This is a genomic window from Alteromonas sp. AWJ4_197 (assembly GCF_056160285.1).
Genome location: NZ_JBSWWW010000004.1, coordinates 173,014 through 288,356, shown reverse-complemented (window position 1 = coordinate 288,356; position 115,343 = coordinate 173,014). Strand labels below are relative to the sequence as shown.

General features: G+C 48.3%; 99 protein-coding genes and 4 tRNA genes (2 of these 103 only partly in view). 63 read left to right on the top strand and 40 right to left on the bottom strand.

Annotated elements, in window-relative coordinates:
• Both ACXAGC_RS10535 and ACXAGC_RS10530 read left to right on the top strand, forming a co-directional pair.
• A protein-coding gene (locus ACXAGC_RS10535) for an isoaspartyl peptidase/L-asparaginase family protein (protein ID WP_474844348.1) crosses the window boundary here: on the top strand, positions 1 to 7 show its end. Its footprint begins 1,010 nt before the window's first position; only the last 7 of its 1,017 coding nucleotides appear in the window; its start codon lies beyond the left edge, outside the window; it ends in the stop codon at positions 5 to 7.
• Between the two features lie 99 nt (positions 8 to 106).
• Positions 107 to 529, top strand: a complete 423-nt coding sequence (locus ACXAGC_RS10530; RefSeq protein ID WP_474844347.1) for a CBS domain-containing protein — start codon at positions 107 to 109, stop codon at positions 527 to 529.
• Positions 530 to 617: 88 nt separating this feature from the next.
• Here the strand turns inward: ACXAGC_RS10530 and ACXAGC_RS10525 are convergent, their stop codons facing one another.
• The gene (locus tag ACXAGC_RS10525; RefSeq protein ID WP_474844346.1) at positions 618 to 2,495 is read right to left on the bottom strand and encodes a phytase; all 1,878 of its coding nucleotides are present in this window, start codon (positions 2,493 to 2,495) and stop codon (positions 618 to 620) included.
• Positions 2,496 to 2,575: 80 nt separating this feature from the next.
• Positions 2,576 to 5,269, bottom strand: a complete 2,694-nt coding sequence (locus ACXAGC_RS10520) for a TonB-dependent receptor (RefSeq protein ID WP_474844345.1) — start codon at positions 5,267 to 5,269, stop codon at positions 2,576 to 2,578.
• A gap of 325 nt (positions 5,270 to 5,594) precedes the next feature.
• Between ACXAGC_RS10520 and ACXAGC_RS10515 the strand changes: the two genes are divergently transcribed.
• The 4 genes from ACXAGC_RS10515 to ACXAGC_RS10500 all read left to right on the top strand — a co-directional run bounded on the left by ACXAGC_RS10515 (position 5,595) and on the right by ACXAGC_RS10500 (position 11,974).
• A complete protein-coding gene (locus ACXAGC_RS10515) occupies positions 5,595 to 6,494 on the top strand; it encodes a GGDEF domain-containing protein (protein ID WP_474844344.1) in 900 nt (299 codons plus the stop codon).
• A complete protein-coding gene (locus ACXAGC_RS10510; RefSeq protein ID WP_474844343.1) occupies positions 6,491 to 7,516 on the top strand; it encodes an AraC family transcriptional regulator ligand-binding domain-containing protein in 1,026 nt (341 codons plus the stop codon). Before ACXAGC_RS10515 ends, ACXAGC_RS10510 begins: the two co-directional genes overlap by 4 nt.
• 40 nt (positions 7,517 to 7,556) lie before the next feature.
• Positions 7,557 to 11,489: an ATP-dependent RNA helicase HrpA gene (hrpA, locus tag ACXAGC_RS10505; protein ID WP_474844529.1), complete on the top strand. Its 3,933-nt coding sequence runs from the start codon at positions 7,557 to 7,559 to the stop codon at positions 11,487 to 11,489.
• Positions 11,490 to 11,671: 182 nt separating this feature from the next.
• Entirely contained in the window at positions 11,672 to 11,974 is a 303-nt protein-coding gene (locus ACXAGC_RS10500) for a PilZ domain-containing protein (RefSeq protein ID WP_119501548.1), read from the top strand.
• Positions 11,975 to 11,994: 20 nt separating this feature from the next.
• Here ACXAGC_RS10500 and ACXAGC_RS10495 read toward each other — a convergent pair whose 3' ends face one another.
• Complete coding sequence (locus tag ACXAGC_RS10495; protein WP_474844342.1) at positions 11,995 to 13,188, bottom strand: class I SAM-dependent rRNA methyltransferase; 1,194 nt, start codon at positions 13,186 to 13,188, stop codon at positions 11,995 to 11,997.
• Positions 13,189 to 13,321: 133 nt separating this feature from the next.
• Here ACXAGC_RS10495 and ACXAGC_RS10490 point away from each other — a divergent pair, with 133 nt between their 5' ends.
• Positions 13,322 to 14,299, top strand: a complete 978-nt coding sequence (locus ACXAGC_RS10490) for an NAD(P)H-quinone oxidoreductase (protein WP_474844341.1) — start codon at positions 13,322 to 13,324, stop codon at positions 14,297 to 14,299.
• Positions 14,300 to 14,618: 319 nt separating this feature from the next.
• Complete coding sequence (locus tag ACXAGC_RS10485) at positions 14,619 to 17,039, top strand: bifunctional diguanylate cyclase/phosphodiesterase (RefSeq protein WP_474844340.1); 2,421 nt, start codon at positions 14,619 to 14,621, stop codon at positions 17,037 to 17,039.
• Between the two features lie 151 nt (positions 17,040 to 17,190).
• On the opposite strand, the gene ACXAGC_RS10480 is transcribed toward ACXAGC_RS10485, so the two are convergent.
• The gene (locus ACXAGC_RS10480; protein ID WP_474844339.1) at positions 17,191 to 18,264 is read right to left on the bottom strand and encodes a YeiH family protein; all 1,074 of its coding nucleotides are present in this window, start codon (positions 18,262 to 18,264) and stop codon (positions 17,191 to 17,193) included.
• 100 nt (positions 18,265 to 18,364) lie between these two features.
• Between ACXAGC_RS10480 and ACXAGC_RS10475 the strand changes: the two genes are divergently transcribed.
• On the top strand, positions 18,365 to 19,243 hold the full coding sequence (locus ACXAGC_RS10475; protein ID WP_474844338.1) for a LysR family transcriptional regulator: 879 nt from the start codon (positions 18,365 to 18,367) through the stop codon (positions 19,241 to 19,243).
• Positions 19,244 to 19,478: 235 nt separating this feature from the next.
• On the opposite strand, the gene rnhA is transcribed toward ACXAGC_RS10475, so the two are convergent.
• Complete coding sequence (gene rnhA, locus ACXAGC_RS10470; protein WP_474844337.1) at positions 19,479 to 19,943, bottom strand: ribonuclease HI; 465 nt, start codon at positions 19,941 to 19,943, stop codon at positions 19,479 to 19,481.
• Between the two features lie 139 nt (positions 19,944 to 20,082).
• Between rnhA and dnaQ the strand changes: the two genes are divergently transcribed.
• The 9 genes from dnaQ (at position 20,083) to lolE (ending at position 24,860) form a co-directional block, all read left to right on the top strand.
• Positions 20,083 to 20,799, top strand: a complete 717-nt coding sequence (gene dnaQ, locus ACXAGC_RS10465) for a DNA polymerase III subunit epsilon (RefSeq protein ID WP_474844336.1) — start codon at positions 20,083 to 20,085, stop codon at positions 20,797 to 20,799.
• The gene (locus ACXAGC_RS10460) at positions 20,775 to 22,208 is read left to right on the top strand and encodes a TIGR03503 family protein (protein ID WP_474844335.1); all 1,434 of its coding nucleotides are present in this window, start codon (positions 20,775 to 20,777) and stop codon (positions 22,206 to 22,208) included. Before dnaQ ends, ACXAGC_RS10460 begins: the two co-directional genes overlap by 25 nt.
• 32 nt (positions 22,209 to 22,240) lie before the next feature.
• Positions 22,241 to 22,435, top strand: a complete 195-nt coding sequence (locus ACXAGC_RS10455) for a hypothetical protein (RefSeq protein WP_474844334.1) — start codon at positions 22,241 to 22,243, stop codon at positions 22,433 to 22,435.
• 16 nt (positions 22,436 to 22,451) lie between these two features.
• Positions 22,452 to 22,528: transfer RNA gene (locus tag ACXAGC_RS10450), tRNA-Asp, on the top strand.
• A gap of 30 nt (positions 22,529 to 22,558) precedes the next feature.
• A tRNA-Asp gene (locus ACXAGC_RS10445) sits at positions 22,559 to 22,635 on the top strand.
• 25 nt (positions 22,636 to 22,660) lie between these two features.
• Positions 22,661 to 22,737 (top strand) — tRNA-Asp (locus tag ACXAGC_RS10440).
• Positions 22,738 to 22,760: 23 nt separating this feature from the next.
• Positions 22,761 to 22,837, top strand: a tRNA-Asp gene (locus ACXAGC_RS10435).
• Between the two features lie 104 nt (positions 22,838 to 22,941).
• Entirely contained in the window at positions 22,942 to 23,628 is a 687-nt protein-coding gene (gene lolD, locus ACXAGC_RS10430) for a lipoprotein-releasing ABC transporter ATP-binding protein LolD (RefSeq protein WP_474844333.1), read from the top strand.
• Complete coding sequence (gene lolE / locus ACXAGC_RS10425) at positions 23,625 to 24,860, top strand: lipoprotein-releasing ABC transporter permease subunit LolE (protein ID WP_474844332.1); 1,236 nt, start codon at positions 23,625 to 23,627, stop codon at positions 24,858 to 24,860. The genes lolD and lolE overlap by 4 nt, the downstream gene beginning before the upstream one ends.
• A 59-nt stretch (positions 24,861 to 24,919) precedes the next feature.
• On the opposite strand, the gene ACXAGC_RS10420 is transcribed toward lolE, so the two are convergent.
• Positions 24,920 to 26,266 carry a dicarboxylate/amino acid:cation symporter gene (locus ACXAGC_RS10420; protein WP_474844331.1) on the bottom strand — a complete coding sequence of 449 codons (1,347 nt, stop codon included), beginning with the start codon at positions 26,264 to 26,266 and terminating at the stop codon, positions 24,920 to 24,922.
• 120 nt (positions 26,267 to 26,386) lie between these two features.
• On the opposite strand from ACXAGC_RS10420, the gene ACXAGC_RS10415 reads away from it, so the two are divergent.
• The gene (locus ACXAGC_RS10415) at positions 26,387 to 29,026 is read left to right on the top strand and encodes an Ig-like domain-containing protein (RefSeq protein WP_474844330.1); all 2,640 of its coding nucleotides are present in this window, start codon (positions 26,387 to 26,389) and stop codon (positions 29,024 to 29,026) included.
• A gap of 71 nt (positions 29,027 to 29,097) precedes the next feature.
• Here ACXAGC_RS10415 and astB read toward each other — a convergent pair whose 3' ends face one another.
• Complete coding sequence (astB, locus tag ACXAGC_RS10410; RefSeq protein WP_474844329.1) at positions 29,098 to 30,438, bottom strand: N-succinylarginine dihydrolase; 1,341 nt, start codon at positions 30,436 to 30,438, stop codon at positions 29,098 to 29,100.
• Positions 30,439 to 30,792: 354 nt separating this feature from the next.
• Here astB and topA point away from each other — a divergent pair, with 354 nt between their 5' ends.
• Both topA and ACXAGC_RS10400 read left to right on the top strand, forming a co-directional pair.
• Positions 30,793 to 33,426, top strand: coding sequence for a type I DNA topoisomerase (topA, locus tag ACXAGC_RS10405; protein ID WP_474844328.1), 2,634 nt, complete (start codon positions 30,793 to 30,795; stop codon positions 33,424 to 33,426).
• A gap of 7 nt (positions 33,427 to 33,433) precedes the next feature.
• Positions 33,434 to 33,985: a DUF2058 domain-containing protein gene (locus ACXAGC_RS10400; RefSeq protein ID WP_474844327.1), complete on the top strand. Its 552-nt coding sequence runs from the start codon at positions 33,434 to 33,436 to the stop codon at positions 33,983 to 33,985.
• A 32-nt stretch (positions 33,986 to 34,017) separates the two neighbouring features.
• Here ACXAGC_RS10400 and ACXAGC_RS10395 read toward each other — a convergent pair whose 3' ends face one another.
• On the bottom strand, positions 34,018 to 35,001 hold the full coding sequence (locus tag ACXAGC_RS10395) for a phosphotransferase (protein ID WP_474844326.1): 984 nt from the start codon (positions 34,999 to 35,001) through the stop codon (positions 34,018 to 34,020).
• Positions 35,002 to 35,086: 85 nt separating this feature from the next.
• Positions 35,087 to 38,302 carry a ribonuclease E gene (gene rne / locus ACXAGC_RS10390; RefSeq protein ID WP_474844325.1) on the bottom strand — a complete coding sequence of 1,072 codons (3,216 nt, stop codon included), beginning with the start codon at positions 38,300 to 38,302 and terminating at the stop codon, positions 35,087 to 35,089.
• 638 nt (positions 38,303 to 38,940) lie between these two features.
• Between rne and rluC the strand changes: the two genes are divergently transcribed.
• Both rluC and ACXAGC_RS10380 read left to right on the top strand, forming a co-directional pair.
• Positions 38,941 to 39,891, top strand: coding sequence for a 23S rRNA pseudouridine(955/2504/2580) synthase RluC (gene rluC, locus ACXAGC_RS10385; RefSeq protein WP_474844324.1), 951 nt, complete (start codon positions 38,941 to 38,943; stop codon positions 39,889 to 39,891).
• A complete protein-coding gene (locus ACXAGC_RS10380) occupies positions 39,881 to 40,531 on the top strand; it encodes an HAD-IA family hydrolase (RefSeq protein WP_474844323.1) in 651 nt (216 codons plus the stop codon). Before rluC ends, ACXAGC_RS10380 begins: the two co-directional genes overlap by 11 nt.
• On the opposite strand, the gene ACXAGC_RS10375 is transcribed toward ACXAGC_RS10380, so the two are convergent.
• Positions 40,517 to 41,143, bottom strand: coding sequence for a Maf family protein (locus ACXAGC_RS10375; RefSeq protein ID WP_474844322.1), 627 nt, complete (start codon positions 41,141 to 41,143; stop codon positions 40,517 to 40,519). The two genes, ACXAGC_RS10380 and ACXAGC_RS10375, sit on opposite strands and share 15 nt — an antisense overlap.
• A 189-nt stretch (positions 41,144 to 41,332) precedes the next feature.
• Here ACXAGC_RS10375 and yceD point away from each other — a divergent pair, with 189 nt between their 5' ends.
• The 15 genes from yceD to ACXAGC_RS10300 all read left to right on the top strand — a co-directional run bounded on the left by yceD (position 41,333) and on the right by ACXAGC_RS10300 (position 53,292).
• On the top strand, positions 41,333 to 41,866 hold the full coding sequence (yceD, locus tag ACXAGC_RS10370; RefSeq protein WP_474844321.1) for a 23S rRNA accumulation protein YceD: 534 nt from the start codon (positions 41,333 to 41,335) through the stop codon (positions 41,864 to 41,866).
• A gap of 3 nt (positions 41,867 to 41,869) precedes the next feature.
• On the top strand, positions 41,870 to 42,040 hold the full coding sequence (rpmF, locus tag ACXAGC_RS10365) for a 50S ribosomal protein L32 (RefSeq protein WP_119501522.1): 171 nt from the start codon (positions 41,870 to 41,872) through the stop codon (positions 42,038 to 42,040).
• 17 nt (positions 42,041 to 42,057) lie between these two features.
• Complete coding sequence (plsX, locus tag ACXAGC_RS10360) at positions 42,058 to 43,083, top strand: phosphate acyltransferase PlsX (RefSeq protein WP_119501521.1); 1,026 nt, start codon at positions 42,058 to 42,060, stop codon at positions 43,081 to 43,083.
• Entirely contained in the window at positions 43,080 to 44,045 is a 966-nt protein-coding gene (locus ACXAGC_RS10355) for a beta-ketoacyl-ACP synthase III (protein WP_119501520.1), read from the top strand. The genes plsX and ACXAGC_RS10355 overlap by 4 nt, the downstream gene beginning before the upstream one ends.
• Before the next feature lie 47 nt (positions 44,046 to 44,092).
• A complete protein-coding gene (gene fabD, locus ACXAGC_RS10350) occupies positions 44,093 to 45,016 on the top strand; it encodes an ACP S-malonyltransferase (protein ID WP_474844320.1) in 924 nt (307 codons plus the stop codon).
• Between the two features lie 21 nt (positions 45,017 to 45,037).
• Positions 45,038 to 45,778: a 3-oxoacyl-ACP reductase FabG gene (gene fabG, locus ACXAGC_RS10345; protein ID WP_474844319.1), complete on the top strand. Its 741-nt coding sequence runs from the start codon at positions 45,038 to 45,040 to the stop codon at positions 45,776 to 45,778.
• Between the two features lie 194 nt (positions 45,779 to 45,972).
• Entirely contained in the window at positions 45,973 to 46,212 is a 240-nt protein-coding gene (gene acpP, locus ACXAGC_RS10340; RefSeq protein ID WP_012518211.1) for an acyl carrier protein, read from the top strand.
• 79 nt (positions 46,213 to 46,291) lie between these two features.
• Positions 46,292 to 47,536, top strand: coding sequence for a beta-ketoacyl-ACP synthase II (fabF, locus tag ACXAGC_RS10335; RefSeq protein ID WP_474844318.1), 1,245 nt, complete (start codon positions 46,292 to 46,294; stop codon positions 47,534 to 47,536).
• A gap of 171 nt (positions 47,537 to 47,707) precedes the next feature.
• Entirely contained in the window at positions 47,708 to 48,514 is an 807-nt protein-coding gene (gene pabC / locus ACXAGC_RS10330) for an aminodeoxychorismate lyase (protein WP_474844317.1), read from the top strand.
• Positions 48,498 to 49,517 carry an endolytic transglycosylase MltG gene (gene mltG, locus ACXAGC_RS10325; protein ID WP_474844316.1) on the top strand — a complete coding sequence of 340 codons (1,020 nt, stop codon included), beginning with the start codon at positions 48,498 to 48,500 and terminating at the stop codon, positions 49,515 to 49,517. The genes pabC and mltG overlap by 17 nt, the downstream gene beginning before the upstream one ends.
• A 1-nt stretch (position 49,518) precedes the next feature.
• Positions 49,519 to 50,136 carry a dTMP kinase gene (tmk, locus tag ACXAGC_RS10320; protein ID WP_474844315.1) on the top strand — a complete coding sequence of 206 codons (618 nt, stop codon included), beginning with the start codon at positions 49,519 to 49,521 and terminating at the stop codon, positions 50,134 to 50,136.
• Positions 50,133 to 51,023 (top strand): DNA polymerase III subunit delta', encoded by an 891-nt coding sequence (gene holB / locus ACXAGC_RS10315; RefSeq protein WP_474844314.1) that lies wholly within the window; start codon positions 50,133 to 50,135, stop codon positions 51,021 to 51,023. The genes tmk and holB overlap by 4 nt, the downstream gene beginning before the upstream one ends.
• A 15-nt stretch (positions 51,024 to 51,038) precedes the next feature.
• Positions 51,039 to 51,809 (top strand): TatD family hydrolase, encoded by a 771-nt coding sequence (locus ACXAGC_RS10310; protein WP_474844313.1) that lies wholly within the window; start codon positions 51,039 to 51,041, stop codon positions 51,807 to 51,809.
• On the top strand, positions 51,796 to 52,368 hold the full coding sequence (locus ACXAGC_RS10305) for a pyridoxamine 5'-phosphate oxidase family protein (RefSeq protein WP_474844312.1): 573 nt from the start codon (positions 51,796 to 51,798) through the stop codon (positions 52,366 to 52,368). Before ACXAGC_RS10310 ends, ACXAGC_RS10305 begins: the two co-directional genes overlap by 14 nt.
• Positions 52,369 to 52,491: 123 nt before the next feature.
• A complete protein-coding gene (locus ACXAGC_RS10300; RefSeq protein WP_474844311.1) occupies positions 52,492 to 53,292 on the top strand; it encodes a DODA-type extradiol aromatic ring-opening family dioxygenase in 801 nt (266 codons plus the stop codon).
• Positions 53,293 to 53,345: 53 nt separating this feature from the next.
• Here ACXAGC_RS10300 and ACXAGC_RS10295 read toward each other — a convergent pair whose 3' ends face one another.
• Together ACXAGC_RS10295 and ACXAGC_RS10290 are read right to left on the bottom strand one after the other, a co-directional pair.
• The gene (locus ACXAGC_RS10295) at positions 53,346 to 53,810 is read right to left on the bottom strand and encodes a YchJ family protein (protein WP_474844310.1); all 465 of its coding nucleotides are present in this window, start codon (positions 53,808 to 53,810) and stop codon (positions 53,346 to 53,348) included.
• A gap of 50 nt (positions 53,811 to 53,860) precedes the next feature.
• Positions 53,861 to 54,220 carry a deoxyguanosinetriphosphate triphosphohydrolase gene (locus tag ACXAGC_RS10290; protein ID WP_474844309.1) on the bottom strand — a complete coding sequence of 120 codons (360 nt, stop codon included), beginning with the start codon at positions 54,218 to 54,220 and terminating at the stop codon, positions 53,861 to 53,863.
• A 365-nt stretch (positions 54,221 to 54,585) separates the two neighbouring features.
• Here ACXAGC_RS10290 and ACXAGC_RS10285 point away from each other — a divergent pair, with 365 nt between their 5' ends.
• Genes ACXAGC_RS10285 through ACXAGC_RS10275 form a run of 3 tightly spaced genes read left to right on the top strand, consistent with a single transcriptional unit; the run spans position 54,586 to position 57,121 of the window.
• Positions 54,586 to 56,169 (top strand): flavin monoamine oxidase family protein, encoded by a 1,584-nt coding sequence (locus tag ACXAGC_RS10285; RefSeq protein ID WP_474844308.1) that lies wholly within the window; start codon positions 54,586 to 54,588, stop codon positions 56,167 to 56,169.
• A 16-nt stretch (positions 56,170 to 56,185) separates the two neighbouring features.
• Positions 56,186 to 56,581: a c-type cytochrome gene (locus ACXAGC_RS10280; protein WP_474844307.1), complete on the top strand. Its 396-nt coding sequence runs from the start codon at positions 56,186 to 56,188 to the stop codon at positions 56,579 to 56,581.
• 15 nt (positions 56,582 to 56,596) lie between these two features.
• Positions 56,597 to 57,121, top strand: a complete 525-nt coding sequence (locus tag ACXAGC_RS10275; protein WP_474844306.1) for a RidA family protein — start codon at positions 56,597 to 56,599, stop codon at positions 57,119 to 57,121.
• A 112-nt stretch (positions 57,122 to 57,233) separates the two neighbouring features.
• On the opposite strand, the gene ACXAGC_RS10270 is transcribed toward ACXAGC_RS10275, so the two are convergent.
• The 5 genes from ACXAGC_RS10270 to ACXAGC_RS10250 form a co-directional block, all read right to left on the bottom strand.
• On the bottom strand, positions 57,234 to 57,839 hold the full coding sequence (locus ACXAGC_RS10270) for a protein-methionine-sulfoxide reductase heme-binding subunit MsrQ (RefSeq protein ID WP_474844305.1): 606 nt from the start codon (positions 57,837 to 57,839) through the stop codon (positions 57,234 to 57,236).
• 6 nt (positions 57,840 to 57,845) lie between these two features.
• A complete protein-coding gene (gene msrP, locus ACXAGC_RS10265) occupies positions 57,846 to 58,853 on the bottom strand; it encodes a protein-methionine-sulfoxide reductase catalytic subunit MsrP (RefSeq protein WP_474844303.1) in 1,008 nt (335 codons plus the stop codon).
• Between the two features lie 107 nt (positions 58,854 to 58,960).
• Complete coding sequence (locus ACXAGC_RS10260) at positions 58,961 to 60,295, bottom strand: anti-phage deoxyguanosine triphosphatase (RefSeq protein WP_474844302.1); 1,335 nt, start codon at positions 60,293 to 60,295, stop codon at positions 58,961 to 58,963.
• 85 nt (positions 60,296 to 60,380) lie between these two features.
• Positions 60,381 to 60,986 carry a 5'-deoxynucleotidase gene (yfbR, locus tag ACXAGC_RS10255; protein WP_119501503.1) on the bottom strand — a complete coding sequence of 202 codons (606 nt, stop codon included), beginning with the start codon at positions 60,984 to 60,986 and terminating at the stop codon, positions 60,381 to 60,383.
• Complete coding sequence (locus ACXAGC_RS10250; RefSeq protein ID WP_474844301.1) at positions 60,986 to 62,218, bottom strand: pyridoxal phosphate-dependent aminotransferase; 1,233 nt, start codon at positions 62,216 to 62,218, stop codon at positions 60,986 to 60,988. Before ACXAGC_RS10250 ends, yfbR begins: the two co-directional genes overlap by 1 nt.
• A gap of 710 nt (positions 62,219 to 62,928) precedes the next feature.
• Here ACXAGC_RS10250 and ACXAGC_RS10245 point away from each other — a divergent pair.
• Positions 62,929 to 63,249, top strand: a complete 321-nt coding sequence (locus ACXAGC_RS10245) for a hypothetical protein (RefSeq protein WP_349586916.1) — start codon at positions 62,929 to 62,931, stop codon at positions 63,247 to 63,249.
• A 73-nt stretch (positions 63,250 to 63,322) separates the two neighbouring features.
• Here the strand turns inward: ACXAGC_RS10245 and ACXAGC_RS10240 are convergent, their stop codons facing one another.
• The 6 genes from ACXAGC_RS10240 to ACXAGC_RS10215 form a co-directional block, all read right to left on the bottom strand.
• The gene (locus ACXAGC_RS10240; protein WP_474844300.1) at positions 63,323 to 66,397 is read right to left on the bottom strand and encodes an efflux RND transporter permease subunit; all 3,075 of its coding nucleotides are present in this window, start codon (positions 66,395 to 66,397) and stop codon (positions 63,323 to 63,325) included.
• Positions 66,390 to 69,686, bottom strand: a complete 3,297-nt coding sequence (locus ACXAGC_RS10235; RefSeq protein ID WP_474844299.1) for an efflux RND transporter permease subunit — start codon at positions 69,684 to 69,686, stop codon at positions 66,390 to 66,392. The genes ACXAGC_RS10240 and ACXAGC_RS10235 overlap by 8 nt, the downstream gene beginning before the upstream one ends.
• A gap of 23 nt (positions 69,687 to 69,709) precedes the next feature.
• Positions 69,710 to 70,777, bottom strand: a complete 1,068-nt coding sequence (locus ACXAGC_RS10230; protein ID WP_474844298.1) for an efflux RND transporter periplasmic adaptor subunit — start codon at positions 70,775 to 70,777, stop codon at positions 69,710 to 69,712.
• A 258-nt stretch (positions 70,778 to 71,035) separates the two neighbouring features.
• Complete coding sequence (locus tag ACXAGC_RS10225) at positions 71,036 to 71,911, bottom strand: EamA family transporter (protein ID WP_474844297.1); 876 nt, start codon at positions 71,909 to 71,911, stop codon at positions 71,036 to 71,038.
• Positions 71,908 to 72,300 carry an OsmC family protein gene (locus ACXAGC_RS10220; RefSeq protein WP_474844296.1) on the bottom strand — a complete coding sequence of 131 codons (393 nt, stop codon included), beginning with the start codon at positions 72,298 to 72,300 and terminating at the stop codon, positions 71,908 to 71,910. Before ACXAGC_RS10220 ends, ACXAGC_RS10225 begins: the two co-directional genes overlap by 4 nt.
• A 10-nt stretch (positions 72,301 to 72,310) precedes the next feature.
• Positions 72,311 to 73,156, bottom strand: coding sequence for a CvfB family protein (locus ACXAGC_RS10215; RefSeq protein WP_474844295.1), 846 nt, complete (start codon positions 73,154 to 73,156; stop codon positions 72,311 to 72,313).
• 66 nt (positions 73,157 to 73,222) lie between these two features.
• On the opposite strand from ACXAGC_RS10215, the gene ACXAGC_RS10210 reads away from it, so the two are divergent.
• The 4 genes from ACXAGC_RS10210 to ACXAGC_RS10195 are packed head-to-tail and all read left to right on the top strand — an operon-like array spanning position 73,223 to position 76,450.
• Positions 73,223 to 73,963: a 5-oxoprolinase subunit PxpA gene (locus ACXAGC_RS10210; protein ID WP_474844294.1), complete on the top strand. Its 741-nt coding sequence runs from the start codon at positions 73,223 to 73,225 to the stop codon at positions 73,961 to 73,963.
• A complete protein-coding gene (gene pxpB / locus ACXAGC_RS10205) occupies positions 73,950 to 74,639 on the top strand; it encodes a 5-oxoprolinase subunit PxpB (protein ID WP_474844293.1) in 690 nt (229 codons plus the stop codon). Before ACXAGC_RS10210 ends, pxpB begins: the two co-directional genes overlap by 14 nt.
• Positions 74,636 to 75,577 carry a 5-oxoprolinase subunit C family protein gene (locus tag ACXAGC_RS10200; protein ID WP_474844292.1) on the top strand — a complete coding sequence of 314 codons (942 nt, stop codon included), beginning with the start codon at positions 74,636 to 74,638 and terminating at the stop codon, positions 75,575 to 75,577. Before pxpB ends, ACXAGC_RS10200 begins: the two co-directional genes overlap by 4 nt.
• A gap of 6 nt (positions 75,578 to 75,583) precedes the next feature.
• A complete protein-coding gene (locus ACXAGC_RS10195) occupies positions 75,584 to 76,450 on the top strand; it encodes a D-amino acid aminotransferase (RefSeq protein ID WP_474844291.1) in 867 nt (288 codons plus the stop codon).
• Positions 76,451 to 76,498: 48 nt separating this feature from the next.
• Here the strand turns inward: ACXAGC_RS10195 and fur are convergent, their stop codons facing one another.
• Complete coding sequence (gene fur, locus ACXAGC_RS10190; RefSeq protein WP_119501490.1) at positions 76,499 to 76,927, bottom strand: ferric iron uptake transcriptional regulator; 429 nt, start codon at positions 76,925 to 76,927, stop codon at positions 76,499 to 76,501.
• Between the two features lie 443 nt (positions 76,928 to 77,370).
• Between fur and ACXAGC_RS10185 the strand changes: the two genes are divergently transcribed.
• Positions 77,371 to 79,377 (top strand): HAMP domain-containing methyl-accepting chemotaxis protein, encoded by a 2,007-nt coding sequence (locus ACXAGC_RS10185; RefSeq protein ID WP_474844290.1) that lies wholly within the window; start codon positions 77,371 to 77,373, stop codon positions 79,375 to 79,377.
• Between the two features lie 38 nt (positions 79,378 to 79,415).
• Here ACXAGC_RS10185 and fldA read toward each other — a convergent pair whose 3' ends face one another.
• The 5 genes from fldA to ACXAGC_RS10160 form a co-directional block, all read right to left on the bottom strand.
• Positions 79,416 to 79,940 (bottom strand): flavodoxin FldA, encoded by a 525-nt coding sequence (fldA, locus tag ACXAGC_RS10180; RefSeq protein WP_119501488.1) that lies wholly within the window; start codon positions 79,938 to 79,940, stop codon positions 79,416 to 79,418.
• A 31-nt stretch (positions 79,941 to 79,971) separates the two neighbouring features.
• Entirely contained in the window at positions 79,972 to 80,190 is a 219-nt protein-coding gene (locus ACXAGC_RS10175; RefSeq protein ID WP_119501487.1) for a DUF2788 domain-containing protein, read from the bottom strand.
• 86 nt (positions 80,191 to 80,276) lie between these two features.
• The gene (locus ACXAGC_RS10170; protein ID WP_474844289.1) at positions 80,277 to 81,068 is read right to left on the bottom strand and encodes an alpha/beta fold hydrolase; all 792 of its coding nucleotides are present in this window, start codon (positions 81,066 to 81,068) and stop codon (positions 80,277 to 80,279) included.
• Positions 81,069 to 81,116: 48 nt separating this feature from the next.
• Positions 81,117 to 81,509 (bottom strand): H-NS histone family protein, encoded by a 393-nt coding sequence (locus tag ACXAGC_RS10165; protein ID WP_303574763.1) that lies wholly within the window; start codon positions 81,507 to 81,509, stop codon positions 81,117 to 81,119.
• 128 nt (positions 81,510 to 81,637) lie between these two features.
• Positions 81,638 to 83,281 (bottom strand): electron transfer flavoprotein-ubiquinone oxidoreductase, encoded by a 1,644-nt coding sequence (locus ACXAGC_RS10160; RefSeq protein ID WP_474844288.1) that lies wholly within the window; start codon positions 83,279 to 83,281, stop codon positions 81,638 to 81,640.
• 249 nt (positions 83,282 to 83,530) lie between these two features.
• On the opposite strand from ACXAGC_RS10160, the gene ACXAGC_RS10155 reads away from it, so the two are divergent.
• On the top strand, positions 83,531 to 84,283 hold the full coding sequence (locus ACXAGC_RS10155) for an electron transfer flavoprotein subunit beta/FixA family protein (protein ID WP_474844287.1): 753 nt from the start codon (positions 83,531 to 83,533) through the stop codon (positions 84,281 to 84,283).
• A complete protein-coding gene (locus tag ACXAGC_RS10150; protein WP_474844286.1) occupies positions 84,280 to 85,206 on the top strand; it encodes an electron transfer flavoprotein subunit alpha/FixB family protein in 927 nt (308 codons plus the stop codon). The genes ACXAGC_RS10155 and ACXAGC_RS10150 overlap by 4 nt, the downstream gene beginning before the upstream one ends.
• Before the next feature lie 44 nt (positions 85,207 to 85,250).
• On the opposite strand, the gene ACXAGC_RS10145 is transcribed toward ACXAGC_RS10150, so the two are convergent.
• Positions 85,251 to 85,559, bottom strand: a complete 309-nt coding sequence (locus ACXAGC_RS10145; protein WP_119501481.1) for an isoamylase early set domain-containing protein — start codon at positions 85,557 to 85,559, stop codon at positions 85,251 to 85,253.
• 299 nt (positions 85,560 to 85,858) lie between these two features.
• On the opposite strand from ACXAGC_RS10145, the gene ACXAGC_RS10140 reads away from it, so the two are divergent.
• From ACXAGC_RS10140 to ACXAGC_RS10125, 4 genes are all read left to right on the top strand, one after another.
• Positions 85,859 to 87,079: an efflux RND transporter periplasmic adaptor subunit gene (locus ACXAGC_RS10140; protein ID WP_474844285.1), complete on the top strand. Its 1,221-nt coding sequence runs from the start codon at positions 85,859 to 85,861 to the stop codon at positions 87,077 to 87,079.
• Positions 87,072 to 90,227 (top strand): efflux RND transporter permease subunit, encoded by a 3,156-nt coding sequence (locus tag ACXAGC_RS10135; protein ID WP_474844284.1) that lies wholly within the window; start codon positions 87,072 to 87,074, stop codon positions 90,225 to 90,227. Before ACXAGC_RS10140 ends, ACXAGC_RS10135 begins: the two co-directional genes overlap by 8 nt.
• Positions 90,228 to 90,322: 95 nt before the next feature.
• The gene (locus ACXAGC_RS10130) at positions 90,323 to 90,700 is read left to right on the top strand and encodes a hypothetical protein (RefSeq protein ID WP_474844283.1); all 378 of its coding nucleotides are present in this window, start codon (positions 90,323 to 90,325) and stop codon (positions 90,698 to 90,700) included.
• A 181-nt stretch (positions 90,701 to 90,881) separates the two neighbouring features.
• Entirely contained in the window at positions 90,882 to 92,045 is a 1,164-nt protein-coding gene (locus ACXAGC_RS10125; protein ID WP_474844282.1) for a response regulator, read from the top strand.
• Between the two features lie 49 nt (positions 92,046 to 92,094).
• Here the strand turns inward: ACXAGC_RS10125 and ACXAGC_RS10120 are convergent, their stop codons facing one another.
• Complete coding sequence (locus ACXAGC_RS10120; protein WP_119501476.1) at positions 92,095 to 93,285, bottom strand: amino acid aminotransferase; 1,191 nt, start codon at positions 93,283 to 93,285, stop codon at positions 92,095 to 92,097.
• Between the two features lie 348 nt (positions 93,286 to 93,633).
• Between ACXAGC_RS10120 and ACXAGC_RS10115 the strand changes: the two genes are divergently transcribed.
• Complete coding sequence (locus tag ACXAGC_RS10115) at positions 93,634 to 94,878, top strand: cystathionine gamma-synthase family protein (RefSeq protein ID WP_474844281.1); 1,245 nt, start codon at positions 93,634 to 93,636, stop codon at positions 94,876 to 94,878.
• 440 nt (positions 94,879 to 95,318) lie between these two features.
• Here ACXAGC_RS10115 and ACXAGC_RS10110 read toward each other — a convergent pair whose 3' ends face one another.
• Entirely contained in the window at positions 95,319 to 95,858 is a 540-nt protein-coding gene (locus ACXAGC_RS10110; protein WP_119501474.1) for a glutathione peroxidase, read from the bottom strand.
• A gap of 201 nt (positions 95,859 to 96,059) precedes the next feature.
• Between ACXAGC_RS10110 and ACXAGC_RS10105 the strand changes: the two genes are divergently transcribed.
• From ACXAGC_RS10105 to ACXAGC_RS10090, 4 genes are all read left to right on the top strand, one after another.
• Positions 96,060 to 98,549, top strand: a complete 2,490-nt coding sequence (locus ACXAGC_RS10105) for a prolyl oligopeptidase family serine peptidase (protein ID WP_474844280.1) — start codon at positions 96,060 to 96,062, stop codon at positions 98,547 to 98,549.
• Positions 98,550 to 98,640: 91 nt separating this feature from the next.
• Positions 98,641 to 99,339 carry a 3-keto-disaccharide hydrolase gene (locus tag ACXAGC_RS10100; protein WP_474844279.1) on the top strand — a complete coding sequence of 233 codons (699 nt, stop codon included), beginning with the start codon at positions 98,641 to 98,643 and terminating at the stop codon, positions 99,337 to 99,339.
• Between the two features lies 1 nt (position 99,340).
• Positions 99,341 to 101,020, top strand: coding sequence for a GMC family oxidoreductase (locus ACXAGC_RS10095; protein ID WP_474844278.1), 1,680 nt, complete (start codon positions 99,341 to 99,343; stop codon positions 101,018 to 101,020).
• A gap of 2 nt (positions 101,021 to 101,022) precedes the next feature.
• On the top strand, positions 101,023 to 101,778 hold the full coding sequence (locus ACXAGC_RS10090; RefSeq protein WP_474844277.1) for a gluconate 2-dehydrogenase subunit 3 family protein: 756 nt from the start codon (positions 101,023 to 101,025) through the stop codon (positions 101,776 to 101,778).
• A 20-nt stretch (positions 101,779 to 101,798) separates the two neighbouring features.
• Here the strand turns inward: ACXAGC_RS10090 and rrtA are convergent, their stop codons facing one another.
• Entirely contained in the window at positions 101,799 to 102,404 is a 606-nt protein-coding gene (gene rrtA / locus ACXAGC_RS10085; RefSeq protein ID WP_474844276.1) for a rhombosortase, read from the bottom strand.
• 83 nt (positions 102,405 to 102,487) lie between these two features.
• Between rrtA and ACXAGC_RS10080 the strand changes: the two genes are divergently transcribed.
• Both ACXAGC_RS10080 and ggt read left to right on the top strand, forming a co-directional pair.
• Entirely contained in the window at positions 102,488 to 103,252 is a 765-nt protein-coding gene (locus ACXAGC_RS10080; protein WP_474844275.1) for an enoyl-CoA hydratase, read from the top strand.
• A gap of 39 nt (positions 103,253 to 103,291) precedes the next feature.
• Positions 103,292 to 105,022 carry a gamma-glutamyltransferase gene (ggt, locus tag ACXAGC_RS10075; protein ID WP_474844528.1) on the top strand — a complete coding sequence of 577 codons (1,731 nt, stop codon included), beginning with the start codon at positions 103,292 to 103,294 and terminating at the stop codon, positions 105,020 to 105,022.
• A gap of 17 nt (positions 105,023 to 105,039) precedes the next feature.
• Here the strand turns inward: ggt and ACXAGC_RS10070 are convergent, their stop codons facing one another.
• Positions 105,040 to 105,504 (bottom strand): hypothetical protein, encoded by a 465-nt coding sequence (locus tag ACXAGC_RS10070; protein WP_474844274.1) that lies wholly within the window; start codon positions 105,502 to 105,504, stop codon positions 105,040 to 105,042.
• 105 nt (positions 105,505 to 105,609) lie between these two features.
• Positions 105,610 to 106,575 carry a cysteine synthase A gene (cysK, locus tag ACXAGC_RS10065; protein ID WP_474844273.1) on the bottom strand — a complete coding sequence of 322 codons (966 nt, stop codon included), beginning with the start codon at positions 106,573 to 106,575 and terminating at the stop codon, positions 105,610 to 105,612.
• A 395-nt stretch (positions 106,576 to 106,970) separates the two neighbouring features.
• Here cysK and ACXAGC_RS10060 point away from each other — a divergent pair, with 395 nt between their 5' ends.
• From ACXAGC_RS10060 to ACXAGC_RS10050, 3 genes are read left to right on the top strand one after another with little or no spacing between them, the layout of a single operon-like run.
• The gene (locus ACXAGC_RS10060) at positions 106,971 to 107,957 is read left to right on the top strand and encodes an XdhC family protein (RefSeq protein WP_474844272.1); all 987 of its coding nucleotides are present in this window, start codon (positions 106,971 to 106,973) and stop codon (positions 107,955 to 107,957) included.
• Positions 107,942 to 108,565: a nucleotidyltransferase family protein gene (locus ACXAGC_RS10055; RefSeq protein ID WP_474844271.1), complete on the top strand. Its 624-nt coding sequence runs from the start codon at positions 107,942 to 107,944 to the stop codon at positions 108,563 to 108,565. The genes ACXAGC_RS10060 and ACXAGC_RS10055 overlap by 16 nt, the downstream gene beginning before the upstream one ends.
• Before the next feature lie 43 nt (positions 108,566 to 108,608).
• The gene (locus tag ACXAGC_RS10050; RefSeq protein ID WP_474844270.1) at positions 108,609 to 109,301 is read left to right on the top strand and encodes a rhomboid family intramembrane serine protease; all 693 of its coding nucleotides are present in this window, start codon (positions 108,609 to 108,611) and stop codon (positions 109,299 to 109,301) included.
• Here the strand turns inward: ACXAGC_RS10050 and ACXAGC_RS10045 are convergent.
• The 5 genes from ACXAGC_RS10045 to ACXAGC_RS10025 form a co-directional block, all read right to left on the bottom strand.
• Positions 109,267 to 110,640, bottom strand: coding sequence for an MATE family efflux transporter (locus ACXAGC_RS10045; protein WP_474844269.1), 1,374 nt, complete (start codon positions 110,638 to 110,640; stop codon positions 109,267 to 109,269). The two genes, ACXAGC_RS10050 and ACXAGC_RS10045, sit on opposite strands and share 35 nt — an antisense overlap.
• A 7-nt stretch (positions 110,641 to 110,647) precedes the next feature.
• Positions 110,648 to 111,895: a molybdopterin molybdotransferase MoeA gene (gene moeA / locus ACXAGC_RS10040; protein WP_474844268.1), complete on the bottom strand. Its 1,248-nt coding sequence runs from the start codon at positions 111,893 to 111,895 to the stop codon at positions 110,648 to 110,650.
• A 97-nt stretch (positions 111,896 to 111,992) separates the two neighbouring features.
• The gene (locus ACXAGC_RS10035) at positions 111,993 to 113,753 is read right to left on the bottom strand and encodes a sugar phosphorylase (RefSeq protein WP_474844267.1); all 1,761 of its coding nucleotides are present in this window, start codon (positions 113,751 to 113,753) and stop codon (positions 111,993 to 111,995) included.
• A 3-nt stretch (positions 113,754 to 113,756) separates the two neighbouring features.
• Complete coding sequence (locus ACXAGC_RS10030; RefSeq protein ID WP_119501460.1) at positions 113,757 to 114,980, bottom strand: glycosyltransferase family protein; 1,224 nt, start codon at positions 114,978 to 114,980, stop codon at positions 113,757 to 113,759.
• Positions 114,981 to 114,997: 17 nt separating this feature from the next.
• Positions 114,998 to 115,343, bottom strand: partial view of an HAD-IIB family hydrolase gene (locus ACXAGC_RS10025; RefSeq protein ID WP_474844266.1) — the final stretch only. 470 nt of this gene lie beyond the right edge of the window; the window shows 346 of its 816 coding nt (coding positions 471-816); its start codon lies beyond the right edge, outside the window; the stop codon is at positions 114,998 to 115,000.

Here is a 115,343-nt window from a genome sequence, read left to right as displayed (position 1 = left end):
ATTGTAAAAATTATGTACAAATCCGGCTGAAATTATTCGCGTCCGGGCCACGGAGGGTCTAGGCTGAAAGTAACGACACGTCATGGTGACGTACTGGAGGCTAAACATGGAATCTTTGCAAGTAAGCGATTATATGAATCATCATCCGGTGAAATTATCCGAAGACATGACCGTTGCCGAAGCCGTTGAAAGACTTCTGGCAAATAACCAGACCGGTGGCGCTGTTCAAAATGCGCGGGGGCAGGTGACGGGGTTCTTATCCGAACAGGATTGTCTGAAGATGATGATTGAGTCGAGTTATTATCGTGAGCAAGTGTGTCGTGTGAAAGACATTATGCAAACTACCGTCAGTGCAGTGAAACCCTGGAATTCTGTACTGGAAGTGGCACAGCGACTGATTAACGAACGCCCGAGGGTTTTTCCTGTTATCGACGATGACGGTGTACTCGTTGGCGTGATAAACCGTGCCGCTGTGCTAAAAGCCATTGATAAGCAGCTTCAGTCGGGTTACGACAAAATGGCTGTTTAAATTACCGCTTACAACGGCAGACATCCAAAAGAAGAAACCCTTGTTATTAACCATAGCAAGGGCTCGTTCTCCGTTTTGCAGTGAGCTGTTATTTCCGGCGGTGCTGGCGGATAAATTCTGCAAGCAGTGAACCGGAAACCAGCTTGAAGTTTTGTTGCTGTGAGGGCATCACGTTGTGTCCATCCTGGACAACTAGCAAGCCATCCGGCAGGTTTTCACCGAAGGGCAGAGACATGGTTTCCAGCCCGTCTGTTTCTGAAACCCCGTCGATGCCTTTTTTAAGATCAGGCACAATATCAAACGTGCCCAGCAAATGGTTATTCGTTGTGGCGTAAACGGCGTAGCGGTGATTGCCCTGACTGGACACTATCAGATAACGTTCCCCGTCCACATCAAACAGGCCCATACCTTCAATATCGTCTTTTACCGCACCTTCTGCTTTTGCAATCAGTGATGGCTCAGGGTTACTGATATCCAGACTGCGCTTCCACACGCCGGCATCTTCTTCGCCGTAATACAGCATGGCATTTTCATCATCTGCCACACAGCCCTCGGGCTGTGAAGGAACAGTAAACCGGTCGATTATCTTGCCCGTTACTTTGTCGTTTTCAAATGACAGGCGATGCCGCTCGTAACTGCCATCCGTATCGTTCACCAGCACATCAACACCGTTTGCGTGTTGATACAAACACAGACCATAAAGATCGTTTAATTGCGAGGGCAGCTTACCGGCAGGCACAGCGTTTCTGGTTGCCGGGTCCAGCAGGAATATATCGACCGTGCGGGTAGTGCGGTTTGACGCTGCGGCAATGGCAAGTTCCTGTCCGGCTACCTGCCAGCGGGACCGCACATCGACGTTATTTAGCCTGCCTGCATTCAGATGTTGAAGTCGCTTACCTGACAGATCAAACAAATCCAGCCCGGACTTTTTGTCTGTACCGATTATCACAGAGGATTCCGGTGCTTCGTCGTTGTACCAGATGGCCGGATCGTCAGCGGCATCACCAAAGCGGGCAACAGGATCGGTTTCTGCGAATGCGGTTAAATGCCGGTCTGCCGGTTGTGTGCGGCGGATTGCCGTTTGCGGTGCTGATACAGGTAATACAGCGGTAAACAAAGTTTCGCTGTCATCGTCATACAGGCCAACAACAGTCTTGTTGTTAAACGGGGCAGCCCTGACTGCTTCCCACTTATGCTCTCCGTTTATTTTAAATTCACTGATGCTGTCATTGTGGAAAACATTCACCACCGGGGCGTCAGGGGAAACGAACACTGTCAGTCCGGCTGCCTGGCCGACACCTTCAACGCCTTCGCTGTTTACGCCGTGCTGTTGCGTCAGAATTAGGGAGCGGCCATCACCGGCTTCGGCGTGTTGGTCGTATTGCCACAATCCGGTATTTTCATCAGCCAGATAGACATAGCCGTTTTGCACATCGGCCTGGCAACTTTTAATGCCCGGGCCGGTGTTAACGGTTCGTATTTCTACAAAGTGGTCGTCTGCCAGCCAATGCTGCTTCATTTGTCCAGTGGCGTCTGCTGTGGTCAGTGTCAGATATTCACCGGAAACAGATAAACACAGCGCTTCAATATCAGCCAGATCTGCCTGTAGTGATTGCTGTTTTTTAAACTCTTCAGTACCGGTGTTGTAGCGGTACAGTTCAACACCATAGGTATCGTTGTTAAGCGCCGCAACGGTCAGCGTGCCGTTGTGCTGCAGAATGTCGGATTGACTGAAGTGACCGGGTAGTGTGCTGATTATTTTCTGATCTTTACCGGTCAGAATCAGGCCCCGGGTTTCGCTGGTAACCAGATAATGCAACTGATTGTTAATGACCAGCGGGGTTAACTGATTACCTTTAATTGAAAAGGCCTTTGCATCAATGGTGGCAGGATCGGCCACTACCTTTCCCGGCGCAATAAGCAGAGAGGCAAACAGAAAGGCGAGGGGAGTATGTTGTTTTTTCACATTAAATCTCATTGAAATCGTTAGCAGTATGAGGGAAGAAAATCGAGGTGCAGCATCAGCCGCACCACGGTGCCTGCAGGTTACATTTGCCAGGTAAATCCAAGTTCAAATGTACGGCCGTATTCTTCGTACTGCGCATTGCGGTTTCGCTGGTCGAAATAGTGGTAGTAAGGCTCGTCGCTCAGGTTAATGCCGTTGAAATAAATCAACATGTCATCATTGATGTAATACTTACCTGAGAAATCAAGCTGGTGGTGATCGTCTTCCATACGAAGCATATCGCCATCGATTTCTTCCAGGTTCTCGCTCTTGTACGTCATAGTAAGACGCAGGCTGACCAGATTGTTTTCGTAGCCTAACGTAAGGTTACCCACCGTGTCTGACTGGTTGGGCAGGCTGGTTTCAAATGTTTCACCGTCAAGCAGGGTCGTGGCATCAGAGGACGAGAACGTACCGTTCGCTGACATTAAAAAGCCGTTATCAAAAGCTTTCACCCATGACAGCTCAAGGCCGTGTAAGCTGGCAGACTCACCATTCACAGGCTGTACCACTTCGTCATAGCCCTGCCAGTCTTCTGTACCGGCTACGTCTGCATATACGACAAAATTATCTATGTCTTTATAGAAGTAACCGGCAGAGAGCACACCGATTGCGCCGGGATAATACTCAACAGACAGGTCAATGTTGGTAGATTCATACGGTTTAAGTTGCGGGTTACCCACTTCGGCTTCCCGTTCAGTGACAAAGCTGTCGCCGTCTTCTTCTGTTTTACTCTCGATGATCTGGTAAGCCGCCACATCTTCAAACTTAGGTCTTGCGATAGTTTGTGTAAATGCGCCGCGCAACACGACTTTATCATTGAGGTCGTATCTGAGGTTCACACTTGGAAGCCAGTTGTCGTAGTCACGGTCCGCGTTCCAGGCGGTATTGATCACTTCTTCAACGTCCGTTTCTTCATTTTCAACCAGTTCAACCCGCATACCGTCAGTGCTGAAGTCCGTGCGCTCATAACGTAAACCGGCAACCACACGAAGGGCATCAATGTTGGCTGTTACCATAGCGTAGGCCGCGAAGATATCTTCATTATTTACATAAGACGCCCCGTTAGACTCTACCTCAGAGTCCAATTCGGCCAGTTCAAGACTATTGCGGTTACTGTTATAATTATTTCGCAATGCGTTTCTGTCCAGTCCGTCGCCAAAATCACCTATATTCCAATCCGGAGCAGCAGTTGCAAATCCTTCACCTGTGATGCCATCAAAGTCACCATCATAAATGGATATCTGGCTTGTATTTATTTTTTCACGGCTGCGGTATTTGCTACCAAATTTAAACTCGCCCTGATAATCGCCTAAGGTAATACCGCGGACAAAGTCAATTTTTGCACTCGTCTCGGTATCCTTCGTATAGTTATCTTCAAAACTGATTTCGTCTAAATCATAGTTGGCCAGTTGCATGGCTTCTGCATTCTGTGTGAGCTGCGGAATGCGGGTGTCGAGGTCAGCACTGATGCTGGCGTTATCCTGAACAAATGTGTAGTAAAGGGCATCAGGTTCGTCTTCCTCAGACTTTGCATAACCCAACTGCCAGTTGATATCCCAGGTATCCAGTTGATGTTCACCGCCGGCCGCAACGGTCATAATCGTTTGTTTCTCGTATCTGTCTTTGCTTTCTCTGGCAATTTCAGAGTCTTCGCCATCAAAGGTAAAAATATTCGCCTGACGATACTCGTTGTCAGAAAACTCGCTGTAAAGGGTTCGCAGGAAATACTGATTGTTGAAGTCAGGACGGAAATCGAAATTGACCGCAGCACCTAAACGCTCACGGGTGATGGTATAGTCACGCTGTTCCAGTTCATCGTCGCCGTTGCTTTCAATATTGTCGGAACCAAAATCACGTTCAAACCATGAAAGCGCTGCGGCAACACCAAAGGATTCATTAAACTTGTGGGTCAGGCTGCCAGACAATTTCGGGCTCGTTTTATCTACCAGCTCATTGTGGCTGGCCTGCATGGTAAGTTTGGCCGTGTCCTGCTGGTAATCAAAGGCACTGACACTTTTCACTTCGATGGCACCACCGATAGCGTCACCATCCATATCTGCTGTGACCGATTTTGACACTTCAAGAGTCTGAATTAGTTCTGACGGGATAACATCCAGTGCTACAGAGCGCACACCGGCTTCCGGCGAAGGAATGTTAAGTCCGTTTATGGTAACGTTATTTAAGTTAGGATCGATACCGCGGATCCCAACAAAGCGGCCTTCACCCTGATCCCGCTCAATCGACAAACCCGGTAAGCGTTGTAATGCTTCAGCGGCATTCTGATCCGGGAACTGACCAATGGCGTCGGCAGAGACAATGGATGAAATGCGATCAGAAACCCTCTGCTGGTTAATGGCACTTGCCTGGCCGCTGCGTTGTCCTTTCACCAGAATATCGGCGATGGCTTTGCCATTATCAGACAGTGCAATAACAGGAGAAACAATGCCTGTTTCCGTTACATTAACCACTTCTGTGACAGGTTGCGCGCCCAGATAGCTAACCTGAAGTGTGTAAGCACCTGCGGGCAGGGAAGGAAAGCGGAAGGTACCGTCTCTGCGTGATTCGGTAACAAGATTCAATTCTTTAAGTGTGATTTGAGCACCCGCAAAAACACGGGAGTTGTCGTCGTTTGTCAGTTGTCCGGCAATTTCTCCGGCATTCACTGACAAGGCAGCAGAAGAAAGGCTGAGCGCAGCTAAACAATGAGTGGTCAATTTTGAAAGACGAAGCATGAGTGCATTCCTGAATTTATAACGTTGTGTTAAGTGACTTGCCGCTACGCTAGAAAGAGTTAATGACAATTTTGTGACCGCATGATGACAGCGACTGTCATAAATACCTGATTTTATTATTTATTATTGTAAAAAATAAAATGGTGAGCCATTTTGACCCGAAGCTAACTCATTGAAGTTAATGAAGTTATCGCAATTGCGGGGAGTTTGACGCAGCAAATGATCACCGGATTGTCACATTGGTGAGCCAAAATGACCCTGTTATCACAGATATAAAACGGGTAAATCATCATTTCACCCGTCTGATTTAAGGTTTTTACAGGTTATGAATGCGGTTTATCGTTACCGGCAAAGTCATCTCATTGGTGCCAGTATTGGCGCTCAGTGCATTGCATTATATTTAAGTTTTTCCCATGGACAGTTAAAGCCATTTGATGAGATTGCCTGGCTGGATGTCACCGGCGAGGGCAGCGTTATGCTGTTCGCATTTGCCTGGATTATTGCTGCTATTGCCAGCCGGCCACCCGGAAGGGTAACCACCTTGCTGGTGGCTGGCCTGAACTGTTTTGCATTTACCGCATTGCTCGATTTTCTGGATGAAATGTTCACTTACTCCGCAGCTTCAGACTGGTTAAGCATGCTGGAGTCTATGCCGGCTGCCTTTGGTATGGTGATCATGACAGCCGGATTGCTGGGCTGGCACGAAGAGCAAAAAGCACTTAACAGGCAATTGCAGCGCAGAGAGTGGGCTTTACGTAATCATGGGCAGATAGACAGCGTCACGCAACTCTATCTGGCGGATTACTGGCAGGAACGTCTCACAGACCTGAAGCACCAGGGCGGCAGAGGCAGTGCAATCATGATAGACATAAACGGCTTCTCACGGTTTAACGAGGCCCACGGTTATGCCGAAGGTGACCGTTTTTTGCAGGAAATTGCCCGCTTACTGGTCATGCATGTACGTGAGTCAGATCTCGTTTGCCGTTATGCAGGAGACCGGTTCGTGATTTTAATGCCTGATACAGCACATCCGGATGCCCGCCGGATTGCCGGCGATATTCAAACGTCGGTACATTGTCTGGCATTTAAAAGTGGCGCCAATACAACGGCCTTGTTTCAGTCTGTCCGTACGGCTGTTGGAGAGTTTGATGCGCACCATAACAGCGACAGGTTGTTGTCAGATCTGCAGGACCAGTTAAATCATCAGGATACGCAGGTAGCATGAAACAGCCGGGTCATCATTTATCTTCAGAGCCTTTGTTGAATCCGGAAACCCGGTGTATCAGCGCATCGCCGTTTTGCCAGACGCTGCTTAATGTGGCGTGTGCCAAAGGGGCAGATAAAAACAAGGTGCTTCGGGGAACCGGTATTTTCGATACAGACCTCACGCACGAGCGTGCTTTTTCGCCGTTACAGATAGCTGCCCTGGTGCTGAATGCAGATAAATACGCCGGCGTGCGGGATTTTGCCTTTCAGGCCGGACAGGCACTGGCAACATCACAATATAGTGGTGTCCTCAAAGCCATGGGATACAGTAAAAACCTGAGGCAGGCTTTACTGATTTTGCGTCGCTTTACATCTCACATATCGCCGTTAGTGTCGTTTGGCGTATACCCAAGGCCACAGGGTATAGTGATCACGCTGCGGGACAGTGCCGGCAAACATAAAGCGTTCGATGCTGCATCACTCATGGTCTGTTCCGCCTTCATCGCGTTAACGAAGCAATGGTGCGGTCAGAGACTGCCTCTTAGTTTTCATTTTCCGTTTTCCCGCCCCCGACATATCGCTGAATTTGAAATGCACCTCGGACGGCGCCTGCATTTCGATTCTCCCTGTTTTTACATTGCGGTAGATAACGCCTCCTTACAGAAGCTTTTTTTGCATTACGATACCTATTTGCTGAAAGCATCGGTTTCTCACTATAAAAAGCACTTAATCAGCGGTGTACAGCTGCCGGATTTTATCCGCAATGCAGTTACGCGTAACCATCGTCTTTGCGCCACAGACCTGGCTTCAGCGCTGGATATCAGCCCGGCCACACTGAAGCGAAGACTAAAAGCTTGTCACTGCACGTTTTCAGCGCTGGTTGATGATGTACGGCGGGAACAGGCTATATTTCTGTTACAAATTTGCCGGTTATCTAACGAAGAGAGTGCCTTGCGACTTGCCATTTCCGACCTTACAAACTTCCGGCGCGCAGTAAAACGCTGGACAGGTTTAACGCCCGGCGAGTTGCGAAGCCGTTAAACAACATAACGGCTTTATGGTAGACTCTTCCTCTTTTTCGATGTCCCAGAGTAGTAAGGAAAGAGTCTTGTCTTCTGAGCCAGCCGCGCCTTCTGTTTCTTCATTGTACGACCAGTTGTCATTGTGTATGCTGGCCGATCGTTTTCCTTTACGCCGTCGCATTCAAAAACTCAGCGGGTTGATTAAATCTCAGTCTGAACAGGCGGCTGACGCCATCAGTGATGTTATGCAGCGCATTGACGCGTCAAAAGCGAAACGTGCTTTGCGGGCGGAGAATTTGCCGGCCATTGAATATCCGCCGTTACCCGTCAGTGATAAAAAAGACGACATCAAACAGGCCATCGCTTCTCACCAGGTGGTCATTGTGGCGGGGGAAACAGGCTCAGGAAAAACCACCCAGCTTCCGAAGATTTGCCTTGAACTGGGCAGGGGCGTGGACGGCATGATTGCCCATACCCAGCCAAGACGACTGGCTGCCCGCAGCGTGGCAAGCCGTATTGCTGAAGAACTGAATACGCCGTTAGGTGAAAAGGTGGGTTTCAAAATCCGCTTTTCAGATCAGGTCAGCGACAGCAGCTATGTCAAGCTTATGACCGACGGTATGTTGCTGGCGGAGATGCAGCAGGATCGCTTCTTAAATCAGTACGACACCATCATTATTGATGAGGCTCACGAACGCAGTCTTAATATCGACTTCCTCCTCGGCTATTTACGTCAGCTATTGGATAAGCGCCCCGAACTTAAGCTTATAATTACATCTGCGACCATCGATCCTGAACGTTTCAGCAGACATTTTAATGACGCGCCGATTGTTGAAGTGAGCGGCAGAACCTATCCGGTGGAAATTCGTTATCACGATCCTGAAGAACGGGAAGATGACAACGATCAGACTGATGCCATTGTACGGGCTGTTGATGAGCTTAAACGGGAAGCGCCCGGTGACATTCTGGTGTTTTTAAGTGGTGAGCGGGATATCCGCGATACCCAGGATGCTCTGCAGAAGCAGCAATACCGGAACACTGAAATCGTCCCGTTGTACGCCAGATTGTCGGCAGCAGAACAAAACCGTATTTTCCAGTCTCACAGTGGCCAGCGCATAGTGCTGGCCACAAACGTAGCGGAAACCTCGTTAACGGTGCCGGGCATTAAATACGTTATTGACCCGGGTACCGCGCGTATTTCACGTTACAGCGCCCGCAGTAAAGTGCAGCGCTTGCCTATTGAGCCGGTATCTCAGGCGTCTGCCAATCAGCGGGCCGGACGATGCGGGCGGGTATCAGACGGGATTTGTATCCGTTTATACAGTGAAGAAGATTATCTTGGACGTCCGGCGTTTACCGATCCGGAAATTCTGCGTACTAATCTCGCGTCCGTCATTCTGCAGATGCTGGCGCTGGGATTGGGGGATATCGGCGCATTTCCGTTTGTTCAGCCACCGGACAGCCGCAATATCACCGATGGCTTCAGGTTGCTTGAAGAAATTCAGGCGATTAAACGGGGTAAAGGCCAGCCAAAGTTAACGGACATGGGCCGCAAAATTGCCCGCTTACCGGTTGATCCCCGCTATGCCCGTATGGTCATCGAAGCCGGGCGTACGAATGCGGTGCGGGAAGTCATGGTGATTGCTGCCGGTTTATCTATTCAGGATCCCCGTGAGCGGCCACAGGAAAAACGTCAGCAGGCAGATGAAAAACATAACGAATACCGTGACAAAGACTCAGACTTTATCAGTCTGTATAATTTGTGGCAGTCATTCAGAGAACAGCAAGCTGCGCTGTCTAATAATCAGTTGCGAAAGTGGTGTAAGGCGCAGTTCATCAATTATCTGCGTATGCGTGAATGGCAGGACATTGTCAGCCAGCTTAAAAAATCTGTAGCGGAAATCGGTTTGGGGATCAGTAAACAGGATGCTGATTTTCAGTCTGTGCATCAGGCGCTTTGCAGCGGTTTGTTGTCGCACCTGGGCATGAAAGACAAAGAGCGGGAGTATCTCGGCTCCCGTAATTCTAAATTTATGATTTTCCCGGGCTCAGGGCTGGCAAAATCACAACCCAAGTGGATCATGGCGGCAGAGCTGGTGGAAACGTCCCGCCTGTTTGCCCGCATGAATGCGAAGATTGACCCGGCATGGGTGGAGCCTCTGGCAAAGCATGTGACCCAGTCCAGTTATTCAGAGCCTCACTGGTCTAAAAAGCGCGGCGCTGTGGTGGCTTTTGAAAAGGTCACCCTATTCGGTTTGCCCATCATCCCGAAGCGAGCTGTGGTTTACAGTCAGATTGATCCGCACGTGTCTCAGGATTTGTTTATCCGTCACGCGTTAATTGAAGGTGATACCAAACTGAATAACAGCGTGCTGGCGGATAACCAGGCCTTGCTTGATCAGGTGGATGAGCTTGAGCAGAAAACCCGGCGCCGGGACATCATGGTGGACGAAGAAGCGCTGGTGGCCTTCTATGCGCAGCGTTTACCGGTGGAAGTCAATAACGAAGCTGCGTTTAAAAAGTGGTGGCAAAAACAATCCGACAAGAACATTCTCGCTTTCAGCGAAGAGGATGTTTACCGCCAGCAGCCTGGCGCGAAGACCGCCAACGCCTTTCCCGATGTCTGGAAGCAGGGCAATATTACGCTGCCTCTACGTTACCATTTCGAACCCAATGCCGAAGATGACGGGGTAACAGCAACCATCCCGTTGCCCATATTAAATCAGGTATCAGATAAGGGGGTTGACTGGCTGGTGCCCGGGTTACAACACGAATTGATTGTCAGCCTGATTAAAAGCTTACCCAAACGTTTACGCAAAAATTTTGTGCCTGCACCGAATTATGCAGAAGCCTGCCTTGAAGATATCAGCGCCTTTGACAAGCACGGTCAGCCGGTGCCGCTTTTACAGGCATTGTCTGACAAACTGCGCCGTATGACCGGCGTTATTGTGGAAGAAGAAGAGTGGCAGCTGTCTCAGCTTGAACGGCATCTCAAAATGCACTTTGCTGTAGTTAACGACAAAGGTGAGGTGATCGCCCGTGGTGATGATCTTGAAGCATTGAAGAAGCAATGTCAGGGGCAGGTGAAAGCCACCTTTGAAAAGGCCGCAACGCCGGAACTTGAGCGTAAAGGGCTGGAAAGCTGGGATTTTGAACAGCTGCCGGAAACCTTTACGCAAAAGATGGGGGGCTTTGAAGTACAGGCGTTTCCCGCTTTGGTCCGCCGCGGTGATAAAGTTGATATAGTACTGGTGGACGAGCCTGAAAAAGCGAAACAACAACATCAGGACGGCGTGAACGTGCTGATCCGTAATGCCATGCCGTCGCCACTCAGCTATCTGCAAAGTAAATTGCCGAACAAAGCAAAACTGGGTTTGTATTTTAATCCTTTCGGCCAGATCAAAGCGCTCATTGACGACTGTATAATGGCCGGTATTGATGATTTGGCCAACACCTTTAAACAAACACAAGATGTTGAAATACGTGATGCTGAAACCTTTAAACAGTGCGTCGATTTTGTCAGGGCTGAAATTAATGATGTGGTGCTGGACATAGCCGGGCAGGTGGAAGAGGGGCTTACTCTCGCACACCAGTGTCAGAAGCAAATGAAGGGCAATGTGCCGCTCAACATGGTCAGTGCCCTCGGCGATGTGAAACAACATCTGTCTACACTGGTTTATCCGGGCTTTGTCTCGGATTTAGGTCGCGGAAGGTTGCCGGACTGGAACCGCTACATTAAGGGACTGGCGCGACGCCTGGAAAAGCTGCCCATTGATCCGAACAAAGACCGGATGCATCAGCAAACTATTGAAAAAGCGGTGACTGCGTTTAATAAAGCCTGCAATAAATACCCGCAGGGTAAGGCACCTGCTGAGCTGCTTGAGATCCGCTGGATGATTGAGGAACTGCGTGTTTCTCTATTTGCCCAGCAACTGGGTACCGCCTACCCGGTATCAGCAAAAAGAGTTTTAACTGCGCTGGAAAACTTTTAATAAAAAAGTCGCGTAAAGGTATGTGATATCGCAAAAAAGCATGATGGATATACGCTGATATTACACCACATATCAAACTTTCGGTGACTCTTCGGCGATCTCAGTTGACATCGCCGGGGTGTCGTCCTATAAGTGATGAAGTATATTACGAGGTTGCTACCAGAGGTTGGGAGAAGTAAGACATGTTAGGATACGACGATAAACGTAATTTTTTCAGGATGATGGTTAACTCGCCTTGCCAGGTACAGATTAACGACGAAGAATCCAGCCGTACTCATCAGGCAGTATGTAAAGATATCAGTGCCACAGGCATGTCTCTGGAAGTTGAAGAGCCATCCATTGAAGTGGGTACGCAGGTTAACGTTTCTATCGACTCCAACAGCTCCCAGATCCCTTCCTTGTCGGCCATTGCAACTGTGGTTCGCTGTGTGCCTGAGACAGACGCCAGCTGTATTATTGGTGTAGAAATTTCAGAAATGAAGTAACTAACCAATGAAGTAACTGATTAAAGATCAGTTACTTCACACACCAGACCCTTCAGGTAATAACCTTCCGGATACGTGCCAATGACAGGGTGGTCTTTAGCCTGAGTCAGGCGTTCAACAATCTTAATTGTCTTGCCGGCATCCAGCGCGGCATCGGCCACAATCTTCTGAAATAAATCTGCCGGCATCAGCCCTGAGCAACTGAACGTCAGCAGTAAACCGCCTGATTTCACCGCATGCATACCGTACATATTAATGTCTTTATAGCCACGTGATGCGCGGCCCAGCGACGCTTTGCTGTCGACAAATTTGGGTGGGTCGAGGATCACCATATCAAACTGGCGCTGCTCTTCGTGATACTTACGCAGAACCTGAAACACATCGCCGTTCACCATGTCACAACGGGCACTGTCGAGCTCATTGATTTCAAGATGCTTTGCCGCAAGCTCAAGTGCCGGATCAGACACATCCACATTGGTGACATGTTTTGCGCCGCCTTGCAGCGCATAGCATGAAAACGTGCCGGTATAGCTGAAACAGTTCAGCACATCTTTATCTTTTGCATAGCGGCCGGCAGCGGCACGGGCATCACGCTGATCAAGGTAAAAGCCGGTTTTATGGCCGTTGCGAATATCTACCTGAATCTGAATACCATTCTCCAGAATGGTAACCACCGGATCTGGGTCGCCATGAAGCGTCTGCACCAGTGGCTCCAGTCCTTCTTTTGCACGCACATCCACATCGCTGCGTTCAAAAATATCTTTACCCGGCAGTACTTTCTTCAATGCCCATACAATCTTGTCACGTTGCTTGTCAGCACCGGCACTCAACAGTTGCACAACAATCACCGTGTTGTATACGTCTATAGTCACGCCGGGCAATCCGTCAGACTCTGATGCGATGAGGCGATAGCTGTTAGTGTTGTCGTTTATCACCAGGTTTTCACGGAGGGTGAGGGCAGTAGAAAGGCGACGAACAAAAAAGCCATTGTCTACCGGTTCATCTTTGTTAAAGGTCCACATGCGAACCCGTAACTGGGATTCAGGAGACCAGGCACCGCGACCCAGCCAGTCGCCTTCTGCACTTATTACATCAACAGTGTCTCCGCTGCGGCAACGTCCGTTAACCGTGGCAACGGCACTGGCAAAAACCCAGGGATGACGACGGCGCAGTGATTTATCACGTTGAGGTTGTAAGACGACGGTGGCAGACATTGTTATGATAACCCTTAGATGAAAGTGGCGCGCAGTATAGCTTTTCTCATTATCCGGCGCGACTTTTGAACCGAATATTTGTGACGACCATAGGTATCTTTGAATTCAGATCGTCAAACGAGGGAGTACAGCGATGCGATATATCGATTTTGACAAGGGCGCGGGGCCTGAATCTTTGAAGATCAGTGAAACGGATACGCCTGTTATCGCCAGTGGCCAGGTGCTCGTTAAAGTGCATGCATTCGGAGTAAACCGCGCCGACACCTTGCAGCGTCAGGGAAAATATCCGCCACCGCCGGGTGAAAGCGACATTCTCGGACTGGAAGTTTCCGGGATAGTGACTGAGGTTGCCGATGATGTCACTCAATGGAACACGGGTGACAAGGTGTGCGGTTTGGTAGCGGGTGGCGGTTACGCTGAATATGTAGCAGTAAATGCACGTCATCTGATGCCGGTGCCACAGAGCATGTCGTTGACACACGCGGCAGGGCTCACGGAGGTGTTTCTTACCGCCTGGCAGGCGCTGTTCACCATCGGTAACCTGCAACCTCAGGATAACGCCCTTATTCATGCCGGTGCCAGCGGTGTTGGCTTAGCTGCGCTGCAACTGTGCAAACTGAAGGGCATTGCCACAGCCACCACCGCGTCTTCTGAAGATAAATTAGCCCAGTGTCGTGATATGGGCGCGAACCTGACCATCAATTATAAAGAACAGGATTTTGCTGCTGTTTTGAAAGACACCTGGCCCGAAGGCGTAAACTTTGTGCTCGACTTTGTGGCAGGGGATTACCTGAACCGTAACCTTAAAGTACTCGCGCAAGACGGGCACATCGTTTATTTAGCCATGCTGGCAGGGCGTTTCGCAGACAAGTTAGACATGGCATTGATGTTGGGCAAACGCGCCCGCATTCAGGGGTCAACGCTCAGAAACCGCAGCGACGCTTACAAGGCTGATTTGATCCGTGATTTCTGCGAACACGGCTTGCCGGGCTTCGACGACGGCACGCTCACAGTGAACGTAGATACCGTGTTGCCAGTTGAAGATGTCGCCACTGCCCATGCCCGCCTTGAAGCCAATGACAGTCGCGGCAAAATCATTGTTGAGTGGTGATGAAGGCGAGGTTCACCTGACAGGTGTCTTTTAGTCAATTGCCGATGGCAGACACCCCGGCAAAATTGTATGACCCGTTTCGCATTGTCGAGTGTTAGTCCGGCTTCATCACTGCGCGCGACAAAGGACTGATAAAAATTCACAGTTCGCCATGCTATTTAACCTTCCCGGCTCAGTTAAAACAATCCTGGTTTTACGATGACAAATGAGATCTTTCTGATATCAGGAAAGAAGATGGAACAAGATCGAAAAGGAACTTGGTAAGCTTCGTAGAGAATATGAACTGCGATTTTTCACAAAAGAAGCAACGTCTTTATGAATGAAAATTAATAGTGTAAGATGGATAAAATATTCATCTTATTTATGTTTAAGTGCAAAGGTAATGATTAAAAAAATATTTGGATCATTAAAAGGGCGTTTGTTTTCACTTATTTTTTTGGCAATTTTACCTTGCTACGGCTTGATCCTTGTTCATTTTAACACTGCGATAAATAATGAAATTGAAAAATTGCGTGGCAGGGCAGAATTCGTTACTGAGCAATCGGTGCGGAATCAGCAGAACATTGTAAACGGTACCAATATCTATTTGCGGCGGTTAGCTGAATCAGAAGCCGTAAAAGATGTTTTCTCAAACCGCTGTATTGAGTTTGTAAAAGAACAAAACCGGTTGAATATGCACGTTACGAATATAGTGGCTTTTTCTATAGACGGTCATTTAGCATGTGCGGCATCTGATAGCGAGTTTGTCTCAGGGTTGGCTCAACAGCCTTTTTTTTCAAAAGCTATAAATACTAAGACCTATGTAACCAGTGAAATACAAGTTGACTCATCTACGGGCGAATTTGTTATGGCGTTTGCTTACCCAATTGTTAGTGAAAGTAACACAAATGAGGTGACTGGTATTGCGGTTGTTGTTGCATCAGTGGAATGGTGGGGACATTTTGTCAGGTCAATGGTGTTACCAAAAAATAGCGTCGCATATATTTTGGATCGTCATTCTAAAGTGGTATTCAGTTTAAATGATGATCTTAGCTTTGAAGGGTATTCACAGATTAAAAATGGTGAAACGCGAATAGGGCCAAATGGAGTTCGTCGAATATTTTTCAGCCATCATTTAAGTGTTGAAGATCAAGATATATCGTTAACATTTGTGACGGGGATTAGTATTGATAGAGGTTTTAACTCAATACTTCGCTCATTTTATTATGAGCTATTGTTGTTTACTGCGTTTGTGGCATTTGTACTTATTATTTTGTGGCTTTTTTTCAGAAGTAATATTCAACGTCCACTAGACAACCTTTCAAGCTTCGCTGATGCTCTGGGTGAAGGTAAAGAGATCCAAAGTGACGAAGGTATTGGGATAGAGGAAATGGATTCCCTTCGACAGTCGTTGTTCAACATGGCTGACAAAAAGCATTCTGCCGAACAAAGGTTACGTAATCAGGCATCGCGGGATTCTCTAACTGGCTTGGCAAACCGATCGGCATTCAATGCGTTTGCGCAGCGGATTGTTGAAAAAGGCTATGCATCATATTCACCTAAATTTTCCGTAATTTATATCGACTTAGATAATTTCAAAGAAATTAATGACACCCGGGGGCATGAGGTCGGCGATAGAGTTTTGCATATATTGGCGGATAGGTTAAGCAAGCAGCTACCTGCGAACTGGTTTATTGCTCGACAAGGAGGTGATGAATTCACAATTATTGTTGACCAATATCAAAAAAGCGAACGTGTTGTTACTGATTGTCAATCATTGCTTAAACTGATTAGTGAGCCCATTCAAGTCTCGCATTTTTCGATGTCGATAATGGCTAGTATTGGATTAGCATTTTATCCGGAAGATGCTGATTCTGTTTCCGATATTATGTCTGCGGCAGACCAGGCAATGTATGCAGCTAAATGTCAAGGTAAGAACAGGGTTTGCCGATTTGATCTCGAATTAAAAAACGCTTTGCTACGGCGTACTTCGCTAACTGAAGCTTTGGGGCTGGCAATTGAAAGAGATGAACTCACTCTGCACTTTCAACCTATTGTTAATAAGCAAAATCGTGTTGTGAAGTTTGAAGCATTATTGAGATGGACGCAGCATAATGGCGTTAAGGTATCTCCGGCGGAATTTATTCCGTTGGCTGAGCATTCAGGTTTGATTTTTGATATTGGGTATTGGGTTATTGAACAAGCATTGGCTGCACTTCCGAGCCTTCAACTGCGGTTTGGGAATGATATACAGGTGAGTGTCAATGTATCGCCGTTACAGTTATCAGGTCATCGGGGAGCATCTAATGATTTGTTGCAGCAACTTTTAGAAAATCACCGCCGGGATCAAAGTGCTAGACATGGAATAGTTATTGAAATTACTGAAAACCTGTTAATGTCTTCTGAGGATGCCACAAAAGAAGCGTTGCGCAAAATTCAGGAACATGGCATAGATATCGCTTTAGACGATTTCGGAACCGGCTATTCCTCTATGTCGTACATTCTGGATCATCGCATCGATTTACTAAAAATAGACAGGAGCTTTGTGCAACACATTACATCAAATAAGTCGTCGTATTTAATGTGTGAAGCAATGATACAGCTCAGCCAAAATTTGGGAATAAAGGTTGTCGCAGAAGGCGTAGAATCTAAAGCACAGGCCGATCTACTGTTTGAAATGGGATGCGATTTTCTTCAAGGTTTTTACGTTTCAAAACCACAACCTTTAGGCGTGGTTTTGAATGATTATGAACTTGTATAAATTTCGGACGTTATTTTTGAATAAAATTCACAGACCTTTATTTTTCCTTATTCAGGAGCGCTTATACGTGCCTGTTTGTTATAATTTTATACACTACTCTGCCAGGCAGTGACTGGTAAAGTGTTCAAAAAGCCGTAACGTATAGAAACGCTTACACAAAAAATAAAAACTTATTAATAAGCGCTCCCCCGCCAATCAGGAAGATAAATAACACCAGCCCCAGTATTAGTGGTTTCATGCCGGCCTGCCGCACTACTTTGAGATGGGTCTTTAATCCTAATGCCACCATCGCCATTGTCAGTAATACATTATCCAGTTCTAATAGTGGCGCAATTACGTTTGTGTCCGGCTTGCCCAGAGAATTCAGGGCAATGACCAGTAAAAAAACAATGGCAAACCAGGGCATCTGGGCCAGTGGAAAATTGTGTCTGCCTGCTGACAAGTTCTGTTTAGAGTCGTTAGTTGCCTGCGCGCGTTGTGCAGGCAGCACTGCCAGTACAATAAGAAAAGGCGCCAGCAACATCACCCGGATCATTTTTTCCAGCACCGCTACCTGTGCTGCGTCGGGGCTGACCGCACTGGCGGCGGCAACCACTTGCGCGACCTCATGAATGGTAGAGCCGGCATATATACCAAAAGCATGGTCAGATAACCCCAGATACGCACCGATAAACGGGTAAATGAACATACTGGTGGTACCAAAGATAACTACAGTGGCCACGGCAATAATAACGTTATCAGCTTTTGCCTTAATCACAGGGGCTGTCGCCAGTATGGCTGCAGCACCACAAATAGCCGAACCTGCACCTATCAGCAGGCTGGTGTGACTGTCCAGTTTAAGTAGTCCCCGACCAGTAATGTAGGCCACCGTGAATACACCCGACATAATAACCAGGTCGATCAATAAGCCAATCCACCCTAAATCAATAACCTCGCTGAACGTAAAGTGAAATCCAAATAGCACAATACCGGTTTTAAGAATCCGGCTTTTGGCAAACTCTACTCCGGTATCAATGTGCTTTAACAGGCCCGGCGTAATCAGGTTGCCCGCCAGCATACCTATCACTATGCCCAGCGTGAGCGGGCTGATACCGGCCTGGGAAAACCACTCCAGCCGGGCCAGGCCTGTCGCGCCAACAGCGATGAGCAACACAATGATCAGGCCGCCCGCAAGATGACGAGAATTGTCCGTGTTCGGATTGTCTGGGTGTATTGGTGATGGCATGGCGCTTTCCTGCAATAGCTGAAGTTGCATTTAATCTACGCCCGGCATTACTATTACTCAAATACACTATTTTCATTTTTGAGTAACTTTAGGTTATACAATGAATTTGCATGGTTTGCGGGTATTTTATACAGTGGCTACTCAGCGTAGCTTTTCACTGGCAGCAGAGGCGCTTTTTATTAGTCAGCCGGCAGTGTCAAAAGCGATCAGAGAGCTTGAGCACATTGCAGGCCTGCCATTGCTTGAACGCGCCAGTAAAGGCAAAACGATTCGCCTGACCGAAGCAGGCCTTGCCTTGCTGGAACACGCTACGGGAATTTTTGCGATTGAAGCAGCCGCCGAGCAGGACTTAAAAGCCCGCGCCGGACTCACCCGCGGACAGCTCAATATCGGTGCCAGTACAACCGTGGCCAGTTACTGGTTAACCGACTTTCTGGCCCGGTTTCACCGTGACCATCCTGATATCGATATATCATTGAACGTGGCTAACTCTTCGCACATTGAACAGGCGCTTCTGCAAAATGATATTGAACTGGGTTATGTGGAAGGTGAAATTGTTCATCCACTTATTCATTGTGAACATTGGAAAAGCGAGCCGTTAAGTCTGTTCTGCGTTAGCACCGGCGCATCCCCCGAGAAAAAGATACCGGCACTTGAGCAGGCGACCTGGCTAGTCAGGGAACCCGGTTCAGGGACGCGTAGTGTGAATGAACAGTATTTTCTCGCACATCAGATTGCGCCGTTTCAGACCATAACGCTGGGCAGTAACGAAGCCATTATTCATGCTGTTGCCGCTGGGATGGGTATCGCGCTGCTGCCCGATGTGGTGGCTGCGCCATTGCTGGCGCTCAACAGCGTTCAGCGCTTACCTGTTAAGTCGCTGCATCAGCCGGAGCCGCGTTCTCTGTTTTGCATGACCCATAACACCCGTCCCCGCTCACCCGCTGCCATCGCTTTTTTAAGTCTGAGTCGGGCGTAAGTAATGCAGCATAAGGACTCGATTGGGTTGAACACTGCTTTAAATAAAACCCTATATTGCTTTACGGCAAACATCTGTAAGTAGCAGCCCCAATACCGCGGCTACCACCAGTGACTAAAACGATTTTTGAATCATCCATGAATTTACCCTGCGTTACTCAAAATACGTACCTGAGGTGTTGCGTTCAAAAGGATAATCATCTCTGTATCCGCCAGTTTTTCTTTGCACCGGTGAATTAACCGGAAAAGCCGGTATCGTCCTGCGTAGGACTGCCGGCAGCTTCACGGGCTAAATCATCAACCCGCTCATTTTCCGGATGGCCGGAGTGGCCCTTAACCCAGTGCCAGTCCACATCGTGCTTCTTCACTGCTTCGTCCAGACGCTTCCACAAATCTGCATTTTTTACCGGCTTTTTATCGGCAGTACGCCAGCCGTTTTTGCGCCAGTTCTTGATCCACTGGTTTATGCCGTTTTTAACGTACTGACTGTCGGTGGTAATGTCTACAATGCAGGCTTCTGTCAGACATTCCAGTGCAGCAGCGGGGGCCATCAGTTCCATGCGGTTATTGGTGGTTTGATTAAAACCCTCACTGATTTCTTTTTTGTGTTTTCCGAATATCAACAGTGCGCCATATCCGCCTGGTCCGGGGTTGCCTAAACAGGAACCATCGGTATATATCGCGATTTTTTTCTTTGCCATGAAGGGCCTTTTTTACGTCAGAAATGTGTTTCCGGGATAATGTCCTGGTATACTAAAGAACTGAAACCGCCTGTGCCAGCGAAAATCTGAAATTCACGGGGCACCCGGCAACTATAAGATAAAACAAGGTGTTGCAGACATGCGTCAAATCGTGCTCGATACAGAAACCACGGGTATCGAACCTAAAGAAGGTCACCGTATCATTGAAATTGGCTGTGTTGAGGTTGTTAACCGCAAACTCACCGGCAATCATTTTCATGTGTACATTAACCCTCAGCGAATTGTTGAACAGGAAGCGATTGAAGTTCACGGGATTACCAATGAATTTCTGGCAGACAAGCCTTTGTTTGCAGACGTGGCGCAGGACTTTATCGACTTTATCACCGGTGCTCAGCTGGTAATTCATAACGCGGCCTTCGACGTCGGCTTTATGGATCACGAATTCGGTATGAATGCTCCCACTGCCGGGGTCAAAACTCACGATATCTGCTCTGTGCTCGACAGCTTATCTCTTGCCAGAAAGATGCACCCGGGGCAGAAAAATAACCTCGATGCATTGTGCCGGCGCTATGGTATAGACAACAGCCACCGTGAACTTCACGGCGCTTTGCTGGATGCCGAAATTCTTGCTGATGTTTATCTGCTGATGACCGGTGGCCAGACAAAATTGAATCTGGCCGGCCAGAACAGCGAAGGGAGCGGCGATACTCAGGGGATCCGGCGTATTCAGCGAAACGGAAATAAATTAAAGGTTATCCGCGCCTCCGCCGATGAATTAGAACAACATGAAGCACGACTGGATATTGTGCAAAAGAGCGGTGGAAAGTGTTTGTGGCGAGCAACTCCCGAAAGTTAATTCCTTTTTTAACTTCTATCTGGCTATTCTTTATTGCCGGCAGTTTTTCGCTGTCAGCACAGCAGGCCGGTGATGAACCGGCCGTCGACACCAGTGCGTTAACCGCACTGGGTGACGATTATCAAAATTCTATTCTTTTGCTTCGTAACCGCTTCCGCATCGATCATGAAGTGGATGAAATGACCATGGTTTTCTTCCGTGAATTTGGCTCTGCACCCGTGGTTTTGGTGCGTCCCGACGGCTCTAAGATATTTTCCTCTCAGGCTGAAAAAAATAATGTGGAATGGTATGACGATGATACCTTCGACATGATTAAGATAAAAAATCCGGTGCCGGGACCTTGGCAGGCTGTAGGGCAGGTGTTACCGGAAAGCCGGGTGATGGTACTTTCAGGCATTGAGCTTCATGCCGATCCTCTGCCGGCAGTTATATTCTCCGGTGAAGTGCTCAAACAAACCGCCTATCTGACTAATGGTGGCAAGCCCATTGATTATTCGGCTTTCCGTGAAGTGGTTGACTTGTCCATCGAACTCAAAAGTACCAATAATCCGAATTTTGATAACTTTGGCGCGAAAGACGAACTTATCGCCACCTTTGAAGATAATGGCAGGGGCATGGACGAAGCGCCGGAAGATGGCGTATTCACCGGTCAGTTTAATCTGGCAATCCCTTCCGGTGAGTGGCGTCCTGTTTTCACCGTGGACACTCCCATGTTTTCCCGTGAACAAATTGATCCGGTTATCATGTTACACCCGAACCCCGTGGTATTGAGTGAAACACTGGATGACGGACAACAGGGTTACCACGATTTACATATTGATGTGGTGCGTGACCAGATTGATATTGAATCATTATTGATAGACGGAAAGGTCAGGTTTCCCAATGGCGATATTCAGAACTTTTCCATTACTGAACCTTCATCTGAAGCCCGCTTACACCGGATCCTCGCCTATGAAGACGGCTTGTTCAGAGTAAAGATCACTGCCTACGCGAGCACCATCGATGGCAGGGACGTGATCCTCGATGTGCCGGAATATACCTTTTTAGGCGAAACCGGTGGCGAAGAGAGTGACGAAGCGCCTGTGACAGGTGGAGCAGGGGATCTTGAAGCCGCATTGTTAAAAGACACGCAATCCATGCCGTCTGTACAACTGCCACCGGAAGAGCCCGGAATGGATGACGGCACAATGATCATGCTTATTGCAGTGGTAAACGGCTCGATAATACTGATTGGTGTGCTCATTGTAGGCTTTATTGTATGGAAGCGGAAAAAGGCTGCAAAACCTGCGGTTGCTCCGGCAGCGCCTCAGGCTACTACAGGCGCAGAAGATAAAGAGAAAAAGCCGGGTATGCTGGCTGGTTTACTGTCGAAATTTAAAAAGAAGAAGCCTGACAGCGAAGAAAAGTAGTCGGGCAGTGTGGTTTTCACCAGGTGACTTAAATGGCAGAAACACGGTTTGCAGGCCCTGCCAGCATGCTATACGGTGGTTATTACATCATTATGGCGAATAATCAGGCAAACGATGCATGTTGGCACATTTTATCTAAAAAAACCGTTGACTCGACCATAGGGAATACGTATTATCTGCGCCGCAGTCAGGGCAGAGACTTCAATAAAGAATCTGCAAGCTGCTGAAAAAATTGAAAAAAGTGGAGCGGTAGTTCAGTTGGTTAGAATACCGGCCTGTCACGCCGGGGGTCGCGGGTTCGAGTCCCGTCCGCTCCGCCACTTTCAATAGCAAAACTAATATGGTTCTTCGGAGCGGTAGTTCAGTTGGTTAGAATACCGGCCTGTCACGCCGGGGGTCGCGGGTTCGAGTCCCGTCCGCTCCGCCATTTAGTTTCGCGCCTTCTCTTGTGTGGAGCGGTAGTTCAGTTGGTTAGAATACCGGCCTGTCACGCCGGGGGTCGCGGGTTCGAGTCCCGTCCGCTCCGCCATTCAAGAGACACAATATCCCAGTGGAGCGGTAGTTCAGTTGGTTAGAATACCGGCCTGTCACGCCGGGGGTCGCGGGTTCGAGTCCCGTCCGCTCCGCCACTTTCCTCTAAAGTTATCTGTTTTTCAACGCTTTCTGTTGGTCATTTGCATCCCTCACGTTAGTATTCGCTCAGGTAGAATTACTTCCGGAAGCTAGATTTCATATGGATGCACTACTCGCGTGTCGCGGGATTTCAAAAACTTATCATGATGGCGAAACAGATACGCCGGTTCTTTCTGATGTGTCACTTACCGTAAAGACCTCTGAGCATGTCGCTATACTAGGCAGTTCGGGTTCAGGAAAAAGTACCTTACTGCATATTCTCGGCGGCCTGGACAAACCTGATGAAGGTGAAGTCTGGTTTCATGGCGAGTCTATGACAGGTATGAAACCGTCTCAGTTGGCGGCACTGCGCAATCAGAAAATTGGTTTTATCTACCAGTTCCATCATCTTCTCCCTGAGTTTTCAGCACTGGAAAATGCAGCCATGCCCTTACTGATTGGCGGTATGCCGGAAAAAAAGGCAAAACAGGCGGCAACTGACATGCTGGAACAGGTGGGGTTAACGCACCGGTTGATGCATAAGCCATCCGCTTTATCAGGTGGCGAACGTCAAAGGGTTGCAATTGCCCGTGCACTGGTAAATCGTCCCGCTCTGGTTCTGGCCGATGAGCCAACCGGAAATCTGGACAACAAAACCGGCGAGCAGGTCTACGGTTTACTGACATCTCTCAGTGAAAGCCTGGGCACCAGTTTTGTTGTCGTGACCCACGATAATGCGCTGGCCGCACGAATGAACCGTACTTTGCATATTAAAGACGGATTGCTTCACGGGGAGGCGGCAGGTTGAATCTGGCATGGCAGCTTGCTTCGCGTTTCCGGCGCGGCAAGCAAAAAAATGGCTACATTTCTTTTATCTCCTTCTCTTCCACGGTGGGAATTGGCCTCGGTTGTTTTGTACTCATTGTTTTGCTGTCGGTGATGAACGGTTTCGAACGGGAATTGCTGAACCGTATTCTTGCTGTTATCCCTCATGGCGAACTCTACGCCGTTAACAGTGAAGGCATTGAAAACTGGGAAGAAGAGATAGCCCGCCTTGAGCAGGATCCCAGGGTGGAGCGCATTGAGCCTTATACAAAAATCACCGGTATGTTGCAGCATAAGGGTAGCCTGAAAGCTGTCGAAATTACCGGTCTTGATATCAGCCGCGCCAGTCATGACCGCTGGCGGGATCAGGTGACGAAAGCCGGCTGGGAACAGTTTACCTCGGGCGATGATCAAATCTTGCTGGGGCAGGGACTGATGCAGAAATTGTCGTTATCGGCTGGTGACCGCATTGGTGTTCTTATCCCGACAGCGACAGACAATATGGCATTCAAAGCCCCCCATCTGATGCATCTTATTGTGGCGGGCAGTCTGAACGTAGGTGGTGAAATGGATAACTACCTGGCGATGATGCACCTGAACACCGCTTCAAAAGAATCCGGCGTAACCACCGGTGCCCAGGGCCTGCGTTTTATGTTGAAAGACCCTTACGATGCCTATGACACCATGCGCAGTATTGGTTATGATTTCAGCCAGGCGGTTTATATTTCCTACTGGATGCGTACCCAGGGACACCTCTATAACGACATTCAACTGGTGCGTGTTGTTGTGATGATTTCACTGACCCTGGTGATTGCCGTAGCCTGTTTTAACATTGTGTCCACTCTGGTGATGGCCGTCAGAGAAAAACAGGGAGCAATAGCAATCCTGAAAACCATGGGGGCAGGAGACAGTCTTATCCGCCGCACATTCATGATTCAGGGCCTTATCAACGGTGTGACCGGTATTGTTTGCGGCACCGTGGCAGCGGTATTCGTGGCGCCTAATCTTTCTGCCATTGTCGCTTTTATTGAAAAGCTGACAGGCATAACGGTGTTGTCCGGAGATATTTACTTTATCGATTTTCTGCCGTCAGAATTGCAGTGGCAGGACGTGGTTATTACTGTATCGACTGCCTTTGTATTGTGTTTGCTGGCAACATGGTATCCGGCTTCAAGGGCAGTAAAGGTTGATCCGGCAAGAGCACTGAACGGATAACAATAATTATGCGTGCTCTGTGAATATAAAAAAAGGTGGCCGGGGCCACCTTTTTTCTTTTAAGCATTTTTATCGAAGTGTTCGAAGTCCACCGTTTCTTCATTTATGCCGGCATCCGGGTCATTGTAAACCGCTTCATCCAGTTCACCCTCACTCTTTGCCACCACACAGGAAACCATACAGTCACCGGTGATGTTAACGGCAGTACGGGTCATATCCAGTAAACGGTCGACACCGATAATCAAACCGATACCTTCCACAGGCAGATTCACCTGTTGCAGTACCATAGCAAGCATTATAAGGCCTACGCCCGGCACACCTGCCGTACCTACTGAAGCCAGTGTGGCGGTGAAGACCACCATAATGTAATCACCAAGTGTCAGATCCACACCATAAACCTGTGCGATAAACACGGTGGCTACACCCTGCATAATGGCAGTACCATCCATGTTGATGGTTGAACCCAGTGGAAGCGTGAAAGAAGAAACCGATTTGCCCACGCCCAGTTTGTTACGTGCAGTTTCCATGGTCACCGGTAAGGTGGCGCTGCTACTGGATGTGGTGAAGGCAAACAGGGCGGCGTCGCGCATTTTCTTAATCAGGGTAAACGGGCTCAGACCGGTCATGGTTTTAAGAAGCACTGAATACACAATCGTACCATGCAGAATAAGCACGACTAATACGAGGAAAAAGTATTTCGCGAGACTGCCAAGCATATCACCACCGATGGTGCTGAACAGTTTAGCCATTAATACGAACACCCCGTATGGCGCCAGATTCATGATAATGGTAACCAGTTTCATGATAATCGTATTTAAATCTTCAAATACCGCGCCCAGACGTTTGCCGGCATCGCCGGTCATCGCCATAGCTACACCGAACAACACGGCGAAGATAATAATTTGCAGCATGTTTCCTTCCGCCATGGATTTGATGGGGTTGGTAGGGAACATGTTAATAATAACCTGAGAGAAGGAAGGGGCTTCTTTAGCCACATAGCTTGCATCTGTGGGCATTAATACGTTACTGCCGGGGCTGACAACTAATCCCAGACTGATGGCCAGTGTAATTGCGATAGCTGTTGTGAGTATATATAACGATACGGATTTGAGGCCAAGACGACCCAGTTTTCCCGGGTCAGATAAACTGCACGTACCGCATACAAGTGAGATAAACACTAACGGGACAACCAACATTTTCAGGCTGGCGATGAAGATAGCACCGATTGTGGAGAATATACCTTCTACCAAAAAGGTATACGTGGAAAATTCAAAGCCGAATATCGAAAAGCGAAAATCTCCGCTATTATCGAAAAGAAGCTGAAGTAACCAACCGGTAATGATTCCGGCGCCCATGCCGATAAAGATTCTGGCAGTGAGGCTAAGCTTATTAGCAGATTGAGACATGTGGGTTCCCTAACAACAATGTTATTGATTTTGTTATAGCTTTAGTGTGCCAGAATCTTATCAGATTGAAATGAAAAATATTTCAGTATTGTCATTTACTAGAGGTCCAGGAAGACAACTATGAAAACACTTTCCCAGTCTCTGACGCTGTTCAGTATGCTGTTCTTATTATTTGCCTGCGGAGGCGGCGGCTCGTTAGAGCGTGAATCCGACAGCAGTAGCGGCTCAGGAGACTCTGGCGACACTGACTCAACTTACACGGTTTCTCTTGCTCTCGTAAACCAGAATGATGAGACTGACCGTAATCTTGCGACAGATAACCCGTTAACACTGAATGCGACAGTGACTGACAATGACGGGGCGCCGCTGGCAGACACCTTAATTACCTTCACATTATCTAATGAAGAACTGGCTGTTTTCGGTAATGATACCGGCACAGCGCGTACAGATGATGCCGGTGTTGCCACTATTGATCTTACCGTTGGTACAGCGGCCGGTGATGGTCAGATCACAGCCACTTTACCTGATGGTACTGAAGGCACAACGACATTTACTTCGTCCGGCAGCAGTTCGGATGAAAACGCGGTCTACACAATTTCGCTGACTCTGGTAAACCAGGCGGGTGAGGCTGACCGTAATCTTGCATCAGACAATGCACTGACACTCAACGTCAATGTGACAGATCAGTTCGATAATCCGCTTACCGATACTCTGATTGATTTCACGTTATCTGATGAAAATATTGCCACTTTCTCAAACGACACGGCTACCGCCCGCACTGATGATACCGGCGCGGCGACTATCGGCCTTGCTGTTGGCAGTGCCTCAGGTGACGGTGAAGTTACCGCTACATTACCTGACGGGACTACTGCTTCTACCACTTTTTCCTCTGAAGGCGCATCTGTTATCACGGAAGTGCCGGCTGTTCTTGAGTTGTACACCACTTCGGTACAACTGGCTTCCAGCGGTTCAGATGACATTGAATTAATTGCACTGGTTAAAAATGCTCAGAGCGTATTAATGGAAGGGGTTGATGTGTCATTCTCTGCACCTTCTTCAGCTGGTGTAGAAATTCAGCAGGTTGACAGCCAGACACTGGAAAACGGTACGGCAACAGCCAGACTGACCAGTCAGAATAATGCTGCTAACCGCATTGTCACTGTGACTGCTGCCGCCGGCGACCTGACGCAAACCATCGACATTGAGATTTCAGGTACTGAGGTCACTATTAATGGTGCCCGCTCAATTACTATTAATGATTCCACCACTCTTACTTTGCGGGTTCAGGACTCGGATGGCACAAATATTCCTAATCAGGCCATCGAACTGGCTGCAACATCCGGCGAATTATCAGCGTCATCTGTCACAACTGGCGCGAATGGTCAGGCTACCGTCCAATTTACCGGTACTGTATCAGGTTCGTCCACGGTCACAGCGTCTGCGTTGAATGCTATTGGCAGTTTCACAGTCGCCGTACAGGAAGATGACTTTTCCTTTACCACTGTGCCTGCGGAAGAAGTGGCTGTTGCACCGGATGATAGCTATGAAGAAGCGAATTACACCACACTGACAGTAAGCTGGAACAAAGACAATGCCCCTTTTGCCGGCGGAACAGTAACTTTTACTGCATCCCGTGGTGATATTCGCCCGGGCGATGAAAGCGGTACTACCGACGCTAACGGTGAGTTGTCCTTTGATATCGCGTCAACCAATGCCGGCTTATCTTCTGTAACTGCAACCGGCGTGGACGGTGACGGTAATGAAGTGAGTGCGACAGTTGATATAGAGTTTATTGCCACCGATGCTGACAGCCTTTATGTGGATGCGTCTCCTGATCAGATTGGCCCTGACGGACAAACCAGTACCATTACTGCGATAGTCCGTGACCCTGCGGGCAACCTGGTGAAAGGCAAAGTTGTCAGCTTTACAGTGAACGACACCAGTACCGGTTCCATTTCACCGTCACAGGCAACCACTGACAGTAACGGTATTGCTTCAACAGTATTCACATCCGGTGCAGTAACCAGCGAAGATGCGGTGATGGTAACAGCAACAGTGGTTGATGATGTAGCTGTAACCGGCGATGTAACACTGACTGTAGGAAACCGGGCATTTGACGTATCAATCGGTACCGGTAATGAAATTGAAAAACCCGATAGCACAACATACCTGAAAGAGTTTGCTGTGTTTGTAACGGATTCGGTGGGACAGCCAATTGAAGGGGTGTCGCTGACAGCATCGTCTACACCTGTAAAATATGCCGATGGTGGTGAATTCTACAAGGGATACTGGGTATGGGTTGACCCTGTATGGGTTATCCGTGATGTAGATTCTGACGGGAATATTCTGGGTACCTATACTGCTGAATGTGTGAACGAAGACATTAACGGAAACGGTATTTTAGATTCAGGTAATTTTAATGCTCAGCGCCTGGCTTCGGATACTACAGACTTTTCCAATGGTGAAGACATTAACCGCGATACTTTCCTGACTCCCGGTATTGTTGGTTCACTGACATTCAAGGATGGTATCAACGAAACTGATGAAAATGGGCAGGCAACGCTGGAACTCCGTTATCCCAGAGAATATGCCGGATTTTACGAAGCTGAGATTTCTGTATTTGCACAGTCTACAGGTAGTGAAGCCAGTGCGAGTATGAAGTATCTGTTTGCAATCGCTGCAGATGATGCTTCGAATGAAAATATTCAGCCACCTTCCAGTCCGTTCGGAGTGAGTAGCCAATGTACAGATGCTGAGTGATTCAGCTCTCTGACAAAAAAGCCGTCACCTGAAGTGACGGCTTTTTCATATCTGCCTGTCCGTAAGATTAATTAAACCTGCTGGAAGGGGTAGACCGAACCGAGTTTCATGATTTGTGTCAGTTCATCCAGGGCGGTACGGCTTTCTGTGAGTAACTGCGGATCCCGTAAATCCTGCTCAGACAAGCGGTCACGGTAGTGTTTTTCCACCCACTGATTCAGACGGGCAAACAGGATGTCATTCATCAGCGTATGCGGGTTTGCGGCCTTTAATTCTTTCTCATTCATGGCTACGCGTAACCGTAAACAGGCCGGGCCACCGCCGTTTCGCATGCTCTGCTTAACATCAAAGTATTTCACTTCTTTTACCGGCGTGTCCATGGCTGTGAGGGTGTTTAAATAATCAGAAACTGCCGGGTTTTCCTGACATTCTGCCGGTGCAATAATTGCCATGTGACCCTGCGGCAGGGTGATGATTTGAGTATTAAACAAATAGGTACTGACCGCGTCCATTACAGAAACAGCACTGGTAGGTACTTCAATGAAGTGCAGCGGACTTTCACCAAATTTGCGGCGAATTTCTTTCAGTACGGAGCCGGTATTCAAAAAGGCTTGCTCATGATAGAAAAGGACGTTCTGGTTACCTACTGAAATCACGTCGTTGTGGAAGACTCCCTGATCAATCACATCCGGATTCTGCTGGATATACACCACTTTTTCATCTTTCAGACCGTGCAGGCGGGAAATAGCCTGTGAGGCTTCAAACGTTTGTCTTGCAGGGTAACGCACCGGTGCAGGTTTACTGTGGTTAAACGCATACCGGCCGTAAACGAACAACTCTACACCGGCTTTGCCGTATTCAGTACACAGCCTGGTATGGTTTGCCGCACCTTCGTCGCCGAAATGCTCGTTATCGGGCAGGTGAGTATGGTGAGCGAAGTATTTGTCATCATCGAAGGTTGCCTGCAATATGGCACCGGTTACCGCCGGTTCAAGTGAACGGTGGAACTTATTGGTCAGATTGGCCGGGGTAAAATGAATTCTGCCGTCCAGTGTGTCAGCACCGGGTGAAACCGTTGCTGCATTGGCTGTCCACATGCTTGAGGCGGAGCAACAGGCAAGAAAGACCTGAGGCGCCTGCTTTGCAGCTTTATCAAGAACCTGTGCATCTGAACCGGAAAAGCCCAGACGTCTCAGCATGGCGATGTCAGGACGCTCCTGCGGCGCTAAAACACCTTGTTTCATTCCCATATCAGCCAGCGCTTTCATCTTCGCCAGACCTTGTTTTGCTGCCTCTTTAGGATTGCTGACAGCATTGGCATTATTTTGAGATGCAACGTTTCCGGTTGATAACCCTGCATAGTTATGGGTAGGGCCAACGAGTCCGTCAAAATTTACTTCAAATTGCTGCATGGAATTGCCTCTTGGAAATGGATCATGAATGACTGCCGGCCGTTGCTTGAATTTAGCGTAAGAACCCAAATAAAGCAGGGGAAGGCAGCAAATAAACCGTCTTTTTTGCTCACTGAATTGGCGGCATTATACGGTTTTTAATGGCCTTGCCAACGTGAGTGATTAAAAAGTGAACGGTTTGTGGCGGTATTTGAAGCAGGCGACAGAATAACTATTAAGAAGATCTTGTTTTCCATTCACTTTGTAGATATATGTTAAAAAAAGAAAGGGTAGTGCACCATCACTTCTTTATACCCTTTATTATTCAATGAGATGATCTAAATCTCTGATTACGAACAGGTTTAATCAATTTTTATGGCAAAATCACTGGTTATTGTCGAGTCACCAGCAAAAGCAAAAACGATAAATAAATATCTCGGTAAAAATTTTATCGTAAAATCTTCTGTTGGCCACGTGCGCGACTTGCCTACGAAGGCGGTCGGCAATGTTGAGCCCAAAAAACCGGCAAAAGAACTGAAAACGTTAAGCGATGATGCGCGGGAAGAATATCTGCGCAAATATGAATACCGTAAACTGGTAGATCGCATGGGCGTCGACCCTGAAGCAGACTGGAAAGCACATTATCAGGTGCTTCAGGGCAAAGAAAAAGTTGTCAATGAGCTGAAGAAGCTCGCAAAAGACGCTGACACCGTTTATCTCGCAACGGATTTGGACCGCGAAGGGGAAGCCATTGCATGGCACCTGCGGGAACTCCTTGGCGAGAAGAATAAAACTTATCAGCGCGTGGTGTTTAACGAAATCACCAAAAACGCCATTCAGGAAGCTTTCTCTCATCCCGGTGAGGTTAACACTGATCGCGTGAATGCCCAGCAGGCAAGACGTTTCCTTGACCGCGTTGTGGGTTTCATGGTGTCACCGCTGTTGTGGAAGAAAATTGCCCGCGGGTTGTCTGCCGGTCGTGTGCAGTCAGTCGCCGTTCGTCTGGTTGTCGAGCGTGAGCGGGAAATTAAGGCTTTTGTACCGGAAGAATTCTGGGACGTACATGCAGATGTAACATCAGGTGCGAAACAGCAACTGCGTATGCTGGTTAACCGTTACCGCGATAAAGCGTTTAAACCGGTTAATAAGAAAGAAACCGATGCAGCGCTGGCCGAACTGGAAAAAGCGCAATACGTGGTTGAAAGCCGTGAGTCTAAACCCACGCAAAGTAAACCGTCAGCACCGTTTATTACATCTACTCTGCAGCAGGCGGCCAGTACACGTCTTGGTTTTGGTGTTAAGAAAACTATGATGCTGGCTCAGCGATTGTACGAAGCTGGTCATATTACCTATATGCGTACAGACTCAACGAATCTGAGTCAGGAAGCGCTGGATAATTGCCGTGCTTACATCGACGATAATTTTGGTGACAAGTATCTGCCAGATTCACCTATCCGTTACGGTAGCAAAGAAGGCGCTCAGGAAGCCCACGAAGCGATTCGTCCTTCAAACGTAAATGTGCAGGCAGCGTCGCTTAAAGAGATGGAGAGAGACGCACAGCGCCTGTATGAGCTGATCTGGCGTCAGTTTGTTGCATGTCAGATGACAAACGCAAAATATGATGCCACTACGATCCGTGTAACTGCCGGTGATTATGAACTGGTGGCGAAGGGCCGGGTACTGAAATTTGACGGTTGGACTAAGGTACAGCCACAAATCCGTAAGAAGGGTGATGAAGAACTGTTACTGCCGGACGTGAAGCAGGGCGAAGCCCTCGATTTGCAGGCCCTGGATCCTAAACAGCACTTTACAAAACCGGTGGCCCGTTTTAACGAAGCTTCACTGGTAAAAGAGCTTGAGAAACGTGGCATTGGCCGGCCTTCTACCTACGCCAGCATTATATCCACGATTCAGGATCGTGGTTATGTCCGGCTGGAAAATAAACGTTTCTATGCTGAAAAAATGGGTGAAATTGTTAATGATCGTCTGATGGAAAACTTCGACGACCTGATGAGTTATGATTTCACTGCCAATATGGAACAGCATCTCGATGACATTGCAGAAGGTAAGAAAAACTGGAAGCAGGTTCTCGACAGTTTCTACAACGATTTCTACGCCAAGTTACTGAAAGCAGAAAAGGACGCTGAAGAAGGTGGAATGCGTACCAATCAGGCGGTCCCGGCTGGTATTGAATGCGACAAGTGTGGCCGTGAAATGAACGTCCGTACCGCATCTACCGGTGTATTCTTAGGATGCTCAGGTTACAACCTGCCTCCGAAAGAGCGTTGCACCAACACCATGAACCTGACACCGGGTGACGAAGTGGTGAAAGTCGATAACGAAGAAGAGCTGGAAACCGAAGCCTTGCGGGCTAAGCGCCGTTGTGACGTATGTGGTACGGCAATGGACAGCTATCTGGTAGATGAAAAGCGTAAACTGCATGTGTGTGGTAACACACCGACCTGTCCGGGGACTTACGTAGAAGCCGGTACATTTAAGATTAAAGGGTACGACGGCCCGGTTATCGAATGTGATAAGTGCGGCAGCGATATGGAGCTGAAGAACGGCCGGTTTGGTAAATACTTCGGTTGCACCAGCGAAGAATGTAAGAATACCCGTAAGCTGCTGCGTAACGGCGAAGCTGCGCCACCAAAAGAAGATCCGGTGGATTTACCTGAATTGCCCTGTGAGAAGTCTGATGCGCACTTCGTATTGCGTGACGGTGCCTCCGGTATATTCCTCGCAGCACATAATTTCCCTAAATCAAGGGAAACCCGTGCACCAAAGGTTGAGGAACTGGCCCGTTTCAGAGATCGTATTTCGCCTAAGTTTTACTATCTGGCGGATGCGCCGCAAAAGGATCCGGAAGGTAATCCGGCCATTGTGCGTTACAGCAGAAAAACTAAGCAGCAATACGTTATGTCTGAAAATGACAGCGGTAAATCAACAGGGTGGTCGTCCTGGTATCAGGATGGCAAATGGGTAACCCAGGACAAGAAAAAGAAATAGGTGTCAGGTGGCTTCATTACAGGATCAACTCTTAAAGGCAGGTCTGGCCGATAAAAATTCGGCAAAGAATGCCCGGGCGGAAAAGCGCAAAAAGCAAAAGCTGAAAAATAAGAATCAGCAGGTAGAAGCTGATGCTGCCAAAATCGCTGCTGAACAGGCCGCTGCTGAGAAAAAAGAGCGGGACCGTCAGTTAAATGCTGAACAGCAACAGGAGCGTGAAAAGCGCTCTGTTGCTGCGCAAATCAAGCAACTTATCACGGTGAATAAACAAAGCCGTGACGGTGATACCTTACTGAACTTCACCCACGAAAATGTGGTTAAACGTATGTATGTTTCAGCCGCTGTCCATAAGCAGGTGACGAAAGGCCGTCTGGCTGTGGTTGCTCTCGACGGAGCGTATGAACTGGTGCCGTCACCGGTTGCTGATAAAATTGCTCAGCGTGATGAATCTGTAGTGGTTTACCGTGCCGACCTGGATACCAGCAACAACGAAGGTCAACAGGAAGACGAAGAGGACTGGTACGCCGACTACGAGATCCCGGACGACCTGACCTGGTAATTTTACCGGTTCAGTAGTGCGCCGGCAGGACTTCAGCTTTGTAGTCCCGCCAGTGCATTATCAGTGGAGTCTTGTAACGCGCGGTTAATTTTCACGTGTTCAGGGCTCCAGCCTGCAAGAAAGCGGTGGAAGTCGGCATTTGCCAAATCATAAAGCCCCCGCCATTCTGCCTCCGCAGCTTCTGCATCCGTTTGCGGACAGTGTTTAGCAAGAGAACCTTTTAACGCTGAGAAATAATGCCGGAGACAGGTTTCTTTACCGTTTCTCTGATCCTCATCACTCAGTGCACTTCCCATGAAATACACTACGTCTTTGATACCCGCCCCGTGACCACAGTACTGGAAATCAACTGCGGCACAATCGACAAATTGTTCATCAAAACAGAAGTTGGCCACTTTCGCGTCACCGTGAAGAAGGGTAGAAAAACGGGCATTTTTAAGGGCATCGTCAATCTGCACGGCAGTAGACTTTAACGGAGAGTCGGGCATGGCTGCCCATTCGTTTTGTCTTGTTCCCAGATGCCAGTAAGTGCCTTCCTTCCATACTTTTCCATCAGAACAATGCATAAAACGTCCGTGGAATTCGCCCAGCCAGCGCAATACGCATTTTGCCTGCGCCAGCGTCAGTGAGTATGTTGTCAACGGGAATCCGCTGGCAGATAAGTCCTCCATGATAATCATTCTGTTATCGCCTTCAGCACTACCGCCCAGATAGTCAGGTACTTTACATGCTGAACCCGTAAGCGGAGCCAGTGCCTGATAAAAATAATGTTCAACTTCAAATGAGCGGAGTTTTCGCTGATGACTGTGATCTGATTGCCAGCCACGGGGATGCGCTGTGCTGTTCGCGGGCCGGATACATTTCACCACTACAGGTTTGCCCGTATTTTTGTTCACCGCTCTGAAACAGGCGCCGTAACCACTCCATAATGACTGGATGAGTGAAGCTTCGGTGTACTGTGTTCCGGACACAGTGTTCAGCCAGTTGAGATATTGGCTTAGTGAAAGAACAGTCATTATTTTTACCATTAAAAAAGCCGTACTCAAGGTACGGCTTTGTTATCACGTGCAGGGATTGACAGCCTCAACAGGGCTGTCAGCCTCATGCCTCTTCAGCAACTGCTGCTTCAGATGCACTGGCAGGTAACGTCATAGCCGCAGATGCGGATGAAGTCGCCTGTGATACCGATGCTGCTTTACCTGACACCAGCAGTGCAGGGCGGCTTTCATCTTTCATCGCGCCTGCTGTTACATCACTGAACACTGCTTCTACAACCGGTGGCAATGCCATCGGATGTGATGCTGATTTTTGTCCGGTGCTGCTTGTTGCTCTGAAAGTGGCTTTCGCAACCGCAGGTTTGGCAACAGGTGCTACGGCTTCTGATTTCACCTCTTTCTCTGCCGTGGCAGCTACAGAGTTTTCAGATACCGGTGCTGCTTTTTCAGCAACTTCAGCTACCGTTTCCGTAGATTTTGTTTCAGTTGTACTCTGTTCAGCTACAGATTCAGTTGAACTCTGTGCTTCCTGAGTCGCATTTTCCGTTTCCTGAGCAGGATTCTGCTGTTCAGTTTCTGATTCTGCATGGGCAGCTAGATTAATCTCAACCTGCTCAGGAGAAGCCGGCACAGCGGTCAGCTGATCACCGTCAACACGTACACGGGGCTTCGCTGATTTTGGCTTTTTAGCCTGTGTATCTTCTTCAGGATGTGCAATATCAAATTGCAGTTCATCCTGCACTGCGCCGGTAGCTGCATCAGAATCCGCAACTTCAGAAGCATCACTGACTTGCTGTGGTGCGTTGTCCTCTGCTGCGTCACCGGCGGGAGACTGCTCCTTCTTACGGCGTTGACCCGCTGCCCGTACATGACGCGGAGAACGACGTGAGCGGCCACGGCTTTCTCGCTTCTGACCATTTTCATCGCCGGAAGCATCCTGTTCAGACGCAGTACTGTCAGCTTGCTCTGCCGCTTCCGCAGAAGCAGGCACATCAATGTTCTGAGCTTTACTGGTGTTGCTCTGCTCAGCGTCAGCCTGAGTTCGCTCCGTGCTGTCTTGAGTCAGACCAGAGCCTTTTTGACTTTGCTCAGGGCTGCTGGCCGGTGCTTCTGTAGCAAACTGAGTATCCGAAGGTGCTAAAGTCTGTACAGTCTCAGTAACGGCTTCTTTCACTTCAACCACAGAATGTTTAGTGTCAGATTTGTCTGCCTGAGGCTGTTGTGTCGCTGACTTATCCGCTGCGTCTTTATTTACACGAACGCTGCGGCGGTTGTCACGACGCTTACGACGCTCGGCAACCTGCTTCTTACGGGCTGGCTGTGCTTCCTGATTGTCAGTTTGCGCTTCGGCCTCACGGTTTTGATTTTGCTGTTCCGGCTTGGCCTTTTTATCTTCCTGCGGCTTACGGCGGGACTTAGGACGACTGTTACGCTTATCATCCTGGCGTTTCTGAGTCTGCTTACTCTCATCACGCTCATTGCTGTTCTCAGACTGCTTACCACGACGGTTACGGTTGTTGCGTGGTTTTCTGTTGCGGTTGTCATTATTGCGATTATTACGCGGACTACGCGTCTTCTCTTCAGTCTTTGTTTCTTCTTCTTTCTTGTCTTCACCGCCAAGTACAGAAGAAATCCATTTGCCCAGTTTGGTGAACAGGGTTTCAGTGGCTGCCGGTGCAGTTGCTTCTTTAGCTGCAGGCGCTGCTACAGGAGCAGGCGGAGCCTGAGTCGGCGCAACGAGACCTTTCAATGCAGGTTCTTCACGTTTTACCGGTGCTGCAGCAGGCTGATAGGCCTCTGTCTCGTCCTGCTCTTTCAGGGCAACGTTATAGCTTGCATCAGAAATGACTTCATCCGGACGGTGGCGAATAACTTCGTAATGCGGCGTGTCCAGGTGAGGGTTAGGGATCAACAGCAGGGAAACGTTATGACGCTTCTCGATCACATTGATTGATTTACGCTTTTCATTCAGCAGATAGGTAGCTACCGGTACCGGCAACTGAGCTTCAATCTGACCGGTATTATCTTTGATGCTTTCTTCTTCGATAATCCGCAGAATCGACAGCGCAAGGGATTCTGTACCACGTATCGTACCGTGACCGGAACAGCGCGGACATACATGGTGAGCTGACTCGCCAAGAGAAGGACGTAAACGCTGACGTGACATTTCCAGCAAGCCGAAACGTGAGATACGACCCAGCTGAACACGTGCACGGTCAGAGCGCACAGCATCCTGCATACGTTTTTCAACTTCGCGCTGGTGACGGACCGGTGTCATATCGATAAAGTCGATGACTACCAGACCACCTAAGTCGCGAAGACGCAACTGACGGGCAATCTCGTCGGCGGCTTCAAGGTTGGTATTCAGGGCTGTTTCTTCAATATCTCCGCCTTTTGTTGCGCGGGCAGAGTTAATGTCGATGGATGTCAATGCTTCCGTAGGATCGATAACAATTGAACCGCCGGAAGGCAGACGGACTTCACGCTGGAAAGCTGATTCGATTTGACTTTCAATCTGGTAGTGACTGAACAGAGGTACGTCACCCTTGTACAGTTTTACACGGTTTGCAAAGTCCGGACGCACCAGTTCAATGTGCTGCAGGGCTTCTTCATAGATACTGGTTTTATCAATCAGGATCTCACCGATATCACGGCGCAGATAGTCGCGGATGGCACGAACAATAACGTTACTTTCCTGATGGATAAGGAATGGCGCCGCACGGCTTTCAGCGACTTCTGAAATGGCTTCCCAGTGCTTCAGGAGTACTTTTAAATCCCATTCCAGTTCTTCGTAAGATTTACCTACACCAGCAGTACGGACAATCAGACCCATGCCGTCCGGTAAATCCAGGCGGGACAGGGCATCTTTCAGATCCGTTCGCTCATCACCTTCGATGCGGCGGGAAATACCACCTGCGCGGGGGTTATTCGGCATCAGTACCAGGTAACTACCAGCCAGTGACAGGAAAGTAGTGAGGGCTGCGCCTTTCTGGCCACGCTCTTCTTTATCAATCTGAACAATAACTTCCTGGCCTTCTTTAATCACATCTTTGATGTTCGGGCGGCCTTCGAATTTATAACCTTTCGGGAAGTAAGTGCGGGCAATTTCTTTCAGAGGCAGGAAGCCATGACGGTCTGCGCCGTAGTCTACGAAAGCAGCTTCAAGGCTGGGTTCTACGCGGGTAATCTTACCTTTGTATATATTCGCCTTTTTTTGTTCGTGACCCGGGCTTTCAATATCAAGATCATACAGCCGTTGCCCGTCAACCAGGGCAACGCGCAACTCTTCTTGTTGAGTTGCGTTAATCAACATTCTTTTCATTGTATCTAACTCTGTTTTGTACAGCCGCTTAGACACAAAATCAAAATGACACGTGCAAATACGCGTCACCCAGCCTCACGGCTGTGTGCGGGATTTGTTGTTTAGTCGTATTACCCATAAATACCGGCATTTCAGTTAGCCGGACAATTAAATGCGGGGTGTCGGGAACGACGGCCCTTACTATCTTTTTTCATTTTCACCCCCGTCATTACAGGGGCAAAGGTCAATTTAATTCTGTTTGCTAAACGGCGAACTTTATTTTCATCAGTTTGTGCAACGTTCTAAAGGCTTTTGTGCTGCCTTTATAAACCGGACGAATGCGTTTATTCAGTTGTCCGCACAATATTATGGTTCATTAATTAAGTTCGAACCGGATTTTGCTTAAGCATGTTTACTGCAAAATCACACGCGATTATCTCACCAACGTTTCGGGTTTAGCAAGCAAAGTTAACTCCCTTTTGTACTAAAAAACGTCATATTCAGAAATTAATTACATAAAAGACAGGCCCGAGCGTAAGAATGGCTGTTCTTTAACCAATCCGGCAGAACGGGAGGACCCTCAATTGTCTGTTGAAATGGTCCCGGTTTGCGCTATTTAGCTTTAGCGTATCCATACTTGCTCAGGTATACTCCCGCCCATGAAAGAAGATACCCCCCAACAAGTTCGTTTCGTTACCATCGAGCCAGATCTCGAAGGGCAGCGCATCGACAATTATTTGCGTACCCAGTTAAAGGGTGTGCCGAAAAGTATGATTTACCGGATTTTGCGTAAAGGTGAAGTGCGGGTAAATAAAGGCAGAGTAAAGCCGGAATATAAGCTTCAGGCTGATGATGTTATCCGCATTCCGCCGGTGCGGGTATCAGAACCCAAAGATACGCCGAATCCGAAACTGGATAAGGTGGCAGAACTTGAGCATTGTATATTGTTCGAGGATGACCGCATTCTGGTCATTAACAAACCTTCCGGCACTGCGGTGCATGGTGGCAGCTGCCTGAATTTCGGTTTGATTGAGGGCCTTAGGGCACTACGGCCCGATGCTCAGTTTATGGAACTGGTGCACCGTCTCGACCGGGACACTTCCGGCTGCATTATCATTGCTAAAAAACGTTCAGCACTGCGCCATCTGCATGCCCAGCTTCGTGACGGACAAATGGACAAGCGCTATCAGGCACTGGTCGCCGGTCAATGGCCTGAAAACCGTTTTAAAGTAAAAGCGCCGTTGTTGAAAAACGTACTGCAATCCGGCGAAAGGCTGGTGAGCGTGAATGAAAATGGTAAGCCATCAGAAACCCGCTATCGCATTCTGACCCGCTATGAAGATGCCACCCTGGTAGAAGCATCTCCTATTACAGGCAGAACGCATCAAATACGTGTGCACTGTTTGCATGCCGGTCATCCTATTGCCTGCGATCCCAAATATGGCGATGAACAGTTCGATGACACTATGCGCAGCCGTGATTTAAAGCGTCTGTTTCTGCATGCCGCCAGCATTCAGTTCATACATCCTGGCAGCGGAGAGACAGTTCGTTTTCAGGCGCCCCTTGATGAACAACTAACCAGAGCGCTAAAGCAGTTAAATGAAGTATAAATTTGTTATTTTCGACTGGGACGGCACGTTGATGGATTCAGCGGCCAAAATTGTAAATTGCATGCAGCTTGCTGCACGTCAATGCGAAGTAGCGATCCCACCGGCTGAAGCTGTCGGGGGAATTATCGGTATCAGTCTGCGTCCGGCAATTCAAAAGCTGTTTAACATCACTGATGAAGCACTGACAGACCGGCTGTTTGAAGCCTATAAAAATGCGTTTATTGAACAGGACCAGACACCAAGCCCTATGTTTAACGGCACTGAGCAGATGCTCACTTCATTAAAAAATAGTGGACGAACGCTTGCTGTTGCTACCGGTAAAGCGAGAAGGGGACTTGACCGTGCCTGGAAGAACACAGATACCGGTCACTATTTCAGCTTTTCACGTTGTGCTGATGACGCAGAGTCCAAACCGTCGCCGGATATGATCCTGCAACTGCTCGCAGAAGCCGGAGTCGATAAGTCGGATGCGGTGATGATCGGGGATACCACCTTTGATATGCAAATGGCGCAGGACGCAGGTATTGCACGTATTGGTGTATCTTATGGAGTGCATGCACAGGTTCACCTGGAACGGTTTGCGCCGCTGGCTGTTGTGCACAGTATTGCGGAACTGGAATCATTATTACTCAGTCATTGAAGTGGCGAGTAACAATAAATCAATTCCGTAACCGGCAAGCATATCCCGCAAAAGCATAACCGGTAAGCCGATGAGGGCATTCGGATCACGGGATTCAATTCGTTCAAACAGCAAGGTACCTTTACCTTCGGACTTAAAGCTGCCGGCGCAGTCATAGGGTTTTTCGTCCTGCAGGTAATGTTCAATGTGTGTTTTGCTGAGAGAACGGAAATGCACTTTTGTTATTTCGGTGGCTGTTGTCTGCTCTTTTGTGGCAGCGTCAATAATGCTCAGGGCAGAATAGAATGTCACGCAGCGGTCGCTACTTAATAAAAGCTGTTCCGTTGCAGCCTCATGAGTTCCGGGCTTGCCGAGTATAATTGTGGTGCCGGGACCGGTAGACAGGGAAGCTACCTGATCGCCGGCAATAACAATTCCGTTTTCCGTCCCGGTTGCTACTTTACCGGCTTTTGCTGCCGCCAGCCTTTCTGCCAGTGCCCCCGGCTGTTCATCCGGTAAGGGGCTTTCATCTATATCCGGTGCGATAATTGTGGCATTAACACCGAGAGAAGCGAATTGTGCCTGGCGGTAAACAGAAGATGTGGCCAGAATAAAGCGGGGGGATGTATACATGAATTCCTCTTTCGGTTACATAGCGTGCCAGATAGTAGCGGGAGTAAGCCATAAATCCGCGATATTTTCGAGTCGCCGGCTGTTTTTATCCCGAATACCTGACAATCTGTCCGCCAACCGGTCGAATCCGTGCTAAAAGGCGATTAATCTTTTGACACTGAGATACCAAATCTATAATATGCGCGCCCTATGCAGAAAGTGAAATTACCTCATACCGTCGATCCGGTGAAAAGCGCTGTGAAACGTTCCGATTACCGGGGTGTTATCGCAAGTAAAGATCTGGAACGATTGAATGAAGCTGTTGTCAGCTGTGATGAATGGGTGAACGCAGAAGTACAGTTCGAAAAAGACGCGCAGGGTCTTACTGTCTTTCACGGTCACTTAAGCGCACAGGTAACACTTATCTGTCAGAGGTGTAATGGCGAGTTTCCAAACTCACTTCATACCGAATTCTGTTTTAGTCCGGTGCAGGGACAAGATCAGGATGAGGCAGATGCATTACCCGAAGCCTATGAACCGGTAGAGGTCAACGACCACGGAGAAGTCGATTTACTTCAATTATTTGAAGACGAGTTGATTATCTCATTACCTATCGTAGCCCTTCATGCAGAGGAGGATTGCGGCCTTGGTAAAGATGATATGACATTTGGTAAAATCAGTCCGGAACATGAGCGACCAAACCCTTTCGCGGTTTTGAAAGAACTTAAGCGAGACCAGGAGTAAGTTATGGCAGTACAACAAAATCGTAAAACACGCTCTAAGCGTGGTATGCGTCGTTCACACGATGCATTGACAGGCGCGACTTTGTCTGTCGATTCAACGTCGGGTGAAACACACCGTCGTCATCACGTAACCGCAGATGGTTACTATAAAGGCAAAAAAGTAATCGCCCGCTAATCAGTAGGTGACAACTTTTGTCTAAGCTAACCATTGCGTTAGATATCATGGGGGGCGATCATGGTCCCCCTGTTATCCTTTCCGCTACCCTCAAAGCCATCCGGCAACATCCAGATTTCAAATTTATCTTATGTGGCCAGCAGTCCGTCATTGAACCTGCTGTCGCTGATTTATTGCCAGAACAACGTGCAAGAGTCACCATCGAGCATTGCGACGATGTCGTTGATATGGGCGATGCGCCTGCCTTTGCATTGCGCAATAAAAAGCAATCTTCTATGCGCCGCATTATTGAACTGGTGGAATCCGGGGAGGCCGATGCCTGTGTCAGTGCCGGAAATACCGGCGCGTTGCTGGCAATGGCTTATTATCTTCTGAAAACATTGCCCGGTATTGACCGGCCAGCCCTTGTTTCGGCTATGCCGACGGCCAGTCACCATAAAGTGTTTCTGCTGGATCTTGGCGCAAACGTAAACTGTACGTCAGAAATACTGTTTCAATATGGTGTGATGGCCAGTGTACTTGCCCAGGAAGTGTCCGGTATTGAAAAGCCGAGAGTGGCGCTACTGAACGTAGGCGAAGAAGATATAAAAGGAAATGCGCAGGTAAAGATTGCCGATCAGTTGTTCAGAAATGCCAGCGCACTGAATTATATAGGTTATGTGGAAGGGGATGACATTTTTACTGATTATGCCGATGTCGTGGTGACCGACGGATTTACCGGCAATATTGCCCTTAAATCTACCGAAGGTTTAGCCAAACTGGTTATTAATGAAGTAAAACGACAATCCCAAATGAACCTTTTAAGCCGTTTGATGGCCAGAATAGCGTTGCCGCTGCTGAAAAGCATCTACAACAGGGTGAACCCCGACCAGTATAACGGGGCGAGTCTGATAGGATTGCGCGGCATTGTCATCAAGAGTCACGGAAACGCTTCCGCTGACGCTTTTTACTATGCGATTTATCAGGCAATGCAAGAAGCCAAAATGGGCATTCCTGAGAAAATAAAAAGTAAAATAGAAACGGTTTTGTTGGAGCAGCTTTGAGCAATTATTCACGAATTATCGGGACCGGAAGTTATTATCCCAGTGAAGTGCGTACTAATGCCGACCTGGAAAAAATGGTCGATACCAGTGATGAATGGATCACTGAACGTACCGGGATTAAAGAAAGACGCATTATCGGTGCTGACGAAACAGCCGCCACCATGGGATTTGAAGCCAGTAAGCATGCTATAGAAGCTGCCGGTATCGACCCGAAGTCCATCGACATGATTGTGTGTGCAACCACCAGTGGTGCCCATGCATTTCCCAGCACAGCGTGTGAAATTCAGGCGATGCTCGACATTAACGGCATTCCTGCGTTTGATGTTGCCGCTGCCTGTGCCGGTTATTGTTATGCCCTGAGTATTGCCGATCAGTACATCAAGTCTGGTATGGCTAAACGGGTGCTGGTTATTGGTACAGACTGTCTGACCCGCATGATGGATCCTACCGACCGCGGTACAATCATTCTGTTTGGCGACGGTGCAGGTGCAACGGTCATTGAAGCCAGTGAGGAACCGGGTATTTTGTCTACCCATATTCACGCAGACGGTTCATACGGTGAATTACTCTATGCCGGTAATCCTCAACGGGGTGTAGCATCTTCCGTTGAAGAAAACTGGTGTGCTATGAAAGGCAATGAGACTTTCAAAGTGGCCGTCACTAAATTGTCTGAGACTGTAGAACAAACCCTTGCAGCCAATAATATGGCAAAATCTGATCTTGACTGGCTGGTACCGCACCAGGCAAACTTCCGCATTATTAAAGCGACTGCCAGAAAGCTGGACATGTCGTTAGATCAGGTTGTGCTGACTCTGGAAAAATACGGTAACACGTCTGCTGCAACCGTGCCTACAGCACTGGATACTGCTATCAGAGATGGCCGTATTAAACGTGGTCAGAATCTTCTTCTTGAAGCATTCGGCGGAGGCTTCGCCTGGGCTTCAGCTCTGGTAAGATATTAAGTCCGGTCTGCAGACCGGCACGATAAAGATAACAATAAGGAACAATAATGACTCGTACAGCTTGTGTATTTCCGGGACAAGGTTCCCAGTCTGTCGGCATGCTTAAAGAGCTGGCTGAAAGCCACCCTGTTGTAATTGATACATTTAAAGAAGCGTCAGACGAGTTGGGATATGACTTGTGGGATCTGGTGCAGAATGATGCCGACGGCAAGTTAAATGAGACTCACATCACGCAGCCTGCGCTGCTGACAGCCAGTGTTGCCATCTGGCGTATTCTTCAGGAAAAGCAGATCCAGGTAGATTACCTGGCCGGTCACAGTCTGGGTGAATATTCAGCGCTGGTTTGTGCCGGAGCCATTGAATTTAAAGACGCGGTGAAGCTGGTAGAAGCCCGTGGTCAGTTCATGCAACAGGCCGTACCGGCCGGAGCAGGGGCAATGTACGCCATTATCGGGCTGGATGATGAAACCATTGCTGAGTGTTGTCAGCAAACAGCTATTGCAACCGGTGAAGTTGTGTCTCCGGTTAACTTCAATTCGCCGGGCCAGGTGGTCATTGCCGGTGAAAAGGCTGCCGCAGAACAAGCTGCAACGGCATGTAAAGACGCCGGTGCAAAACGTGCGTTACCACTGGCTGTCAGTGTGCCGTCTCACTGCGAACTGATGCGTCCAGCTGCTGACCAGTTAGATGATGCACTGGCTGCAATCAACATTACTGCACCTGCGATTAACGTGGTGAACAATGTTGATGTGAGCGTAGAGTCTTCGGCTGAAGCCATTAAAGATGCGCTCGTACGTCAGTTATACTGTCCGGTGCAGTGGACCCGTACCGTCGAGTTCCTTGCCGCGAAGGGCGTAGAGAAAATTATTGAGGTGGGGCCGGGTAAAGTATTAACCGGTCTGACTAAACGAATTGATAAAGCATTAACCAGTGTTGCGGTAAATACGCCGGACACACTGGCTGATCTTTAATTACTCAGAATCAGGAAAATTATGAGTCAGTTATCAGGTAAAGTCGCCTTAGTAACAGGCGCAAGTCGCGGTATCGGTAAAGCTATTGCTGAAGCACTGTCTGCGCAGGGTGCAACCGTTGTGGGTACAGCAACCAGCGAAAACGGCGCTGCTGCTATTTCTGAATATTTAGCTGCATCAGGCGGTAAAGGCCTGCCATTAAATGTGACAGACAAAGCATCGGTGGAAACCGTGCTGAAGAACGTTACTGATGAATTTGGTGCTATTGATATTCTGATCAATAATGCCGGTATCACCCGTGATAATCTGTTAATGCGAATGAAAGATGACGAGTGGCAGGACATTATAGATACCAATCTGTCATCTATCTTTACGCTGTCTAAAGCCGTGTTACGCGGTATGATGAAGAAGCGTTATGGTCGTATCGTCAATGTTGGTTCAGTAGTGGGCAGTGCCGGTAATGCCGGACAGGCAAACTATGCTGCTGCAAAAGCCGGTGTGATTGGATTTTCCAAATCTATGGCACGTGAAGTGGCATCCCGCGGTATCACCATCAATGTGGTCGCTCCGGGCTTTATCGATACAGACATGACGAAAGCATTGACAGACGACCAGCGAGAAGCGATCTTTAAGGACATCCCGGCAAACAGACTGGGTGCACCGGAAGAAATTGCTTCAACTGTTGCTTTCTTAGTCAGTGATGGCGCTGCGTACATCACTGGTGAAACCATCCATGTAAATGGTGGAATGTATATGAATTAATGTTGCCATCTGGCAGCAATTTCGTGCCTGAGCCTTGTTTTGCTTGGGTGTTGGTGTTAAAAAATTGTAGAATTAATTGGTTGGTTGCTGGTTTGACCAGGATATTTACATCACTTGGTACTTGCAAGGATAGTCCTTGCAAAATAAACTAGCGGCACTTTTTTATCTAGTGACGTTAAGGGAAACCTAGAATTATGAGTAACATCGAAGAGCGCGTAAAAAAGATCATCGTAGAACAGCTGGGCGTTAAAGAAGAAGAAGTAAAAGCTGAAGCTTCCTTCGTTGATGATTTGGGCGCAGATTCACTCGACACTGTTGAGCTGGTTATGGCTTTAGAAGAAGAGTTCGATACTGAAATTCCTGATGAAGAAGCAGAGAAGATCACTACCGTTCAGTCTGCTATCGACTACATCAACGCAAATAAAGACGCGTAAGCGTTCCTGAGTTTTGCGAAAACGGCTCTGTTAAGAGCCGTTTTCGTATCTAACGTTAGTTCCAATACGAGGGCTTTTTGTGACAAAACGTCGCGTAGTAGTTACTGGTATGGGTATGCTTTCACCACTGGCTTCTAATGTTGAAGACACGTGGAGCCGCCTGTTAAAAGGTGAAAGTGGTATCGGTGACATCACCTTATTCGATTGCAGTAACTATTCCACTCGTTTTGCCGGTCAAGTCGATGATTTCGACCCGCAAGATTACATCGAAAAGAAAGAAGCAAAAAAGATGGACCGGTTTATCCAGCTCGGCATTGCCGCGGGTAAGCAGGCGCTTGCTGATTCCGGTCTGGCGATTACTGATGAGAATGCTCACCGTGTAGGTGTGGCTATCGGTTCAGGTATCGGCGGTCTTGAACAAATCGAGCAGAACCACGTTAAACTGATGAACAGCGGTCCTAAGCGCGTTTCACCGTTTTTTGTGCCTTCTACTATCACCAACATGATTTCCGGCTTCCTGTCTATCATGGAAGGGCTGAAAGGGCCGAACCTGAATATCGTGACGGCCTGTACAACCGGTGTGCACAATATTGGTGTGGCAGCGCGTACTATCGCTTACGGCGATGCTGACGCCATGCTTGCAGGTGGTGCTGAAGCCTCTATTACCCCGCTGGGTATCGCAGGTTTTGCGGCAGCCAGAGCGCTGTCCTCAAACAACGATGCGCCGCAGCAAGCCAGCCGTCCTTGGGATAAAGACCGTGATGGCTTTGTTATGGGTGAAGGTGCCGGTGTGATGATGCTGGAATCTTATGAATCAGCCGTTGCCCGTGGTGCCAAAATCTATGCTGAACTGACAGGCTTCGGAATGAGCGGTGATGCATATCACATGACTTCACCTCCTGCAGATGGTGAAGGCGCAGCCCGTTCTATGGAAAATGCCTTACTGGATGGCGGCGTTAACCGTGAAGATATTGGTTATATCAATGCTCATGGTACGTCCACACCAGCTGGAGACATTGCAGAAGTTGCAGCAGTAAAGCGGGTATTCGGTGAGCATGCTCATCATTTACTGGTCAGCTCGACTAAGTCAATGACCGGTCACCTGTTGGGTGCTGCCGGTTCGGTAGAAGCTATTTTCACCGTGCTTGCACTGCGTGACAAAATGGCGCCGCCTACTATCAACCTGGACAATCCGGGTGAAGGCTGTGATCTTGATTTTGTTGCACACAAAGCGAAATCATTCGATACGCCTTACGCCTTATGTAATTCATTCGGCTTCGGTGGTACTAACGGTTCATTAATCTTCAAACGTATTGACGGTTAATGTAATTGATTGCGAAAAGGCAGCATCACGCTGCCTTTTTTGTATCTGAAGTGTAGTGATTGGTTATGCGTAACTCGCTTCCGGTTTTTGTAAGCCGCGTCTGCACACTGTAAATCCCTGCATCTGCTGGTATACTTCCGCACTGAATTTTATCAATGACTCACACTCTTTATGTCTGAAGGCATACATCAGGACCGCGCATTTCAATACGGTGATGGCATGTTTACCACTATGCATGTGGCTTGTGGCCGTGTTGCTCTGTGGTCTCTTCATAAACAGCGTTTACAAAACGACAGTGCCCGGTTGGGATTAACTGTAGATTTGGCCTTGCTAACTGAACAAGTGCATGCGGCAGCGGAAAAACTGGCTGATGGCGTGCTGAAAGTGCACATTTCTTCAGGTTGCGGCGGTCGTGGTTATCAGCGTCCGGCAGGGCAATCTGCTGTCTGGCGGTTATCTGACTTCTCTGTGCCGGCTCAGTATGCTTGCTGGCAGAAGCAGGGAATTGCTGCTGACATCAGCCCGGTGACGCTGGGTTTGCAACCTTTGCTCGCAGGTATCAAGCATATAAACCGGCTCGAACAGGTGCTGGTGAAAGAACAGATTACCCTCGATGATGCCATCGTGTGTGATATGCAGGGCTACGTGACAGAGGCGAGTGCCAGCAATGTGTTCTGGTATGCAGACGGTCAGTGGTATACGCCCTCACTGGATAACGCCGGCGTGGCCGGTGTTTACCGGGCGTTTATTCTTTCTACCCTTGAGCAGGCCGGCAAGCCTGTGATAACAGGAAAATTTACGATTTCAGATCTTAAAGAAGCCAGCGCGGTTTTTTTATGTAATGCGTTGATGCACATTGTACCGCTGAACCGTATTCAGTTTGATGATGCAGAGGTTCGCTTCGATTGCGGGCCGGTGTGGACGTTGCAGCAGCAAATGAATGAGGCTTATGAGAGGGAACATGAAACGCCTGATTAGTATCCTTGCAGTGCTTTTTGCCGGCTTTGCTTTCCTGGCCATCGCTTATTTCTGGTCTGTTAAACAACTCACAGCACCACTTTCGTTAGAAGATGACGTTTTGTATACCGTACCCCAGGGCAGTTCTGCGACTTCTGTTGTCCGCGATTTACTCGATAACGGCCTGGCGTCTTTTCCTCTCCTTACTGCAAAAGTGTGGTTGAAACTGGATCAGCAGGCCAGTGCTGTCAGAGCGGGTACCTATCAGTTAACGCCCGGGATGTCTGCAGTGGACGCCCTGTATCTGTTTGCCAGTGGTGATGAATATCAGTTTCAGATAAGTCTTGTGGAAGGGTTGACGCTCAGCCAGTGGCTGATTTTACTCAGAGCCGATATGAATCTGGTTCAGGATGTTACCGGAGATGATGCATTGTCCGGGCTGGCAGCCGCCGTTGAAGGTTATGATTCACAGGCCTGGCCGGAGGGTTTATTCCTGGCAGATACCTATCACTATACTGCCGGTACGTCTGTCTCTGATATCCTCAGACGCGCCGGTGAAGCATTGAGCCGCTATATTCAGCCACAATGGGATAACCGCCCGGGGACATTGCCCTATCAAACGCCTTACGATGTGCTGATCATGGCGTCAATTATTGAGAAAGAAACTGCCGTCGCCAGTGAGCGGCCTCTCATTGCCGGTGTATTTGTTAACCGGTTGGACAATGGTATGCGCCTGCAAACCGATCCCACCGTTATTTATGGTCTTGGCGATGAGTTTGACGGTAATCTGACCCGTCAGCACTTACGGGGTAAAACACCGTACAATACGTATACTATAAACGGTTTACCGCCCACTCCTATTGCTATGCCGGGTAAAGCGGCTATCGATGCGGCGCTGAATCCGTCGCTGACGGATGCGCTTTATTTTGTGTCCCGCGGTGACGGGACACATGTTTTTTCATCTACGCTGGAAGCCCACAATGAGGCCGTTAACCAGTATCAGCGGAATATCAAAAAAGAATAATATGTCAGGAAAATTCATTGTTATAGAGGGCCTTGAAGGAGCAGGTAAAAGCTCTGTTATTGAGGTAGTGAAACAGTTCATTGAAAGCCGCGGGCATTCCTGTGTTTGTACCCGTGAGCCGGGTGGTACGCCGATGGCTGAGGCTATCCGTGAATGTGTTAAAGGTGACTGGCAGGAGACGGTAGCAGAAGAAACGGAATTAATGCTGATGTATGCTGCCCGCCGTCAGTTGCTGGTTAACGTTGTCCATCCGGCCCTCGAAAGAGGAGAGTGGGTGCTGGGTGACCGTCATGATATGAGTTCACTTGCCTACCAGGGCGGCGGCAGGCAAATCCCTGAAGATAAGTTGATGGCGCTCCGGGAGTTGTGTCTGCAGGGCTTTGGTCCCGATCTCACCTTGTATCTTGATGTCGAGCCGGAAACCGGATTGCAACGGGCGCGGGGACGGGGAGAGTTAGATCGGATCGAACGTTCCGGGCTGGCTTTTTTTGAGCGCACCCGTGAAAAATATCTGTCACTGACAAATGAATCGCCAACGGCGTTTCTCATTGATGCCATGCAGCCTATGGAAAACGTACATCAGGATGTGTTGAGTACGCTGGAGGCTAACCTGCCATGACGCCCGGATGGCTGCGACCTCTGTTGCTGAATTTTACAGACAGACTCCGGTTGCGTAGTCTGCATCACGCATTATTGCTATCAGGTATTGCAGGTACCGGCAAACGCGTACTGGCTACAGCACTGGCAAAAACCTTACTGTGCAAACAGGTATCAGATGAAGGAAGTTGTGGTCAATGTCAGAGTTGTCTGCTTTTCGAAGCCGGTAACCATCCGGACTATCACCAGCTTGTCAGTGAAAAGCAACTCGGCGTTGATGCTGTGCGGGGTGGCATACAAAAGTTAGCTGGGACTGCTCAGTTGGGTAACAATAAGGTACTGGTGATCCCTGACGCGGATACCATGACAGAAGCGGCTTCTAATGCGTTACTCAAAACGTTGGAAGAACCGACGGTAAATACTTATTTATTATTACTTACGAGTCGCAAAACGGCGCTGTTACCCACTATTCTGAGCCGGTGCGAAAAACATGATATTCCTTTACCGGCAGAGCAGACCGTTATCGACTGGCTTGGCGCGCAGGGCATGACTGACGTTACCCCGGCAACCTTAAAAGCCTACGGCTATGCGCCTTATACTGTACTGGACAGTTTGCAGGAAGGTGCTGAAGGGTTGTCGTTTAACGGCTATCAGCAGGGGATTGCGGATTTGATGGGGAATAAAGAATCTCCCCGCAGTCTGGCTGTGAAATGGCAGGAGCACGCTGTTCAGGTAGTAAAATGGCTGCAAAGCGATGCCCATGAAAAATATATCCGCACATTGCATTCCGACGATTACCGGGCGTCGTTAAAATGTCAGCAGGCGTCTGCACAACTGCAGCATCCCGGCGTAAATAAAGCGGTGATCCTCACCGGCGTACTGGCCGTTTTTTCTGTTAACCCGTTATAAATAAGGTACTGAATTTTGTTCGTAGATTCCCATTGCCATCTGGACCGGTTAAAAATGGACAAGGCCGGACTGGAAGAAACCCTGAAGTTTGCCCGTCAGCGGGGAGTTGAGCATTTCCTGTGCGTCTCTGTTTCTGTTAAAGACTACGATGACATGTATGAAGCGGTAAAAGACTTTCCTGATGTGTCTGTTTCATGCGGGGTTCATCCCTTACATCAGGAAGATGCCTGTGATTACGACACATTACTGGCGAAAGCGTCTAATCCTGAAGTTGTTGCAATTGGTGAAACGGGTCTGGATTATTTTTACAGTGCTGACACCAAAGAAGTGCAGCTCGCTTCATTTGTGGATCATATCAAGGTTGCGAATGTCCTAAAAAAACCGCTGATCATTCATACCAGAGATGCCCGCGAAGACACGCTGTCTTTGCTTAAGGAACATAAAAATCCTGAAACAAAAGGGGTATTACATTGTTTTACCGAAAGTCTTGATATGGCCCTGGCTGCTATCGATATGGGTTTTTATGTTTCCATTTCTGGCATTGTGACGTTTAACTCAGCGGATGAACTCCGTGAAGTGGTAAAAGCGTTACCCATTGAGCGCTTGTTGATAGAAACGGATTCTCCATGGCTGGCACCGGTTCCTCACAGGGGAAAACAAAATCAGCCTGGCTTTGTGGTCGAAGTGGCTGAATTTATTGCATCAGTAAAAGGGGTAACCGTGGAAGAACTGGCAAGACAGACCACTGAAAACTTTTACACCTTATTCAGTCATGTCAGACAATAAACCCCTTATCTGGACTGAGCGGCTTTTGAAAAGCTTACAGGCCGGTAAAGATTCACCTGAAAGCCGCTTCATGCAGGTTGCCACCTGCAATAAGGACGGCTTGCCTGAAAACCGCACGCTGGTTTTCCGGCAGCTCGATAGTGATGAAGGGATTATTTACGCGGTGTCTGATCTGAGAACTGCAAAAGCTGACGCGCTTAAAGCGAATGCCAATGCTGCTATTTGCTGGTACTTTACCGGCAGCAGAGAGCAATACCGTTTAAATTGCACTACTACAATTATCACTACGGATAACGCACCGGAAGATATTCACCGCGCATGGTGTGAAATGTCGGTACAGGGCAAAAAGCAATTTCTGTGGGGTGTACCGGGTTCTGTCAGACAACCGGCAAAGCCTCTCAAGGCGGAAGGTGATATGAATATAGCCCCGCCTCATTTCTGCAAGCTGGCTTTCAGGGCAGACTCAGTTGATTACCTGAACCTGAAAGGTAACCCTCAATATCGGGAATTCCAGACACGATGTGATAACGACTGGCAAATCCGGGCTGTTATTCCCTGAAAACCGGTAATCACCATTTCATTAAATCGTCTTCACCGTTTCATTTAAGCATACAGACAGTACGCGGGATCAATAGGAAAATAAGCGTCAACACGATAGTAGTTTCTGTTTCCCGGAGTCTTTATGCAAAATCTTGCTCAGAATATTATTTATCTTTCTCACGGTGGCGGACCATTTCCGCTTCTTGGTGAGCCTTCTCACCAGGGCATGGTAGATCAACTAAGCGGGATCGCTGCCTCTCTGCCGGTACCGGAGCGCATTCTCCTGATCAGTGCGCACTGGGAGGAAAGTAACTTTAGCGTAACAGGGCATCCGTCACCCGGTTTAATTTATGATTATTATGGCTTTCCGGAAGAAGCTTACAGTATTACCTATCCGGCCCCCGGGGATCCCCAATTTGCCGGAGCATTACAAGAGTCTGTCAGAGCGGCCGGCATAAAATTATCAGTGTCACCGGAAAGAGGGTTTGATCACGGTATGTTCGTGCCGCTGAAAATCATGTTTCCTCAGGCTGATATTCCTGTCGTACAGTTATCATTAAGCAAGTATCTCGATGCTGCTATGCATGTACGCATGGGTGAGGCACTGGCAAAATGTGATTTATCAAAAACGCTGGTGATAGGCTCAGGATTTTCCTTCCACAATATGAAAGCGTTCTTCAAACCGGTTGCCGGTGCAGATGAAATGAATGATGCTTTTCAGCTCTGGCTGAAAACACTGATGACTGATGTCGGTATCAGGGAAGGAGAGCGCTCACATCAACTCATCAATTGGGAAACAACGGCGCCGAATGCCAGATTTTGCCATCCCCGTGAAGAACATTTATTGCCCCTACACGTATGTTACGGACTTGCAGGGAAACCGGCAAAGCACGCCTTTCAAACGCACATTGCAGGAAAACTGGCGACAACATTTTTATGGTGACAACCGTGGGGTCGTTCAGGATGGTTTGATAATTGTCCTGAGCTGCACTTCCGTCAGGAACCTGTCTTTCGCTGGCAGCAAAGTTTGAATTTTTTACCGCTCTGACAGAAACAGGGATCGTTTCTGCTAATTTTTACGGTGCCGGTATCATCATGCAATTTTCCGCTGTCATAGCGCCAGCAATTGTTTTCTTCCAGGAACAGTGATGTTTCATGGAGAACACCGGTTTTCCGCCTCTCAGCATACCACGCTCTGAATTCCACATGGTTTGTATTTGTTTGCAATACATCAAGATGGAGCCAGGTCGTGCCGGATGCACTTTCTTCAAGAGCACTGACTGTCAAATCTGCCCGCTTTGAAGCTGTATAGGTTTTGAGTACGTATTCATAATTTTTGCTGACATACGCGGAGTATCTCGAACGCATCAGTTGTTCCGGTGAAGTCGCCTCTTGCTGGCCAGCCAGCAATGGCCCGCAACACTGATTTCTGTCTTTACCGCTATTGCAATAACACTGCATTATTATGCCCGTTAAACTTTTTCGGGGCAGTGTACCTTTGTACAGGGCTATCACCAAGGCCCGGTAACCACATTCTTCATTTCGCTGTTTTGTTCATCGTTGGTAACCCGCAGATTCACAACTGAAACGGCATAACGGCGACATAATTGTTGAATTACCACCCGTTGCTGATCGTCCAGAGCCAGATTCTCTACATATATCGTTTTGCACTGACCAGACATGATGAGCCTTGAAATCCATCCTGGTACATCTTCTTCCGAAGGTTTCTGCATACGGATACTGTGTGGCACATCTTTTTTAAAGGCTACCGATTCTGCAATTAAGTACGACCAGCCACGGGGACGTGAAACTTCACGGGGCGCGCCATCAAAGGCAAAGCTGAGTTGAACGACGTTGTTTGAATGAGTCATGGTAATCCCTGTTCGTTTATACAGTGTATGGGTATACAGTATTTCAGAATGAAGACTTGTGCAAGTATTTTTTTGCATAAAAAAGCAGCGCAACACAACAGATTTGGACAGCAAGCCAGCAGTAGCGTGGGCTGAAGTCGTTAACACTTTTAACATTGGTGCATCGAATGCATCTTAATAGGGCAACAGGCGTCCTGAGTTTGAGCAATAAACGAACTAAGATTCACATATAAATAACATATTGTGGCCGGTTCAGCGGATTATCGTATTTTTTGACTGTTTAACCCTGCTCAGCTCAATGTGGTACTTACAGTGCAATATATGCGTATCTGTCGATATTTCATTAAGTACAAGGAGGGCAGTCGTTGAGCAGTCATAGTATGAGCCGCCGTGCATTATTAGGGTGGATTGGTAAAACAGCGGGCGCCGGCGCGATGTATCAGGCCATGAGTTCACTGGGTTTTGCGGCCGAATCTACAAAGCCCGGTACATTGAAATTAAGTGGTACGAAGAAAGGGGCATCTGTACTGGTGTTGGGTGCCGGTGTTGCGGGTATGACAGCGGCTTATGAGCTGCGCAAAGCCGGCTACAAGGTAAAAATCCTCGAGTTTAATGGCAGAGCCGGTGGTCGTTGCTGGACGCTCCGTGGTGGCGATACTTATACAGAACTGGGTGGTGCGACCCAGCAATGTCAGTTCGCTGAGGGGAATTACATCAATCCGGGTCCCTGGCGTGTGCCCTACCATCACCATCATGTGATGTCTTACATCAATGAGTTTAACGTACCTATTGAGCCTTTTATTCAGGTTAACTACAACGCTTACGTGCATTCAACTAAAGCGTTTAACGGTAAACCCCAGCGTTACCGCGAAGTGCAGGCTGATTACCAGGGATATGCTGCTGAGTTATTGAGTAAAGTCATTAACCAGAATGCACTTGATGCTGAATTGAGCGGTGAAGACAGAGAGAAGCTTTTTGAGTCTCTTCGTCACTGGGGAGCACTGGATAAAACTTCTGCCTATAAAAAGTCCTATGAGACAAGTTTACGCCGTGGCTTTAAAGTACCACCGGGCGGCGGACTGTCACCCAAACCTGAACCCTCCGAATTGTTTGACCAAAGTGCTTTACTGCAGTCTGAACTGTGGAAATACATAGTGAATGGCCAGGACATCGAATTCCAGAGCAGTATTTTTCAGCCTGTTGGTGGTATGGACAGTATTGCGAAAGCCTTTGAGAAACGGGTTGGTGATCTTATCGAATACAACGCCAGAGTCACATCTGTTGATCAGAGCGACTCCGTTGTAACAGTGAAATACGACCAGCAGGGCACTGCCAAAGAGGCACAGGCTGACTGGTGTGTGTGCACAATTCCTCTCTCGATTCTTTCTCAGATCCCTGTCACAGCAAGCAATGCAATGAAAACCGCTATCCGCTCGGTGCCTTACGCAGCGTCAGTGAAAGTGGGCCTGGAATTTAAGCGCCGCTTCTGGGAGCAGGACGATGCAATTTATGGCGGTGTTTCATACACCAATCTGCCCATTACTAATATCAGTTATCCCAGTACAAAGTTTTGTGACAAAGGCAAAGGGGTGTTGCTGGGCGGCTATGTATGGGGGCCGAACGCTTTCGAATTTACCTCGTTACCACCGGAGGAGAGAGTCAAAAAAGCCGTTCAATACGGCAAACAGATCCATCCGCAATACGAACAGGAGTTCGACAACGGCATTGCCGTTGGCTGGCACAGAGTGCCCTGGACACAAGGATGCTATGGCGTGTGGACTGAAGAAAAGCGGGAAGAACACTATGAAAACCTGTGTCAGGTAGATGGTCGTCTGGTACTGGCCGGTGAGCATGCTTCAAATCTGCCTGCATGGCAGGAAGGGGCTATAGCTTCGGCGCGGGACGCTATCGAACGGTTACATGCCAAAGCACTGACAACGGCTGCATGAAAGAGAGGACAGAACAATGAAATCATTAATTAACGTTGCCGGTACCGGTTTACTGCTTCTGAGCAGCTGTGCACTTGCTACTGATGATGCCGGTTTTTCTCAGGGTAAGAATTTTGAAGAAGTGTCCGGAGATGAGCTTTATCACGCTATTTGTCAGGGATGTCATATGCCTGATGCACAGGGCGCCAAAGGTGCAGGCGCATATCCTGCACTGGCAAACAATCCCAAACTGAGTGCTGCTCCCTATGTCACATTTATGGTCAGCAACGGTATGGGTGGTATGCCCGCATTAAAACAATATTTATCCGATGAACAAATCGCCGAAGTGGTGAATTATACACGTACCCACTTTGGTAACCATTTTACTGACACCGTGAGTGCAGAAGACGTTAAAACCATTGCCCGAAGATAAAAAGGAAAAACGTAAATGAAAAAGTTATTAATTGCCCCGTTACTACTGAGTGCTGTACTTGCAAATACAGGTTGCAGTGAAGCAGAAGCAACCTCCACCCCGAAAGAAACTGTTATACGTCATGGTTTAATTGGTTCAGATTTCCCCATACTGCGCGCCTCTGAAGTGCCGGCAACCAGTACCATTGTATTTTTAAGCGGGTCTGTACCCGGCGTAAGCAACCCTGACGCACCGGAAGGCAGCAGGGAGGCCTACGGTGATACAGAAATGCAAACCGTGAGCGTCATGAAACGTATCGACGAAAACTTGAAAAGTCTGGGGCTCACTATGGGCGATGTCATCAAGATGCAGGCATTTCTGGTCGGGGATCCTGAAATGGACGGGAAAATGGATTTTGCCGGCTTTATGCGAGGCTATACTCAGTTTTTCGGAACAGATGAACAGCCTAACTTGCCTTCAAGGTCAGCTTTACAGGTTGCCGGTCTGGCGAACCCTAACTATCTGGTAGAGATTGAAGTGACTGCGGTTCGTCCTGAGTAATTCTCAAATAACCTTGTGCCGGTGATACTATGCATTCACCGGCATCCACCGGCATTCAATAAAACACAGGGTATGTTGTTCTGAGCCTTTCTGTTATCCCGCCAGCATCTGTCTACCTGACGTAGCGCAAACTAAACAATATACCGGCAACCAGCCAGTAAAACACCGGCTCCTGCCAGCCTGTTTTAAGTGACCAGGTGTAATGCAAAATGGCCAGAAACAATGCCACCCATACGGTGTTGTGAAGCGGTTGCCAGCGCTGTCTCATTTTTTTCCTGATGAACAACGGAGACGTGAGCGTCAGTGCAAGCAGGATCAATAAGGCGGCGAAACCCACCAGTATATAAGGCCTTTCAACGATCTCTGCGCCGGCCATCTGCAAGGCAAACTGCAGTTCAAACGCCAGCCAGGTAAGAAAATGCGCCAGTGCGTATACAAACACATAGATCCCTGCCATTCTTCTGAGTTTAATTATATCGGCGCAGGGCAGACGTCTTGCTATCTGTGACAACGCGAGGGTAAAAAGTAACAGGTTCACCGCCATAATCCCGCTGGAATGGAGCAGCGCTTTTACCGGATCGGCACCCAGCTGATCATTGATGCCGGCATAAAATAACAACGCCAGGTAACCCGATGCCAGGCCATGGATCACAAACTTAATACTGTTGACCTGAAATGATGTCAGCCTGACAGGGCGTGAAAACAACGTTTTCTTCATTGAAACCTAATAAAACTTAGATAAATCCATACCTGCATACAGTGATGCAACTTCTTCGTATCCGTTAAACGGGCGGGTAGGGATGCGGTTCTGATTAAACAAACCACCACTGGTGATCCGTCTTTCAGAAGCCTGACTCCACCTGGGATGATCAACCGCCGGGTTTACATTCGCATAGAAGCCGTATTCCCGGTGGGCCAGACGTTTCCAGGTTGTTGGCGGCTCTTTGTCTGTTAACGTGATACTGACGATGGATTTGATACTTTTGAAGCCGTACTTCCAGGGCACGACGAGTCTTACCGGCGCGCCGTTTTGTGGAGGCAGGCTTTTACCATAGACACCGGTTGCCAGCATAGTTAGCGGGTGCGTCGCCTCGTCAATACGCAAGCCTTCTACATACGGGTAGTCAATGCCGCCTCCGGTGAAGCGGCTTCGCTGGCCGGGCATCTGCTCAGGATCATAAAGTGTTTTGAACGCCACATATTTAGCCGACGATAATGGTTTCGCCTCTGCAAGCAAGTGACTTAGCTGAAATCCTGTCCAGGGAATTACCATCGACCAGGCTTCGACACAGCGTAAACGGTAAATTCTCTCTTCAAGCGCAAGCCGGGTAAATAAATCATCGTAATTGAGAGTAAGAGGCTTTTCGACCAGACCGTCTACTTTCAACGTCCAGGGTTCGGTGCTGAATTGCTGTGCGTTATTTACAGGATCGCTTTTGTCTGTGCCGAATTCGTAAAAATTATTGTAGGACGTTACTTTTGCTTCCGGTGTGAGTGCTTCATCAGGTTTAAAGTTATCATTCACGGAAAAATCGAGAGGCCGTGTCCGGAACGTGTCTTTTTTCTCTTCATCATCAGTGAACCAGCCAAAGGCTGATGCAGGTTGCGACATGAGCGCACCCAGCCCGGCAAAGCCTAATGATTTGATCACATTGCGGCGGTCGCGGTAAACAGATTCATCAGTAACGTCACAATCTTTGAATGTCTGAGATGGTTTGAAGCGGTGAGCCATAACTACCCTTTTTATAAAAACACATCTGTAAGACCGGTGTCACAGTGATTTTATTTCAATTAAATATTGTTCATTTACAGGTTATAGGCTGCTGCAATTACGGGATTTCAACTGAAGCCGTCGAATTGTGCAGTTTGTTTGGGTAAAAACAAACTGGCATACAGCCTTGCGGCAAATTCATCTGTCATGCCTGATATGTAATCAGAAATGACTCTGTGACCGTTATCCTGTTCCTGCGCTTTCAGCCAGCGGCTGCGTGTATTATCCGGTAACAGCCGTTCCGGTTCTGAACTGAATGCTTCAAACAGTTCCATCACTGTTTGCTGACCTTTGTACTCCAGTAACTGAACTTCGGTTTTCCTGATGACCTTCTGAAATACAAAATCCTTAAATAAAGCCAGGGCGTTGAAATGCCGCTCAGGCATAACGGCCTGGTAACGGAGCAGGGGATGGCTGAATACAGGATTTTCTTCAATGACAATCGCGGTAATAAAGCTATTTACCAGTGCTCCGATGGCATTTTTCCGTTCGTGATGGCGCTCACTGAACAGGCGTTTTGTGAGAGATGTGATCTCTGCTGACAGCCACGGGACATCCATTTCTGCAAGAGGTTTGGTTACGGCTTCAGTAAAGGCGCTGACCGAGACCATTTTCATCACGATGGCATCTTCAAGATCATGGATCCCGTATGCGATATCATCCGCCAGTTCCATAATGGAACAATCAAAAGATTTGTAACGGGTTTTCCCGTGTCTGTCTTCATTGTGCTCATACGCCATGAACCGGTCTTTTTCGTCATCGCCCAGAGGGTCGAGCAGCCAGTCAAACAATGCTTCATCACAACGGTAAAGCCCTTTGGGAGGGTGCCAGTGCGAGGCCTGAAGCTGCCTCAATGAACCCGGCCGGGTACCGAGACAGGCAGGGTTTGTAAGGGTGTCGATAAAATTGGGGTATTTTACCAGTCCCAGAATACTGCGGCGGCAAAGGTTCATGCCGTGCTCTTCAGTATAGGGTTCCAGCTGGCATATAATGCGGAAGGTCTGTCCGTTTCCTTCAAAGCCGCCGTGATCATGCATCATATAATTCAGTGCAATTTCACCACCATGCCCGAAGGGAGGGTGACCGATGTCATGAGCCAGACAGAGGGTTTCAATCAGGCTGCTGTCGAGATGCAACTCGCGGGTTTCGCCGGGAAACTTGCCCTGTAACTGAGCGGTAATGCCGGTGCCGATTTGAGCTGCTTCCAGTGAGTGCGTAAGACGGGTGCGGTAAAAGTCGCTGAGTCCGGCCCCCAGCACCTGTGTTTTCGACTGCAACCGCCTGAAAGCGGCGGAATGCAGCACTCTGGCTTTGTCCCGTTGCCACGGGTTTCTGTGATCACCGTCCCGGGATTGACTGCGTGGCAAACGTCTTTCACACCACTTTGACGAAAAATCCGGCATATTGCAGTTACTCTCTCACATTTATGCGTGTTGATTCAGTGTTCAACATAGCATCAAACCCTTGAATTACAAAGGGCTGAGGGAGTCAGATATCCTGTTGTGACAGTTCATCAACGCTTACCAGACAATTGTCTGTGAATGTGTCGAACAGATAACGGACTTCCGGCAGCTTTTCTTTAAAATGGGCAAGCATGCCGTCGAGGCGGTCACGGACGGGAATAAACTCGCGGTTACCGAAAGCAATTTCATCGCAGGCTTTTAACCAGGCCGAGATAAGATCGGCGGCTTTCACCAGCGTTTTATATTCAGGATCCACACTGGCCTGTACCACCAAATCTGAGAAATGCTTCTGTAATGCCAGAGGCAAAGAAGCGACACATTCTTTTTCAGAAGCGTCTTCTAATTTCTTAAATTCCCTTGTGATGCGGGGATTATGATATTTGGTGACATGATTAATATCTGACAGTTTCGTTTCAGAGACCTCATGGTAAAGCGCAATAGTCGCGGCACGTTCAGGGCTGAGCGTACCGCCAAAGTGTTCTTTACGGATGACTGCAAGCAGGTGAGCGATAACAGCAACCTGATGGGAATGTTCAGCAATGTTTTCCCCTTTGACGGTATGCATCAGAGACCAGCGTTTGATCAGGGGCATACGCAGGATCCAAGCTAAAAACGTGCTTTGCTTTGACATTATATGACTTCCGGTCCGTGCTGACGGTAATGTTTGAAGAACGAACCGATGCGGGTAAGTGCAGGTTTAAGGATGTCAGCATGGGGTAAAAATACCAGTCTGAAATAACAGCCTTCCTGAAGGTTAAATGCCCGGCCGTGGACAAGAAGAATTTTCTCTTCATTCAGCAAATCAAAAATCATCTGCTCGTCATTGCTGATATTGAATTTTTTCGCGTCGACCCGGGCGAAGCAATACATTGCCCCTTTAGGTTTAACACAGTGGATGCCGGGAATACTGTTCAGCATATCTGCAGCCACATCCCGCTGGATTTTGAGGCGACCACCATCGTAAACCAGATCGTTAATGCTCTGATACCCACCCAGCGCTGTCTGAATCGCGCTCTGGCAAGGCACATTGGCACACATCCGCATGGATGCAAGCATGTTGATCCCTTCTATATAGTCTTTAGCAATACGCTTGTTACCGCTGACTACCAGCCAGCCGGCACGGAAACCTGCCACACGGTAATTTTTAGACAAACCGCCCAGCGTCACACAGAACACTTCATCAGTCAGGGAAGCAATGCAGGTATGCTTGTGACCGTCGTAGAGAATTTTGTCATAGATCTCATCAGAGAAAATAACGAGGCCGTGTTCTTTGGCTACATCAACCACCTGTTGCAATAAGGTTTTGTCGTAGACCGCACCGGTAGGATTGTTCGGATTAATTAAGACGATTGCCCGTGTTCGGCTGGTGATTTTACTTTTAATATCGTCAATATCCGGAAACCAGTCTGCCTCTTCGTCACAACGATAATGCACAGGTGTTCCTGAAGACAGGCTTACTGCGGCTGTCCACAATGGATAATCAGGACTTGGAATCAACACTTCGTCGCCGGTATTAAGTAATGCCTGCATTGCCATCATGATCATTTCACTGACGCCATTGCCAATAAAGATGTCATTAATGCGGATGTCCGGAATGTTCATTTGCTGGTAGTACTGCATCACGGCAACACGGGCCGCATAGATACCTGCAGATTCTGAATACCCCTGGGAAGTGGGCAGATTATAAATAACATCTTTCAGAATATCGTCAGGCGCTTCAAAGCCGAAAGGCGCCGGATTCCCGATATTCAGTTTCAGAATTCGATGTCCCTCATCTTCCATCTTGCGTGCTTGCGCCGCAATAGGACCCCGGATGTCGTAACATACATTATCCAGTTTGTGAGAGCGTTCTACAGGTTTCATCAGGTCTTCTAATCTATCAGCGTAAAAGGGCTGACAGAGTATCGCATCGGCTGGGTGTCTGTTAAGAGGATTTTGTTATCTTTATCATCATTTTATGGTGATAAGGGAGGAAGTCGTTCCGCTATTCTTATTAAATGAGAGGTTTCTTCGCGATCCGTTGCATTCTTTTTACTCATCTTATGATGAGTATTTTTTAAAAAGCACATGTTGCTACTGTATTTTTAATGCCGGCTAGTGGCGGCAGTTGGCAGATAACTGTAAATATTTAGCCGGCTTTATACATTTTTATGCGTAAATAATGAGCATTTTTTCTGGCGTATGTAGTCAAAAGTAGGGGTTGAAATGTAATTTAATTACAGAATTAAGGCTGTTTTGTGCCGTTAAATCGTCTTTTACATGTGAAACTTTGTTAAACTTTCAGAAAAAGTGGTTTAAATTTCGCTGTTCCAAGCTTATTTTTTAGACTCATATCTCATTATGTAATCATTACTTATTCCATAATGAAATATATGATAAGAAATAATCAATAAAAATCAATACTTTGCAAATGTAACAAAGCTGATTCATTGCCTTTTACCAAACTGTTACCCACCTGAAACAATAATACAACAGCATTTACGCGGATTTTGTAGGATAAATATATACGTCGACAGGGCACAGGGTTCTGAAGACAAAAACAATAAGTTCGCCAAACTTTGAGGAAATGAATTATGAAAGCTATCACTAAAACTCTTGCTGCTGTACTGAGCGTTGCTGCTGTTTCTGCACCTGCTTTTGCTGCTGATAAAGAATACCGTTTTATCGGTGACACTCAATTCGCCGGTTTCTGTAAAGCTGTTGCTACTGACGATGTACGTGCACTGCGTGTTAACCTGAGCCGTAACGTTGGTCGTATCGCTGCTACTGAGCGTGAAGTTCTGCGTATGCTGACTGCTGAAGACGGTTTGACTTGCAACGGTTCTACTCTGGTTGACTTCTCTGTACAACGTGAAGCATCAGACGTACATGAATTCCTGACTTCACGCAGCTAAGCGTGGGTTGGCTAAAGAGCAGGGTGGACGCCATAGCAATTATGGATGCTCCCACCCTGGTCAATGGCTACCGTTATTCTCTTCCCGCCTGAAAACGACGATTCACTGATTCCCTGCTTTTCGTCATCATTTTTACCACGTTAAACCGCAATCTCAGTAAAGCCACGTAAGCCATAGGTACCAGTACCAGGCTGGTTAGTGTTGAGAATAGCAGTCCTCCGATTATCGCAATGGCCATAGGTGAATATGCCGGCCCGTCTCCGCCTATTTTTGTGCTGCCTGCAGCCAGAGGCACCAATCCCAGTACGGTTGTTGCCACGGTCATAAGCACCGGCCTGATGCGTGACATACACCCTTCTGTTACTGCACGGTACAACGGGACATTTTCATTTACCAGCTGATTGATCCTGTCGACCAGTACAATGCCATTGTTGACCACTATACCCATCAGGATCAGCATGCCTATCATCCCCATTACCGACATCGACGTACCGGTCACAAAAAACGCCCAGAATACGCCGGTGAACGAGAATAAGAGTGATGTGATCACTGCGGCAGGTAACAACAGTGATTCAAACAGTGCAGCCATGACGATATAAATCATGCAGACAGCCAGCAACATATTCATCTGCATGACCGCGAAAGCCTCATCCTGCCGGCGGAAACTGCCATCCAGAGTCCACTGGTAGCCTTCTGGTAAAGCAACATACGCCATGGCATTTTCTATCCGTTCTCTTGCCTGCTCCACGGTCACATCTTCAGCAAGGTTAGCTCCCACAGACAGTGCGGTCTGGCGGTAGAACCGGCGAATTTCGGACAACTGAGGTTTTACCGTAATACCGGCAATCATATCTAAGGTAACAGGGCGGTTATCAACATGACTCACAACCAGACTTTTGAGGGTTTGCAGTGATGCCTGTTCCGTTTCGCCATACAGCAGTCTCACACCGGTTTCGCCGGACTCACCGTAGCGGAATGTGCGCAGATTTATGCCCCGCAGCGCAGTGCCTACCAGGCCGGCAATGTCGTCAGGCTTGACTCCGGCCCGCCAGGCCTTTTCACGATCAATAGTGATCTGAAATTCCTGTTTTTCACTGCCCACGTCGGCTTTTACGTCCTCCAGTCCGTCGATGCTGGCCAGAACCGGCACCAGTGCATCAGCGAGTTCCCGAAGGCGGGTAGAAGACTCTCCCAGTAATGTCAGACGGACACCGCCACCGTTGCCGCTGTCCCACTGGAACGACGGACGGGCTCTGGCAAATTGTGGCATTTTTTCGCGGATAGCCTCTTTAATTTCTGATACCGGTACAGGTAGTTCATCATTCAATGTGATCCCTGATACCGCATGACCGGCTTCGAAATAGGTATAAACCTGTTTAATATGAAAAGCCTGCTGATTTTCATACAGAAATGCTTCCATTTTATTAACGGTAGATTCCACCTCTTCAAGGCTGTAATTTTGCGTGATGTGGTATTCAAGCCAGATACGCTCATTATCATTATTCCCTTCATCATCTCCGCTGATCTGGCTCAGTGGTATGGTTGCGCTGAGTAATATCAGTAACGCCAGAAATCCGGTTGTTTTCTGATGTGCCAGTGACCAGTTAAGCAACCGTCCGTAGCGGGTAATATAGCCGGGTTGGATTAACTTCTTTTCCACCGGTACTTTCACTTTTGAAACCAGCAAGGGGATCAACGTCTGCGACAGCAGCAAAGAGGCAAACAGTGAAATACAGATGGCAATGGCCACGTGCTCCAGAAATACCGTGATATCAATTTTGACGCCCACAATGTTAGGCAGAAACACGATAGCTGTCGTGGCCGTGCCGGCTATAACCGCAAGGCTTACTTTATTGATGCCAGTCTGTGTGGCACGCACCGCGTTGCTGTCACTCTGACGGGCCTGAAAAATACTTTCTGTGACAACCACCGCGTTATCCACCAGCATGCCTACCGCCAGCATCAGGCCCATCAGGGACAGGATATTCAGGGAATAGCCCATCAGGTACATGACGCCAAGGGTAATACAGATAGAGAAGGGCACCGAGAGGACAACAATGAAAGTGGTGGATAATTGACGTAAAAATACATAAAGCACAGCCACAGACAACAGCGCCCCAAGTAAACCTGCCATGATCAGATCGCCCAGCGACGAACTGACACTTTTCGCGGTGTCATCCATCACAAACAGGTTGATTCCGTTAAATTCAGGGTCTGACTCTGCTTTTTTAATTACCGCCATGACTTTGTCTGCTACTTCAACCAGATTACTGCCTGATTCACGAAATACATTGAAGCCAACCGCGTAAGTACGGTCCAGATGACGGCCTTCATTGCGTTCCGGACTTTCCCAACTCACGGTAGCAATGTCTTTTAGCCGGATCCCCGGTCTCACAATCAGATTTTCAAAGTCGGTAATATCAGTGAATTCTCCGGCCGGATTGATAATAATTTTATTTTCAGTACCAAGTGCTCCCGCCGACGCTGAAAAATTAGCTTGTCTCAGCCGCTGACTCAGTTTGGCTGTATCGATTTTAAGTGCACTGAGTTGTTGCGGATCTAAGCGGATGACAATCTGCTTTTTCAACACGCCGTAAAGTTCCACTTTCGAGACGCCCGGTACCCGTTCCAGCGGGCGCTTAAGGTTTCTTTCCAGTAAGTCATAAGCGTTACTTAAATCCCGTGCACTGGATACCCTTAACTGAAATACTGGCATGTCGTTGGTATTGAATTTGTAAACCAGTACCCGTTCAACATCATCCGGTAATTCGTGGCGGATAGCGTCGATTTTCTCTCTGGCTTCAATGCTCTTGGCTTTGATATTTTCATCCCAGTCAAACTCGATGAAAATTTGCGCCCGGTCTTCCATGGATGTGGCCTGCAGGCGTTTGATTCCTGACATGGTAGCGAGTACTTCTTCTACCGGACGGGTTATCATGCGCTCAACTTCAGATGGGGTGGCGTCACGGTATGGCACTTCAACCACTATCTCAGGAATATCGATTCCGGGAAATTTCTCCAGGGGTAATAACCGGGATGCCATAACGCCGAACAGCAACATGGACAAAAAGCACATGCAAACGGTAACCGGGTGGGTCAAAGCAAACCGTGCCAGACGGGCAGCACCGGCAGAAGCGTGATTATCCATAAGTGCGTTCTCCGTTTTCTTCCTCTGAAAGTGCCGGACGGGCCGCAAATTCTTTCGTATCAAATAAGCTGTACAGTACCGGGATAAGTACCAGTGTCAGCAGAGTGGCAAAGATTAATCCTGATATCACAGTGACCGCCATGGGCGTACGCACTTCTGCACCATCGCCGAAACCAATTGCCATGGGTAACAGGCCGAGAATAGTGGTAAGGGTTGTCATCACAATCGGGCGTAGACGGCTTTTCCCTGCATCGATAATCGCTGCATTTTTTTCCATGCCGGCAGCCCTGAGCTGATTAATGCGGTCGATAAGCACAATGGCATTATTCACAACAATCCCGCACAACATGATAAGACCGATAAATACCACTACAGAGATATGTGTGTCAGTGAGCCAGAGCCCGAACACAGAGCCTGCACCGGCAAGTGGCACGGCAAACAAAATAAGCAGGGGATGTAACAGTGATTCAAACTGAGACGCCATCACCAGATAGACCATAAAAACAGCAAGGGCTAAAGCAAACTGCAGTGACGCAAAGCTTTCCTGCATATCCTCGCTCTGCCCGGCCACTACCGCTTTTAATGACAGGGGGAAACGGATTGATGCCAGTGCTGCCTGCGCTTCTTCCACGGCTTCAGCCAGATCGCCGTAAGCAAGGTTAGCGTTAATAAGCACCACACGTTGCTGGTCTTCACGGGTAATCTCAGACGGTCCCGTACTCATAAACACATCAGCAACAGCGGATAGCGGTACAGGGAAATCACTGTCCGGATTGACGATAATTTGTTTGACGTCGTTAACATTATCCCGTTGTTGCAACTGATTACGTACCAGAATGTCGACCTTTCTGTCATCCATAGAGTATTGAGTTGCCACCTTACCGCCAACTTGTGCTGCAACAACATCCGAAACCTGCTTTGCGTCAAGGCCCAGTCTGGCAAGTGCGGCATTATTAAAGGCTATTTTAAGCTCGGGATTACCGGCCTGCAGTGTTGTGGTGATGTCAGTAAAGCGCCGGTTTTGCTCAAGCTTTAACATAATCGAACGGCTGTATTGTTGTAACTGGTTTAAATCATAGCCCTGCAACTGGATCTGCAACGGGGCTGCAAAACTGAATAACTCAGGTTCGCCAAACTGACTTTGTACGCCGGCCTGCGATGACAGAAATTGCCGCATAGCTGTTTTTACTTCTTCCATGTCATCAGTGCCTGCACCGGGCTTCATAACAACATTTAACTGACCCCAGTGATCACCACCCTGTCCCGGGGCTGCGCTGAGTAAACTGCCGGTTCCGGCCAGTGAATAGCTTCGTTCCACGCCGGCCCGGGCATTGGTGACCTCAGCCAGCCGGGCCAGTAAGGCGTCGGTATGCTGAACGCGGGTACCCGCCGGCAGGGTGACTTCGACGTAAAACTCTCCCTGAGTGAGTTTCGGAATAAGTTCCATTCCAAGGCGTGGCAATAACAGTACAGAACTGGCAGTAATGGCAAGGGCAATAACAAGGACTATGGCCCGTTGTGAGAGGGCACCGCGTATTGCTTTATCATAGCCTTTTTCCAGCAAACTGAAGCCTGCTGCTACCAGTGCGGTGAGCGGACGGAACAGCACGCCAAAGCATACTGATAAAGCCTTCCACAGAGCAAAAATAACAGTGAATAATGCCTGAGGTAAGTAAATAAACAGCAACCGGAACGGAAATGTGAGAATTGCTTTAAGGCCGCGCAGGGCAGGATGTGCAGATGAGGGCACGACGGGCTGGCTGAAAGTCTCCGTGTGAGCAGGTTCTGTGCGGCGGCTGCGTGCTGCAAGAGCAGGGATCAGTGTCAGAGCCACGACCAGAGAAGCCGCGAGGGCAAATGACACGGTCATCGCCTGATCACGGAACAACTGCCCGGCGATACCTTCAACAAATATCAGAGGCACAAACACCGCCATCGTGGTGAGTGTGGAGGCAATAATCGCACCGGTCACTTCTTCTGTACCGCGCTCTGCCGCCAGGGCTTTGTTACCGTTCGTGAGTTTGCGGTGTCTGTCGATATTCTCCAGCACCACAATGCTGTTATCCACAAGCAGACCTACTGCCAGCGCAATACCACCTAAACTCATGATATTCAGGCTGATGTCATTACCATACATCAGATTAAAGGTGGCTATGACGGAAACTGGAATGGAAACCGAGATGATTAGCGTAGTGCTGAAATCCCGCAGAAACAGGTAAATCACCAGCATTGCCAGCAAGCCGCCGATCATCGCTGACGTTTTAACATCGTCGATGGCCTGCTTAATAAAGGTGCTCTGGTTGTAAATGGTTTCAAGATGATATTGTGCGGGCAGCGCTCCGGACAACGCATCAATTTCGGTCAGAACCCGTGTAGCCACATCCACAGAGTTCGCATCGCCTTCTTTATAGATGGCTATCTCTGTGCCTTCCGTGCCGTTAAAACGGGTGACAGCATCTCTTTCTTTGTACAGATTACTGACGCTGGCCACGTCTTTTAACTGAACATTTTTGCCTTCAAACCGGCTGATATACACATTTTCGATATCTTTCAGGGATTCAAATTCGTTGAGTGTGCGCACCAGAAATGCCTGCGTGCCGTCATCCAGCCGGCCTCCTGCGGCATTGACATTCTCTTCCTGTAAGCGGGTGATAATGGTGCTCATACTGACACCCAGCTGACTGGCTTTCCGGGGATCAACCAGTACCTGAATTTCGTTTTCAAGTCCGCCGCCCAGCCGCACAGAGGCAACACCTTCAACAGACTCCAGTTTGCGCTTTATCTGCTCTTCTGCAAATAAGCGCAGTGTCTTCATTTGTTCCGCTGCCAGGCGGGGATCACTTGAAAGGGCGTCCGGTGTCAGCGACAGGCCCAGTTTCATCACCGGATCCATAGAGGGGTTAAACTTTAAAAGCCGGGGTTTGTCCACATCCAGTGGCAGTTGCAGAATATCCAGCTTTTCCCGTACTTCCAGGCTGGCAAAGTCCATGTCAGTACCCCAGGCAAACTGCAGTACCACATCAGACTGACCAGCTCTGGAAATTGATTTAACGCTTTTGACGCCTTTTACCACACCTACCGCTTCCTCTACCGGCTTACTCACCAGTTGTTCGAGTTCCGCAGGCGCAGCACCTTCGTAGTCAGTGCGGATTGTAAGTGTCGGGTAGGACAGTTCAGGTAACAGATTCACCGACAGTCTGCTCAGTGACACCATACCAAAAAGCAGAATGGCAGCAGTAAACATGGCGATGGCGACCGGACGTCTAACCGCTAATTTTACAATACTCATTGTCAGTTCCTTTGCGCGTAAAATCAGCTGTTAACAACGTCTACAGGGGTTTGATCTTTAAGATTCTGGTGGCCAACGGTGACAACGGTTTCGTTGCCGGTGAGGCCGCTGATAATTTCCACCATGCCGGCATCTTCAAAGCCCAGCGTCACAGGCACTTTTAATGCTTTTCCGTCACGGACAACAAATACATTGCTCTCGTTATCAATACTCACCAGTGCAGAGCGAGGCAAAAGCGGCGTATCACTGTGAGTGTCATAATTCAGGGCAACTTCACTGAACATACCGGCTTTCAGTCTTTCTTCGTCATTGGGTACGTTCAGAGTCACTTTAAATGTGCCGGTTGTGGCATCAATGACAGGGCTTATACGTGCTACGCGGGCAGTAACTTTGCGGTGGTTCAGTGCGGGGATAGTCAGTGTAGCCTGCTGATTATTGCGGATTTGAGAAAGTTCACTCTCGGGCAGATAGACAATACCTTGCAGGGATTTCTGCTGGACAATATGAAACATACGTTCGCGCTGGAAGGATTCAGTCAGGTTACCAACTTTGGCATTACGCTCTGCAATATAGCCACTGATAGGGGCGGTGATGGTCGTTTCTTTCAGATCCAGTTCGGCCAGTTCAACATTCGCCTGTACAGACTCAAACTGAGCGGTCAGCTTCTCAAACGCATCGTCACTGATCAGTTTGCGGGAATATACCTTATTCATTTTCGCCAGTTCCTGCTCAATACCGGCTAAGTCAGCTCTTGCTTTTTGCAGGTTCAGTTCATAACGTCGTTTATCAAGTTGCGCCAGGATCTGACCTTTTTCAACATAGTCACCTTCTTCAACCAGGATATGTTCGATGATGCCGGATGCTCTGGCGACAACGAACGCTTCTTCCTGCGCTTCTAAAATAGCGGTGGTTGCATAATTTGACGAAATTTCACCCCGCTGAATGGTTATCGCTTCAACAGGAATAGTAATGATAACGGCCTCTTCCTTTTCTTCATCCGTGGCGCCGGCATTGCCGCAACCGGCAAGGGTCGTGCTGAGTAAGCCAAGTGAAAAGGTTGCTGCGAGTAATAAAGGTGTTCTGGTTTCCATGGTCAAAGCCCGTAGTGAGTACTGTTATAAGTTATACCCCGTAACAGCATTGACCATGCCACTCTACAACTTTCGTATAATTGTTATTATATTCAACAGGTTAGTGTTTTTGGTGAGAGGAGGGGAGTTGGCGAGATACACAAGTATTAGTCAAAACCACTAATTACTGGTGTTAAAATCAGTGTTAAGCAAAATAATTGAGAGGCTTCTGAGCGGACTGACATCAGGGCTTCAAAAAGGGAAGAATGAAGCCGGTCGTCAGCTCCACATCACACATATTGCAGCTATAGCAATAAGCACCAGGCCAGTCACTTCGTGACCTTTGACCGGTGTTTTCAGCATCACCGCCGAAATGACCATGGTGGTCAGCACTTCTATCTGTCCCAGTGTTTTTACATAGGCCACATACTGTATAGTCATAGCACTGAACCAGCAAACTGAACCAAAACAGCTGGTGGTACTGGCAGCCAGCGTCAGTGCCGGCTGACGGCGAAGTTGCCGGAATACGTAGGGCTCTTTTATAGAAATATAAACACAGAGGATCAGTGTCTGAATGCACAGAACCCACAGCAGTCCCCAGGCAGTATTCACCGGGAAGGGAACAGAAAGCTGATTGGCCGCCTCGCGGATAAACAGCGAGGTCAGTGCAAAACTGCCTCCGCAGGCGAGTCCGGTCAGTATGGTTTTCAGGCTGAGTTCGCCTTTGCGCGTTGCACCACTCAGTACAAATACCGCAACCGCCCCGATAATGATCCCCAGCCAGCCAAAAGAGGTAAGCTGACTACCGAAGAAAAGCGTGCCTAAAACCGCGGCAACCAGCGCCTCGCTTTTTGCCAGTCCTGCACCCACAGCGAAATTTTTTTGCTTAAACAACACCACCATAAGGGATGTGGCCACAATTTGCATGACTGCGGACACCAGAATATAGGCGATAAAAGTGCTGTCAAATGCCGGTATGCCCACAGGATAAAACTGATAAAGCGTAATCAGATAGGCGAGAGCGATTGGCGGAGCAAAAAGAAAACGGGCCAGCGTCACACCTGAGGTGTTGACGTGCTGGCTGAGTTTACTTTGAAAGGCGTTTCTGAATGTTTGCAGGATTACCGCGCCAACGGTAAAGAATATCCAGGTCACAGAATTTCGAAGCGGGTTTCGATCTCTACATTACCTGCCAGCATTAACATCACTGAACAGTATTTTTCTGCTGACAGTTGTACGGCTCTGGCAACGGCTTTTTCAGATAAACCTTCGCCTTTTACTTTATAACAGGCAACAATTTTAGTGAAAACTCTGGGCGGGTTTTCTGCGCGCTCTGCTACCAGTTCACATTCACAATGGGAAATGTCGAACCGGCCTTTTTTCAAAATATCCACCACATCGATACTGGAGCAACTCCCGGCTGCAATCAGCACGGATTCCATGGGAGAGATGGCCTGTCCGTTGCCGTCCATCACGGTTTTGTAGCCGGAATCTGTGGTACCGGTAAAAGTGAGATCGTTATCCCATACAACTTTTGCTTTCATGTTATTCCTGTTAATTCAGTTTTACTGCATCTTTCGTGATGGTAATTTTGCGTTGTTTATATAACGCACCCAATGCTTTTTTATATGCCGCTTTACTGACATTAAAGTGGGCGTAAATATCTTCCGGTTTGCTTTTATCGGTTAAGATAGAAACACCGCCATGCGCTTCCAGATCTTCCAGAATAGCTTCTTCCAGTGTTTTCCGGCCGATTTTGTCGGTACGTTGAAGGGCTACATCAATTTTGCCGTCCTCGCGGATGGTCTTAATGACAGCATCCAGTCGCTGACCGGTTTTTAATGACTTAAATGCATCACTGTGAAAAATCAGTCCCAGTGCCTCACCATTAATGACGACTTTAAAACCCAGTTCCGTTTTTGAATACACCAGGCATTCAACCCCGTCGCCGGCTTTCAATGTATCTGACGATTCCTTAATGAAACGGTGGAGCCGGGTGGCGCCCAGGACGCGGCCGGTACTTTCATCGTGATAAATATGGACAACATAACGCATGCCTTCATTGACCGGTCCGTCCTGCATGCCCGCAGGGACAAGCAGATCCCGTTGACCGCCCCAGTCAAAAAACGCACCGAAGTTTGTCGCGCCGGTTGCTTTAAGCACCACGGTATCACCAGCCTGCGCTACCGGTGTTTGCGGCCAGGCTTCAAGATTTCCGGTTTCATCAATGCCGACAAAAATATCCAGCGTATCTCCGGTTTTCACTTTTTCCGGCAGCGCGGCCATATTTTCATGGGTTAGCAGTACCAGTGGATCGTTATCATCGCCACTGGAGAGGTGAAAGCCAAAAGGCAGTGATTCACCGACTTGAAGGGTATTGATTTTGCCAATGTGTATCATCAGGACTGACTGTGAAAGTAAATACAGGTAACATGATAACCAATTGTGAGAATGAGCTAAACCATTATGAAGTTGAATTGCGATCTTGGTGAAAGTTTCGGTGCCTGGCATATGCCTGTCGACGGCGACATTATGCAGTATATCGATCAGGCGAACATTGCCTGTGGCTTTCACGCCGGTGATCCGCTGGTAATGCGTAAAGCTGTCGCACTGGCTAAAGCAGCGGGTGTGGCCACGGGGGCTCATCCGTCTTATCCGGATCTGCAGGGCTTCGGCCGGCGTTCAATGAAAATGGCGGATGATGAGCTGACAGCCTGCCTGCAATACCAGATTGCAGCATTGACCGGCATTGCCCGAATTCAGCAGGTAGAGGTGTCCTACGTTAAACCTCACGGAGCGCTGTATAACGATTTAATGCAGGACAGGGCGCTGCGCCAGACCGTCATGAAAGCCGTGGCAGAAGCGGGGCAGGGAGCGCTCAGTCTGATGATTCAGGCTCATCCTGACAGCGACAAACTTATTGCAGAAGCTGAGGTTTACGGGCTCCGGCTTCAATTTGAAGCCTTTGCTGATCGCCGGTACACCGATGACGGCTATTTAATGTCGAGGCAACACGCCGGTGCGGTGCTGAATCATGATCAGGCCACCGCGCAGGTACAGGGATTACTGGAACACGGTACGATTATAACCAGTGGCGGTAAAACGCTGTCGTTGCAGGTAGACACCCTTTGTGTGCACGGCGATTCACCCGGCGCAGTGGCGATGGCAAAATCATTCAGAGAAATGCTGAATCATGCAACCCTTTGACAATGTCCGTCACATTGCCTTTGCCGGCATGGACGGTCTCATATTGTACTTCGGTGGTAAAGATGTCACGCAAATGAACGCTGCGGTTTCCGCTTATCATCTTGCGTTGAAGGCGAATCCGCCAATCTGGTTAAAAGAAGCCATCCCGTCCTATGACTCCCTGCTAATTTTGTTCGATGCAAAGATAACTGACAGCCATGGTGTATATCGTTTATTGCGTCAACTGCAACCGCAGATGTCAGCCGGAAAAAGCCTTCGACGACACCGGATCCCTGTCTGGTATGGTGCCCCGGAAGCGAACGATCTCGATGAAGTCGCTTCTCACACCGGCCTGGCGGTCAGTGAGATAATTGCATTGCATACAGCAACCGTGTACCGCGTGTTTGCAGTGGGGTTTGCGCCCGGTTTCGCTTATCTGGGGGAAAGTCCGGAACGTCTGTCGGTACCGCGCCGCAAAACACCGAGGACAAAAGTGCCCGCCGGTGCGGTTGCACTGGCCGACCGTCAGGCTGCAGTGTATCCGCAAGTATCGCCCGGCGGCTGGCAGTTACTGGGACTCAGTCCGTTAACTTTATTTTATCCTGCCAGTGCGCAGCCGGCCCTCTTGCAGGCCGGCGACGAAGTAGAGTTCTATGAAATTGATGAGCGGGAATACCTGGAGCAGGTGAAGGCATGACAATATCCTTTACTATTATCAATCCGGGATTCATCAGTTTAATCGTTGATGCCGGCAGAACAGGGATGCAGGAGCAGGGTTTTAGCGGCTCAGGTCCTTTAGACGTCGAAGCTTTTAACTTTGCAAACTGGCTTTCTGGCAATCCTGAAGGCAATCCTTGCATTGAAATTGCCGGTGATGTACACATCAGATTTGAGCATTCAGCCACTATGGCTGTTTGCGGCCCTGCTGTTTCACTTGCCGTGAACGGTGAACCTGCTTCTGAACTGGCCACAATTAACCTCAGCGCCGGAGACGACGTTCAGATTTCGCAGCAGCTTGCAGGTCAACGTTGCTATTTCGCTGTTCAGGGCGACTGGCAGATACCTGAAATAGCCGGTTCTGTGTGCACCGTGATGCGGGAAAAGCTGGGCGGACTTGCCGGTGACGGAAGGCCTCTTCATGCCGGTGACACAATTCATGTTGTCCCTGCAGCACAGGAAAACATAAGCCGCATATTGCCTGCTTCCATGCTTGCTCCCTATGCCAGTGATGCACCGGTTGATATTATTCCGGCTTATCAGCATGACGTGTTCAGCAGCAGAGTCCGGGCAACTTTTTATTCCTCAGCCTACAGTGTGACACCGCAAAGTGACCGTATGGGTTATCGCCTGAGTGGTCCTGCCATATCGTCGGGGTTTGAAGCTATGCGCTCAGAAGGGATTAATTGCGGTTCTGTGCAGGTGCCTGCAGACGGTCAGCCGATTATAATGCTGGCTGACAGACAAACTCTGGGCGGCTATCCCAAAATCGGTGTAATAGCGCCATATGATCTTCCGAGGGTAGCGCAGTCTGTTCCCGGCACAACGTTAACGTTTAATCCGGTGGATCCGGAAAATGCCCGTGGAACATGGCTGTTAAGGCAAGCCCGTTTTGACAATTTTTTCAGGAACAATTGATATCTGATGACAATCGCGTTTTTAAATGACCAGTTTTTACCCCTTGAAGAGGCACGTATTTCTCCGATGGACAGAGGTTTTCTGTTCGGCGACGGTATTTACGAGGTGATCCCTACCTTGCACGGTAAAGCTGTTGGTATGAACGCCCACCTCGACCGGTTACAAAACGGGCTCGATGAGCTGGCAATTACAAATCCGAAAACAAAGGCACAATGGACAGAGCTGGTAAGTGAACTGGTGACGAAAAATACACAAGCTCTGAATTCTGCGTCAGTGGGTGTGTATATTCAGGTATCACGGGGTACTGAGATGAAACGTGCCCATGGTTATCCTGACAATATTCCTCCCACTGTGTTCGCTTTTGCGTTTGCTACCGCCGCGCCGCCGGTGCCGGATAAAGCCGCAGTGGTAACCTTTGATGTCGCCAGTGGTGAAGATAAGCGCTGGCAGCGTTGTAACATCAAATCCACATCGCTGCTCGGCAATGTGATGCATTATCAGCAAGGCCGGCAGGCCGGTAAACAGGAAATCATTTTGTTGAACAGCCACGGGGAAGTGACTGAGGCCAGTTCATGCAACGTATTCGTTGTGAAAGAGGGTGTTATCATGACACCACCGCTGGATCATCAAATTTTGCCGGGAATTACCCGGAAGCTGGTCATTGAAAGTCTTGCAGCAGAAGGCGTTGAGGTGCAGGAAGTACCGGTTACAGCAGAAGTATTGTTCAGTGCTGATGAAGTGTGGCTAACCAGCTCCAGTAAGGAAATCAGCCCTGTTATCTCGGTGGATGATAAACCCGTGGGGAACGGGCAGGCCGGTGAGGTATGGCTTAAAGCCATCACAGCTTTCAACAAACACAAGTTTACGTTATAAAAAAACCTGCACGCTGTGCAGGTTTATTTAATCTTAACGACCGGCGACTCAGTCGTCGGTTTTATCACAGGTACCGTCTTTACATTCACCGTAAAGATACAGGCTGTGATGTGTCAGTTTGATGTTATTGCGTTCGGCAATTTCAATTTGACGTTGTTCAATCACGTCATCTTCAAACTCGATGACTTTGCCACATTTCAGACACACCAGATGGTCGTGGTGCTCTTTATGACTGATTTCAAATACTGACTTGCCACCTTCAAAATGGTGTCGGTTCAAAATACCAGCGTCATCGAACTGGTTAAGCACACGGTATACCGTCGCAAGACCAATTTCCTCACCCTGATCGATCAGAATTTTATACACATCTTCAGCACTGATATGCTGGTTGGCAGGTTCCTGCAGGATCTGCAGAATTTTTAAACGGGGAAGTGTAACTTTTAAACCCGCTTTTTTTAGTTCTTTATTTTGATCCATAAATAATCACTTCTGGAAGCTCTTCTGATTTAACGCTCATTATAGGTACTTTGCCAGGTTTTAAAAGTAAAAGCGCGGATATCTTCAACATTAATCTGCAGAGTAAATCATTGATCCCTGTCATTTATCCATACGTTTTTTAAGGACTTTGTGCAGCTAACCGGACCCTTCAGGCGGTATGCAGAGAGTTATTCAGGATTTACCCTCTCAACGAACTAAAGCATTGTTAAGTTTCTACCGATAAGTTCAATGAAAGCTATGCCTTTTTCGCTGCAAAATAGCGACTTTTCCGGGATGTTTTCAACATTATTTATCTTGCCGGCAATTACGGAACACTGTGCGCAGACATATTTCCTGGTCAAAAAACGGCAAGGCCGGAAAACTTATATTAAAATCAATGATAACCATGTTACGGAAATAAAACCGAAGATTGGGATAAGAAGATGCGCCTGACTGTTGTACAAAAAATAACCCTTGGTTTTGCCCTGTTCGGCTGTTTATTACTGATCACCAGTTTACTTGCTTATCTGGGACTCAGCGACATCCGCCGTTCTGCTGAAACGGTGGCCACCGAGAAAATGCCGGTTCAGACAAAAATGATGTCTCTGAAGTCAGATGCATTGTCTCTGGCGACCGTAACGGCAAACGGTTACTACATGGATGAGCTTTCAGCACTGAATAAAAACAAAGCTGAGTTTGAGGCACTGAGTGAAGTCTTTTCTGAAGATCTCGCTATTTTCGATACCACCTTTGGTAATCACACAGAATCAAAACAGGCCGTAGAGGCGGGTAATACATTTATTCGTGAGAGCGCGACGGTGTACGAAGCGCTTATCAGCAGCAAACAAATACAATTGTCTCTGGCAAAGCAGCGGGAAGAAGCTATCTCTCATATTGATGAAGCCGGAGCGCTGATGATGGATTTAAGCTTTCTGGATAACGGACAGCCCGGTATCGATGCGCTGGCCGGCCTCGGTGCGAATATTGACAATAAATTGCTCACTTTGAGTTCGGTCATCACCGAACTGGTTAAGTCTGAAGATCCTGAAGATTCACTGGTGATTCTGGATGACCTGGACTATCAGTTGAGCAATCTGGCGGTAGACACCGAATATCTGTTCCGGTCTGCCAGTGGCCTGAATACCGACGGTATCATCAGCAATTTTCAGCAGCAGTATGATGCCATGCTGGCTATTCTCACCGGTGAATCCGGTCTGATGGCCGGCCAGAAACAGAAGTTATCTCACATCGCCCATGCCACAGAAAGCCGTCAGCGTGCCAACACATCGCTGGCGCAGGCTACCTCGACAATCAATAACCTTTACGAAGAAGTCACTGAAGAAACCCTGAAAGGGCAAAACCTGATCCTGGACACTGTCCAGGACAGCCTTGTTGATACGCTGGTGGTGTCGTTTATTGGTCTGGTGGCTGCAGTTGCACTCACTCTCACTGTGCGTAAAAGCATTGCCGGGCCGCTGCAAAATATTACCCGTGGTCTCGGCCGGATCAGTGAAGGGGATTTATCGTATCGTCTGAAGACACAGGGCAATGATGAATTTGCCGATTTGTCGGTAAAGGTAAACAGTTTAACTGAAGCTCTCAGAGATCTTATCGGTAACATTCAGCAACAGGAACGAACGCTGCTGGATGTGGCCAGAGAAAGTGTGGAAATGGGTGAACGCAGTCTGGAGCAGGTGGCCCAACAACGTGACCGGGTCCGTAAAACCTCCTCAGATACTGCCAGTGTAAGAAGCACCAGTGAAAAAAACCTCGCGATGATTCAGCAATCGGTGGATGAACTTAACCGGGTCGCCAGTCAGACGCAGCAAACATCCGAACTGGTTGCACAAAACCGGCAACAGGTTGCAGAACAATCTGGCCAGGCATCGGCATCCGCCAGCATCATAAACCGGCTGGATGAGAACAGCCGCAGCATCGGCAGTATCCTTGACGTCATTAAAACCATCGCGGAACAAACAAACTTGCTGGCGCTCAATGCTGCAATAGAAGCTGCCCGTGCCGGTGATCAGGGCCGCGGATTTGCCGTTGTCGCCGACGAGGTCAGAACGCTGGCTAACCGCACGCATAACTCCACTGAAGAAATTGAATCGATGATTGGCAGTTTGCAACGAGATGCACAGCAAGCTGTGGAAGCCATCAACCTGAGTATGGAAAAGGCGGAGCAGGGCGTTGCTATCAGTGAAAAAGTCTATGAGCAGGTTAATGGGATCAGTGAGGTCATTGTGAAGCTGCAGGCGTTTAATGCCGGCTTTGTGAAAGACACTAAAGCTCAGGATAAAGTACTTGCGGGTATTGATGATAATCTTAACGCAATCGTGACGCTGGCTGATGCAAGTGCAGAGAGTACCCGTCTGGCAAATGAATCCAGTGCCAGGGTGGATGAGCAAATGGAAGGATTGCGGAAAGTGGTTGAGCGCTTCAGATTATAAAAAAAACGGGCTGAGCGCCCGTTTTCTTTAATTCTATATCAGGCAAGTTCTGCCAGACATAATTCTTCGTGTAACTGCTTACACCAGGCACGTACACGCTCTTCGGTTAATTCCGGCTGGCGGTCTTCGTCAATGCCCAGACCAACGAAGTGGTTATCATCAGCCATGCCTTTAGAGGCTTCAAAGTCGTAGCCGTCTGTAGACCATTGACCGACAAGAATTGCACCGCGGGGTTCTACGATATCGCGAACCATGCCCATGGCATCCAGGAAATATTCAGCGTAATCTTCCTGATCGCCGCAACCGAAAATTGCAACCAGCTTGTCATTGAAATCAATTTCTTCCAGTTCAGGGAAGAAGTCATCCCAGTCACATTGTGCTTCACCGTAGTACCAGGTAGGGATCCCGAATATCAGAAGATCAAATTCAGCGATCTGTTCTTTGGTACTCTTGGCAATGTCCTGTACATCAATCAGGTTTTTGCCTAATTCCTTTTGAATCATCTTTGCAACATGTTCGGTATTTCCTGTGTCACTACCGAAAAACAAGCCAACACTTGCCATAATAACCCTCTGTTCGATACATCTTCTGAAATTACACGCCGGTACTTAACCAAATAAGTTCTATCAATCCTTTGGCAATAAAACCCAGCGCTCCCATTCCGAGTACGCCATAGGCAACTACCCGTCCGATAAGCGGTACATCGTTACTTTTGAGAACATCATGTACGGCATAGCCCATCAGGACAAACAGGCCGGTAAGCCCAAGATAAAACATGATGGATTCAATGGTTTCGTAATTTTCAGCAAGCATAGTTTTACTTAGTCCAAAATCGGCGCAAACTATAGCACAGAAATCAGCTGCCTCGCAGTGAAAACCACGTAATTTTTTGCGCTATATCATGCCTGATGCGGGCGAAATATGTGTTTTTCAACCACGCGGTTGAAGGCGCCCGGCTTTTCTGCATGTAACCAGTGACCGGCTCCTTCAATAACATGGGCGCGGGCAGCAGGAAAATACTGCAATATTTCGCTCTGCATGGACGCCGTGATGTAATCGGAATTACCACCCTTGATGAAAAGTACAGGCTCAGAGAATTGAGCATCGCTGCTTTGCCATCCTTTAATCGCTTCGTAACTGTTTGCCAGACCATCCAGATTAAAGCGCCAGTGCCATTGTTTACCGGTATCCTGATATAAACTTTTTAACAGAAACTGGCGTACTCCGGCTTCCGGAATGCCACTTTGTAAACTTTTGTCCGCATCAGAACGGCTGTTGACAGAATTAAGGTCTAGCGACTTTAATGCACTGATTATCGCATCATGACGGGACGGATAACTTACCGGAGCAATATCCGCAACGATGAGATCATCAAGAAACTGCGGATGGGTGAGTGCGAGGCGCATTGCTACCTTTCCACCCAGCGAATGTCCAAGTATGCCTGTGCGGGCTTTCTTAAACTGTTTGACTAATGCGTATAACTGTTCTGCTGCTGCCTCTATGGAAAAATGCTCCAGATGGGGTGATTGACCGTGGTCCGGTAAATCTACACTGAGCACATTCACTTTGGGCGCGAAATGCCGCTTTACGACAGATAAATTGTCAGCTGTTCCGAATAAACCGTGAATAATAACAAGTAAATAATCAGAATCAGTATTTTCTGAAAAAGAATAATGTAACGTGGATTGCATGATTGACCTGAAAAAAAGGCGACTGATGTCGCCTTTGAATGGAATTTTTTAAATTGCGAAATCTTCCAGCGATTTGCCGCTGTCTAACGCATCTTTGTAGACCCGTGGCATTCTTCCGATACCTGTCCACTGGTGTACTTTACCTTCACCATCTTTCAATTCGTATTTTACCGGACGTTTTTTACCGGTAGATTTCTTTTCAACAGTCGTCGACTCCAGATCACTGACATCAAGACCGGCTTCTTCAAGTTGCTTTTGGATATCAGCAATTTTCTGCAGCTTTTCCTGTTTAGCTTTTTCTTCTTCGAGATCTTTTTCTTTTCTTTTCTCGATGATGTTGGCTAACTTTTCTTGTACAGATTCTAATTCAGCTGTGCTTAAATCCTTTACGGCACCTTGCAAACGTCTTCCATGCGTCAGTATTTCTAAAAAGTCGTTCATTCATCAACCTTGTGTTAGTTAAAAAACTGTGTATTTAAAAAGGATAGTCAAATTTTAATCTAAAAAAAAGCAGCTTAACACTGCTTTTTCTTAAAATTGTAATAAATAGCTAATTTACAGGATTTGGATCACATATTCGGATAATTCGGCCCGCCTGCACCTTCAGGGACAACCCATTGAATATTCTGTGACGGATCTTTAATGTCGCAGGTTTTACAGTGAATACAATTTTGCGCATTGATTTGAAATCGTAACGTGTTGTGTTCTTCTATAATTTCGTATACACCGGCCGGACAGTAACGCTGTGCGGGCTCATCGTACTTCGACAGATTAACCTTCAGTGGTATCTCAGGGTCTTTTAACTTCAGGTGGCAAGGTTGATTTTCTTCATGATTGGTGTTCGACAAAAAGACAGAAGAGAGTTTGTCGAAACTCAAAATACCATCGGGTTTTGGATACACCTTTTTAGTAGCATCTTTCTTATCTTTTAATTGTAAATAATCTTTACGATCGTCTTTAATGGAGAAGGGTAATTTACCTTTGAATATTTTTTGGTCAACAGTATTGTAAACGCCGCCCCAAAACGTGCCGAACTGGTGAATAGCGGCACCAAAATTTTTACTGCTGTTCAGTTCAGAATATAACCAGGATGTTTTAAAAGCCTGATTAAAATTCGTTAATGCAGGATCAGGTGTTGCTGATTTTAATTCATTAATAATGCTGTCTGCCGCTAAAATGCCAGACTTCATCGCTGTGTGATTACCTTTGATTTTAGCGAAATTCAGTGTACCCGCATTACATCCTATGAGAATGCCTCCGGGAAAAGTCATGTCAGGTAATGAATTCAGTCCGCCTTTTGCTATTGCTCTGGCACCGTAGGAGACTCTTTTTCCATTTTCCAGGTATTGCCTGAAAACCGGATGATGTTTCATTTGCTGAAATTCATCAAATGGACTTAAGTACGGGTTGTCGTAATTTAAATCGACAATAAGACCGGCAAACACCTGGTTGTTTTCTGCATGGTAAAGAAAACCACCGCCCGTTGAATCTGTCAGCGGCCAGCCTGCTGTGTGAACCACCAGACCGGGTTCATGCAGGGCAGGGTCAATATCCCAGATTTCTTTAAATCCGATGGCATAGTGTTGAGGAGCGCTATTTTCATCCAGATTAAATTTGGAAATTAATTGTTTACCCAGATGTCCGCGACAACCTTCGGCGAATATTGTGTAACGGGCTTTTAAAATCATGCCCGGCATGTAGCCGTCTTTCTGGCTGCCGTCTTCTGCTACGCCCATGTCGCCGGTAATGACACCACCGGCTGAGCCGTCTTCGTTATAATAAACTTCAGAGGCTGCAAATCCGGGAAAAATCTCAACACCAAGGCTCTCTGCTTTTTCAGCCAGCCAGCGGCAAACATTGCCCATACTGACAATATAATTGCCATCGTTGTGCATGGTATCGGGAACCAGAGCCTGAGGAAGTTTACGGGCATGCTGACCGTCAGTCAGGTAATAAATGTCGTCTCTCAGCACAGGGGTATTCAGCGGTGCGCCTTCATTTTTCCAGTCCGGAAACAACTCATCCAGCGCAGTGGTTTCGAATACTGCGCCGGATAAAATATGTGCACCTACTTCAGAACCTTTTTCAACAACACAGACCATCAACTCGAGGGAAGCGGCCTGAGCCTGTTGCATTAGCCTGCATGCCGCTGACAGCCCGGCAGGGCCTGCACCGACAATCACTACATCAAATTCCATCGATTCACGTTCCATGAATGCCTCCGGTAAGTTTTGTCAATCAGGTTGACGTTTACGTCAACAGTAAGTAAATTGCATGGTAAGTTTACGTTAACGTAAAGATAAAGTCAGGTGTTAATTGTAACATCTTTGTAAACTGAGAAGTCTGGTGCTTTATTTAACAGGAGCATCGTCTCCGGTTTTTTGTTTTTAACACCGGCAATGAATGTTTAGACGTTATCTGTAATTAATCAAACTCTTATTCCCGGCCAACTGAGGTAAAGAATGAAAGTACTTGTCCCGGTAAAACGCGTTATCGATTACAACGTAAAGGTACGCGTGAAAGCTGATGAGTCAGGTGTGGATCTGACTAATGCAAAAATGGCGTTAAATCCTTTTTGTGAAATTGCAGTAGAAGAGGCGATCCGCCTGAAAGAAAAAGGTGTCGCGACAGAAGTTGTCGTTGTGTCTGTCGGCGATAAAGCCTGTCAGGAACAAATCCGTACGGCACTGGCACTGGGGGCTGACCGCGGTTTGCACATTGAAGCGGATAGTTCGCCGGACTCTTTGCAGGTAGCGAAGCTGTTGAGTAAAGTCGTTGAGCAGGAGCAACCCGGGCTTGTGATTCTGGGCAAACAGAGTATCGACTCCGATAATAATCAAACCGGACAAATGTTGTCAGCATTGACCGGCATGCCACAGGGTACCTTTGCTTCAGCCGTTGATGTGAAAGACGGCACGGTGGAGGTCACCAGAGAGGTAGACGGCGGTCTGCAAACTGTGTCACTAAGCTTACCTGCTGTGGTAACGACAGACTTACGACTGAACGAGCCCCGCTATGCGTCGTTGCCAAATATTATGAAAGCAAAACGTAAGCCTCTTGATGTAAAGACAGCTGCGGATTTCGGCGTAGATATGACGTCAAAAGTGAAGGTGATCAAAGTCACTGCACCGGCTCAGCGAAGCGGAGGCGTGAAGGTGGCAGATGTGGCTGAACTTGTCGAAAAACTGAAAAGCGAGGCGAAAGTAATATCATGAGTATTCTTGTAATCGCAGAACATGACAATAACCAGTTGAAACCGGAGACGGCGAAAGTGGTACAGGCGGCGTCACAACTGAGTGGAGACATTCACGTACTGGTTGTGGGGGAAGGTTGCAAAGCCGTAGCAGAGCAGGCCGCAGCGTTAAGCGGTGTGTCGCTGGTCAAATGTGCTGACAGTACCCATTATGCATATCAGATGGCAGAAAGTGTGTCAGCGCTGGTGGTATCTCTGGCCACGGACTACTCTCATATTCTTACCGCTGCCACAACCACAGGTAAAAATTTTATGCCTCGTGTAGCGGCCTTACTGGATGTCGCGCAAATCTCTGACATAACCGGCATTGAGGCTGATAACCATTTTATCAGACCGGTCTATGCGGGTAATGCTATTGCCACTGTCGAATCTGAAGAGACAGTACACGTTATTACTGTACGAACGTCCGCCTTTGACAGTGTCTCTGATGGTAATAACGCGACGGTTGAATACATCGATGCAGAATTTCCGTCGGAAAAATCATCCTTTACCCGTGCACAACTCACAGAGTCCGAACGCCCTGAGCTGACTGCGGCAAACGTGGTGATCTCCGGTGGACGTGGCATGCAAAACGGTGAAAACTTCAGTTTGCTTGAGGGCATAGCCGATAAACTGGGGGCCGCAATTGGTGCCTCAAGGGCGGCAGTGGATGCCGGATTTGTACCCAATGATATGCAGGTAGGTCAGACAGGTAAAATTGTTGCCCCTGATTTGTATATAGCAGTAGGGATTTCCGGTGCAATTCAGCATCTTGCCGGCATGAAAGATTCAAAAGTGATTGTCGCGATTAATAAAGACGAAGAAGCCCCGATTTTTCAGGTGGCGGATTATGGTCTGGTGGGTGACTTATTTGATATCCTGCCGGAACTTGAAAAGGCCCTGTAGCTATAAAGCAAAGAAGGCGCTGTACCAGCGCCTTCTATCAATTTCTATACCCTTACAACCGAGTTATCTTCCAGACTCACCGGCGAAGGCATATAACCGTCAGCTTCCCAGTCATTCTCCCACACATCGTCATTCAATAAATAACGGAACTGGTATTCGGCATCAGCATCCAGCGTTACAGTTTGTGTGAAATCACCATTCTTAAGCTTTTTCATTGGTGTGACATCCGTATCCCAGGCATTAAAGTCGCCCACCAGTTTTGCTGTGGCAGCTTCACCAGCCTCGTTGGCATTTAAACGGAATGTGACCTTACAGGCAGGTTTAGTTTTTAAATACTGTTTTTTAAGACTCATGAGATCCCTCGTGCAAAATGCGTATGATTCATCACCAAGTTAAGACTAATTTTCAATCAGTTCAAGGGATTTCGTGTTAAAAATCAGCCAGTGAGCTGTTGCTGCTTTAGTAAAAATATAAACAAACAGAAATAAAATTTAACAATCTAAAAGCAGCCAGCATCAGGCAACAGGTTTACACTAAAGATGTAAAAATAATAATACCGTTAAAACGGCGCCCGGAATGCCTGTACCCATTAATCTATCAGGGGCAGTTTTCCCCGGCAGCTGTTATTACATTGCGCCTTAAAGGAATATTCATGTCTAAAAGTGGTTGGGTCAAAACACTCGGTCCTGTCATCGTCATTGTCATTGCGCTTGTGCTGGCAATCATTCTCATTTCATCAAAAACACCGCCTGAACAAAAAGTACCTGAATCTAAAGATTTTCTGGTTGAAGCAAGGCTTGCTGAGAGACAACAAACCGCTTTTGTGGTGCATTCTCAGGGTAATGTGGTGCCTAAAAATCAAACCCGTATTAGTGTCCAGGTTAATGGTCAGGTGATGGCTATATCGGAACAGTTTGAAGTAGGGGGCACATTCAGAAAAGGTGATGTACTTGCTGTGCTGGAGCAGCAGGACTATCAGACTGAAGTGAAACTGGCAGAGGCTGAACTGGCGCAGGCACAGGCAACATTACAGGAAGAAATTGCCAGAGGAAAAGTGGCAGAAAAGGAATGGCGTTCCGTGAACTCAGTCGTGCCACCTGAACTGGGATTACGAAAACCACAGCTTGCCCGTGAGCAGGCCAATGTGAAAGCGGCAGAAGCGAAACTGGAAAGAGCTAAGCGCAACCTCGCCAGAACTGAGATCAAAGCCCCTTATAATGGCATTGTGATAAACCGGAATATTGATCTCGGGCAGTACGTTTCAGCGGGCAGTGAAACAGGCACGATCTATTCTACTGATACAGCAGAAATCCGCTTGCCCGTAACTGAATCTGAACTGGCTTATATTGACCTGCAGGGTGATCTGAGAAGTAAAACGTCGGTACGGCTGAAAGCTAAAGTCGCAGGAACACTTCAATACTGGGATGCTGAGCTGGTCAGAACCGAAGGGGTAATGGATGCCGGTAGCCGCGTATTATATGCCGTAGCCAGAGTGGAAGACCCTTACAACCTGAATGGCAAAAGGGAAGGAGCCGTTTTACGGTTTGGTCAGTTTGCAGAAGCTGATATCACCGGCTCGGATCTCGAAGAATTGTATGTGTTACCACGCAGTGTATTACGGCTGGATAACACCATTCTTACTGTATCAAAAGACAATACCTTGCAAATTAACCCGGTTGATGTGGCGCGGGCTACCGCAAAGCAGGTGTATGTGCGCTCAGGCTTACCGGAAAATCCTAAAGTAGTCTTCAGTGTCGTGCCCAATCCCTATGAAGGAATGAAGGTACGGATTTCCGGTGAAGAGTTAATAACGGAAGATGCTACTGAAAGTGACAGCGATGCGCTGAAAATCCCGGGAGCAGACAATGAGTAAAATCGATACTCATAAGGGCATTATTGCCTGGTTTGCCCGTAACAGTGTGGCTGCCAACCTGCTGATGATAATCTTACTTGCTGGCGGTCTGTTCTCTGCATTCTCGATTCAGAAACAGGTATTTCCTGCTTTTGAAATTGACGTTATTAACGTGAGGGTGCCTTATCTGGGTGCTGCACCTCAGGAGGTGGAAGAGGGCGTTATACTGAAAATTGAAGAGGCGGTAAAAGATCTCGACGGTATTAAACAAATAACCTCAACCGCTGTAGAAGGCATGGGCACCGTCAGCATTGAAGTCGATGAAGACTACGATGTGCAGGAAGTACTTGATGAAGTAAAAGTGCAGGTTGATGCCATTCCGACATTTCCCGGTAACACCGAGAAGCCGGTGGTTTACCGCCAGAAAATTCAGCAGGATGTTATCTGGATCTCCGTCTATGGCGAGGCCACCGAACGGGAACTGAAAGAATTCGCCAAAAACATGCGCGATGAGATTGCCAATCTGCCCGGTATTTCCAGTGTTTCCGTTGTGGGTGCAAGAGACTATGAAGTCGCCATAGAATTGTCTGAAATGGCGCTGCAGAAATACAACCTGACTTTTTCAGAAGTGGTGAATGTTGTCCGCCAGTCCAGTGTGGATTTGCCTGGCGGTGCGATAAAAACGGAAAACGGCGATATTCTTTTACGTACCAAAGGTCAGGCATACCGGGGAGATGATTTTGCCCGCATTGTACTGCTGACAGACAGCAACGGCACCCGTGTTACGCTGGGTGATGTGGCGGCCATTAAAGACGGTTTCGTTGAAGATAATCAGTTTTCAGAGTTTGACGGTAAACCTGCTGTAAACTTGCGGGTCCGGGCTGTGGGTGATCAGAATGCACTGGATATTTCTGATCAGGTTAATCAGTACATTGAGAAAAACAAAGAAGACTTCCCGGGTAATATTACTGCCGATACCTGGGGAGACAGCTCATTTTACCTGGCCGATCGCCTGAACATGATGCTTTCAAACATGTTTTTCGGTGCACTACTGGTATTTATTGTTCTGTCTCTGTTCCTGAAAATTAAACTCGCTTTCTGGGTTATCTGGGGGTTACCGGTGTGTTTTCTGGGCACGTTACTGGTAATGCCCATGGAAGCGGTTGATGTGTCTATCAACATGCTAAGCCTGTTTGCCTTTATTCTGGTGCTGGGCATCGTGGTGGATGACGCCATCATTATGGGCGAGTCGGCATACTCTGAAATCGATAAAAAAGGGCACAGTACAGAAAATGTCATTACTGGTGTTAAGAAAGTGGCAATGCCGGCTACCTTTGGTGTGCTGACTACCGTTGCTGCCTTTACACCTATGCTAATGGTTTCCGGGCCCTTCGGTGTGATCTGGAAGACAATCGGCTGGGTTGTAATCATCTGTCTGCTTTTCTCCCTGCTGGAGTCAAAGCTCATTCTGCCTGCCCACCTGGCTCATATGAAATTAAAGCCCTATGACCCGGCAAAAGCCAATCGCTTCCAGCGCTTCCGGGATTTTTTCAGTGAAGGTATCAAAACCTTTATCGATAAGGTGTACGCCCCATTTTTACGTAAAGCCATTCACATGCGTTATCTGACTTTGTCGATATTTCTGGCCATGATGATACTGACTATCGGACTGTTTATGGGCGGTATAGTACGCTTCGTGTTCTTTCCGAATATTCCCAGTGACTTCATGATGGCATCTTTCGAACTTGAGCCGGGTTCTTCGCTGCAACAGCGGGATCAGACCCTGGCGACCATGCTGGATGCCATGTACCGCATGGATAAAAATGTCACAGATGAAACCGGTGCCGGCATCATTAAACACGCCATTGCTTTTGACAGCGGTACTACGGGCGGTGAAGTCTTCGTGGAAATGACCAAAGGCGAAAGCCGTGAAATGAAAGACTTTGAGATCCACCAGCGCTGGCGGGATGAAATGCCTGAAATTCCCGGCGTAAAATCCTTCAATATCGGCGCGCCGGGGGGAATGGGGAGCGGGGCTGATCTCAGTTTTGAATTCAGTTCATCAGATATTGCCGCTCTGCAATCTGTCAGTGAAGCATTAAAGACCAGATTATCGTCTTTTGACGGGGTGACAGATATCAATGATACGTTTGCCGGTGGCAGCGATGAAATTCAGCTTTCTCTGACCACGCAGGCAGAGGCGCTGGGGATCTCACTTCAGCAGCTCGGTCAACAGGTACGGTATGGCTTCTATGGTGCTGAAGTACAGCGGGTGCAGCGTGACGATGAAGAAGTCAAAGTCATGGTGCGATATCCCAAAGAGGAACGCTCATCGGTTTCTCATTTGCAGGAAATGCGGGTACGGGCGCCTAATGGCGATGATATTCCGTTTGAAGAAGTGGGTGAAATCACATTAGGCAAAGGCTATGACTCTATTATCCGTGTAGACGGCAGCCGTTCGGTGACGGTAACCGCTAAAGTCGACAAGGATATGTTGGATCCCGGTGAAATTACCAAAGAAGTGGTCATGAAAATCGTGCCTGAATTACTCAAACAGTATCCGAAGGTGCACTTTAAACTGCAGGGCAACTCTAAAGAAGAAGCCGATGCAATGATGGGACTGGTTAAAGGGCTGCTCTTTGCTTTATTTGCCATCTATGCACTACTGGCCATTCCGCTTCGCTCATACAGTCAACCGCTGATCATTATGTCTGTGATCCCGTTTGGTGTAGTCGGGGCAATATTTGGCCATCTTGTGCTGGGACTTGCTGTGAGCGTGCTGTCAATTTGCGGCATCATTGCGTTATCCGGGGTGGTGGTAAATGACAGCTTAATCATGGTGGACTTCGTTAACCGTGCCAGACAGGAAGGACACAAGTTAATTGATGCCGCTATTCTCGCCGGTACCCAACGCTTCAGAGCCATCATTCTGACCTCACTGACAACCTTTATGGGGCTGATGCCCATCGTAGCAGAAAAGAGTTTGCAAGCTCAGATTGTGATACCCATGGCTGTATCACTGGCTTTCGGTATTCTTTTCGCCACGGTGATCACCCTTCTGCTGGTGCCTTGTCTGTACCTGATGATGCACGATGTACGCAAACTGTTCAGAAGCCGGCGTGATGAGAAAGTCCGGATTTACGGAGAAGCAGAATCTACCACTGATTAATTCAGCAGCCCCGCTTGCGGGGCTTTTTTGACCAATATGCTTGATAAGTGTCCAAATATACAGTACTGTTTGTATGTACAGTATATGGGGGACTTATGAATACAGGTCTGAAAACAGTTGATAATTTAATCCGCACGTTTGGTATACGCACCAGAAATGGCGCTGATAAATCACAATCGCTGGTCACTCTGTCATCTGCTGATGAACGTCTGGCCTCTATGCGCATTCCTTTTTGTATGATGCAGAAAATACTGTCATTACCGCAAAACCGTTCACTGCGTTTTCACCAGTGGTATTTACCCCATAAAGGGGCAAAGCTTGCCTGTTTTCTCATAGACGAAGAAGGTCGTATTGTGGAGCAGGTCTATTTTCAGCGCGATACAAAACACGTGAATGCAGCAAGAAAGCTTCAACAAATGGTGGAGCAGGCACACCGCAGTCAATATGAAATGACGGTGAAAATGGCCGCTTAGTGTAAGAACAGACTGTTTTAATTATAAATTCAGGTGGAATCCGTGCAAGATGTACTGACAGTGTCTATAACTTAGTAATTGTGAACCTGCTCGGTCATGTGCTGTCCGTCGTGTATTTCTGCGCCGGATAATGCGAAATGGTCAGACAGTCACTGCTAAGATTCTTACACTGGAGGTAATTTTGAATTTACTGGTCGTCGAGCCGGATGATATTCAGGCTGAAATTTATCAGTTGTCTCTTGCTGAAGCTTTTTTTGTCGATGTAGCTGACTCTTTTGAGAATGCCCGCATCATGATGAGAGACAAATATTATCAGCTGGTAGTGTGTGAATGGGAAATTGAGGGAGAGAAGGGATCCTGCCTTACCCACGCCAGTTATAAGCCGGATTATGCGGCGTCACCGGTTATCGTTGTTGTCAGTCATCATGATGAAGAAGAAACCATGGTTGAGGCATACAATGGCGGGATTTCTTATTATTTCACCAAGCCTTATACCATCGTACCGTTCTATGAAACTTTACTGGCCATTCAGGATCAGATTGAAGCGCTGCAGCAACTCGAACACGATAAAAAGCAATCCGTGATTGTATCTGAACAGGCAGTAAACAGAGCAGCTATATACCGTTTAGGGTTGGAAACCCTGGGCAAACTGAATGATGCCAAAAGTGTTGCCGATATCGCCCGTATTACTCTCACGGCATTAAGAGAGCAGGGGATCCATGCTGTTCTGGAATTCCGGCACAGTAACAGGCCTCTTTATTTTGACGGTAAAACAGACTCCTGTGATGAAACTACGGTTAAAGTGTTTACAACCCTTCGCAAACAGGGAGAGTATTTTTTCTTCGGACATCGGCTAATGTTAAATGCTGAGCACGTCTCTATGCTGGTGAAACAAACTGATAATCTCACCATTCCCTTGCAATCAGTTCTCACAGATTTAGGCACGAAATTTATGCCTCTGCTAAATATGCGTTACGTCGCATTATTGCAGGAGCAGGCCTTGTATGATGCCGGTAACGATGTCAACAAGTTGGTGAACAAGCTTCACGATGTGCTTATTGACCGCCGGGATCAAAAACATAAATTCTCATCCAGGGTGCGTAATGTGGTCATGGAGGACAAAAGCACAGGATCTCTGAAAGACACTGACAAAGAAGCTCTGGTCCGGCTGTTACAACAGGCGACAGACAGCACGTTAAATGACGAGGAACTGATTAATGCAGATGCGTTACTTGCAGGCATTGCCGCCAGGATGCATAGCCGGCTGGTGGATTTATCTGTCAGGGAAATCTCCGGAGAGGATGACGAGCTGGATGACGAATTGAGAGGGCTGGAATATTTCTGAAACAAAAAAGGTGGCAATCAGCCACCTTTTATCGTTTGTCTTACAAAGGTTAAAGCACTGAAACCAGGGCCTTAGCCAGCGCATCAACGTTTTGCTGGTTAATACCGGCAACGTTAACGCGGCTTGAATCCACGAAGTAAACGCTGTGTTTTGCACGTACTTCACGAACCTGCTCCGGTGTAATACACAGGAACGAAAACATCCCTTTTTGAGTATTCAGGAAGCTGAAATCTTTCTGAGCGCCATTCTCTGCCAGTTTGTTAACTAACATTGTACGCAAATCAGACATGCGGTTACGCATTTCATTCACTTCAGTTGTCCATTCGTCCTTCAGCGCTGTGTCAGACAAAATGATATCAACTAATGCGCCGCCCCAGCTTGGTGGCATAGAGTAAATACCACGGGCAACAGACTGAATCTGCCCCTGGGCAATTTTACGGGTAGCACTGTCATTCGTGACAATTGCAGCCAGACCGGTGCGCTCACGGTACAGACCAAAGTTCTTTGAACAGGAAGCCGCAATAATCACTTCAGGCAGGTTTTCAGCCAGTAAACGGATGCCGTAAGCATCTTCTTCCAGACCGTCACCGAAACCCAGATAAGCCACATCGATAAATGGCAGGAAACCTTTTTCCTGAGCCAATTTAAGTACTTCATCCCACTGTGCGTTGGTTAAATCTGCACCGGTAGGGTTGTGACAACAACCGTGCAGCAACACGATGTCGCCTTTACCGGTTTGCTTAAGCGTTTCCATCATCGCATCGAAATTAATGCCCGCAGCAGCTTTATCGAAGTACGGATACGTTTCGATTTGCAGACCGGCAGAACCGATTAACGGAATGTGGTTCGCCCACGTAGGGTCGCTTACCCACACTTTCAGGTTGTCGCCGCAACGTGCAAGTAATTCAGATAAAATACGCAGCGCACCGCAGCCACCCGGCGCCTGAACCGCAGCGACGCGATCAGCCAGCATGACTTTGCTGTTTTCACCCAGCAATAATTTCAGCATGCCATCAATATAACCCTGATGACCCTGCGGGGTGATGTAAGTTTTTGAGGTTTCTCTTTCCAGCAAAATTTGCTGAGCTTTAGCCACCGACGTCATGATCGGCGTATTACCCTGCTCATCTTTATAAACACCAACACCTAAATCAATTTTAGCCGGATTGGTATCTTCCCGAAATGATGCAGACAATCCCAGAATTGGATCAGGAGCTAGTTGTGGTAATACTTCAAACACGATTTTTCCTCACGTTGCGTGATAATTAAGCGAGGTCGGCATTATGCCACTGCTCACGCAAATTACGAGACTTAAAATGCAATTTTCTTCAGGTTAAATTGGAATAAATCATTGCCGGATGCTGCGGGTTGTAAAATACATAGTTCATCATGGGGTTTTAAAGCGGATCCGAACGAATGATTTGTCACCTCACCGGCAATTGGGACTGGGCGTAAACGCTGGTTTGCGGTAATATCCGCTTCCACAGGCAAACTCAAATCCGCTTTATTTTAGCGTTACAGACAGCCGGCACTCTCTGTGCGGCCTGATTTTGCTTCCTACATTTTTTATCAAACGTGGAGTTTCAGCGTGAATAACAAGGGATTCACTACCCGTCAGGTACATGCAGACCGCCTTTTGAATCAACCTGAGCACGGCGCTGTGCATACAGGGACGACCAATTCTGTGCTTTATGCCTTTGAGGATGCACAAGGTATTATCGATGTCTTCCAGGGTAAGAAAGCCGGTCATGTGTATTCACGCTCTTCGTCAGGCTCGATTGCCGCGTTGCAGAATATCCTTAACGAACTTGAAGGTGGCGCAGGGGCTTTGTGCTTTGCCACAGGTATGGCTGCAATCAGCAGCACGCTGTTATCACTGCTTAAGGCGGGCGACCATATTATTGTCAGTCAGTATTTATTCGGTAATACCCGTTGCTTCGTGGATACGCTGGCGGATCTGGGTATTCAGGTCAGTTTCGCCGATGTGACATCAATAGAGGATGTACAGGCACTTTATCAGCCGAATACCCGCATTGTGTTTTCTGAAACCGTGGCGAATCCGGCTACTCAAGTCGCAGATGTTCAGGCTATCAGCCAGTTCTGCCGTGAAAAATCATTATTATTTATCATCGACAACACAATGACACCGCCGCCGCTTTTCGATGCTAAAGCTGCCGGTGCTTCGATTGTTATTTCCTCGCTGACCAAATACGTGTCCGGTCACGGCAATGTGCTGGGTGGTGTGATGGTAGATCTTGGTACGTTCGACTGGTCAACTTACCCGAATATCAAACCCGGCTACCAGGTCGCTGACAAGGGGCAGTGGGGAATTACTCAGGTCAAGAAGAAGGGGCTACGTGACATGGGGGCAACATTAGCCCCGGGTTCTGCCCATGCAATTGCTACCGGTCTTGAAACCCTTTCCCTTCGTATGCAGCGTAATTGTGAGAATGCGATGAAACTGGCTACCTGGCTGGACAGTCATCCGCTGGTAGAAAAGGTGTATTATCCGGGTCTTGCTAAGCACCCTCAGCATTATACTGCCAGAGAAATGCTGTCAGGTGGCTATGGTGCCATTTTGAGTCTTGACCTGGTAGACCGCATTAGTCCGCGGGACTTTTTAAATGCCCTGGAGCTGGTGATTTGTGCAACTCATCTTGGTGACAACCGCACCCTGGCGCTTCCTGTTGCCTCAACCATTTTCTTTGAAAACGGACTGGAAGAAAGACAGAAAATGGGAATTTCTGAAGGTATGATCAGATTATCAGTAGGTATTGAAGATACTGACGACCTGGTAGCTGATTTTACCCAGGCTTTCGGACAGTTTAACTGACACCGTTTAGAATTTTTGTAAAGACAGGGTTATTTTAGAAGCAATTCTGCAACAACCCTGTTATGATAATTTTCAGCAAGTAAGCGGGCTTTCTTTTCTCGTAGGGTGTTTTGGCGAACTTCGAACCGGGTGATGCTTGAATTTCCGCTACTTGCTCCATTTTCCTCACCTTTATCTCAAATTTTTCCCACTATTTTTCTATCTGAAGTTACAGATTTTTCTCACTTTTTTAACATTCAGATAATTTATCAAAAATAATTTGAACTAAAGACTGTTAGTAATGACTAAATCTATGCAGTTAGCAATTAACGGTTTAAGCCAGGACTTGTGCTTAATCGTTACCGCTAAAGTGTGTTCCAAGTTGAGTGTGCTTGATTGCCCCGCCATGTGCGGGGCTTTTTTATGTCTGTTTATAACTGAGAGTGTGGCAGAAAAGCCAGTTACATGGCTGCTTTAATATCTGCGCGCAGATCTTCATCTGAGGGCTTAACGCGGCTTCCGTAGTGCTTGACGATGTTACCGTCTTTATCTACCAGGTATTTATTGAAGTTCCATGAAGGCTCTTCGCCGGTGGCGCGGGTGAGCATGCGGTACAGAGGGTCCTGATCATCACCGGTAACCACAGTAGGTTCAAACATCGGGAATTTTACGCCGTAGGTCAGCTCACATAATTCCGCCGTTTTACCTTCATCTTTTGCTTCCTGATTAAAGTCGTGGGCAGGAAAACCAAGAATGGTGAAGTTTTGATCTTTGTATTCTTCATACATGGCTTCCAGTCCTTCAAATTGCGGCGTGAATCCACAATAGCTTGCTGTATTCACGATCAGCAGAGCCTTTCCCTGGTATGCTTCGCACAGGTTCACTGTTTCCTGGGAATTCAGTTTACGTTTAACAAATTTCAGGACAGAAGGGCAGTTTTCAGCAGCGAAAGTAGCACTGCTGAACAGAGTAAGTGTCGCAAGCAAAAGCGTTTTTTTCATAATGGCCTCAAGATGTGGAAGAGTTTGTCTCAACCTTAACAGTAATCTGCGCAGAGAAACAGTTGCGCGGTTGACGACACCGGTCAGTCACCGTTAGGCTGGGATAATCCGACAAGTTAACCCGATGAAAACGGCTGTCGGAATTACCTTGTTGCGTATAATTAACATGCTTATAAATAACACACTTAAGACAGAACCATAATGAAAAAAATGTTAAGCCTCGTTATTGCTGCTGCGTTAGGCACGTCACTTTCCGCTTGTGTCTCTACAGCTGCTGATCCCGCTACTTCCTCAACGCCGGTACCGGTCAATGCACCACCTGCAGTGGTAACACCGGAAACAGTCACTCAACCGGTGTCATCAGAAACGATTACACTGAAACAAATTATGGCCGATCCACAGTGGATGGGTCGTTCTCCGGTACGCCCCGGCTGGAGCCTTGACGGCAGCATGCTGGTGTATGAGCAGGAACGGGAGAACAGTCATCTCCGGGATGTATTTGCCGCTCCGGTCAACATGCCTGCCAATGCAGAGCGTATCCCGCTATCCGAACAGTACCTGTACCGCTACAGCGAAAAAGCACAAAGTGTTGATGGCCAGACAATGGCATTTCTCGCCGGAGAGAGTGTTTTTATAAAACACAAAGGTCAGCCGGCTGAACAACTCATCCGTGGCGGAGCACCGGTACACGGATTGTCTTTTATGACCGACGGCAGGCTGATGGTGACTACAGGTAACCGTATCGTTGCTATCGACGTGAATAATGGCAGACGTGAGCAACTGTTCAGTTGGGCATTCGGGGACAAACCTGAAGCAGTAAGCGAACCGGAAGACTATATTGCCGGTGAACAGATAAAATTAATCAAATATATCGACAAAAAACGCAGACAGAGCCAGCAAAGTGCTGACCGTAATGAAAAACTGAAAACGGTAAGTCCGGCCTACGTTCAGGATAAGGTCTGGTTCGATAAGGGTGACAGACTGGTCACCGCTTCGGTATCTCCGAATGGTAAATTTGCACTTGTCGTGACTACCGCTGATGTGAAGTCCAGAGACGACTCTGACATCATGCCGCATTTCATTCAGGAAGATGCGCGGATCTTGCCAATGCGGGTGAGAAGCCGTGTTGCTGATGCAGAGCCGGTGAATCACGATGCCTGGCTGGTTAATCTGCAAACCGGTGAGAAATCAAAATTATCCTACATGAGCTTGCCCGGCTACAACGACGATGTACTTGCAGACGTGAAATCTGAAAATGCTGCTGCCCGCGGCGACAAGTATGTGGTTAACCGCCTGCCCAGAGACATTACCCTGTTCAGCAGCTGGGACCGGAACAATCCGTCTGTTCGCTGGCACAAAAATGGCGGGGCTCTTGCCCTGATGCTGGAAGCGTGGGACAACAAAGATCGCTGGATTGTAACTGTTGACTTTGAAAAAGGCCGGTTTGAAACTCAGGAGCGATTACACGATGATGCATGGGTGAATTACAGCCACAACCAATTTGGCTGGCTGAATAACAGTGAAATACTTTTCTATCAGTCAGAAAAAGACGGTTACTCCCATCTTTATCTGCAGGTACCCGGTGAGAGTCCTCAACAACTTACACGTGGTCAGTTTGTCACGGAAGAGCCGGCACTCACCAGCGATGATAAGTTCATTTACTATCAGGCCAATAAAAAGCACCCCGGCATTTATGAAGTTTACCGGGTGAATACCGCTACCGGTGCCAGTGAAGCCATGACCGATTTGAACGGCATAACGGACTTTGTACTTAGTCCTGACAACAACACACTGCTGTTAACTCACAGCAAAGTAAACCGTCCGCCTGAGCTTTACATTAAAAAAGCCGGTGACAGTGGCGCAGCACAGAAGATCACAGATACTGTCAGTGATGCATTCCTGTCAATGCCCTGGGCCGTACCTCAGGTGGTAGCGATGCCATCATCTCATTCCAGTCAGCCTGTTTATGCCCGTGTGTATTTACCTGAAGGCTACAACGAGGGTGAAAAGCGTAAAGCGGTGGTCTTTAACCACGGCGCCGGATATTTGCAGAATGCGCACCTTGGCTGGTCAGGGTATTTCCGTGAATACATGTTCAACAGTATGCTGGTGCAGCAGGGTTATGTGGTGATGGACATGGATTACCGCGCATCAAAAGGCTACGGCCGCGACTGGCGTACTGCCATTTACCGTCAGATGGGCACACCTGAAGTTGAAGATTTACGGGACGGAGTGAACTGGCTGACAGAAAATGCGAATATTGATCCGGCGCGAATCGGCACCTACGGTGGCTCATACGGTGGTTTCCTGACTTTTATGTCTATGTTTACCGCACCGGATCTGTTCGCAGCCGGCGCAGCATTACGTCCGGTAACTGACTGGGCGCATTACAATGCGCCTTACACATCTAATATTCTGAATACGCCGGATGTGGATCCCATCGCATTTGAGCGCAGTTCTCCTATTTACTTCGCAGAAGGGCTGGAAAAACCACTACTTATCATTGCTCCTATGGTCGACGATAACGTGTTCTTCCAGGACTCAGTGAGGCTGGTTCAGCGCCTCATCGAACTTGAGAAAACTGATTTCGAAACGGCGATATATCCGGTTGAACCTCACGGATTTGTGCAGCCCAGTTCCTGGCTGGATGAGTACCGCAGGATCTACAAATTGTTTGATACAAACCTTTAATAAAGCAGGCAGTGACTGACCATCACTGCCTTTTTTATCCGCCGGAGACGGCATACAACAAGAACGATAACACCAACAACAGGCAGGAAATATGATGAAAGCGCTTACGGCAATCGCCGCAACGATCTATCTGGCCGGTACCGCCGCAGTGCAGGCTGCCAAGGACAATACACTTACTGCAGAGGAGTCTGCCGCCGGATGGCAGTTACTCTTTGACGGGCAATCTTTTACAGGCTGGCGTAACTATCGTGAAAAACAGGTAGGTGACGGCTGGACTATCGAAGAGGGGGCCATGAAGCTGGCTGAAGCTGGTGGTGGCGATCTGATCTCTGACAAGACTTGGGAGAACTTTGATTTTCTCATTGACTGGAAGATCTCAGAAGCAGGAAACAGCGGTATTTTTATTCTCGCCGATGAGACCGGAAAATATATTTATTCCCATGCACCTGAGATTCAGATCCTCGATAACGAAAAAGCGCACGACAACAAAACAGATACTCACCTTGCCGGTTCACTATATGACATGGTGGCCGTGCATTCCTCTGCTTCAAAACCCGCCGGAGAGTGGAATACAACCCGCATAAAACTGAACGATAATTTGTTACAGGTGTGGCAGAACGGTGTGATGACGACCAACGTGGTTATCGGTACATCAACCTGGAAGAATCTGGTGGCGGCGAGCAAATTTGCTGAATGGGAAGGCTTTGCGGCTAACTCTTCCGGTCATCTTGGATTGCAGGATCACGGCAACACGGTCTGGTTCAAAAATATAAAAATAAAGGAACTGTGAAATGGATAACACTGATTTTCAGGTACTGGTAGTTGGCTCCGGTGCCGGCGGTGCCATGGCTGCTTACGAGTTAACCCGGCAGGGCATCAAAGTGTTGCTGCTTGAAGCTGGCCGTGATTATGACCCCCGTACAGAAACCCCCATGTTTAAAAGACCCGGTGATGCGCCTTTGATGGGCTCGGGGAATGTGGATAAAGATTTTGGCTACTACGACGCTACCGTAGACGGTGGCTGGACCGTACCTGACGAGCCTTACACGACTGCGGATGATACCGAGTTTCTCTGGTGGCGGGCGCGGATGCTGGGTGGCCGGACTAATCACTGGGGCCGTTATTCCCTGCGTTTTTCTCATCATGATTTTAAAGGTAAGACCCGTGACGGTCATGGCGCTGACTGGCCATTTGAATATGATGACATTGCGCCCTGGTATGATAAAACAGAAACCCTTGTCGGCGTGTGCGGGGAGAATACCGGTCATGAAGATATGCCTGACTCTTCTGAAGGTGTATTACAGCCACCTCCGGCCCCCAGAGTCACTGAATTACTGGTGGCTGCTGCCGCCGGTAAAGAAGGCATACGAACCGCGCCTATGCACCGTGCAGTGCTGACACGCTCACAGGATATCCGCCAGAAGTGTTTTTATGCCACGCCCTGTGGCCATGGCTGCTCTATCGGTGCGGCTTTTCAGACCACCACATCATTGATCCCTATGGCCAGAGCTACCGGAAACCTGACTGTGATTACGAATGCAATGGTTAAAGCTGTCCGTACAGATGTGAACGGTAAAGCCACGGGGGTGACCTACGTGGATAAGAAAACAGGTAAGGATACCGACCTTGATGCTCCCGTGGTTATTCTGGCCGCCAGTGCCTGTGAGTCGGCGCGGATCCTGCTGAATTCAGCATCAGAACAACATCCTGCCGGACTGGCTAATTCCAGCGGACAAGTAGGTCGCAATCTGATGGATTCCACCGGGGCGAACATCGGTGCCTACGTGCCGGCACTGCGGGACCGGCCACGGTATAACGAAGATGGCCATACATCGAACCATTTGTTCATTCCTTGGTGGGGCCACGAGGCGCAGGAAAAAGGGGAGCTGGACTTTCCGAGAGGTTATCACTTTGAAATCGGCAGTGGTTTCCGTGAGCCCGGCAGTTGGGTAGCCGGTGATTTTCAGGGATACGGTGAAGCTGTAAAAGCTGAGGCCCGTTCTGCCTATGGCAGTTACATTGGCTTCGCGCTGCGTGGGGAAATGGTGCCGAATGAACATTGTTATATGGAAATTGATAAAGACGTGAAAGACAAATGGGGTATACCTGTTGCGAAGTTTCACTGGAAGTGGTCGGAAAATGAACTCAATCAGGTCAGGCACGGCCTTGAAACCGCGAAGAAAATTTTTGCCAATATGGGCGCTGACCCGGGGGAATTACCTTCTCCTGAAGAGGCTATCCTCAAAGGCGGCGAAATTATTCATGAGGTGGGCACAACCAGGATGGGAGACGATCCCGGCACCTCTGTGACCAATGAATGGGGACAAACCTGGGACTGTAAAAATCTGTTTATCATGGATGGCGGCGTGTTCGCCTCTAATCCTCATAAAAACTGTACTCTGACTATACTGACCCTGGCCATGCGTAATTCAAGCTGGCTGGCAGGACAAATTCAACAAGGGAGCCTGTAGCCATGAGAGATGTAAAATCTTCCGTTTATGTGCCACGGTTAACACGCCGCGAATCGTTAAAATGGCTGAGTGCTCTGGCAGCCACTGCGGCATTTCCTGCATTAACAGCGTGTTCAGGCGAGCCGGATAAAAGCGCAAAGGCCACAGCAGGAGCGGGTGAGGGGCACTGGCCTGAACTCACACTGAAGCCGGTGAATGCCGCCGGTTACGGGAAAGATCCTGATCTTATCATGCCGCCTGAATCACCCTGGCCGCGGCTCCTGTCACAAAAAGAGCTGCAACTGGTTGCTGACATCAGCGATCTTATTGTTCCTCAGGAAGGGGAATACCCTTCTGCGACCGGGGTTAATGTACCGGATGTCATTGACGAGTGGATAAGTGCACCCTATGAGCGGCAGCAAAACGACCGCAAATTCATCATGCCACTTCTGGTATGGCTGGATGACGAAGCTGCATTGCGTCATGACATGACGTTCACGGACCTGACAGAAGCCCGGCAGAAAGCCATCCTGGATGATATAGCGACGGTGGACGACAATACTGGTGATGCATATCTGCGTCCGGCTGACGCTTTTTCCCGTCTTCGTGGTTTGGTTCTGGCTGCCTATTTCAGTTCGCCGGAAGGCACCAGAGATATTGGCTATCAGGGTAACGTTGCCATTGCCGGAGACTATCCAGGGCCCACGGATGAGGCTATGACGCACATTAACCGTGTTATCAGTGAGTTAGGTTTGTCGGAGTACGCGCTTAAAGGCTGATAATTGAATAAAGCCGTCTGTCAGTGCTGCACTGCCGGTCGGCGTTTGTTCACCGGAATAATCATCAGCAGAAACATTAAAAGACCCGCTACCGCGCCGTAAAGGTGGGCATCTGTTGCAACCGCAGCGCCAATCAGTGCCTCCACATCAGCAGAACCGCCATTGATTTGTTCATAAACAATTTTAGCGACAACACCGCAGGCCAGTAACCAGCCCGAATTTAAACCTGCACGGATATCCATGCAGGCGCCCCACAAAAACACGCCATGTAATGCGCCGGACAAACCTGCATACCATATGAGTTGCGGTGAAAAGTAATAAATACCTGCACTGGTCAGTAAACTGCACCAGAGAAATAATTTAATAAACCGCATGAAACGATAATGGTCGCTATGCAGAAAGGTGAGCAAAGTCAGCCCGGCCAGATTCAGTAAAGCGTGCCAGCCGTTGGTGTGGACAATATTGGCTGTAAGTAAACGCCAGGTTTCAAAGCCCTCTATGGCGTAACGGTCATATGCCAGCCATTCCCTTGAAACGGGTTCGAAGACGCAGGCCAGTAACACACAGAGTGTCAGTAGCAGGGGCCCGCCATAAGGTCCGGCAAATTTGGTGAAATCAGATGACATGAATTTTTGTAGTTTTTGCTGTTAAATCGCTATGATACAGAAAACTGATAAGAATTTGCCTGTAATTTTGTGAGGATTTTGTCATGAGCACTGTGACTACACAGATAGAAAACCACGTTCTGACCATCAGCCTGAACCGCGCGGATAAGAAAAATGCGTTAACCCGTGAAATGTATCAGTTAATGGCGGATGCAATTAATACCGCGAGCCTTGATCCGGAAGTGAAGGTTATTCTGCTCAGGGGGGAAGGCAGTGCGTTTACGGCCGGAAATGATATTGCAGACTTTGCACACAGGGAGGAGGGCGACAACGTTGCTGAGATTGTTGCCTTCATGAATGCTCTGACTCAGTGTACTTGTCCTGTTGTAGCGCAGATTCATGGCGTTGCCGTTGGCATCGGGACAACCTTATTGTTACATTGTGATCTGGTGTACTGTGCACCGGACAGCGTTTTTTGTATGCCTTTCATTAACCTGGGCCTGGTGCCCGAATATGCGTCAAGCTATCTGTTACCCAGACTGGCCGGCCGCAGAAAGGCCAGTGAATGGCTGATGTTGGGCGAAACCTTTGGCGCAGAGGAAGCACAGCAGTTTGGTGTCGTTACCGCTATCATTCCGGCAGAAAATCTAAGCGAACATGTTGAGGCTGTGTGCCGTAAACTGGCACAGAAGCCTTCATTCGCGCTGAACCAGACAAAAGCATTGATGAATAATGAGCAGGATGCCATACAACAACAAATCAGTGCTGAACTGGATATCTTTCTTGAAGCGCTGTCTACGCCGGCAGCTAAAGAAGCATTCGATGCATTCATTAACAAGCGCCCGTTAAACCGGGATAAATTTAAGTAATTCAGAGGAAGCGATACATTGAAGTTCAGTCAGGGAATTCTGGCAACGGCTGTTAAAGTCGTTTGTTTATCGGTCACACTGGTGTCCGCCACTCAAGCTGTTGAACGTTTTGAGCCTGAAGCGGCTACCGGATTTGAAAATAAAAAAGCCCGTATAGCCAATGATTATATGGTTGTGGCTGCAAATCCCTACGCCTCATGGGCGGGTAAAAACATTATCGAAAAAGGTGGTTCAGCCATTGATGCTGCTGTGGCTGTGCAGGCAATGCTGACACTGGTTGAGCCCCAGTCATCGGGGATCGGTGGCGGTGCCTTTATTCTTTACTGGGATAATAAAACGAAGACCCTGCATACATTTGACGGGCGGGAAACCGCACCGGCTGCCGTAACACCTTACTGGTTCTTCAAAGGTAAAAACCAGATGAACTGGCTTGAAGCTGTGGTTGGTGGTAAATCTGTGGGTGTTCCCGGCGCATTAAAAGCGCTGGAAACTGCGCAGCAGGAATTCGGCAAGCTGAAATGGGAAGACCTGTTTGACGATGCGATCAACACCAGCGCTGAAGGGTTCCGGGTATCAGCCCGTCTGGCGCACCTGGTCTCGCTGAATAAACACCCGGGTCTGAAAGAGTTTCCATCCAGCGCTACCTATTTTTATCCTGCCGGTGCACCGCTGAAGGAAGGAACGGTTAAAAAGAATAAAGCGCTTGCAGATACCCTGCGCCATATTGCCAGTGCCGGTACAGACTATTTCTACAAAGGCCCTGTGGCTGAGAAAATTGTTAAGGCAGTGAACGGGGCATCCATCAATCCGGGACAAATTACCACGGCTGATATTGCCGGATACGAAGCATTAAAGAAAAAGCCTGTATGCGGCGATTACCGCGAACATAAAATTTGTGGCATGGCACCACCCAGTTCCGGCGGGATCAATGTATTCCAGATCATGAAACTGCTGGAAGGTCAGGACATTGCTTCATTGCAGCCTGACAGTGCTGAATTTGCCCATTTATTTGCACAGGCCAGTGCCCTCAGTTTTGCTGACCGGGAAATGTATATTGCCGACAGCGACTTTACCGATTTACCCTTTGCGGCATTGATCAACGCGCCTTACCTGAAACGCCGTGCAGAGACGATTGGCATCAATGAAAAATGGCATAAAGCAAAGGCCGGCAAGCCTTACACCGATGCTAAAGTTCACCTTGGGATGAATCTGGAGCAGCCTAACACCAGCCACTTCTCAATTGTGGATAAAGAAGGGAACGCGGTGTCTATCACGACCAGCATTGAGTTTATGTTCGGTTCCGGCTTAATGGTCGACGGTTTCCTGCTGAATAACCAGCTTACTGACTTCTCATTTAATCCGGATATTAACGGCTGGCCTGTGGTTAACCGTGTGGAACCGGGTAAGCGCCCGCGCAGTGCCATGAGCCCGACCATGGTGTTTGATGATAAAGGTGATCTTGAACTGGTCATCGGCTCACCGGGTGGCAGTCGTATTATCGATTATGTCGCGCAGACCCTGTTTGGTGTTCTCGACTTTAACCTTGATGTGCAGCAGGCCATTAATCTGCCCAGAATGACCAACAGAAATGATTATACTGCGCTGGAAGCCGGTACGTCCGCTGAGGCGCTGAAACCTGCACTTGAAGCACTGGGTCATGATGTCAAAGTGATGGATCTGAACTCAGGTTTACATGGCGTACAAGTGAAAAACGGTAAATTGATTGGCGGTGCCGATCCCCGCCGTGAAGGGGTAGCAGTGGGGCAGTAAAAGCCCCGCTTACCGGTTTACATAAAATGGTCCGGGTCGATGCGGTCAACTTTCCACATCCCGTCGTCGCGGATCATTTGTACCGTTCTTAAATCTTCCACTTTGTCATCATTATACTGGCCGCTGAAAAATAAAGTGACGGTGGCATTTTCTGCAAACTCATTACGTCCCACACGGTTAGATCCCTGAGGTGTAACGGTTACTGTATCGTAACGCAGATTAACAATGTGTCTCTGAACGTTGCGGTTTGTATGGTAGCGCTTAAGTATTCTTGCCATGCTGTCAGAACTCAGTTCTACTGCACGGTTTATATTCTTGTCTTCATAAATACTTTTCATAAATGCCACAGCAGCGTAGTCCGGCGTATTTTCATCCATCATCCCGTAGCGCCCGAGCCCTTCTTCCTTTTCTTTACAACCGGATATCAGAATCAGACATAAAGCGATGAACAGGGAATTGAGGTGGCGGGAAGGGTAATTCATGATATCTATTCCGGACGGCTAAACTGTTATAAAAATAGCAGATTTTACAGGCAAAAAAAAAGCGGAGTAATCATACCCCGCTTTCTGATTTTATATCTTTAACGCTTACTGAACTTCTTCCTGTTCACCAAATTCACCGGCAAACAGCGGACTGCTCAGGTAACGTTCTGTACCACTGGCAAGCAGAACAACAACGACTTTGTCTTTGTTTTCCGGACGCTCAGCAAAACGCTTGGCTGCGACAACCGCCGCACCGGAAGAAATACCGGCAAGGATACCTTCTTCCTTCATCAGACGGTGAGTCATTTCCATACTCTCGTTGTTAGTTACCTGTTCTACTTCATCTACCAGATCCAGATCCAGGTTACCCGGAATGAAACCGGCACCAATCCCCTGGATTTTGTGAGGACCCGGTGTCAGTTCTTCACCATTCTTGGCCTGAGTGATAACAGGTGAATCTGTCGGTTCAACGGCGACAGAAGTAATTGCTTTACCTTTGGTATTCTTTAGGTAACGGCTAACACCGGTAATCGTACCGCCGGTACCGACACCGGCAACGAATGCATCAACCTTACCGTCAGTGGCTTCCCAGATTTCAGGGCCGGTTGTCTTTTCATGGATTGCCGGGTTAGCAGGGTTATCAAACTGCTGCAGCAGAACGAATTTTTCAGGATCTGAAGCAACGATTTCCTGAGCGGCTGCAACGGCACCTTTCATGCCTTTAGGGGCTTCAGTCAGTACCAGGTTTGCGCCCAGCGCCTTGAGTAATTTTCTGCGCTCAAGACTCATGCTGCTTGGCATGGTCAGTGTCAGCTTGTAACCACGGGAAGCTGCAACGAATGCCAGTGCAATACCTGTATTACCACTGGTCGGTTCAACAATCTCTTTACCCGGGCCCAGAACACCACGCTTTTCTGCATCCCAGATCATGTTAGCGCCGATACGGCATTTGACACTGAAGCTCGGGTTGCGTGATTCAATTTTTGCATACACATTGCCACCGGTAACGCGGTTGAGTTTTACCAGCGGTGTGCGGCCAATAGATAATGAGTTGTCGTCAAATACTTGCATTATTATTCCTTACCTGGTTAAAAATACCTGCAGACAATGATGTAGTCTGTCAAATGAACAGAACCACACAGGTATTTGTGTACGGTTATATAATTGGTGTCATTTTGTAAAATGAAAAGTGCTTTTTCGATATAACTTATTTTGATTTGCGATGAGGGTTAAAAAGCAGGCAAACGGGTGGTCGTTACAGTCAAATTCACCGTAATTACAAACAGCGTTCAGCCGGGATGACAGGTGCAGTGGTACGGGATTTACGACAGACGTCACGGATGCGGTACTACTTTGTTATATATTAGCGGTAAATTTGCCGGTGATACCGGCTTAAGAAATATAAAACATGAACTGGTATCTGCGTTTAACGTACTGGCCGTTCATGGTCGTTCAGGCGGGGAAAAATGAATCATCATATTTACCATGTGTTGTCGGACTGGTTCCCTCAGCGCGATGCAGGTAACTGGTTGCTGGCAACCATCATCAATACCGAAGGCTCTTCTTACCGAAAAGCCGGTGCAATGATGCTGTTCAGTGAATTTGGCAGTCAGCTGGGTGTTGTTTCCGGCGGATGTCTGGAAAGTGATTTATTGCATCAGTCACGACGGTGCTGGGAAACAGGTAAAAGTCGTATTGTGACTTATGATATGCAGGAAGAAGGTGATGTTGCGTGGCGGCTGGGTATAGGTTGCGGCGGTGAAGTGACGCTTCTTTTACAACCTGTGAGTGCACAAAATAACTGGCTGGGGCTGACAGATGTGCTGGATGCGCTCAGCCGGCAGCAATCCGTTTATTTTTCACAGCCGGTCACACCGGGTATTCCGTCAGGGTCTGCGGCGGCATCTGATCCCGGCGACAAAGCTCTGTTTACAGCCACACTCACACCACCTCCCACGCTGGGCATTTTAGGTGGCGGGGTTGATGCACTGCCGTTATGCGATATGGCTTCAAGGCTCGGCTGGCGGGTTATTGTTAATGACAGCAGAGCGCGATATGCGCGGCCTGCAGACTTTACCACAGCTACTGTGACAGACGAACAGGCAGCGGGTGACATTAGCGGCACAGGCTGGTATCACCAGATGAACGCAGTCATTGTTATGCATCATCAGGTGCGTATGGACGGTGAGGCGCTCGCAGCAATGGTCTCTGTACCGCCGCATTCTTTACAGTATATTGCCTTGCTGGGTCCCTCTCATCGGGCTGAGCGGGTGCTGGAAGATGCCGGCATTGAAGAATCTCTGTTACCGCTGCCACTTCATGCACCTGCCGGTATCGCAATCGGAGGTGAATTACCTGAGTCAATTGCATTATCCATGCTTGCGCAGGCACACGCTGTGGTACATGGCAAGTCAGCCCGTTCACTGAAGGGTAAGCCATGTCAGGCAGAATAGCGGTAATTATACTGGCTGCCGGTGAGGCCAGCCGGTATGGCGACAACAAATTACTAACTGCCCATCCGAAAGGTGACACATTGCTGGAGTATGTTGTACAGCAATATGCGCCGTTTACGGATTTGCCCGTATTTGTGGTGACCGGTTGTTACCGTGAGGCGGTTGCCGAATGTCTGGTTAATAGTCCGGTATTGCCAGAGGTGTCTCTCGCCCACAATGACGCCTGGCAGCAGGGAATGGGCGGCAGTATTGCTACCGGAGTTAAAGCCGTGCTGCATTATTGTGAGGAAACCGGCACATTGTCGCCGGATCATTTTTTTATCGGATTAGGTGATACGCCGGCTGTTACTACCGGTTCCCTTCGTGAGCTTGCTGAAAAAGCAGGGATTTTTCCTGCCAGCCGGATTGCCAGCCTGGCTGAAGGAAAACGCATGTCACCGGCTATCTTTCCTCACCTTGATGAAGAATTGCTTTTGTCTCTGAGTGGTCAGAAGGGGGCGGCAAAACTGCTCAACGTTGCTGCCCCTGAGTGTTTTGCCGTACCTCACCCGCAAGCTGCGCTGGATATCGATACGCCGGATGACTGGGATAAATTAAACCGTAATTAAGCCGCTGTATGGTAATTCCCGGTATTGTCCCAATATCGGGTTTATGAAGCATTCAAATAAACGCGATATCCTGCTGCGATCGGTATGGCTCAGTGTTCTGTGTGTCACTGTGCTCTGGGTCATCCAGTCCGCCGGTGTGTTGTTCCATTTACCCTTAAATACACTGGGTATTGTGCCTTTGTCCTTAGCAGGACTTCACGGCATTATTACTGCCCCTCTGGTACACAGTTCTTATGAGCATTTATTCCATAATACATTGCCACTGATCATTCTTGGTTCCGCCCTGTATTATGGCTATCCGGCTACGAGAGGCAAAGCGCTGGCATTTGCATGGCTGGGTTCAGGTATTGGGGTATGGTTATTTGGCAGGCCGTCTGTGCATCTGGGGGCAAGCGGTGTTGCACACGGATTGTTTTTTTATCTGTTCGTTATTGCCATTCTGCGCAGAGATAACCGCTCAACGGGTCTGATGATGATCGCATTCTTTCTGTATGGCGGCATGATGATGTCTATTTTTCCCCGCGACCCGCAAATTTCTTACGAGGCGCATTTTTTCGGTGCAGCAGGGGGGACTATTGCTGCACTGCTGTTTGGTAAACAGGATCCCAAACCGCTGAGGAAGCGCTATTACTGGGAATCACAGGATGAAGAAGACCCGGTGATTGGTGATCAGTGGCAATCCACCGGGCCGGAAGAGCCGCCTAAGCCGCGTGAACGCGCTGGCGGCGCTGAATAATCATAACGCGGCTGCCTAACATTACGGCAGCACTGCTTAACCCCACTATAAAACCTATCCAGAAGCCGGCAGCGGACATGGGCTCACTGGTTATCCAGTCTGTACGACCCAGAATAAGCCCGGTGGGAAGACCGATTAGCCAGTAGGCAATGAAAGTGATGATAAACATAGCCGTGGTGTCTTTGTATCCCCGTAACGCATTGGCCGATAACACCTGGATTGCATCAGAGAATTGGAAAAGCGCGGCGTAAATCAGCAATGAGTTAGCCAGTGCAAATACCGTTTCATCCTGCGTATACAGGCTGATGATGGCACCCTTGGCCAGTAACGTGAAGCTGGCGGTTAACGTGGCAATACACATACCGATGGTAATACCGCTTTTTACCACCATGCGGGCCTGCGCAGGATTGTTCTGGCCAATCCGGTAACCTACACGGATTGACAGCGCCATGCCTAAGCTCAGGGGAAACATGAACATGATTGCACTGAAATTGAGTGCTACCTGGTGAGCCGCTACGGTGCCGGGTCCGAAAGGGGCCAGCATCAGGGCAACGACGGCAAACAGGGTAACCTCAAACAGAAGCGTCATGGCCACCGGAAATCCGAGTTTGAATGTGCGCAGGATCATGCGTAAATCCGGACGATAGATGTGGCCGAACAGGTTGTACTTTTTCAGTCTGTCAGACAACAAAACGTAAGCCATGGTAGCGAAAAACATCGTGTATATAACAATGGCCGTGGCGATACCACACCCCGCGCCACCGAATGCCGGCACCGGCCCTGCGCCATAAATGAATATGTAGTTACCCGCGACGTTACACATTAATCCGATCAACGTAATGGCCATGGTGGGTTTGGTGGTGCCAAGGCCTTCACAGAAGTTACGCAACCACTGGTAACCGGCAAATGCCGGCATGGAAAGCAACACAAACTGCACATAGTCCACGGTAATATCGTAAAGTGCCGGCTCCATGGGAAACAGTGCGACCAGGTGGCCGGTAAACGGCCAGATAAGCAGAATGAGTAAACTGATTGTCAGTAGCAGGTATCCGGCCTGCCAGGCCGCAGAGGCTACGTCAGATGTATTTCCCTTTCCGTGTAATCTCGACAGGATAGGGGGCATAGCAAGGCCCAGGCCCTGAATAAAACACTGCAGCGGTACAATGATACTGAAACCCAGTGCCACAGCGGCCATATCCGTAGCGCTGTAATGACCGGCCATAATGGTATCAATAACACCCATCATCATCTGCGTTATCTGGGCAATCAACAGAGGCCAGGCAAGGGTGATCAAACGTTTACTTTCCACGGCAAAGCGCGGAGAAATGAATGCCGCCATGGGTGAATTAAGCTCCGTTAACTGAAAATGGCTGCACTTTTACCGTGTCACCGCCACTGAGCATTTTGCAGTCAGACGGAACGACAATGTAACAATTGGCCTGTGTCACGGTGGTCATCACACCGGAACTTTGTTTACCTGACGGAGTGACGTTATAGCTGCCATCCTCCTGCACAACCATAACCGCCCGCAGAAATTCTTGTCTGCCGGCTTTACGTTTTATACCGGCGGTCAGTGTGGCATTAATGGTAAGAGGCTTACCTGCCCCGTCAGTTTCAATACCGCTCAACCGTTTGAGCATGGGTAACACCAGTTGCTGTGTGGTGACCCAGGCTGACACCGGGTTGCCCGGTACGCCACAGAAGCGTGCATTTCCCAGAGAACCGAATGCGAAGGGTTTGCCCGGTTTAATGGCAATTTTCCAGAACGCAATCTCACCAAGCCTGGCAACCAGTTCTTTAACAAAATCGGCATCACCTACAGATACACCGCCGCTGGATATAATGACATCCTGAGATTCAGACGCCTCTTTAAATACCGTTTCCAGAGCGGCTTTGTCATCAGGAATAATGCCATAGTCAGTGATTGTGACCGGCTCATGTGCGAGTAAGGCCCGTGTGCCGGTACGGTTTGATTCGTAAATCTGACCTGACTGCAAAGGTACTCCCGCCTCAACCAGTTCATCGCCGGTAGCCATGATCCCCACTTTCAGTTTGCGGAAAACACTCACTGAACTGATCCCCATTGAGGCAAGCAGTACCAGATGACCGGGTTCCAGGCGGGTGCCCCGTTTAATGACCTGTGCGCCTTTAGCGATATCTCCGCCGGCGCGGCGAATATTTTCACCGGCAATAGCGGGTTTGGTCACTGTGATAATGTCATCTTCCCTGCGTGTATTTTCCTGCATAACCACGCATTCTGCTCCGGGAGGGATAAGCGCACCGGTCATAATGCGTACTGCTGTACCCCGCTGTATTTTTTCTTCCGGCAACGCCATGCCCGCAAACTGCGTACCGGATACCGTGACGGGTTCGCCGGCGGTATCGGCTGCATAAAGAGCGTAACCGTCCATCGCAGAATTATCTGCCGGTGGTACATCTGTCTGTGAAACAACGTTTTCGCCGGTAATACGATACAGCGCATCAGATACAGCAACGTTTTCAGTTTCTGTAACAGGAGTAACAGCGGCAAGAGCACGGCTCAGGGCCTCGTCCAGTGGAAGCCAGCCGGAGGGAGTGGAAGCAGAATTGGTCATATTTATTAGCGCAGGCGAATTAAGAAGGGGATTATTACTGATTGGTATAAGAAAACCAACACCTGCGGCCAGAATTCCGCAGGTGTTGATAAGCGTGTCAGTCTTCAAACTCCATATTGCTGATCCACACAGTCTGGTACGGCTTTAACTGCATGAATCCGCCCACGTCTTCAATTTCATCACGGGTAATGAGGTCCATCCATTTATCTGTGCCAATCAGATTAATACTGGAAAGCAGGATAGACTGTTCTTCATTAGTGACATTGCTGACGCAGAACACGCTCTGGCGTCTGTCGAGACTTTGCCGCCAGTAGCCAAACAAGGTGTCACCCAGTTGCAGGGTAAACTGTGTGGCATTGGGGTGAAAAGCCGGTTGTGCTTTTCTGATACGGATAAGCTGGGATAACCGGGTTAACACTTTATGATGTTGTGAAAACGGCGAGTCCAGCAGGGCTGCCAGTTCCTCAAAGTTCCATCTGTGCCGGTTGATAGAGCGGTTCTGACCGGTGTTAGCCACTTTTTCATAGTCATTACTGGTACCCAGTAAACTATGGATGTACAGACCCGGTATACCTTCCATGCCCAGCATAATGGCATGAGCACAAATAAAGCGGTCTACCTGATACTTATCCGGGCCTGCTGTGGTTCCCTGCAGTGCGTCAAACAAAGTAATGTTGATTTCATACGGCTTCTGCTGACCATGATCAGACGCCCGCCAGGAGACTTTTCCGCCGAAATTCTGCATGGTATGCACCAGTGTAGAAATTTCTTCATCGTCAAGTAACCCTTCAGCCGGGCGCAGACCGATCCCGTCATGGGATGCAATGAAGTTAAAATATGTCGTGCCGTTTTGGGCAGGCGGCATACTCATCATCCAGTTCTTCAGATAACCACAGTTGCCGGTCACGAGGGTATTTACCAGCAATGGGGGGAGTGAGAAGTTATAGATAGCATGGGCTTCATTGGCATTACCGAAATACGTCAGGTTCTCCCGGTTAGGGATGTTGGTTTCAGTAATAATAATGACAGTAGGATCAGTGTGTTCAATCAGTGTACGGAGCAAACGGATAACTTCGTGGGTCTGTGCCAGATTGATACAACTGGTACCGATGATTTTCCATAAAAACGCCACTGCATCCAGACGGAACAGCTTAGCGCCTTTGTCCAGATACAGACGGATAATTTCCACAAAAGCCAGCAGTACCTTCGGATTGCGGAAATCAAAATCCACCTGGTCGTGACTGAACGTACACCAGACATGTTTCGTGCCGGTGGCGGTTTCAGTTTCCCGCAGCAGGGGAGACACCCGCGGGCGGGTAACCATAGATAAATCATCAGACGGATCGGCAGTAAAAAAGAAATCACTGCCAGTGCCTTCGCCTTTCTGAAAATTGTCAAACCAGGCACTACGGGCAGAACAATGGTTGATAACAAGATCAAACATCAGGCCGTAGTGCTTTGACAGCCGTTCAATATCAGGCCAGTCTCCCAGTGATTCATTCACACTGGAATAGTCGATGACGGAAAAGCCATCGTCTGAACTGTAAGGAAAGAAGGGCAGCATGTGTACCTTGTTGATCGTGTTCTTACAGTACGTGTGCAGAAAACGGTCAAGGGTAAACAATGGCTGCTCATTATCACTGATCACACTGTCGCCGTAAGTGATCATGATAATATCTTCTTCATCCCAGTAATTGCAGTGCGGCGTTGGTTGAACAACGTCTTTATCTTCTTCAAGACGCATCGTATGCATCAGCTGAGTGGCAAGATCTCCCACAGGGATATCCAGAACCACATCAGCATAAATCGACTGCAAGTGATGACTGACTTTTTCGTGTAATTGTTCCCAACTCGTCATGCGTTACCCTAATAATTCTGCTGTGTCTGCTTCAACGGCCTCCAGCAGGCGGTCAAGAATGTCCGGTACTGCACTGGTGACCCTGTTCCAGCTTGGAATAAACGGTGTTTCCATCGGATTATCCAGGAAGCTGTTACCCGCTTTCATAATATTGCTGGCAAACAGTTCAACGGCTTTTTCTTCATTGTGAATGTCTAATGTCAGGCCATTCATTACTGCATCGTTGTGATAGGTTTCAACGAAATCCAGCGCAATACGGTAATAGGTTGCTTTAATGGAACGGAACATTTCGTTGCTGAAAGTAAATCCCTGAGTCGCCAGCTTTCTGAACAGTGCTTTGGTGATGTCGATAGACATCTTCGACAAACCGCCCTGGTCATTATTGAATGACAAGTCCTGGTGTTTATGATCGTAATTATCTGCAATATCGGCCTGACACAGGCGGTTGTGATTGTAGTTGCGGTGCATTTCAGACAGCACGCCCACCTCAAGGCCCCAGTCACTGGGAATACGGATATCGTTCAGCACATCACGACGGAAAGAGAATTCGCCGGCCAGCGGATAACGGAAGCTGTCCATGAATTCCAGATATTCGTTATCACCCAGCGTGCGTTTCAATGCGCGCAGCAACGGGGTAACCAGCAAACGGGAAACCCGGCCATTGATTTTTCCGTTGGCTACGCGGGCGTAATAACCTTTACAGAACTCGTAGTTGAACTGAGGATTCGCGACCGGATAGATAAGTCGGGCCAGCAGGTCGCGGTTATAGGTAACGATATCGCAATCGTGGAGGGCGACGGATTCTGCACGGTTTGATGCCAGAATATACCCCATGCAGTACCATACGTTACGGCCTTTACCCAGTTCCTTAGGTGCGAGATTCAGAGCCGATAATTCTTCGTCAATGGCTTTAAGACGGGGGCCGTCGTTCCACAAAACGCGATGATGTTGCGGCAGCTTTTCGAAAAATTTTAATGCAGATTTGTATTGCTCTTTATCTGCACGGTCAAGGCCAATGACGATTTCAGACAGATAGGGGACGTGGGTGAGTTCGTCGACGATGTGCGGCAGTGCTTCGCCTTCCAATTCTGAATACAAAGACGGCAGGATCAGCGCCATCGGACGTTTCTGAGAAAATCGTAACAGTTCAGCTTCAAGCTCTTCTGTAGGGCGTCTTGATAAGTTGTGTAACGTTGTCACTACGCCATTTTGATAAAAATCAGCCATGTGTTCTCCATGTCCTGTTAAAAAAGTAATCGGGTCAGTACTTCAGTCCAGCCTTGCGGGCCGTGCAGGGTACTGGTGTATACATTTTCTTCTTTTTTTAGTGTAGGGGGTTGATGACTCGGGGAGGCGATCCGAACGGCAATATCCGCTGCCTCAAGCATTGCAATATCATTTTTACCGTCACCCAGCGCAATACTGGTCACCGGTTCGTCATGTTGACGGATAAACTCTTCGACAAACCATTGGAGGGCTGCGCCCTTATTACAGTCGCCGGAAATATGAATAAAACGGCCGCCTTCCAGCGGATAGGCGCCTCTGTCTGTCACAGACCGGATAAACGCCTCTTTTCTCTCCTCTGTGCCT

Bases quoted from the DNA above. Each gene is read 5' to 3' on its own strand.
- ACXAGC_RS10175 (WP_119501487.1), bottom strand. From the start codon at position 80,190: ATGCTTGCTGAAAATTACGAAACCATTGAATCCATCATGTTTTATCTT.
- ACXAGC_RS10145 (WP_119501481.1), bottom strand. From the start codon at position 85,559: ATGAGTCTTAAAAAACAGTATTTAAAAACTAAACCTGCCTGTAAGGTC.
- ACXAGC_RS10045 (WP_474844269.1), bottom strand. From the start codon at position 110,640: ATGGCGGCATTCATTTCTCCGCGCTTTGCCGTGGAAAGTAAACGTTTG.
- astB (WP_474844329.1), bottom strand. From the start codon at position 30,438: ATGCAGCAATTTGAAGTAAATTTTGACGGACTCGTTGGCCCTACCCAT.
- ACXAGC_RS10210 (WP_474844294.1), top strand. From the start codon at position 73,223: ATGAAGTTGAATTGCGATCTTGGTGAAAGTTTCGGTGCCTGGCATATG.
- msrP (WP_474844303.1), bottom strand. From the start codon at position 58,853: ATGGCTCACCGCTTCAAACCATCTCAGACATTCAAAGATTGTGACGTT.
- ACXAGC_RS10295 (WP_474844310.1), bottom strand. From the start codon at position 53,810: ATGCAGTGTTATTGCAATAGCGGTAAAGACAGAAATCAGTGTTGCGGG.
- ACXAGC_RS10080 (WP_474844275.1), top strand. From the start codon at position 102,488: ATGAGCACTGTGACTACACAGATAGAAAACCACGTTCTGACCATCAGC.
- lolD (WP_474844333.1), top strand. From the start codon at position 22,942: ATGGATGCACTACTCGCGTGTCGCGGGATTTCAAAAACTTATCATGAT.
- moeA (WP_474844268.1), bottom strand. From the start codon at position 111,895: ATGACCAATTCTGCTTCCACTCCCTCCGGCTGGCTTCCACTGGACGAG.
- rluC (WP_474844324.1), top strand. From the start codon at position 38,941: ATGAAAGAAGATACCCCCCAACAAGTTCGTTTCGTTACCATCGAGCCA.
- ACXAGC_RS10455 (WP_474844334.1), top strand. From the start codon at position 22,241: ATGGCAGAAACACGGTTTGCAGGCCCTGCCAGCATGCTATACGGTGGT.
- ACXAGC_RS10215 (WP_474844295.1), bottom strand. From the start codon at position 73,156: ATGATACACATTGGCAAAATCAATACCCTTCAAGTCGGTGAATCACTG.
- ACXAGC_RS10105 (WP_474844280.1), top strand. From the start codon at position 96,060: ATGAAAAAAATGTTAAGCCTCGTTATTGCTGCTGCGTTAGGCACGTCA.
- ACXAGC_RS10420 (WP_474844331.1), bottom strand. From the start codon at position 26,266: ATGTCTCAATCTGCTAATAAGCTTAGCCTCACTGCCAGAATCTTTATC.
- fabD (WP_474844320.1), top strand. From the start codon at position 44,093: ATGACTCGTACAGCTTGTGTATTTCCGGGACAAGGTTCCCAGTCTGTC.
- tmk (WP_474844315.1), top strand. From the start codon at position 49,519: ATGTCAGGAAAATTCATTGTTATAGAGGGCCTTGAAGGAGCAGGTAAA.
- ACXAGC_RS10395 (WP_474844326.1), bottom strand. From the start codon at position 35,001: ATGACTGTTCTTTCACTAAGCCAATATCTCAACTGGCTGAACACTGTG.
- ACXAGC_RS10260 (WP_474844302.1), bottom strand. From the start codon at position 60,295: ATGCCGGATTTTTCGTCAAAGTGGTGTGAAAGACGTTTGCCACGCAGT.
- ACXAGC_RS10240 (WP_474844300.1), bottom strand. From the start codon at position 66,397: ATGGATAATCACGCTTCTGCCGGTGCTGCCCGTCTGGCACGGTTTGCT.
- ACXAGC_RS10375 (WP_474844322.1), bottom strand. From the start codon at position 41,143: ATGTATACATCCCCCCGCTTTATTCTGGCCACATCTTCTGTTTACCGC.
- fldA (WP_119501488.1), bottom strand. From the start codon at position 79,940: ATGGCAAGTGTTGGCTTGTTTTTCGGTAGTGACACAGGAAATACCGAA.
- ACXAGC_RS10235 (WP_474844299.1), bottom strand. From the start codon at position 69,686: ATGAGTATTGTAAAATTAGCGGTTAGACGTCCGGTCGCCATCGCCATG.
- mltG (WP_474844316.1), top strand. From the start codon at position 48,498: ATGAAACGCCTGATTAGTATCCTTGCAGTGCTTTTTGCCGGCTTTGCT.
- cysK (WP_474844273.1), bottom strand. From the start codon at position 106,575: ATGCAAGTATTTGACGACAACTCATTATCTATTGGCCGCACACCGCTG.
- ACXAGC_RS10520 (WP_474844345.1), bottom strand. From the start codon at position 5,269: ATGCTTCGTCTTTCAAAATTGACCACTCATTGTTTAGCTGCGCTCAGC.
- ACXAGC_RS10140 (WP_474844285.1), top strand. From the start codon at position 85,859: ATGTCTAAAAGTGGTTGGGTCAAAACACTCGGTCCTGTCATCGTCATT.
- ACXAGC_RS10250 (WP_474844301.1), bottom strand. From the start codon at position 62,218: ATGAAACCTGTAGAACGCTCTCACAAACTGGATAATGTATGTTACGAC.
- ACXAGC_RS10185 (WP_474844290.1), top strand. From the start codon at position 77,371: ATGCGCCTGACTGTTGTACAAAAAATAACCCTTGGTTTTGCCCTGTTC.
- ACXAGC_RS10485 (WP_474844340.1), top strand. From the start codon at position 14,619: ATGAAAATTAATAGTGTAAGATGGATAAAATATTCATCTTATTTATGT.
- ACXAGC_RS10030 (WP_119501460.1), bottom strand. From the start codon at position 114,980: ATGGCTGATTTTTATCAAAATGGCGTAGTGACAACGTTACACAACTTA.
- ACXAGC_RS10495 (WP_474844342.1), bottom strand. From the start codon at position 13,188: ATGTCTGCCACCGTCGTCTTACAACCTCAACGTGATAAATCACTGCGC.
- ACXAGC_RS10480 (WP_474844339.1), bottom strand. From the start codon at position 18,264: ATGCCATCACCAATACACCCAGACAATCCGAACACGGACAATTCTCGT.
- ACXAGC_RS10100 (WP_474844279.1), top strand. From the start codon at position 98,641: ATGATGAAAGCGCTTACGGCAATCGCCGCAACGATCTATCTGGCCGGT.
- yfbR (WP_119501503.1), bottom strand. From the start codon at position 60,986: ATGTCAAAGCAAAGCACGTTTTTAGCTTGGATCCTGCGTATGCCCCTG.
- hrpA (WP_474844529.1), top strand. From the start codon at position 7,557: ATGTCCCAGAGTAGTAAGGAAAGAGTCTTGTCTTCTGAGCCAGCCGCG.
- dnaQ (WP_474844336.1), top strand. From the start codon at position 20,083: ATGCGTCAAATCGTGCTCGATACAGAAACCACGGGTATCGAACCTAAA.
- ACXAGC_RS10090 (WP_474844277.1), top strand. From the start codon at position 101,023: ATGAGAGATGTAAAATCTTCCGTTTATGTGCCACGGTTAACACGCCGC.
- ACXAGC_RS10530 (WP_474844347.1), top strand. From the start codon at position 107: ATGGAATCTTTGCAAGTAAGCGATTATATGAATCATCATCCGGTGAAA.
- ACXAGC_RS10060 (WP_474844272.1), top strand. From the start codon at position 106,971: ATGAATCATCATATTTACCATGTGTTGTCGGACTGGTTCCCTCAGCGC.
- ACXAGC_RS10380 (WP_474844323.1), top strand. From the start codon at position 39,881: ATGAAGTATAAATTTGTTATTTTCGACTGGGACGGCACGTTGATGGAT.
- ACXAGC_RS10055 (WP_474844271.1), top strand. From the start codon at position 107,942: ATGTCAGGCAGAATAGCGGTAATTATACTGGCTGCCGGTGAGGCCAGC.
- ACXAGC_RS10095 (WP_474844278.1), top strand. From the start codon at position 99,341: ATGGATAACACTGATTTTCAGGTACTGGTAGTTGGCTCCGGTGCCGGC.
- ACXAGC_RS10280 (WP_474844307.1), top strand. From the start codon at position 56,186: ATGAAATCATTAATTAACGTTGCCGGTACCGGTTTACTGCTTCTGAGC.
- ACXAGC_RS10110 (WP_119501474.1), bottom strand. From the start codon at position 95,858: ATGAAAAAAACGCTTTTGCTTGCGACACTTACTCTGTTCAGCAGTGCT.
- ACXAGC_RS10220 (WP_474844296.1), bottom strand. From the start codon at position 72,300: ATGAAAGCAAAAGTTGTATGGGATAACGATCTCACTTTTACCGGTACC.
- ACXAGC_RS10275 (WP_474844306.1), top strand. From the start codon at position 56,597: ATGAAAAAGTTATTAATTGCCCCGTTACTACTGAGTGCTGTACTTGCA.
- fur (WP_119501490.1), bottom strand. From the start codon at position 76,927: ATGGATCAAAATAAAGAACTAAAAAAAGCGGGTTTAAAAGTTACACTT.
- ACXAGC_RS10490 (WP_474844341.1), top strand. From the start codon at position 13,322: ATGCGATATATCGATTTTGACAAGGGCGCGGGGCCTGAATCTTTGAAG.
- ACXAGC_RS10070 (WP_474844274.1), bottom strand. From the start codon at position 105,504: ATGAATTACCCTTCCCGCCACCTCAATTCCCTGTTCATCGCTTTATGT.
- ACXAGC_RS10170 (WP_474844289.1), bottom strand. From the start codon at position 81,068: ATGCAATCCACGTTACATTATTCTTTTTCAGAAAATACTGATTCTGAT.
- ACXAGC_RS10150 (WP_474844286.1), top strand. From the start codon at position 84,280: ATGAGTATTCTTGTAATCGCAGAACATGACAATAACCAGTTGAAACCG.
- pxpB (WP_474844293.1), top strand. From the start codon at position 73,950: ATGCAACCCTTTGACAATGTCCGTCACATTGCCTTTGCCGGCATGGAC.
- ACXAGC_RS10200 (WP_474844292.1), top strand. From the start codon at position 74,636: ATGACAATATCCTTTACTATTATCAATCCGGGATTCATCAGTTTAATC.
- ACXAGC_RS10160 (WP_474844288.1), bottom strand. From the start codon at position 83,281: ATGGAACGTGAATCGATGGAATTTGATGTAGTGATTGTCGGTGCAGGC.
- rpmF (WP_119501522.1), top strand. From the start codon at position 41,870: ATGGCAGTACAACAAAATCGTAAAACACGCTCTAAGCGTGGTATGCGT.
- ACXAGC_RS10035 (WP_474844267.1), bottom strand. From the start codon at position 113,753: ATGACGAGTTGGGAACAATTACACGAAAAAGTCAGTCATCACTTGCAG.
- pabC (WP_474844317.1), top strand. From the start codon at position 47,708: ATGTCTGAAGGCATACATCAGGACCGCGCATTTCAATACGGTGATGGC.
- ACXAGC_RS10475 (WP_474844338.1), top strand. From the start codon at position 18,365: ATGAATTTGCATGGTTTGCGGGTATTTTATACAGTGGCTACTCAGCGT.
- ACXAGC_RS10270 (WP_474844305.1), bottom strand. From the start codon at position 57,839: ATGAAGAAAACGTTGTTTTCACGCCCTGTCAGGCTGACATCATTTCAG.
- ACXAGC_RS10135 (WP_474844284.1), top strand. From the start codon at position 87,072: ATGAGTAAAATCGATACTCATAAGGGCATTATTGCCTGGTTTGCCCGT.
- ACXAGC_RS10230 (WP_474844298.1), bottom strand. From the start codon at position 70,777: ATGGAAACCAGAACACCTTTATTACTCGCAGCAACCTTTTCACTTGGC.
- fabG (WP_474844319.1), top strand. From the start codon at position 45,038: ATGAGTCAGTTATCAGGTAAAGTCGCCTTAGTAACAGGCGCAAGTCGC.
- ACXAGC_RS10165 (WP_303574763.1), bottom strand. From the start codon at position 81,509: ATGAACGACTTTTTAGAAATACTGACGCATGGAAGACGTTTGCAAGGT.
- ACXAGC_RS10245 (WP_349586916.1), top strand. From the start codon at position 62,929: ATGAAAGCTATCACTAAAACTCTTGCTGCTGTACTGAGCGTTGCTGCT.
- ACXAGC_RS10500 (WP_119501548.1), top strand. From the start codon at position 11,672: ATGTTAGGATACGACGATAAACGTAATTTTTTCAGGATGATGGTTAAC.
- ACXAGC_RS10300 (WP_474844311.1), top strand. From the start codon at position 52,492: ATGCAAAATCTTGCTCAGAATATTATTTATCTTTCTCACGGTGGCGGA.
- ACXAGC_RS10415 (WP_474844330.1), top strand. From the start codon at position 26,387: ATGAAAACACTTTCCCAGTCTCTGACGCTGTTCAGTATGCTGTTCTTA.
- rne (WP_474844325.1), bottom strand. From the start codon at position 38,302: ATGAAAAGAATGTTGATTAACGCAACTCAACAAGAAGAGTTGCGCGTT.
- topA (WP_474844328.1), top strand. From the start codon at position 30,793: ATGGCAAAATCACTGGTTATTGTCGAGTCACCAGCAAAAGCAAAAACG.
- ACXAGC_RS10305 (WP_474844312.1), top strand. From the start codon at position 51,796: ATGTCAGACAATAAACCCCTTATCTGGACTGAGCGGCTTTTGAAAAGC.
- ACXAGC_RS10510 (WP_474844343.1), top strand. From the start codon at position 6,491: ATGAAACAGCCGGGTCATCATTTATCTTCAGAGCCTTTGTTGAATCCG.
- rrtA (WP_474844276.1), bottom strand. From the start codon at position 102,404: ATGTCATCTGATTTCACCAAATTTGCCGGACCTTATGGCGGGCCCCTG.
- ACXAGC_RS10515 (WP_474844344.1), top strand. From the start codon at position 5,595: ATGAATGCGGTTTATCGTTACCGGCAAAGTCATCTCATTGGTGCCAGT.
- yceD (WP_474844321.1), top strand. From the start codon at position 41,333: ATGCAGAAAGTGAAATTACCTCATACCGTCGATCCGGTGAAAAGCGCT.
- ACXAGC_RS10050 (WP_474844270.1), top strand. From the start codon at position 108,609: ATGAAGCATTCAAATAAACGCGATATCCTGCTGCGATCGGTATGGCTC.
- acpP (WP_012518211.1), top strand. From the start codon at position 45,973: ATGAGTAACATCGAAGAGCGCGTAAAAAAGATCATCGTAGAACAGCTG.
- holB (WP_474844314.1), top strand. From the start codon at position 50,133: ATGACGCCCGGATGGCTGCGACCTCTGTTGCTGAATTTTACAGACAGA.
- rnhA (WP_474844337.1), bottom strand. From the start codon at position 19,943: ATGGCAAAGAAAAAAATCGCGATATATACCGATGGTTCCTGTTTAGGC.
- ACXAGC_RS10195 (WP_474844291.1), top strand. From the start codon at position 75,584: ATGACAATCGCGTTTTTAAATGACCAGTTTTTACCCCTTGAAGAGGCA.
- ACXAGC_RS10130 (WP_474844283.1), top strand. From the start codon at position 90,323: ATGAATACAGGTCTGAAAACAGTTGATAATTTAATCCGCACGTTTGGT.
- ACXAGC_RS10290 (WP_474844309.1), bottom strand. From the start codon at position 54,220: ATGACTCATTCAAACAACGTCGTTCAACTCAGCTTTGCCTTTGATGGC.
- ACXAGC_RS10155 (WP_474844287.1), top strand. From the start codon at position 83,531: ATGAAAGTACTTGTCCCGGTAAAACGCGTTATCGATTACAACGTAAAG.